Below are 102,726 nucleotides of genomic sequence, written 5' to 3'. Positions count from 1 at the left end.
CGGGTGCCGCGCCCCTTGTCCTGGTAGTTGCGCACCGCGTGCGCCATCTCCTTGCCGGAGAACTCGGCGTTGTACGTGTCGACCGGCGGGAAGTGGGTGAAGATGCGGGTGCCGTCGATGCCCTCCCACCAGAAGGTGTGGTGGGGCAGCTTGTTGGTCTGGTTCCAGGACAGCTTCTGGGTGAGAAACCATTCGTTGCCCGCGAGCTTGGCCAGCTGCGGGTAGCAGGCGTTGTAGCCGAAGGAGTCCGGCAGCCACACCCCCTTGGTCTCGATGCCGAACTCGTCCAGGAAGAACCGCTTGCCGTGGACCAGCTGGCGCGCGAGCGCCTCCCCGCCCGGCAGGTTGCCGTCCGCCTCCACCCACATGCCACCGACAGGCGCCCACTGACCGTTCCTGACGGCCTCCTGGATACGGGTCCAGACGCGCGGATAGTTGTCGCGGACCCACGCGTACTGCTGCGCCTGCGAGCACGCGAAGATGAACTCCGGGTACTCCGCCGCCAGTGCCGTCACATTCGAGAAGGTGCGGGCCGTCTTCCGCTTTGTCTCGCGGATCGGCCACAGCCACGCGCTGTCGATGTGAGCGTGTCCCACGGCGGACAGGGTGTGGGCGCTGTCGTGCGCCCGCCGCTGAAGGACCCCCTTCAGCGAATCCCGTACGTCCGCGGCTGTCCCCGGGATGTCGTCCAGGTCCAGCGTGTCCATGGCGCGGTCCAGAGCGTGCGTGATCTCGTGGCGCCGCGGGTCGTGTCCGTCGAGTTCCAGCATCAGCTCGCGCAGCACTTGCAGATCGAGGGAGAGGTGCCACACCTCCTCGTCCAGTACGGCGAGATCGGCGCGGGCGAAGGTGTAGAGGGGCGCCTTGCCCGCCGTCGTCCTGTCGCCGAGCGGGGTCGGGCGGAAGCCGTGGGCCAGGATGTCCGGATTGGAGGCAGCCTCGACGAAGAAGTCGACGCGCTCGCCGCCGGTTGCGGGGTTGGCGACGGGAACGTACTGGTTCTGCGGGTTCACCGCCTTGAGCGGGCTGCCGTCCGGGGTGTGGACCAGCGCCTCGGCCTGATTGCCCGGCCAGTCGCCCACGAATCCGAGGTCGAAGACGGCCTCGACGCGCGCCCCCGCCCACTCGGCCGGGACTTCGCCCCGGACCCTGAACCAGGTGGTGCCCCACGGTGGGCCCCACGGGGTGCCCATCGCGAAAGGCTCGTACGCGGCGGACCGCGCCTCGGCGAACGGCACCGGCTCGTCCGGCACCTCCCACGCCTCGACCTGGAAGGGCACGGAAGTGGAGTGGACGGCGGGCTGAATGCGCTGTTCGAGGACGCGCTCGACGCGTTCCTCGATGCGACGGCGTTCGTCGTGCATGACGGGGCTCCTACTTCCGGTTCAGGTAGGCGAGGCCGGGGTGCTCGTTCAGATAGCCGTCCAGCAGACGGCGGGCGACGGACACGGAGTCGACGAGGGGGTGCAGGGCGAAGGCCTTGACCGCGGTGGCCCGCGACCCGCTCTCGGCCGCCGCCATGACCTCGCGCTCGACGGCCTTCACGCCGCACACGAGGCCGGTGGCATGGTCCGGCAGCGGTGCCACGGAGAAGGGGTGGGCGCCGTTGGCGTCGACAAAGCAGGGCACCTCGATGACGGCGTCCTCGTCCAGGGCGGACAGGGTGGTGCGGTTGCGGACGTTGAGGATGAGCGTGGTGCGTTCGTTCCGGGCGATGGCCCGCATCAGGGCGAGGGCGACCTTCTCGTAGCCGCCGGACTCCAGGTCGCAGGCGTCGCGCCCGCCGACGCCCGCCGCCTCCCGGTTGTGTGCCATGTAGGTGGCCTCGCGCTCGGCGAGGGTGCGGTTCCAGGTCTCCAGGGGAGGGGCGTCGGCCCGCTCCATCTCCTCGTAGAAACGCGCCTGCTGGTCGCGGAGGAAGGCGCCGCGGGTCTTCCGGGCGTGCTGATAGGCGCTGACGGCTTCCCGGTTGAAGTAGTAGTAGTGCAGATACTCGTTGGGGATCATGCCAAGCGAGCGCAGCCAGTCGGCGCCGAAGAGCTTGCCCTCCTCGAAGGAACCGAGCAGGTCGGGCTCGGCCAGCAGGCGGGGCAGCTCGTCGCGGCCGGCGATGTGCAGGCCGCGCACCCAGCCGAGATGGTTGAGGCCTACGTAGTCGATCCACGCCTTGTCCGGGTCGGCGCCCAGCGTGCGCGCGATACGGCGGCCGAGGCCCACCGGCGAGTCGCAGATGCCGATGGCGCGGTCGCCGAGGTGGCGGGACATGGCCTCGGTGACCAGGCCGGCCGGGTTGGTGAAGTTGATGACCCAGGCGTCCGGCGCGAGCCGGGCGACGCGCCGCGCGATGTCGACGGCGACGGGGACCGTGCGCAGTCCGTACGCGATGCCGCCCGCGCCGACCGTCTCCTGGCCCAGCACGCCCTGGGCCAGGGCCACGCGCTCATCGGCCGCGCGGCCTTCGAGGCCGCCGACGCGGATCGCCGAGAAGACGAAGTCGGCGCCGCGCAGTGCCTCGTCGAGGTCGGTGGTGGCAGTGACCTCCGGGGCGTCCGGCACCCCCGCGGCCTGCTCGGCCAGCACCCGGGCGACGGCCGTGAGGCGTCGGGCGTCCACATCGTGGAGGGTGACATGGGTGACGCGGCCCTCGGCGTGGTCGCCGAGCAGGGCCCCGTACACCAGCGGCACCCTAAAGCCCCCGCCGCCGAGAATCGTCAGCCGCATACCTGAACCGCCTTCGCCCGAACTGCCTGAATCAGCTTCATGCCTGAACCACCTTGACACCGGCCTCCTCGAACGTGGCGCAGGTGGCCGGGTCCGAGGAGGCGTTGGTCACGACCGCGTCGAGTTCCTCGGGCCCGCAGACCCTGGCCATGCCGGTGCCGGGAAACTTTCCGGAGTCGGCGAGGAGCACCACCTTCTCGGCGGCGGCGATCATTGCCCGCTTGACCGGCACCTCGACCACCGTGGTGTCCATGACCTGGCCGCCGGGGCGTACCCCGCTGGTGCCCATGAAGAGCCAGTCGGCGTGCAGCTGACGGAGGTTGTCCTCGGTGAGAAAGCCCACCAGGGAGCGGTATTCGCGGCGGACCATACCGCCGAGCAGGATCAGCTCGATGCCGGTGTCGTCAGCCAGTTCCTCGTACACCACGAGGTTGCTGGTGATCACGGTGAGTCTGCGGCCGTGCAGTCGGCGGGCGAGGCGGTACGCGGTGGTGCCGATGTCCAGCAGCACCGACGAGCCGTCCTCGACCATGTCCGCCGCGCATGCGGCTATGGCGTCCTTCTCCGATACGCGCATCTCGGCGACCTCGGCGAAGGGCTGGTCGCCCTCCTCCACCACCGCGCCCCCGTGGACCCGGGAGAGAAGCCCCATCTCCTCCAGCTTCACCAGGTCGCGCCGCACGGTGGCGCCGCTGACGCCCAAGTGCTCGGAGAGGTCCGCGACGGTCGCGGGGCCGCCGGATCGCAGGGCCCGCAGGATCATCTGATGTCGCCGTTCAGCCAGCATGCGCTGAACACTACTCGTCAATTTCAATCATTTCCATGAGCATCACTGCTCAACTATTGCCAAATGTGGCACGTGCGGTCACGATCCTGTGCACGCCCTTGCACACAGTTGACGAGTAGTTGACGAGAGGATGCGCTCGTGACCGAGCCACCCGCGCTTTCGGACCGGGCCCCCGGTGCCCGGCCGGACGTCCTGCTGACCGGGCTGCTCTTCTACGACCTCGTCCTCACCGGGCTCGGCAAACCGCCCGCCCCCGGCGAGGAGATCTGGACCAGGGGCATGGGCTGCGGCCCCGGCGGCATCGCCAACCTCGCGGTGGCCGCCGCCCGCTTCGGCCTGCGCACCTCGCTGGCCACGGTGTTCGGTGACGACTTCTACGGCACGTACTGCCGCGGCATCCTCGCCGGTCAGGAGGGTGTGGATCTGTCGCTGTCCCGTACGGCACCGGGCTGGAACACACCCGTCACCGTCTCCCTGGCGCAGGGCCACGACCGTTCCCTGGTCACCCACGGCCAGGAACCCCCATACGCCCAGGACGACTTGATGCACAGCGCGCCGGCCGCCCGGTCCGCGATCGTGCACATCGGCGCCGCGCCGCAGGAGTGGATCACGAAAGCCGCGGCGGCCGGGACCCGGATCTTCGCCGATGTCGGCTGGGACCCCACCCAGCAGTGGTCCACCGACATCCTGGACCAGCTCTCCCTCTGCCACGCCTTCATGCCCAACGACGGCGAGGCCATGGCCTACACGCGTACGGACACCCCGGCCGCCGCGCTCCTCCGGCTCGCCGAGCTCGTACCGGTCGCCGTCGTCACCTGCGGCCGTGACGGCGCCCTCGCCACGGACCAGACGACTGGCGAATACGCCAAGGTCCCGGCCCTCGACACCGACGTCCTGGACGCCACCGGCGCCGGCGACGTCTTCGGCGCGAGCTTCGTCGCCGCCACCCTCGGCGGCTGGCCGCTCGCCGACCGGCTGCGCTTCGCCGGACTCGCGGCGGGCCTGTCCGTGCGCCACCACGGCGGGGCGCTCGCCGCGCCCGGCTGGTACGGCGTCACCGGGGGCTCGGCACCGCCTCCTGCGGCCCCGACACTCTGCCTGCGTATCTGGTCGCGCCCGGCACCCATCGCTGGTCGTGGATCCTCGCCCCTCACTGACGAACCATCAGACTTCTTTGATTTTGATCCGGTCGCCGCACAGTCGTGACCAGTCGTCACGGTCGGAGGTCAGGACGAGCACGGGGGCGGGCGAGCGGAGTGCCATCGCGGCGACCAACGCGTCGATGGCGTACTTGTGGCCGTGGAGGCCGCCGGCGTCCTCCAGCAGTCGCACTGCTTTCATGCTGTCGGCTTGAGTGACGTCCTCGACCTGCAGCCGCGAGAGCGCCCAATGCAGGCGCGCGGTGCTGGTCTTGCCATGGACGGCTTCCACGATGGTGAGGACGGAGACCTTGGCGAGGACACGTTCGCGCCGTGCTGCTTCAATCCGGGCGATCATCCGCCGGTCGTCATGCGACAGGAGCGACAGCGCTTGTGCGTCCAGGATCATGGATCGAGCCAGCGGGTCCTTCACGCGGTGTTCTGCCCAGCCGCACTCGTATCCGGTTCACCGAACAGCTCGCGATGAGCGGTCTGGATCTCTTCCTCTGTCAGAGGCCCGTGTTCGGCCTCGTGTGCCGTGACGATCTCAGCAAGTCCGTCCATGGCCATCTGATGGCGGACCGCGTCGGTCACGTAGGCGGATACGCCGCGTTTTCCGGTGCGGGAGCGCAGTGCGTCGACGAGCTCTGATGGCATGGATACGGAGATGTTCTCCGTACCGCCGGCGCGGGAACTCTTCATGCCATCAATGTACTACAAAGTTTATTACAACTCCTTGAGGAGTGTGAATCCGGCCGTTGAGGCCACCCGTGTGACATGCGTCGCACCCTCCTGAGTGGCTGGTTCAGCTTTCGCGACGGCGAGGTGACGGCCGGGGACGAGCTGGCGCTGCGCCGCGTACAGCACGCCCTCGACGCGGCCGGACTGCCGTACGACACCGCCTGGAGCCCGGGCTTCCGGCCGGACGCCCTCCACCTGGAGGAGGTCGACCCGCGCTGGTACGAGCAGCTGGTATTCGTCTGTGGCCCCCTGCACGGCCCGCAGATCGAGGCCCTGCACCGGTGCTTCGCCCACTGCCTGCGGATCGCCGTCGGCACCAGCGTCATCGACCCCGCCGCCTCCGCCGTCACCGGCTTCCACCACGTCCTCGCCCGCGACGGAGCCGGCCACCGTGTCGCACAGGACCTGGCCGCCGCCGGGCACGCCGCCCTCCGCGGCGGACGGCGGCCACCCGTCGTCGGCGTCGTCCTGACCCACGGGCAGCGCGAGTACGGCGAACGGCGCAGGCATGACGAGGCCGCAGGCGCCGTCACCCGGTGGCTGGGCACCAAGGACTGTGCGTGCCTGCCCCTCGACACCCGCCTGGCTCCTGATGACTGGCGGCTGTGCGCCACCCCCGAACAGCTCGACGCCGCCCTGGCCCGCCTCGACCTCGTCGTCACCGACCGGCTTCATGGCATGGTGCTGGCCCTGTGCGCGGGCGTCCCGGCACTCGCCGTCGACCCGGTGGAGGGCGGTGCGAAGGTGACGGCCCAGGCGCGGGCGTGCCGGTGGCCCGCCGTCGTACCTGCCGGTGCCCTCGGCCCCGCCGAGTTCGACCGCTGGTGGGGCTGGTGCCTGGGGGAGGGGCGCGAGCGGGCCGAGGAGTGCCGCCGCCGGTTCCGGGAGGAGCCGGACGAGACCCTGACCGCGCGTCTCACGGCGCTGCTCGCGGACGCTGCGGGGGCCGCTCAGTGCGCCTCGACGATGACGATGCCTCGGCCGACGATAGGGTCCCGCCATGACGAGATGGACCCCTGAGCTGACCGGCACATCGGAGGGCACCGGCTCGGAGATTACGCGCACCGAATGCCAGCAGTGCGGTACCGAGGTGCACGGCATCGACGGCCGGTACGCCTGCTCACTGTGTGGGTGGGTCAACCACTGGAGCGAGGGGCACCGGGCCCTCCCCGAAGCGCACGAGGACCCGGACTACCCCGGCCGGGAGTAGCCGCAGGCCACCGCATACCGCCGCGACCTAGTCAGCGAGTCCGCATGTGCCAGGGGTTTTCGGCAGTCGGCTTGTAAATGCTGGTTAATAGCGCCTAACGTGTCGCATATGCAGTCCTATACGATCGGTCAGGCGGCGCGTCTGCTGGGCGTCAGCTCCGACACGGCACGGCGCTGGGCGGACGCCGGACGGGTCGCGACCCACCGTGACGAAAGCGGCCGACGCCTCATCGACGGCAGGGATCTGGCTGCCTTCTCCGTCGAGGTCGCCGCCCAGAGCGACAGCGGCGAGCAGGAGGTCCCGTACACCTCCGCCCGTAACGCCTTTCCCGGCATCGTCACCGCGGTCAAGCTCGGCGACGTCGCCGCGCAGGTCGAGATCCAGGCGGGGCCGCACCGGCTGGTCTCTCTGCTGACCCGGGAAGCCGTCGAGGAACTGGGGCTGGAGGTCGGCATGCGGGCCACCGCCCGGGTGAAGTCCACCAGCGTGCACATCGACCGCGCCTGACACCGCTCTAGGAGCTCGCTCATGCCGTACGCCTTTCATGGGCGTCGTACCGCCGTCGCCACACTGAGCGCGGCTCTCACCGTCGCGCTGGCCGGGTGCGGTTCCGGTACTGGTTCCGGGGAAGCAGGGCGCGCTGAGCTGACCGTGCTCGCCGCCTCCTCGCTCACCGATGTCTTCGGGACGGCGGGCGCCGCGTACGAGAAGTCCCACCCGGGCACCGACGTGACCTTCTCCTTCGCAGGCTCCCAGGAGCTCGCCGCGCAAGTCAGGCAGGGCGCCCCCGCCGACGCCCTGGTCACCGCCGACACAAAAACCATGGCTGGACTGAAGTCCGACACCGGCACCCCGACCGTCATCGCCAAGAACCGTCTGGTCATCGCCGCCGAGCGGGGCAACCCGGAGAAGATCGCCTCCCTTGGCCATCTCGCCGACAGCAGGCTCAAGGTCGTGCTCGCCGCGCCCGAGGTCCCGGTCGGGCGCTACAGCCGGCAGATCCTCGATGCCCAGGGCGTCGAGGTGAAGCCGGTTTCCCAGGAGCCCAACGTCCGCGCCGTCCTCAGCAAGGTCGAACTCGGTGAGGCCGACGCCGGGCTGGTCTACGCCACCGATGCCGCCGGCGCGGCCGGCAAGGTCGACGCCGTGGCGATCCCCGACGACCAGAACGCCGTCGCCTCCTACCCCGCCGCGACCCTGAAGACATCCCGGCACGCCGATGCCGCAGCCGCGTTCGTGAAGTGGCTCTCCACCCCGGAGGCGCAGAAGATCCTCCGGGACGCGGGCTTCCAGCAGCCGTAGAGGACCCCCGCCCATGAGACGCCTCCGTACCCCTCGTACCCCTCATACCGCCCGTACCGCCCGTACGCCCGTAGTGCTCGCCGTGCCCGCGCTGCTCGCCATCGCGTTCCTGCTGCTGCCCCTGATCGGCATCCTCGCCCGTACGTCCTGGAGCGAGCTGGCCACGCATCTGACCACCCCCGGCGTGACCGAAGCGCTGAAGCTGTCGCTGCTCGTCTCCTTCTGGGCGCTCGGACTCTCCCTGCTGCTCGGGGTGCCGCTGGCCTGGCTGCTGGCCCGCGTCGACTTCCCCGGCAAGGCGCTCGTGCGCTCCCTCGTACTGCTGCCGATGGTGCTGCCGCCCACCGTCGGAGGCGTGGCCCTGCTCCTCGCCTTCGGCCGCCGGGGGGTTCTCGGGCCCTGGCTGGAGAGCACCTTCGGCATCACGCTGCCCTTCCACACCTCCGGTGCCGTCGTCGCCGCCACCTTTGTCGCGATGCCGTTCCTCGTCATCAGCCTCGAAGGCGCGCTGGGCGGGCTCCGGCCGAGTTACGAGGAGACCGCGGCGTCCCTGGGAGCCTCGCCGGTACGGGTGTTCCGCACCGTCACCCTGCCCATGGTGGCTCCCGGGCTCATCGCCGGAGCCGCCCTCACCTGGGCGCGGGCCCTCGGTGAGTTCGGCGCGACGATCACCTTCGCGGGGAACCTGCCCGGTACGACGCAGACGCTGCCCCTTCAGGTGTACCTGCTCCTCCAGGATCAGCCGGAGGCCGCGACGTCCGTCTCGCTGTTGTTGCTGGCCATCGCCATGGTGGTGCTCATCGCGCTGCGGGGCCGCTGGAGCGTAGGGGCGTCCGTACGTCCGGTGGGCCGCCGGCGCCCCGAGTACGGCTCGGAGGATCGTACGGAGGATGAGGACCGCCGTACGGAGCCGCCTGAGACCGGCACCGACACCGACACTGACACCGCGATCTCCGAAGTCCCGGCCGCGCAGGCCACTTGGTCCCTCCACGCCGACGTCACCGGCTTCAACCACCTCACCCTCGACGCCGAACCCGGCACCACCATCGCCGTCGTCGGCCCCAACGGCGCGGGCAAGACCACCCTCCTGCGCGCCCTCCTCGGCCTGACCCCGCGCTCCCGTGCCGCCCTCCGCCTCGGCGACACCGACGTGACCGACCTCCCCCCGCACCGCCGCCACGTCGCCTGGGTCCCCCAGGACGGCGCCCTCTTCCCGCATCTGACGGCCCTCGCCAACACCGCGTACGGCCTGCGCGCCCACGGCGTGCCGCGCGCCGAGGCGCGCCGTGCCGCGCTCCAGTGGCTCGACCGGCTCGGCGTCGGCCACCTGGCGCACCGCAAGCCCGCCCAGGTCTCCGGCGGCCAGGCCCAGCGCGTGGCCCTCGCCCGCGCGCTCGCCGCCCGCCCCCGGCTGCTGCTCCTGGACGAGCCGCTCGCCGCTCTCGACCAGACCACGCGTGCGCAGGTACGCCACACCCTGCGCACCCACCTGGAAAGCTTCGGCGGCGTCTGCCTGATCGTCACCCACGACCCGGTCGAAGCCGTGTCGCTGGCCGACCGGGTCCTTGTACTGGACGAGGGCCGCGCCCTTCAGGACGCCCCGCCCGCCGAGGTCACCCGCCACCCCCGCTCTCCGTGGGTGGCCCGGATGCTCGGCCGCAACGCCTGGCCCGGCATCGCGACGGCCGGCGGTCTGGCGCTGCACGGCGGCGGGCGGCTCGTCGTCGCCGAGCCGCTGCCCGCGGGTACCGAGGCGCTCGCGATCATCGCCCCGGAGGCCGTCTCCGTACACCGCGAGAGGCCGGGCGGCAGCCCGCGCAACATTTGGCCCGGTACCATTCGGGAACTCACGGCCACCGGCAGCCGACTACGTGTTCTGGTCACTTCGCGACAGGCACCGGATCTGGTCGCCGAGATCACCCCGCAGGCCGCTGCCGAACTGGGGCTTGCCGAAGGGACTTCCGTATGGACCAGCGTCAAGGCGACCGAGGCAGTTGTCGTGGCACTGTGAGTCCGCGCTCCTCTCACCCACCGCGCGGTCAGAATCACTCAATTTTGAGCAAGGTTGAGCGGCAAGGGTGAGTGGTACAGGAGTGCGGGCCTTTCCTGTTATCGACCGTCGTGGACGGTCGCGTTCCGTAACTCTTGTTCCATGTAGGGGGGTTGTGTAAGGGTGAGCTTCCCCAGCCACACCATGGCGCTTTGCTCAACCGTTCGAATTGCCTGGCGCCCCACGTCACTCCGAAAACATCGAGCGTGACTGAACCAGGTATAGACCAATCTGCTGCGTCAATGTCAATGCCCGAATCAGTCGTGTCCCTTCAACCGGTGGGAGAAGTACGGCCGGTTGACCGGGATTGAGAGGCCTGCAACCCCCCACTGCAATGCCCTGGATGGAAAGACGTCTATGCAGAATCCCCATACCATGCCTCCCGTCCCGTCCTTCCCGCCCGCTCGGACGGCCTTCGGCTCCTCCGGCTCCGACGAAGGTCTCGCGACCACGCTGCGGACCAGCGGGGGGACGGACGAGGCGCACCCCGTAGCGGTGCTGCTGGCGCGGCACTGGCAGCCGGTGTTCGATTACGCTGCGATCTGCACGCCTACCACAAAGGCCGCGGCGATGCTCTCGACGGCGGCCTTCGGCAAGGTGCTGGAAAACCTCAAGAAGGTCGGGACGGCCGAGGCCATCCGTCCGCTCCTATTGCTGACCTGCCGTCAAATTGCCAAGGGCTGGGCTGCCGACCAGCGCATCACCGCGCTGCCCGAACTCCAGTACCCGGACGGCGGGCGGACCGTGCGGCCCGACATGTTCTCACTCCCGGAGAATCGGCAGTTGGTCTTCCGCGCTTTCCAGGCATTGCCGGGAGCCGCCCAATGCCTGCTGTGGCATGTGGAGGTCGAGGCGGAGGGAATATCCATACCAGCCAGTCTGTTGGCCATTGATCCGCGCCTCGCGTCGGCCCAACTTCAACAGGCACGTGAACTTCTCCGTACGGGCTGCCTGCGGGCGCATGTCGAACTCGCGCCGGACGAGGACTGCCGCCACTACAGCCGCCTGCTGGATGTGTCCCTGCGCCGCGGCGGCACCCTGATACCCGATATCCAGCGCCATCTGGCCGAGTGCCAGCACTGCCGCCACGCCGCGGAACAGCTCAACCATCTCGACGGCCGACTGCCTGTCCTGCTGGCCGAAGGGGTGCTCGGCCAGGCCGCCCGCGCGTACATCGAATCGCGGCCCGCCCGCAACCGCGCCCGAACACAGACCGGCGCCGGGCAGGGGGGCACCGGGCACGGGGGCACCGGACACGGGGGCGGCGGAGAGCCCGGGGGCGGGGGCCACGAAGGTGGTACGCGCGCTACCGGCCGCCACTCCAAGGGCGGACGCGCCCGAGCCCTGCCCCGCATGAACCTCCCGGCCCGGATGACGAACATCCAGGGCCGCCGGGTGGCGCTGGCCCGCCCCGGAGTCGTACTCACCGGGCTCGGCGTGCTGGTGACCGGCGCGCTCGTGGTGACCGCCGTCTCGGAGCTCTGGTCGGACGACGCCGACTACGCCGGACCGCCGGTCCCGAGCGGCGCCGTCACCGCGACCACCGCGCCTCCCGCGCCCGGTTCCCTTGCGCCGTCCGAAGCCTCGCCGGAGCCGTCGGCCACATCCGCCGCCCTCCCCACGGGCCCGCTGGACGCGCGAATGCGCAACGCCGACTCCGGGCTCTGCCTCGACATCCGCGACGGCAGGGCGGTGCTGGGCGCCGAGGTGATGATGGACTCCTGCGACACGTCGGTGACCCAGCAGTGGTCGTACGAGGACGACGGGCTGCTGCGCAGCTCCGCCGCCGCGGATCTGTGCCTCAACTCCCATGACCTCGACGGTATGGCCGAGCTGAACGAATGCACGCCGTCGTCGGCGGCGGACGGCGCGGACGTGCGGTACGACATGACCATCCAGGGCAATGTGATCCCGCGGTGGAACGACAAGCTGGCTCTCGTGCCCACGTCGTCGGACGTGGGGTCGGCGGTGGTGGTCAAGGTGCGCGACGGATCCGAGGCGCAGCGGTGGGCGATGGACAACGTTGCCGCTGTGAGCTCCGGGGACCGGCCGCCTGCGGCCGAGGGGACCGCCCCGAACACCAAGGAAGTCAACGCGTCGCCGCAGGCCGGCCGGGACTCGGACCCGTCGACCGGGAAGCCGGTGGGGATCGGGAACGGAGCCGGGAACGGAGCCGGGAACGGCATCGGGAACGGAGTCGGGAACGGCATCGGGCAAGGAGTCGGGAACGAGGGCACGAGCGATGTGCCGCGTCCGGCGCCGACGGTCGGGAACGGCGCGCAGGCCGTGGCCGAGGCGGAGACGGAGGCGGAGGCCGTGGCCGTGCCCGTGCCCGTGGAAGCAGAAGCGGAAGCAGGGCCGAGCGGAGAGGCCGCTGCGAGTTGGGGGCATTGGCGCGAGGAGCGCGTCATGACGAATCTCAGGTTGCGCCCGGCCTCCATGGTGACGGCGGCATTCCCGCGTGCGGAGGAGGCCCGTCCCGCTGCCCTATGACGTATGCGTGAGGTGAGGCGCGCCTCACCTCACGACTCCCATTCGGGCATCTCGCCCTTTGTCGTCTGCAGATCGATCACGGAGAAGGCCGCGCCCTGCTGGTCCATTACCGACGCGAACCTGCCGAAGGGACTGTCCATCGCGGCGGAGGTGACCTGCCCGCCCAGCTTGGTGACCGTGGCGACGGCGTCGTCGCAGTTGTCCACGGCGAAGTGCACATTGATGTACGGGGGCGTGTCGGGCGGGAAGTCGTCGGTCATCTTCATCCGGCCGGCCACTGGCTTGCCGCCGACGCTCCAGAGGTGGAAGTCGACGGCTTCGTGCTTCATCCGCTGGACCTCGAAGGGGAAGACCGTGGGGAAGAAGCGGTCCGCCTTCTCGACGTCCCGCGTGATGAGATCGGCCCACGCGTACGACCCGGGCTCGCCGATCTTCTCGAAGCCCTCGTGGCTTGCCGCCTGCCAGACGCTGAAGTGCACGCCGCTGGGGTCCTGCGCCGTGACCATGGTGCCGAACTCGCCCACGGTCATCGGATCCATGGTGAGCGCGCCGCCGTTGTCACGGATCTTCGTGGCTGTCGCGGTGGCGTCCGGCGTGGCGAAGTAGAGGTTCCAGGCGGCGGGCCCCTCGACGCCCGGCATCTGCGGGGTGAGGGCGGCCACGATCTTGCCGCCCGAGCGGGCCTGGGTGTAGTAGCCGTATTCCTCGGAGGCCTCGTCGAAGGTCCAGCCCAGCAGCTCGCCGTAGAAACTCTTGGCGGCTTCCAGGTCGGGGAACATCGCGTCGGCCCAGCAAGGGGTGCCTTCGGGTTGCGCGGCCATGGTTGCGAGCCTCCTGCCCGGGGTCAGGTGTCTGTCTCTTCACGCTATTCGCGGGTGGGCCCTGGCGCGCGTCGAGTCATGGTCGCGGTTCACGCGGTTCAGTCGGTTCAGTCGGCGTCTTCGGCGAGCGGGTCGAGGACCATCGGCTGGATCCGGCCCTCCAGCATCGCGCCGAGCCCGAGTACGGCGCAGATGTCCGGCCGTTCGGCGATGTGCACCGGCATCCCGGTGGCGTCGCGCAGCATCTGGTCCAGGCCCGGGAGCAGCGCGCTGCCGCCGACCATCATGATCCCGCGGTCGGCGAGATCGGCGACCAGATCCGGCGGGCAGTCCCGCAGCACCTTGCCGATGCCGTCGAGCACGGAGGTGAGCGGGGTGTGGATCGCGTCCCGTACGGCGGCGGTGTCCACGAACACCGAACGGGCGAGCCCGGTGGCCACGTCCCGGCCGTGGATCTCCGTCGAGGCGGGCCCCTGCGGGGTGAGTCCGTTGCCGTGCAGGGCCAGCTGCAAGGGGCGTACGGACTGGCTGGGCAGCATCAGCTCGTGCTGGTGGCGCAGATGCTGGATGACCGCGTAGTCGATGGCGTTGCCGCCGACGGGGATCCGCTCGGCGGTGACGATGGCGCCGAGCGAGAGCACGGCGACCTGGGTGGTCGCCGCGCCGCACACCATGATCATGGTCGCGGTGGGCTGCTCGACAGGCAGCCCGCAGCCGACGGCCGCGGCGATGAGGGTGTCGACCAGCTCGACCCGCCGGGCGCCGAGCCCGACGAGCGTCTCGACGGTAGCGCGCTGGGCGAGCGGATCGGCTTCGTGCGGGGTACTGGCGGCGGCGCGCAGCCGGGGCTTGCGGCGGAGCTGACGGCGGAGCTTCTCGCCGAGGAGGTGACGGAGCATCCGCTGGGCCATCTCGATGTCCACGACGGTGCCGCCGGAGACGGGGCGGGCGACGCGGATGTAGTCGGGCGTACGGCCCGTCATCCTCTCGGCGAGCGAGCCGACGGCGATGAGTGCGCCGGTACGGGTGTTCACGGCGGCGACGCTGGGCTCGTCGACGACGAGCCCAGCGCCTTTGACGAACACGCGGGTCCTGGCGGCGCCCAGGTCGACGGCGACATGGCAACGGCGCAACTGCTCAAGGCTGACGGTCACAGCGGATCCTCCCGAGTGCGGTATGTATTTCGCATAATCTGATCGGAGCGGGCGCGGCGCGCGCTGGGTGAGCCGGTCGGGGGTACGGAACCCCACCGCGTCGGCCCGAGTGCCCCGGAGGCGGTACGCCTACCCTGCGGGTCGCGGACTGCGGGCCTCTGGGTGCGGGCCCTCGGGGTGCGGGTCTCCGGTGTGGGGGCCCGCGCCCGGCGTACGGGTTGCCCGCAATGCGGGCCGGCGGCTCTGGCGGTTCACCGGGGAAACCCACCACCGGGAGCAACCACCAACGCCCCCGGCCCACGTCCACCCGATGCCGCTCACTTCCGCGTCGGGGCTCGTGTCCTGGACTGCCCCACCGCGCTTCGCGCGAGCTGCGCCGCTTTACGTCCAGATCACGACGTCTGCGGGTCCCCCGCGCACCTGCGGCCCCGGCCCTCCGGGGCCTGGCGCGCACGGCAAGCGAGGCGCAGGCCGCACGCGTACCAGCTCCGCGGCGAAGCCGCTGGGGCGTCAGTCCTCAGCGGCCGCCTTCCCGGGCGTGAAGCTGCCCGGCAGGTGCGGGGCCTCGCCCGGGTTCTGGGCGGCGCGAGGCTGCCGCGCAGGGCGGGGCCCGGCGCTGTGGCGGGGGCAGTCGGCTCGGGGCGGCGCCGCCCGGAACCCGCGGTGCCGGAGCGCGGGGGTGTGGGGGCGGCAGCCCCCACCAAACCTCCCCCGTCAGGGGGTCCGGGGGCGCAGCTCCCGGTTACGGGAAGGGGCGGGGTGGGGGAAGCACCCCCGCATCAACCCACCGTCACCCGCTGGAGCAGGCCCCACGTGAACTCCCCCACGCACCCCACCCCTCCCCCCACCACAAACCCCAGCCGCCATCTCGTCGGTGCCGACCCCTCCATCGGTCGCGCCGGAGCGAACGCCCTCGCCACCTCGTCCACCGTGCACGACCACGGCCTCAGGTCCTCCACCGTGCGCAGCTCCGGCCCCGCCACCCCCGGGGCGCGGACCAGCCATTCGTTCCAGACCGCCCCGCCCCCCGCCGCGGCCAGCACCTCGAACCGCAGGTCCGGCCAGAGCGGCACGCGCCACAGCAGCGCCTCGCACTCCAGGTCGCCGATCCGGCGGCGTACGGACTGTTCCGGCGGGCCCAGCACCGAGAGGTAGCGGGCGAGCGTGCCGCGCGTGCTCCGGGAGCGGGTCATCGCCTGCCAGCGGCGGTTCGCCTCCCGCATCCGGGCCGTCGACGCGCCCAGTTCGTTGCGGGCGTCCTCGACCAGCTCCGGCTGGTGGTCGGCCATCCGGCGCAGCAGGACGAGTTGGAAGTCGAGCGGCCCGAATGGCTCGGCAGCGGTCATGTCCGACATCCTGCCCGACAGCCGCGGCACGCGGCACCGTCAACCCCGGCGAGCCGACCCACCGCGAAGGTGAAGGTTCCACACAAGATCCTCACAGGCTCACCAACTGCTCGTTCACCTCGCCGAATAGCCTGCGGCGAAATGGATTACTGCCAGCCATGTCGGCGGCATCTCAACGGAGCCCTGGCCTGCGCCGGGTGCGGCACGCCCGTCGAGGAACTCCGGCATCACACCCCCCACGCACCCGCGGCGGAGCCCCTCCTCCCTCAGGACGAGGTGCCCGATCCCTCGGGTCATCGCCGTACGCACAGACAGAGCGCTCCGCGCCCCAAGCCATCGGGCTCACGCCGGGCGCACAAGCGGCGCGGCCGCAAGGTGGTGCTCGGCGTGCTCGGCGGCCTGGTGATCGCGGCCGGGGCGCTGAGCCTGGCCGAGCTGGCCATCGAGGATCCGGGCGACGACGGCGCCGCCACCTCCGTGAAGGAGCAGTCGGGCACCGAGACCGAGCCCGCCCCGGAGCCCACGGACGACGATGAGAAGCCCGACGGCCCCGCCCCGGTGACGGAGTCTGCCGTCCCGGCGCCCGTTTCCGTACGCCCCACCGGTACGGCGTCCGGTACCGGCACCGCCGGCACGAGTCCCAGCGCGACCGAGCCCGCCGACAGGCCGTCCTCCTTGCCGTCCTCCTCGGACCGGCCCTCCGGCAGCGCGAAGCCGTCGTTGTCGCCCGGGGGGCCGACCCCCGCCGGTCCCAGCGAGTCGGCGCCTCCCGCGGAGCCGGCGCCGAGCGAGACCTGCGACCGCTTCCTCTGGTTCTGCGTCTAGCGGGGTGTTGGCTCAGCGGGGTGTCGGCTCAACGCCCAGCATCCGCTTGAGCAGGTCCCGCAGCACCGCCCGCTCCTCCGCCGGAAGCTGCGCCAGCGGCTCCCGTGCGAAGTCCAGTGACTCCCGCAAGCGCGATACCGTGCTCCGGCCCTCCTCCGTGGTGGCGGCGAGTTTGACCCGGCGGTCGTTCGGATCGGGGCGCCGTTCCACCAGCCCCCGGGCCTCAAGACGGTCGATGATGCCGGTCACATTCGACGGCTCGCACTTCAGGCTCCGCGCGATACGGCGCATGGGCAGCGGCTCCAGGGACAGCAGACTCAGGACCCGCGCCTGCGCCCCGGTGAGCGCGTGCTTCGCCGCCGCCTCCTCGTACTCCGCGTAGTAGCGGGCCACGACAGCGCCAATGAGCTCGACGACTTCGAGGGTCAGCGGGTCTGGGCGCGTAGAGCGCGTGGTGGCCATGAACACCAGGATACCGACTTACTTGACAACATGAAATATCCAGAGGCATGGTTGTTTCAGGTAGTGAAGCTTTTCCTAGGAGGAACGCAGAATGTCCACACTCCCCACATCCAGCCGTGAATGGCACCTCGTCGCCCGCCCGCACGGCTGGCCCAAGGCGGAGGACTTCGCTCTGCGTGAGGTGCCCGTGGCCGAACCGGGCGAGGGACACGTCCTCGTGCGCAATCTGCACTTCTCCGTGGACCCCTATATGCGCGGCCGGATGAACGACGTGAAGTCCTACGTCGCGCCCTACCAGCTCGACCGTCCCATGGACGGCGGCGCGGTCGGCGAGGTCATCGCCTCCAACGCCGAGGGCTTCGCGGTCGGCGACCACGTCCTGCACGGCCTCGGCTGGCGCGAGTACGCCCAGGTGCCGGCCCGGCACGCCACCAAGGTCGACTCCTCGCTCGCCCCGCTCTCCGCCTACCTCGGCGTCCTCGGCATGACCGGCCTCACCGCCTACGCCGGGCTCTTCGAGGTCGCCTCCTTCAAGGAGGGCGACACCGTCTTCGTCTCCGGCGCGGCAGGCGCCGTCGGCAGCCAGGTCGGCCAGCTGGCCAGGCTCAAGGGCGCCTCGCGCGTCATCGGCTCGGCGGGCTCGGACGACAAGGTCAAGCTCCTGGTCGAGAAGTACGGCTTCGACGCGGCCTTCAACTACAAGGAGCCCCGCCCCGTCGCGGAGCAGCTGAAGGAGGCCGCCCCCGACGGCATCGACGTCTACTTCGACAACGTCGGCGGCGAACACCTGGAGGCCGCGATCTCCTCGCTCAAGCTGCACGGCCGGGTAACCGTCTGCGGCATGATCGCCCAGTACAACAACACCGAGCCGGCCCCGGGACCGCGCAACCTCGCGCTCTTCATCGGCAAGCGGCTGCGTATGCAGGGCATGCTCGTGAACGACCACGTCGCGCTCCAGCCGCAGTTCGTCCAGGAGGTCTCCGCCTGGATCCGCTCCGGCGAGCTCAAGTACGACGAGACCGTCGTCGAGGGCATCGAGAACGGCTACGACGCCTTCGTCGGCCTCCTCCGCGGTGAGAACACCGGCAAGATGATCGTTTCGCTGACTCGTTAGACGAACAGCGAACAGCCAACAGCCAACAGCGAGCAGCGAGCAGCGAGCAGCGAGCAAGACCGAGGGCCGCATCCCCACCCGGGACGCGGCCCTCGCCCCGTCACGGCCTCACAGCAGCAGTGCCCGCCCGACCTGCGCGAAGACCCCCTTCGGGTGGTCCCGGAACAGCGGCTCCGTGCCGAACAGCACCACCGTCGCGCCGCTCGCCGCCGTACCGCTGACGACAGCCGCCTTGCCCGCGGCGTCCGCCGGGCCGCCCGTGCCGTCCTCCGACGCCCGCCAGTGCCCCGCGACAAGCGGGTTCCCGGAGCCGTACGACTGGTCGGCGCGCACCCCCGGGCCGAGGTCGGTGAACCACATCGGCGAGTACACGAAGGTGTGCGCCGGAGCGCCGCCGGTGACCGGGCCGGCAGGGGCGTTGTCCACCCGGACCACGCCGTTCGCGTCCCCGTTGCCCTCCACCGGCTTCACCGCGAGCAGCCCCGCCTCCGCGTTGAAGGCCGCGCCCCGCGAGCCGAGGCCGATGACCGTGCCTTGGGTGAGGAAGGTGTCCAGCGCGCCGCGTGCGGCCGGGTTCAGCGTCCCGTACGTCAGGCCGCCCGACACATACAGCACATCCGCCGTCGACCAGTCGTAGCCCGCGTTGAGTACGGCGTTGGAGACCGGCTGGACCTCGAAGCCCATCTCGCGCAGCGCGAACAGCTCACCGGCGGTCACGGCCGCGGCGACCCGGACGCGGGACAGCGTGGCCGTGCCCTTCTCCTTCGTGGCGGAGAAAGCGACCCCGAAGCGGTCGGCCAGTACGGACGCCGCGCGGCGCGCCGAACCCGGCACGATCGCCGAGCCGTCCGCCGCGCGCCGCGCCTGCACGCCCTGCGCAAGCAGGGAGTTCAGAGCGGCGAGCTCCTTCGGGTCGTCCAGCCGCAGCCGCAGGTCCCCGAACGGGGCGACGTACCCGGTCGGCGAGGCGGCGTGGACCGGGCGCCCCACCACACGCAGGTCACCGCTCGTGACCCTGTCCACGTTCGCGCCCCACAGCAGCCCCAGGCTCCAGCCCGAGATGTCATACATCGTGGAGACGTCCGCGCTGATGTCCCGGCCCGCGTCCAGCATCACATTGGCCATCCCGCGCTTGGGCTGGCGCATGTCCACGACATACGACCCCGCCGGGTAGCGGCGCCCCGCCAGCGTGAAGGGCAGAACCGCCCGCTCCACCCGGACATCGCCGGCGACCAGTTGGTCCACCAGGCGGGCAGCCGCGGTCGCCGAACGCTGACCGGCGCCCGCAGGGATGACGTACGCGCGGGGGAAGGTCGTCGTGTACACGTCCTCCGGCCCGATGCCGGGCACGCCCGGCACGGTCTCCTCCGAAACCGGCCGCTGCGCCTCACCCGCCGCGCCCCGCCGGAACGTCTCGATCTGGTCGGCGATCACCGAGCCGCGGTGCGTGTGCGTGTAGTCGAGCGTCGCGCGCATCGCCGCGCCCGCGATGTCCGTGTTGATGGCGGCCCTGCGGCGCAGCTCCGTGACCGGGAGGCTGTCGTACTCCTCGTTGTTGACCGTCATCGGGAACTCGATGGTGTGCGCGGCGACAGCGCCCTGGAAGGGCATGTACTGCGGGGTGAAGATCGGCGGCCAGTCGTCCCAGCCCTCCGCCTCGTCCCTGAAGGGGATGATGGCGGGCTGCACGCCGTCCTTCTCCGGGGTGTAACCGAGGCCGTTCACCGCCTTCTCCATGCCGAGCGCGTTGGCGTACGCGTTCTTGAGGAACAGGTCGTACTCGTAGTTCTCGCCGTGCGGCGGTGTCGTCGGCTCGATGAGCGTGCCGTTGACGTACCCGTGCAGATCCAGCATGACGGCGGGCTGCTTGTCGATGGCGATCCGCTGCATGACGCGGACCTCCGGCTGGGAGCCGGTGATGAAGTCCCGGTTGAGGTCGAAGCCGTTGGCATTGGCGCGGGTCCCGGCGATCCGGCCGTCGGGGTTGGCGGTCACATTGAGATAGACGCGGTTCTGGGCGAGGAGCTTGCCGGTCGAGGCGTCCTTGGCCTTCGCCAGCTCCTCGATGAGCTTGAGGGCGGCGTCCGTGCCCTCCCACTCATTGCCGTGGATGTTGTTGTTGATGAAGACGGGCGTCTTGTACGAGGACTTGATGCGCTTGTCCTTGGCGGCGGCGGAGGGGGAGTTCTCGATCAGCTCCCGCATCCGCTCCTGGTCGCGTGCCTGCTGCGAGCTCTCGGGCGCGGTGACGGTGACGAGATACAGCTCGTGCCCGCCGGCGGACCGCCCGGCGACCTCGACGCTGACCCGGTCGCCGAGCTGCTGCAGGGCGTTGAGCCGCGGGGCGAGGGAGTGGTACGGCGCGAGGCCCAGCTTGATCGACTTGTCGGCCGGGTTCTCGGGCGGCGCGTCGAGGACGGTACGGCGCGGATAGCCGTTGCCCTTGTCCAGTTGGAGGGCGGGGGCGGCGGTGCGCAGCGCGTTGGTCGCGACGGCGGTGTCGCGTCCGCCTCCTTCGCGTACGGGGTGGGGCTGGGGCCTGTCGCGACCAGGAGCGGCGGTCGCGGTGACGGGCGCGAGCAGCGCCGTGGCGGCGAGGACCACGGTGGCGATCAGGACGGGTTTGGGAGGTATGCCCATGCGTACGTGACTCCGTAGGGATCGGCGTAACGATCAATACGCAGGGTCTACCGGTTCAATTGCCGAACGACAAGGGGCACTTGACCACGCGACCGGGTACCGCTTCCCGGAAAGATAAGGTATGCGTATGCATGATCTTGGTGTGGGCTTCGGTTATTTGATGAAGGGCCAGCGCTGGGTCGGCAGGCACGGCCGGTGGTTCGGCTTCGGACTGCTGCCCGGCCTGGTGACCCTCGTGCTGTACGCGGCGGCCTTCGTCGGCCTCTTCTACGGCGCCGATGACCTGACCGCCTGGGCGACACCGTTCGCCGACGACTGGTCCTCGCCCTGGCAGGGCGTGTTCCGCGGCTTCCTCACCGCGCTCGTCTTCGCCTTCGGACTGTTCCTCGCGGTAATCACCTTCACTGCGGTGACGCTGCTGGTCGGCCAGCCCTTCTACGAGTCGCTCTCCGAGCACGTCGACCGCAGCGAGGGCGGCGACGTCCCCGAGTCCGGGCTGCCGCTCTGGCGGGAACTGTGGATCTCCGCGCGTGACTCCCTGCGGGTTCTGGCGCGCGTGGTGCTCTACGGCGTACTGCTCTTCGCCCTCGGCTTCATCCCGGTCATCGGCCAGACCGTCGTCCCCGTGATCGGCTTCTGCGTCTCGGGCTTCTTCCTCACGGAGGAGCTCACCGCGGTGGCGCTCCAGCGGCGCGGCGTCGAGCTGAAGGAGCGCCTCCGGCTGCTGCGGGGCCGCAGACGGCTCGTCCTCGGCTTCGGTGTGCCGCTGACGCTCGCCTTCATCGTGCCGTTCGTCGCGGTGTTCCTGATGCCGGGGGCGGTGGCGGGCGCGACGCTGTTGGCCCGGGACCTGGTCGCGCCGCCGGAGCCGCCGGAGCCGCAGGCCGACCCGTCGGCGGCCCCGTCTCCGTACAACCTCAACAAGGACTGACCGTTGCGCCCATCAACTCATGTGGAGCGCCGTGTCATCGATGACGAACGAGGTCTGGAGCCGTGAGCCTTCCGTACCGGTGAACTTGACGGTGACACTCTGCCCGGCGTATGCGCCGAGGTTGAAGCTTCGCAGGGTGGTCCGCCGGGCGGGCGGCTCAGCCAGAAACCTCCGCGGCCACCCGGATGATGGCCCGCACCTGGCCGATGATGTCCAGCCTGTTCCGTACGAACTCCGGGTCCGTGATCTCCGTGGTGTTCCCCGCCCCGAACTGCAGCACCGGCGTGTGCACATGGCCGCCCGGGACGTCGAGCCCGAGCCGGTCCCGCAGCAGCGTCGCGCGGTACGCGATCTCGTTGGAGAGGTAGTTGCCACCGCCCCCGACACGCGCCGCCGAGCCGGGCGTCGGCCCCTCCGGCCGTACCACCGGCACGGTCCCGCCGGCCGGGATCTCGGTGACCGAGGTGTTGTCGTACACCGGGAAGGGCCCGGTCGGCGCGGCCACGATCGCCCGGTACGGGAGGGTGGTCGCCGTCCACTGCGGCTGCGAGGCGGGGTCGGCGACCGGCACGATCCCGGTGCTGGAGATGTTCTCGTTGTCGCCGGTACCGCCGCGCCAGGCGGCGTTGAAGCGCTCGATGTCGATACGGCCGACCCGGCCCTGGCTCACGGTGGTGAACAGATCCGCCTTCGGCAGCTGCGGGCGCAGCGTCCGCTCTACCGTGCCGTCCGCGAAGTCCTGCCAGCGGACCGGGAAGACGGCCGCCTCGATCCGGGCGGGCCCGTCGGCGGTACGGACGACGGTGCCGTCCAGCGCCAGCGCCGTAGCGCCCGAGGGGTTGCTGATCCGGATGTCGCGGTCCAGCGTGAACGGGTCGAACCCCGTCATCACGATCCGCTTGATCCCTGGGGGGAAGGCCATCGAGTCCTGGCCGCGGGACGACTGCTCCAGACGGTCGAGCAGCCGCGCCCGAGCGGGGTCCGTCAGGCCGAACCGCGGCTGCCACTGGCGTAATTCGCGGGTTATGGAGAGCCGCGCCCAGTACAGCGGCCGGTCGTCGTCCCGGCTCAGATCGCCGAGCGCGGGGCCGCGCCCCTGGGCCCGGTCCACGGCCCGTTCCCACAGCCGGGCGCCGTGTCGTACGACGGCCCGCTCGGCCTGCTCGTACGACCGGGTCCCGGCGAGCGCCCGCGTGAACTCCGGCGCTACGGAGTCGAATCCGCCGCGCCGCAGGATCTCCTGCGGAACGGCCCGGTCGAGCCGCGCCTCTTCGACGGTGACCGGTTGCGGGGCCGCGGTGGCCGGCTCGGCGAAGGTGAGGGCGGAAGCCGCGAGAAGGGCGGCGACGCCAAGTACGTCCAGGCGGGCGCGTATTCGGGACAAGGGAATCCTTCCGTCGGGTCAGCTACTTGGGTGGCTGGGCGGCGGTGACATTGCGGTACGCGATCTCCGCGAGCCGTCCCTGCCCGTCCTTGCTGGGGTGGAACCAGTCCCAGCGGCTCAACTGGTCACCGCCGAAGCGGTAGGCGAAGACCGCCCCGCCGTCGTAGCGGCAGCGCTGATCCTTCGCGCAGACGCTCTTCAGCACATCGTTGTACGCGATGACACGCGCGTGCACCGTGGCCCGCCGCTGCTCCGCCTCGGCGGATTCGTCCTCCGCGTCGCCCAGCATCGAGGCGCAGAGCCCCAGCTTCCAGACCTGCCGGCCCAGCGGATTGCCGCGCCCGGTGGACCACAGGCGCTTGAGATCCGGCACGCTCGACACGTACACCTGCGCCTTGGGCGCGGTACGCCGCAGCCGCGCCATCGACGCGACGACGGAAGCCCGGAACTCCTCGACGGGCGTCATCAGCTCGGCGGTCTCCGCGCAGGCGTCATTGGCGCCGACCATCACGGCCACCAGCTCGGGCTTCCTGGCCGCCGCCTGCGCCATCTGCGCGGGCAGATCGGCGACCACGGCCCCGGTACGGGCGAGGTTCCAGCTGCGCTGGGCCACGGCGGGCGCGCCGATCAGCCGCAGGGCCAGGCTCCGCACCTCGGTGTCCGTACCGGTGGCCCAGGAGGCCTCCGGGCAGTCGGACAGCACGTCGCAGGCGTCGAAGCCGCGGGTGATGGAGTCACCGACGGCGGCGATCGAACCGGGGCTGCGGTCCCAGGCGGGGGTGGGGGTGGGGGAGGGGCGGCGGGTGGCGGGCGCGCCGTTTCCGCCGGAATCCGACGAGGAGTCACATCCGGCTACGCCACCGGTGGCGAGAAGCACGACTGCCGCCAAGGTGGCGGTGGCGCGGCGCGTGTGGCGCGTCCGGGTGGTCTGCCGCATCCTCAGTTCCCCTTCGTGTCACCCGGCGCTGACGTCCTGCCGAGTGAAAGCTTGGTGCGTACGGACCCCTGGACCGACATTACGTCACCCCTTGGCAACCTATGCACGGTAGCTTTTTCCCGTCGACCCAGAGGCGTCGAGCCCATCAGCTCCGGTAAATTACATCACGTCACATGTTGTCCCTTTTGTGGAGATTAGCTCCCGATGCTGTTTACTGAGGCCCCTGGGAAAGGCGATCCTCGTCCCACACTGGAGGTCCCGGTGACGACACGTGGCGTTTTGTACGTTCACTCCGCACCGCGCGCGCTGTGCCCGCACGTCGAATGGGCGGTGGCGGGGGTGCTGGGTGCGCGGGTCCAGCTCGACTGGATCCGGCAGCCGGCATCGCCCGGTACCTGGAGAGCGGAATTTTCCTGGCAGGGCGAGGGGGGCACGGCGGCGAAGCTGGCGTCGGCGCTGCGCGGCTGGCAACTGCTGCGCTTCGAGGTGACGGCGGAGCCGTCACCCGCGGCGGAGGGCGAGCGCTACAGCGCCACGCCCGAACTGGGCATCTTCCACGCGGTGACCGGTATCCACGGCGACATCCTGATCCCGGAGGACCGCCTGCGGGCGGCACTGGCGCGCTCGGCGCGGGGGGAGACGGCTCTGGAGGCGGAAGTCGCGAAGCTGCTGGGCAAGCAGTGGGACGACGAACTGGAGCCCTTCAGATACGCGGGCGAGGGCGCGCCGGTCCGCTGGCTCCACCAGGTGGTCTGACCCGCGCGCCTGGGGTCTTCGGGGGTGGGTGCCGCCGCCTGCCGCCTGCCGCCTGTGCCGTGCCCGTGCCTGAGCCCTTGCGCCCGGCGCGATGCCGCCGCCCGGGAAACGGGCGGCCGCTTCATGCCCGTTGCCCCTGCGCCCGCCGCGCGGTGCGATGCGTCCGCTCCGGAGGCTGCGGGACGCCGGGCCTCTGACGGTGCCCTGTCGCGGGCGTCCTGTACCCCTCCGTAAGGCCGGAGCTTCTGGCCAGGCTCCTGTCCGCCTGTCGAGGGGCGACGTGCCCGTCAGCCCGGTGAACGGGGACGCCCGCGGCACCCGCGCCCGCCGAGCGGGGGCAGGGAGGCCCCCGCCGGCCCGAGTGGGCGGCCGGGACCCCGCCCCGACACGACCGAGGCCCGCCCCCCCCGGTAACCCGGGGAAGGGCGGGCCTCACAGCTGCCCGGGTGACCGGGCCACCGGTCAGACCGTGCGGAACGCCAGTACCACGTTGTGGCCGCCGAACCCGAACGAGTTGTTGATCGCCGCGATCGTGCCCTGCGTCAGCTGCCGCGGCTCCCCGCGCACGATGTCCGCGTCCACCGCCTCGTCCAGCTCGTCGATGTTGATCGTCGGCGGAGCCGTACGGTGGTACAGCGCCAGCACCGTCGCGACCGTCTCGATGCCGCCCGCGCCACCCAGCAGGTGACCCGTCATCGACTTCGTGGCCGAGACCGCGACATGGTCGAGGTCGTCCCCCAGCACCTTGCGCAGGGCCTTGATCTCCGCGAGGTCACCCTGCGGCGTCGACGTGGCGTGCGCGTTCAGGTGCACGACCTCCGAGGCCTTGAGGTCCGTCGAGTCCAGCAGGTTCTGCATCGCCGTGGCGATGCCGCGACCCGTCGGCTCCGGCTGCGCGATGTGGTGGCTGTCCGCGGACAGGCCCTGGCCCAGCACCTCGCAGTACACCCGCGCGCCACGCTTCGCCGCGTGCGCCGCCGACTCCAGGATGACGACACCCGCGCCCTCGCCGAGCACAAAGCCGTCCCGGCCCTTGTCGTACGGGCGCGAAGCCTTCTCCGGAGCGTCGTTGCTCTTCGACATCGCCATCATGTTGGCGAACGCCGCGATCGGCAGCGGGTGGATCGCCGCCTCCGTGCCACCGGCCACGACCACATCGGCCCGGCCCGTACGGATCATCTCCACCGCGTAGCCGATCGCCTCCGCGCCGGACGCGCACGCGGACACCGGAGTGTGCACGCCCGCCTGGGCGTTCACCTCAAGCCCGACATTCGCGGACGGGCTGTTCGGCATGAGCATCGGAACGGTGTGCGGGGAGACGCGGCGTACGCCCTTCTCCTTGAGCACGTCGTACTGATCGAGCAGAGTCGTTACGCCACCGATGCCGGAGGCGATGACCGTGCCCAGACGCTCCGGAGCGACGCTGCTGCCCGGCGCGTCAGCGCCTGATGTCACGGTACCCGCCGGAGCGGTGTAGCCGGCATCCGCCCACGCCTCACGGGCCGCGATCACCGCGAACTGGGCCGAGCGGTCCAGTTTGCGGGCCAGCGGGCGCGGCAGGATCTCGCTCGGCTCGACCGCGATGGTCGCGGCGATGCGGACCGGGAGGTCGGCGAAGCGCTCGTCCGTCAGGGCCTTGGCTCCGGAACGGCCCGCCAACAGCCCTTCCCAGGTCGATGCGCTGTCGCCACCCAACGGTGTGGTTGCGCCGATACCGGTGACGACCACGGTGCGATTGGTCGAGTTCACAGGAATTCATTCTCCACGTGTAGGGGGTGCTGAACTTTTACGGCGCCACCGCCGGGTGGCGACAAACGCGTTTCAGGCTCAGGCCTGGTGCTTGGCGATGTAGTCCACCGCGTCGCCGACAGTCTTGAGGTTCTTCACGTCGTCGTCCGGGATCTTGACGTCGAAGCGCTCTTCGGCGGCGACGACGACCTCGACCATGGACAGCGAGTCGACGTCCAGGTCGTCGGTGAAGGACTTGTCACTCTTGACGTCCTCGACCGGGATACCAGCGATCTCGTTCACGATGTCGGCGAGACCGATGAGGATCTCTTCCTGGGTGGCGGCCATGTGGCGCTCCTTCGATGATGTGTGGCAGTGAGTGCGGTTGATGCGGTGATGCGGTTGATGCTGTGGAAACAGCAGTGGGGCGTCCGGTTGATCCGGTGTGCCTAGGGGAGGGTAACGACCGTCGCGGCGTAGACGAGACCCGCCCCGAAGCCGATGACGAGTGCGGTGTCACCGCTCTTCGCCGCCCCGGTCGCCAGAAGCCGCTCCATCGCGAGCGGGATCGAGGCGGCCGAGGTATTACCGGTTGTTTCCACGTCACGGGCGACCGTGACATGGCCCGGCAGCTTCAGAGTCTTCACCATCGAGTCGATGATCCGCATATTGGCCTGGTGCGGAATGAAGACGTCCAGGTCTTCGGTGGCGATCCCGGCCGCGTCGAGCGCCTGCTGGGCGACCTTCGCCATCTCGAAGACCGCCCAGCGGAAGACCGCCTGGCCCTCCTGCGTGATGGCGGGGAACTTCTCAGGCCTGCCGTCGCGGTAGTCGTCCCACGGCACGGTCTGCTTGATGGTGTCGGACTTGTCACCCTCGGAACCCCAGACGGTGGGGCCGATCATCGGCTCCTTCGACGGGCCGACGACAACCGCGCCCGCGCCGTCGCCGAACAGGAACGCCGTCGCGCGGTCCGTCAGGTCGGTGAGGTCGCTCAGCCGCTCGACGCCGATGACAAGGACGTACTCCGCGGAGCCCTCGACGACCATGCCCTTGGCGAGGGTGAGGCCGTAGCCGAAGCCCGCGCACCCCGCCGAGATGTCGAACGCCGCCGGCTTGATCGCGCCGATCCTGTCCGCGATCTCCGTGGCGATCGCCGGGGTCTGCTTGAAGTGCGAGACGGTGGAGACGATCACGCCGCCGATCTGCTGCGGGGTCAGCCCCGCGTCGGCGATCGCCTTGCCGGCCGCCTCCACGGACATCGCGGCCACCGTCTCGTCGGGAGAGGCCCAATGGCGGGTCGCGATGCCGGAGCGCGAGCGGATCCACTCGTCGGAAGAGTCGATCGTTTCGAGGATCACCTCGTTCGGCACCACCCGGACCGGACGGTAGCCGCCCACGCCCATGATGCGCGCGTACGGGGCGCCCTGGCTGGGCTTGATCTTCGACATGCTCTACGGCTCCTTCTCGGGCTGCGTCGGTCGCGTCGGGCGGCGGTCGGGTGGTGTCCGGGGTCTCGCCTCGGCGTCAGACCGGTCAGCCCGACGCCGGCGTCAGGGCCGACGTCAGGCTGCCGACTCCGCGTGCTCGGCGATGAGCGCGCGGGCCGCCTCCAGGTTGTCGGGCGTCTTCAGCGCGACCGTCCGGACCCCCGGCAGAGCGCGCTTGGCGATTCCCGTGAGCGTGCCGCCCGGGCAGACCTCGATCAGCGCGGTGACACCCTGCTCCTTGAAGGTCTCCATGCACAGGTCCCAGCGGACCGGGTTGGCGATCTGGCCCACCAGCCGCGAGATGACCTCCGCGCCGCTGGTGACCATCTGTCCGTCCTTGTTCGAGACGTACGGAAGGGTGGGATCGGCGACCGTCAGGTGCGCCGCGGCCTCCCGTAGCGTCGCGACTGCGGGAGCCATATGGGTCGTGTGGAACGCGCCGGCCACCTTCAGGGCGATGACGCGGGCCTTCTCCGGCCTGTCCTCGGCCAGCGCGGCGAGCTGCTCCGCGGTGCCCGCGGCGACGATCTGGCCGGCGCCGTTCACATTCGCCGCGGTCAGACCGAGCCTGTCGAGATGCGCGAGGACCTGCTCGGGGTCGCCGCCGAGGACCGCGGACATGCCGGTCTCGGAGACGTCGGCGGCATCGGCCATCGCCAGGCCCCGTGTACGTACGAAACCGAGCGCGGCGGTGTCGTCGAGGACGCCCGCGAACACGGCCGCGGTGATCTCGCCGACGCTGTGGCCCGCGACGGCTCCGGGCGTGACATCACCCAGCGCGGCGACCGACAGCAGACCGGCGGCGACGAGCAGCGGCTGCGCCACGGAGGTGTCGCGGATCTCGTCCGCGTCCGCTTTCGTTCCGTAGTGGGCGAGGTCAAGACCGATGGCCCCGGACCACGCCGCGATGCGGTCGGCGGCGCCGGGGAGTTCGAGCCAGGGAGACAGAAAGCCGGGCGTCTGGGCGCCTTGGCCGGGAGCGACGAGTACGAGCACTCTCACACTCTCTCTCGATTACCGCCCTGACCGCCCGTGGGGACAGGGACGAAGAACTGTCAGGGGAATTGTTGGTGTTCGACAAAAGTCTAGGACTGGGCATCTCCAGCGGCGAGGCGCCCCAGGATGAGCGCGATCCGCAGTGTGAACGCGGAGCGTACATCGGAGGGTGACCATCCGGTGACATCTGTCACACGTCGCAGCCGGTAGCGCACGGTATTGGGGTGAACGAAGAGCATCCTGGCCGCGCCTTCGAGACTGCTCGCCTGCTCGAGATAGACACTCAGAGTTTCCAGCAGCGCCGAGCCCGCCTCTTCCAGCGGTCTGTAGATCTCCTCCACCAGCTGCTCGCGCGCGGCGGGGTCGGAGGCGATCGCGCGCTCGGGGAGCAGATCGTCGGCGAGCACCGGGCGCGGCGCGTCCTGCCAGGCGGAACACGACTTGACGCCGGCGGCGGCGGCCTGCGCGGACCTGGTGGCGGCGAGGAGGTCGGGGACGACGGGTCCCGCGACGACGGGGCCTGCCGCGTACGGGCCGATCAGCGACTTCGCGACCTGGAGCGGGTTGTCGCTGCCGCCCGCGATGACGACGAGCCGGTCGCCGAGCACTCCGGTGAGGACCTGGAGCTTGGCGTGCCGGGCGGCGCGGCGGATGGCCTCGACGGTGAGTTCGCTGTCGCCCTCGGGGGCGGTGCCGAGGATGACGCAGACGTGCTCGGGGGAGTTCCAGCCGAGCGCGGAGGCGCGGGAGACGGCGCCCTCGTCGGCCTCGCCGGAGAGGACGGCGTTGACGACGAGGGACTCCAGACGGGCGTCCCACGCGCCGCGGGCCTCGGCGGCCTGCGCGTACACCTGGGCGGTCGCGAAGGCGATCTCCCGGGCGTAGACGAGCAGCGCCTCGCGCAGGACCGATTCGTCGCCGGGGGCGGCGACCTCTTCGATCGCGGTCTCCATGACCTCGATGGTGGTACGGACCATCTCGACGGTCTGGCGCAGGGTGATGGCCCGGGTCAGCTCGCGCGGAGCGGTCCCGAAGACGTCGGTGGAGATGGCCTGCGGGGTCTCGGGGTGCCGGAACCACTCGGTGAACGCGGCGATGCCCGCTTGGGCGACCAGGCCGATCCAGGAACGGTTCTCCGGGGGCATGGCCCGGTACCAGGGCAGCGTCTCGTCCATGCGTGCGATGGCGTTCGCGGCGAGGCGGCCGGAGGACTTCTCCAGGCGGCGCAGGGTCGCGGTATGCGGGTGGGCGGGATTCGCTGGTTCGGGCACGGGACAAGACTGCCTTATCGGGACGGGTGACCGGAGTGGCGGGTCCCGGGTCCCGTACCTGGGGGCTCCTGTGGAGCCCGTCCGGCGATTGAGGACACCGCCCGAAGGGCGGTACGGGGGTCCAGGGGGGGGCGAAGCCCCTTGGTTACGGGATGGGGCGGGGTCGGGAACAGGCCGGCAGGCGAACCCCGCACCGCACGGACTCAGGCCACCGCCACAGGGCTACCGTGGGGCCCGTGACTGACGTACGGCGCTCCGCCGACCGCTACCGCGGCGGGGACCCCGCCTCCGGTATCGAGTCCCTGCACGCCTTCTCCTTCGGGCGCTTCTACGACCCGGACAACCTCCGCTTCGGCCCGCTGCTCGCCTGCAACGAGGAGCGTCTCCAACCCGGCGCGGGTTTCGAAGAGCACCCGCACAGCCACACCGAGATCGTCACCTGGGTCATCGAGGGCGAGCTCACCCACCGCGACTCCGCGGGTCACGCCACAGTGGTGCGGCCCGGTGACGTCCAGCGGCTCAGCTCGGGCGGCGGCGTACGGCATGTGGAGCGCAACGACGCGGACGTGCCGCTCGCCTTCGTCCAGATGTGGCTCGCGCCCCTGGCGCCGGGCGGCTCACCCTCGTACGAGATCGTGCGCGGCATCGCGGACTCGACGCCGTACGCCCTCCCGCAGGCGGGCGCGCTGCTCCACGTCCGCCGCCTCGCCCCCGGCGAGCGCACCGCCGTGCCCGACGCGCCCCGGGTGTACGTCCACGTGGTGCGCGGCGAAGTGCGATGCGGCGACGCGGAGTTGGGGCCGGGCGACTCGGCGCGCCTCGCGGATGCCAAGGACGCGGAGCTCGTTGCCGGGACCGCCGCGGAAGTGCTGATCTGGGAGCTGTGAGGAGGAGCGGAGGAGCGGAGGAGCGGAGGAGCGGAGGAGCGCTACCTCGCTGAGCCGGCGAGCTCCGCCAGCACCGCGTCCGTGAACACCGGCCACGCCTCCACCGCCCACGGCCCGAACGCCCGGTCCGTCAGCGCCACGCACGCCGCCCCCGCCTCCGGGTCGATCCACAGGAACGTGCCCGCCTGCCCGAAGTGACCGAACGTACGCGCAGAGGAAGAAACGCCCGTCCAGTGCGGGGACTTGCCGTCCCGGATCTCGAAGCCCAGACCCCAGTCGTTCGGCTTCTGGTGGCCGTAGCCGGGGAGGATGCCCGAAAGACCGGGGTGGACGACCGTCATCGCCTCGCTCACCGTCCGCGCGTCCAGCAGCCGCGGGGACTGCACCTCCGCGGCGAAGCGGATCAGGTCCTCGACCGTCGAGACGCCGTCCTTCGCCGGGGAGCCGTCCACGGTCGTCGCCGTCATCCCCAGCGGCTCCAGCACCGCCTGGCTCACATAGTCCGCGAACGGGATCTCCGTCGCCTTGGCGATGTGGTCGCCGAGCACCTCGAAGCCCGCGTTGGAGTACAGCCGGCGCGTGCCCGGCGCGGCCGTCACGCGGTGCTCGTCGAAGGCCAGGCCCGAGGTGTGGGCGAGCAGATGACGGACGGTGGAGCCGTCGGGGCCGGCCGGCTCGTCCAGTTCGATCGCCCCCTCCTCGTACGCCACGAGCACCGCGTACGCCGCGAGCGGCTTGGTGATCGACGCCAGCGGGAAACGCCGCGAGACCGGGCCGTACGAACCGGCGACCGTGCCGTCCGCTCGTACGACGGCGGCCGCCGCGTTCGGTACCGGCCAGTTCTCGGTCATCGCCAGGCTGCGCATGGGTTGCATGCGCACGAGCCTAAAGGGCCTCCAGTGTGAGCCGCATCGCCGGGTCGGGGCTGCGGGCGAAGCCGAGTGAGGCGTACAGCTGCTCGGCGTCGGCGGACGCGCTCAGGTCGATCCGGACGACGCCGCGCTCGCGGAACCAGTCGAGCAGCGCCTCCATGCAGGCGCGGGAGTGGCCGAGGCGGCGCTGGTCCGGGTGGGTCGCGACGCTGAAGACATAGCCGCTCGTGCCCGTGGGATTGCCGGGGGAGCCGAGCCGGTGTTCGATCGTGCCCACCGCGCATGCTCCCGGACCCCCACCGCCGGGCCGGTCCACGACAAAGGCGGCCAGGTCGCCGTCCGGGTCGGCGAGCCGCTTGCGGAGGATCTCGACGGTGGTCGGCTGCCAGCTGACATCGGGATCCGGGCCCTTGCACGCGTCGAGCATCACCTTGCGGAGGCGGACCAGTTCTTCGGCGTCGGCGGGGGTCGCGCGACGGGCGAGGCTCATGCGGCCGAGGCTAACCAGGGGCGTGTGGAAAATGCCACCAGGTATCGCTTGCTTGGAGTGCACTCCAAGGTTCTAGCGTGGAGGTCATGGCGCTGATCGAGAGCGGAAGCAAGAACGGAAGCAAGAACGGAAACAGGATCGGAAGCCGGAGCAGGAGCAGGTCCGAGCCCGCACGGACGGAAAGCTGCACGGCTCCGCCGGCGTATCCACGCCCCGATGGCCAGGACCGCTACACGATCAGCGAGGTCGCCGCCCTCACCGGGCTCACCGCGCACACCCTTCGCTGGTACGAGCGGATCGGCCTGATGCCGCATGTCGACCGTTCCCACACCGGCCAGCGGCGCTTCACCAACCGCGACCTGAGCTGGCTGCGCTTCGTCGGCAAGCTGCGCCTCACGGGGATGCCGGTCGCGGACATGGTCCGCTACGCCGAAATGGTGCGGGCGGGCGAGCACACCTTCGAGGCACGCCAGGAGCTGCTGAAGCAGACGCGGCGCGATGTGCGATCGCGTATCGCGGAGCTCCAGGACACGCTCGCGGTGCTGGACCACAAGATCGAGTACTACGCAACCAGCACAGACGCCCGGCGGGCGTCAGAGAGGGTCTGAACCCTGATGAGCAACAGCAAGATCGCACAGGTGCGGCTCGGGACCGGCGGACCGCTGGTCAGCGTCCAGGGACTGGGCTGCATGGGCATGAGCGAGTTCTACGGAGAGACAGACCTGGCCGCCGCCCGGGACACCCTGGAGGCCGCGCTGGAGGCGGGCGTCACACTCTTCGACACCGCCGATATGTACGGGCGGGGGGCCAACGAGGAGTTCCTCGCGCCCTTCGTCGGCGCGCACCGCGACGAGATCACGCTCGCCACGAAGTTCGCCATGGAGCGGACCGACGACCCGCACCACCGGGGCATCCGCAACGATCCCGCGTATATCCGCCAGGCCATCGAGGCGAGCCTGCGGCGGCTGAAGACCGACGTCATCGACCTGTACTACATGCACCGCCGCGACCCGCTCGTACCGCTCGCCGAGTCCGTCGGCGCGATGGCCGAACTGGTGGAGCGGGGCCTCGTCAAGCACCTGGGGCTCAGCGAGATGACGGGCGCCGAGCTGCGCGAGGCGCACGCCGTGCACCCGATCGCGGCGCTCCAGTCGGAGTGGTCGCTGTTCAGCAGGGACGTGGAGCACAGCGCGGTGGGCGCGGCGGCGGAGCTCGGGGTGGCTTTCGTGCCGTACTCGCCGCTCGGGCGCGGCTTTCTGACCGGGGCGTTCGCGGACGCGGGCAAGGACCTGCCGGCGGGCGACTTCCGGAAGTACCAGCCGAGGTTCACCGGCGACAACGCCAAGACCAATGCGGCGCTGCTGGAGCCGGTCCGCGAGATCGCGGCGGCGCACGGCGCGACGGCGGCGCAGGTCGCGCTGGCGTGGGTGCAGCAGCGGGCGCAGGTGCACGGGCTCGCGGTGGTCCCGATCCCGGGGACGCGCAAGACCAGCAGGCTGCTGGAGAACGTCGGGGCGACGCGGCTGACGCTGAGCGGCGAGGAACTGGAGCTGCTGGAGCCGATCGCGGGGCTGGTGGCGGGGGACAGGTATCCGGACATGTCGACGACGTCGGCGGCGCGGGAGTAGCCGGGGGCGGCAGGCGGTCCGTACGCCAGGTAGGCGCCGTGACGGCCCGTGCCTGGCGTACGCCCGTACGTCTCGCCCGTACGTCTCGCCCGTACGCGGACCGCGCCCGGTGCGATATGCCCGGGACGCCGTACGCCGGGTACCAGTTCATCAGGTCCAGCAGCCGGGCACGTCCCCGTGGACCGCTCCGTGGTGTGCGGGGTCGCCGCCCCGCCTCGCCCCCGCTACAGCTCCGCCAGCAACTCCGCCTTCTTCGCCCGGTACTCGTCGTCCGTCACAAGCCCCGACGCGTGCAGCTCCCCCAGGTGCCGAATCCGCTCCGCGATGTCCGCCGGATCCCGGCGCCCCGCGACCACCCGGACCGCGTTGGCCCCCCGCTCCCGTACCGCCGCAAGCACCGCCGCCGCGAACGGCAGCGACTCGTGTACCGGCCCGTAACCGAGCCCGAAGGCCACCGTCGCCGGGTCCTTGTCCGCCTGGGCGGGCCGGTCCGTGCCGTCGCCGTCCCGTTCCAGCAGACGCAGATAGCCGTCGAGCGCCTCGGGGGACCGCCATTCGACGCCGCACAGCGAACCCACCGGGAAGGTCTGGTCGCCCGCCTTCCACTTCGCGGAGGACGCCCCCGTCCACGACCAGCGGAAGGCGACCCGCTCCCCGTCGAAGGACGCCTTCGCGTCGTACGCCTTGAAGTGCAGCGGCCCTTCCGGCGCCGCGACCAGGAAGCGTTCGGCGGGCTCCTTCGCCGCGTGCGGCGGTGGCAGCCGCTCGCGCAGCTCGTCGGCGTAGTACTCGGCGAGCGTCTCGCGCTCCGCGGGCAGCACCAGCCGGTACGGATCGCAGCTTTCCTTCAGCTGCCCTGCCGCCGCTTCCATCAGCGGATCCGCGCCAGATCTCGGCACGGCATGCAGTACCACCGTGCCGCGCCTGCCCTCGGAGAGCGTCACCGACGTCAACGCCTCGTGCGGGATACGGCGCTCCCGCAGCGCCTGGAAGAGCTTCGGCGTGCGTATCCCCCGTGCGAAGCGGATGAGCACGGAGTCGGACTCGAACTCCCAGGTGGCTTGAATCCCAGCCAGCACATCACCCATACGCCACATCGTATGTGGCGTACGTCCGCGCGTCGCCCCTTTCGCGCCCCTTGCCGCCCGCCTCGGCGCACCGCCCTCTACGCGCGTCCGTGCGTGGAGTTACGCGTCCTCGCCGTAAATGCCGCTACGGCAGGTGTCGTCGTCGCCCGCGCATGTCACGCCGCTGTACGAGCCGACGCCTATCTCGGCGAAGTTCGAGACGCTCTCCGTGCCCGGCTCGAAATAACCGGCGTGTCCGACCGCCCCGGCCGCCGACATCACCCGCGCCCCGAACTCCGGCGTCACCGGGTCCTCGCCGTGCCCGAGCCCGCCGACCTTGAGGTGCGGCACGCCCTGGATCCAGTCGTCGCTGTCCCGCATGGCCCACACGCGGGCCTGCGAGCGCAGCCCGGCGACGTTCTCGGCGCGCATCCCGGGGGAGCCCGCCACCGCTATGTCGCCCACCCGCTCGGGCAGGTGCCGGGCGGCGACCCCGCACACCACGGAGCCGTAGCTGTGGCAGAACAGCGCCACGCGCGAGTCGCCCGGCAGCGCGCCGGTGAGCGCGGTCAGCCGTACCGCGCCGCTCTCGGCGAGCCGGCCGATGGCCGAGTCGATGCCGACGCCGACGGGCGCGGTGTAGTCGGCCCAGGCGATGACGGCGGTACGGACACGGGGCGAGGCGGCCCGCTCGGCGGCGTACAGGGACTCGGCCATGCCGACCGGCGCGGAGTACTTGCGGGCGGTGCGCTGGAACGTGAGCAGATTGGTGTCGACGCCGGGGACGATCACCGAGACCCGCTGGGCGCGTTCGAGGTCGCCGAGGACCTCGGCGATCTTGCCGGGGCCGGACGGATCGAAGGCGAGGATCTGCCGTTCGGCGCTCATGAGCGCCTCAAAGCGGTTCATACGGCGGACGGCCTCGCGGTGGCCGTCCGCGTTGAGGTTGGGATTGCCCACCCGATCGCGCTCCAACTGGAGCGATTTCGCGAGGGATTGGCGGTTGGCGCGGTAGCGGAGGGTGACTGGCGCGCCGTTGAGATTGCCGACGACGAGCGGGTATCGGTCGGCGAGACGGGTCCGCTGGGTGGCGGTGAGGGAGCCGAAGAACGCGGTGAGCCGCTGCGGCGGGGAGTCCGCGCGGGGCAGCTCGCGCGCGCCGATGCGGGTTTTCTTCCAGGCGGCGAGCTCGATGGCGAGCGCGTCGCGCGGGCCGCCCTGATTCCGTACGGCGGTCCAGCCGCTGGTCGCGAGCATCACGAACACGACCGCGAGGGCGAGCAGGGCACGCCAGACGGTGAGGGTGGGGGAGGAGTCGAAGGAAGTCACTGCGGGCCACCCTAGGAGACGGGCGAGCGGCCCAGCGAAGACCGTGAGGGAGATCACGCGTCGGGGGTGATTTCGAGCCGGAACTTGGGGGAACCGGTCACCTTCCGTGAGCGTTGGCCGTACGCTCCGCCCTGTGGCGGCCACTTACGCGTCCCCTATCCGGGTGACATGCCCCGGAGCCCCTTCCATGATCGTGCGGCAGCGGTTCAGGGTGCGGTCAAGTGATCAGTACGACACGGGGGATTGACCGATATGCGTAAAATCGTCACGGCCGCGACCACGGCCACAGTCCTGGTCGCGGCAGTACTCCTGCCCCAGACCGCCACGGCCGCGCCCGCCGACTCCCTTGGGGAATGCGCCGTGGGAGAGCTCTGCCTCTGGGAGAAGGGCGACTTCCAGGGCGCCCGCCAGACCCATGAGCTCTCCGGCACCGGCACGGAGATCGACATCGACAGCTGCGTGCCGCTGCCGCCCGGCACCTCGGCACAGGCGCTCGCCAACAGGACCGGACGACCCGTCACCACGTATCAGTCCAACGAGTGTGCGGAGACAGGCGAGTTCGAGACCTATCCGGGCAGCGGCACCTGGGTTCCTCAATCTCCGTACCGAATCAGGGCCTTCAAGGTCTGGGAGAGCTGAAGCGGGGTACCCGGTGCCGAGTCCCGCGTACGCGCGGGCACCCCCGCTCACGTGGCCGGATGGGGTCTCGGAGCGGGCCGGACCGCGCGACGCCCGGCATCATCGGCCTGGTCTGCGCGATCGCCGGATTCTTTGTGCTGGGGATCGTGCTCGGGCCGGTGGCGATCGTCACCGGCTGGCTGGGCATGGGCCGCCGCTGGACCAGCGCGCACGTTCCCGCGCGCTGCGGGGAACGGTCTCTTCTGAGCCCAGTACGGCTTCGGCCGTGTCCTCAAACGCCGGACGGGCTGGGAAACCAGCCCCGCCGGCGATTGAGGCGCTGGGGGCACGCCCCCTCGGCCCAAAGGGCCTGGGGGGACCCCCACCCACGCCGCTAGGCGTAGGGGGAGGGTCTGGGGGCGGAGCCCCCAGTTCGGGAAAGGGCGGGGTGGGGAAAGCCGGCCGCAGGCGCACCCCGCACAGCCCTGGCCCGCCCGCTCGCCGGGCGTGAGCTCTAAACAGGCTGTTCAGGAGCGGGAGCCGCCCTCGTACCCGGCACACCCATACCCGGCACGCCCGAGTCCAGCACGCCCTCACCCGGCACGCGCCCGCCCGACAGGCTCGCCACCTCCGCACGCAGTGACCGGACCTCCGCCGTCAGCGTTTCCAGGAGTGCCGTCTGGTGCTTCTCCTCCGCGTCGTCGCGTTCGAAGCGGGAGATGAACCAGGCCGCGATATTCGCCGTGACCACACCCAGCAGCGCGATCCCCGACAGCATCAGCCCCACCGCGAGCACCCGCCCGAGCCCCGTCTTCGGGGCGTGATCGCCGTATCCGACCGTCGTCATCGTCGTGAACGACCACCACACCGCGTCGCCCAGCGTCTTGATGTTGCCGCCGGGCGCGTCCCGCTCCACCGAGAGCACCGCCAGCGAGCCGAACATCAGCAGGCCCACCACCGCGCCGCCGACATACGTCGTCAGCGTGATCTGCGACGCCATCCTGGCCCGCCGGCCCACCAGCAGCAGTGTCGAGACGAGCCGCAGCAGCCGCAGCGGCTGCACCAGTGGCAGCAGGACCGCCACCAGATCCAGGGGATGGCTGCGGATGAAGAGGCGCTTGCCCGGTGCCAGCGCCAGGCGTACGAGGTAGTCGAGGGCGAACGCGCCCCACACCACCCACTCGGTGACCTTGCAGAGCTCATTCACCCAGGGCTGCGCGTCCGGTGCCACGATCGGCACCCCGTACGCGACCGCGAACGCCAGGGCGAGCACCAGCAGGGGTATCTGCGCGCACTGTTCCCACCGGACCTGCGCCGTTCGCTGTTTCATGGACCGCATCGTGCCAGGCGGCGCGGAGAACACGAAGGCGGTGGGCCTCCGGGAGGCCCACCGCCCTTCACGTCAGCCGTCGAGCCTCAGGCGTCGCCGCCCGCCGGCCCCGGGTCCGCCGCCGCCACGTCCAGCAGCCGGTACCGGTCCACCGCCTGCTTCAGCACCGAGCGGTCCACCTTGCCGTCCCGCGCCAGCTCCGTCAGCACCGCCAGCACGATCGACTGCGCGTCGATGTGGAAGAAGCGCCGCGCCGCGCCCCGCGTATCCGCGAAGCCGAAGCCGTCCGCGCCCAGCGACTGGTACGTCCCCGGCACCCAGCGCGCGATCTGGTCCGGCACCGAGCGCATCCAGTCCGAGACCGCGACGAACGGCCCCTCGCAGCTCGACAGCTTCCGCGTCACCCACGGGACGCGCTGCTCCTCCTCCGGGTGCAGCAGATTGTGCAGCTCCACGTCGACCGCCTCGCGGCGCAGCTCGTTCCAGGAGGTCGCCGACCAGACATCGGCCTTGACGTTCCACTCCGCCGCGAGGATCTTCTGCGCCTCGACCGCCCACGGCACGGCCACACCGGACGCCATGATCTGCGCGGGGATCGCCCCCGCCTCGCCCGCCTTGAAGCGGTGGATGCCCTTGAGGATGCCCTCGACGTCGACATCCGCGGGCTCCGCCGGATGCTGGATCGGCTCGTTGTAGACGGTGAGGTAGTAGAAAACGTCCTCGCCGTGCGGGTGCTCCTCGTCGGAGCCGTACATCCGGCGCAGACCGTCCCGCACGATGTGCGCGATCTCGAAACCGAAGGCCGGGTCGTACGCGACACAGCCCGGGTTCGTCGAGGCGAGCAGCTGCGAGTGGCCGTCCGCGTGCTGGAGGCCCTCACCCGTCAGGGTCGTACGGCCGGCGGTCGCGCCCAGCACGAAGCCGCGCGCCAGCTGGTCGGCCATCTGCCAGAACTGGTCGCCGGTCCGCTGGAAACCGAACATCGAGTAGAAGACGTACACCGGGATCAGCGGCTCGCCGTGCGTCGCGTACGCGGAGCCCGCGGCGATCAGCGACGCCGTGCAGCCCGCCTCCGAGATGCCGTCGTGCAGCATCTGGCCGGTCGGCGACTCCTTGTACGCCAGCAGCAGATCGCGGTCCACCGCCTCGTACTGCTGGCCCAGCGGGTTGTAGATCTTCGCGCTCGGGAAGAACGAGTCCATTCCGAAGGTGCGGTACTCGTCCGGCGCGATCAGCACGAACCGCTTGCCGATCTCCTTGTCCCGCATCAGGTCCTTGAGCAGCCGTACGAACGCCATGGTCGTGGCGATCGACTGCTGCCCGGAGCCCTTCTTGACCGCCGCGTACGTCTTGTCCTCCGGCAGGAGGAGCGGCCTGGAGCGCACGACCCGGGTGGGCACATATCCGCCCAGCGCGTTGCGCCGGTCGTGCATGTACTGGATCTCCTCCGACTCGCGGCCCGGGTGGTAGTACGGCGGCGGGCCCTCCTCCAGCTGCTTGTCGCTGATCGGGATGTGCAGCCGGTCGCGGAAGCGCTTGAGGTCGTCGACCGTCAGCTTCTTCATCTGGTGGGTGGCGTTGCGGCCCTCGAAGTTCGGGCCGAGCGTCCAGCCCTTGACCGTCTGGGCGAGGATCACCGTCGGCTGGCCCTTGTGGGCCTTGGCCGCCGCGTACGCCGCGTAGACCTTCTTGTGGTCGTGGCCGCCGCGGCCCAGGTGCAGGATCTGGTCGTCGGTCATGTGCTCGACCATGGCGCGCAGCCGCTGGTCGTCGCCGAAGAAGTGCTTGCGGATGTACGCGCCGGTCTCGGTGGCGTACGTCTGGAACTGGCCGTCCGGCGTGGTGTTCAGCTTGTTGACCAGGACGCCGTCCCGGTCCTGCGCGAGCAGCGGGTCCCAGGAGCGGTCCCAGACCAGCTTGATGACGTTCCAGCCGGCGCCGCGGAACTGCGACTCCAGCTCCTGGATGATCTTGCCGTTGCCGCGGACCGGGCCGTCGAGGCGCTGGAGGTTGCAGTTGACGACGAAGGTGAGGTTGTCCAGGCCCTCGCGCGCGGCGATGGAGAGCTGGCCGAGCGACTCGGGCTCGTCCATCTCACCGTCGCCGAGGTAGGCCCAGACATGCGACCTGGAGGTGTCGGCGATACCGCGCGCCTCCATATAGCGGTTCATCCGCGCCTGGTAGATCGCGCTGATCGGGCCCAGGCCCATGGAGACGGTCGGGAACTCCCAGAAGCCCGGCATCAGCCGCGGGTGCGGGTAGCTGGACAGGCCGTTGGGGGCCTTCGACTTCTCCTGGCGGAAGGCGTCGAGCTGCGCCTCGCTGAGGCGGTCGAGCATAAAGGCGCGGGCATAGATGCCGGGGGACGCGTGCCCCTGGAAGAAGATCTGGTCGCCGCCGTCGCCCTGGTCCTTGCCGCGGAAGAAGTGGTTGAAGCCCACGTCGTAGAGGGAGGCGGAGGACGCGAAGGTGGCGATGTGGCCGCCGACGCCGATACCCGGGCGCTGCGCACGGGAGACCATCACCGCGGCGTTCCAGCGGGTGGCGTTGAGGACCTTGCGCTCGATCTCCTCGTTGCCGGGGAAGAACGGCTCGTCCTTGGTGGCGATGGTGTTGATGTAGTCGGTGGACCGCATCTCGGGCACGGCCACGCGCTTCTCGCGGGCGCGCTCGATGAGGCGGAGCATGAGGTAGCGGGCGCGCTCCCGGCCCCGTTCGTCGACCGCGGCGTCGAGAGAGTCCAGCCACTCCTGGGTCTCTTCGGGATCGAAGTCCGGGACCTGGCTGGGAAGGCCGCCAATGATGATCGGGTTGCGATCGGATCCGGAAGCCACGCTATTCCTTCGCTGCTCGGGGGGTGCTGCCGCCTATGGGGCGCTGCCGCGCCGCCTCCATCGTGTACCGCGGGGAAGCAAACGTCATCTTTACCGGGGGGTAACCCGCGGTTCCCGGAGACTTCCGGTAAAACAATCGGGTACCCGGACCGGTCAAATCGCAACCTTACGCCCAAACCATCCATGAGTTTCGTTTGGCCGTTCGGCCGCCTTCGGTGGGCGGACTGGACGGAAAGCCGCAAGGATGCGCAAGGATGACTGAATCGTGCAGTGTCTGTCACGAGCGGTGCTCGGTTGTGCCTGGAGTTGCGTCGAGACGGCCCCAAACGTCACCGTTTCGGCGGTCTGGACCGTCGGGTACTTGCGCGATCCGCCCCGCCCGTGTGGACTACGGCCAACGCCACGCGTACGCGCGCGGCTGCAGCATTTTCCGAAAACGATCAGGAGGCAAGCCGTGAGCGCGACCGCGGACCACGCGGAGGAGCGGACCAACCCAGCCGCAAGGCTGGGGTTCGAGCCCGGACAGGTGGTCCAGGAGATCGGCTACGACGATGACGTCGAGCAGGAGCTCCGTAAGGGCATCGAGGCCGCAACAGGCCAAGAAATCGTCGACGAGGACTACGACGACGTCGCTGACGTCGTACTGCTGTGGTTCCGGGACGAGGACGGCGACCTTACGGACGCACTGGTGGACTCCATCGGTCTGATCGATGAAGGCGGAGTGGTCTGGCTGCTGACGCCCAAGACCGGCCGTGACGGTTACGTCGAGCCCAGTGACATCAATGAGGCCGCCCAGACCGCCGGTCTTTCCCAGACCAGGAGCATCAACGCCGGCAAGGACTGGACCGGCAGCAGGCTGGTGACTCCCAAGGCGGCGAAGTCGAAGCGCTGAGCCGCTCCACCCAGGCACCATGGGCCCCCTTCCGGCGTGAGTCGGGCGGGGGCCCTTCTGCGTAGGCTGAACACCCATCGAGACACCCATCGAGACACCCATCGGGACACCGATCGGGCGAAGGGAATACTTTTATGGCGATCGAGTCGATCCAGGCGATCGAGGCCGGCACCAAGGCCCCGGACTTCGAGCTGAAGGACAACCACGGCCGCACCGTGCGGCTCTCCGACTTCCAGCGCCCGGGCGACCACCCGAATGACGCCAGGAATGTGGTGCTCGTCTTCTATCCCTTCGCCTTCACCGGGGTCTGTACGGGCGAGCTCCAGGCGCTCCGTGACGAGCTGCCGAAGTTCGTCAACGACGACACACAGCTGCTCGCCGTCTCCAACGACTCCATGCACACGCTGCGCGTCTTCGCTGATCAGGAGGGTCTGGAGTACCCGCTGCTGTCGGACTTCTGGCCGCACGGCGAGGTCTCGCGCGCCTACGGGGTCTTCGACGAGGAGAAGGGGTGCGCCGTGCGCGGGACCTTCGTCATCGACAAGGAGGGCGTGGTCCGGTGGACCGTCGTCAACGGCCTGCCGGACGCCCGCGATCTCAATGACTACGTCGAGGTTCTGGCCGGCCTCTGATTTCAGGGGGTATACCCCTGAAATAGCACTGTGAGCGGGAACCGGTCACTAGGATCCAGTCGTTGATCCGATACCAACGCAGTAACGGGGGCGCTGCCCCTGTCATCACATGGAGGGACTCGTGGGAGTCAGCCTCAGCAAGGGCGGCAATGTCTCGCTGTCCAAGGCCGCGCCCAACCTGACCGCAGTCATCGTCGGTCTGGGCTGGGACGCTCGTACCACCACCGGTGGTGACTTCGACCTGGACGCCAGCGCGCTGCTGACGAACGACCAGGGCAAGGTCACCAACGACTCGAACTTCGTCTTCTTCAACAACCTCAAGAGCCCGGACGGCTCGGTGGAGCACACCGGCGACAACATCACGGGTGAGGGCGAGGGCGACGACGAGCAGATCAAGGTCAACCTGGCCGGCGTCCCGGCAGACGTCGACAAGATCGTCTTCCCGGTCTCCATCTACGAGGCCGAGAGCCGCCAGCAGTCCTTCGGCCAGGTGCGCAACGCCTTCATCCGCGTCATCAACCAGGCGGACAACAAAGAGCTCGCCCGGTACGACCTGAGCGAGGACGCCTCGACCGAGACCGCGATGGTCTTCGGCGAGCTGTACCGCAGTGGCCCGGAGTGGAAGTTCCGTGCCATTGGGCAGGGTTACGCCTCGGGGCTGCGCGGCATCGCGCAGGACTTCGGCGTGAACGTCTGAGCCAGCAGCAGCACCACCGCTACCGGCGCCGCACACCTTCGTGCGGCGCCGGTCGTGGATCAACACCTGCGGGAGCTCCATCTCCGCAGCCGCCCACCTCGCACCACGTCACCCGGGGAGGATCACGATCATGGGCGTCACGCTCGCCAAGGGAGGCAATGTCTCCCTCTCCAAGGCCGCACCCAACCTCACGCAGGTACTGGTAGGGCTCGGCTGGGACGCGCGCTCCACCACCGGAGCGCCCTTCGACCTCGATGCCAGCGCGCTGCTCTGCCAGTCAGGGCGAGTGCTCGGCGACGAGTGGTTCATTTTCTACAACAACCTCAAGAGTCCCGACGGCTGTGTGGAGCACACAGGCGACAACCTCACGGGTGAGGGCGAGGGCGACGACGAGTCCCTGCTCGTGGACCTCTCCACGGTCCCGGCCCATGTCGACAAGATCGTATTCCCGGTCTCCATCCATGAGGCCGACAATCGCGGCCAGACCTTTGGCCAGGTCAGCAATGCCTTTATCCGCGTCGTCAACCAGGCGGACGGCCAGGAACTGGCCCGTTACGACCTGAGCGAGGACGCCTCGACCGAGACCGCGATGATCTTCGGGGAGCTCTACCGCTATGGCGGCGAGTGGAAGTTCCGTGCCGTGGGGCAGGGGTACGCGTCGGGGCTGAGGGGCATCGCTCTAGACTTCGGGGTCAACGTTTCGTAAAGCCGTGCACGGAGTGGGGGAAACCCGTACTCGGTGCGCGGGTGACCCTCCCCCCGGGCTTCGCCCGGGCGGACCCCATTACACGATTGGGTACCAGTGGTTCTGAAAACCTTCGGCTGGTCGTTCGCCATCACGGCGCTCGGGCTGGTTGCGGCGGTGCTCTACGGCGGGTGGACCGGGTTCGGGGTCGTTGCGATCCTGTCCATCCTCGAGATCTCGCTGTCCTTCGACAATGCGGTGGTCAACGCCGGAATCCTGAAGAAGATGAGCGCCTTCTGGCAGAAGATCTTCCTCACCATCGGCGTGCTCATCGCCGTATTCGGCATGCGACTGGTCTTCCCCGTCGTGATCGTCGCCATCAGTGCCAAGATGGGCCCCATTGAGGCGGTCGATCTGGCGTTCAACGACGCGGAACGCTATGAGCAACTGGTTACGGACGCTCACCCCTCCATCGCCTCGTTCGGTGGCATGTTCCTGTTGATGATCTTCCTCGACTTTATTTTCGAGGACCGTGACATCAAGTGGCTCGGCTGGCTGGAGCGCCCGCTCGCCAAGCTCGGCAAGATCGACATGCTCTCGGTCTGCATTGCCCTGATCGTGCTGCTCATCACCGCCATGACCTTCGCGACCCAGGCCCACCAGCACGCGGGGCACGCCGACAAGGCGGCGACCGTGCTGCTCTCCGGCGTCATGGGGCTCGTCACGTATCTGATCGTCGGCGGTCTGTCCGGCTTCTTCGAGAACCGGCTGGAGGAAGAGGAGGAGCACGAGCACGAGCTGGAGGAAGAGGCCAAGAAGTCCGGCAAGCCGGTTTCCGCGATGGCGGTGGCCGGCAAGGCCGCGTTCTTCATGTTCCTCTACCTGGAGGTCCTGGACGCGTCCTTCTCCTTCGACGGTGTGATCGGCGCCTTCGCCATCACCAACGACATCGTGCTGATGGCGCTCGGCCTGGGCATCGGCGCCATGTACGTCCGGTCGCTCACGGTCTATCTGGTCCGCCAGGGCACCCTGGACGACTACGTCTACCTGGAGCACGGCGCGCACTACGCGATCGGCGCGCTCGCGGTGATCCTGCTCATCACCATCCAGTACCAGATCAGCGAGTTCATCACTGGTCTGGTCGGCGTGGTGCTGATCGCCTGGTCGTTCTGGTCGTCGCTGCGCCGGAACAAGGCGCTGGCCCAAGAGGGAACAGAACCGGGGGAGGTCTCCGCCAAGGTGTGACACGGCGGAGATTGAGGAACGCTCTGAGCGGGGCGGCTCCGAGGCGGCAGCGCCTCAGGAGCCGCCCCGCCGTTGTCAACGCGCGGTTTCATCGACGCATGTGGGGGTGGGGGGCATGGTCTCTTGGGACAATCTGTGGCGGGGGAGGACCTCGCAGTTCGACTCGGGCAACGCCGCGACCAATTCCATCTCGCTGACCAGGCGGCGTCCATCGGTCTCGCTCACCAAGCAGGGCGCGGCCACCGGCAATCTGCGCGTCAATCTGTCCTGGCGGATGCGTACGTCCGACATCGAGGGCCGGTCCAGGCAGAGCGGCAGACTGCTGCGCCACCCTCTCAAGCTCTTCCAGCCCGAGGTGGTCCAGGCGCACACCCAGGGCGTGGTCAATGTGGACCTCGACCTCGGCTGTCTGTACGAGCTGGAGGACGGCAGCAAGGGCGTGGTGCAGCCGCTGGGCAGCTTCTTCGGCGCCATCAACGAGCCGCCCTTTGTGAAGCTCAGCGGCGACGACCGGTTCGGCTCCCCCTCCGGCGAGACGATCTACGTCAATCTCGACCACCGGGAGTCGATCAAGCGGCTGCTGTTCTTCGCGTACATCTACGACCAGACACCGGCCTTCGACCGTACGCACGCGCATGTGACGCTCTACCCCAGCAACGGACCGCGGGTCGAGATAGAGCTCGACGAACGGGCGCCGCAGGCGCGGTCCTGCGCGATCTTCTCCATGGAGAATGTGAAGGGTGAGCTGATTGTGCGGCGTGAGGTGAAGTTCGTATACGGCTTCCAGGCGGAGCTGGACCGGTTGTACGGGTGGGGCCTGCAGTGGGGCCGCGGTTACAAGAACCGGGTCTGAGGCCCTGCCGGCGCCCTACGGCCGTACGAACTGGGGACCCATCGGGGGCAGCCGGAAGTTCGGATCGGGAGCGTAGGCGGCAGCGGCGGCGGGCTGCGGGTAGCCGTAGGCGGGCGGCGGGACCGAAGCGGGCTGGGTCGACTGCGGATAGCCGTACGCGGGCGGCTGGGCCGGAGGCTGCGGCGGCGGGTAGCCGTAGGTCGGCTGCGGGGACTGCGGGGCGTGCGGCAGCTCCGTGGACGGCTCGGTCGCCGCCGCCGCGGCTGGCGCCGCCCCCGCCCCTCCGGCCTCCGACTCGTCCACCGAGATGCCGAACGCCGTGGCCAGCCCGATCAGGCCGGTCGGGTAGCCCTGCCCCACCGCGCGGAACTTCCACCCGTCCCCGCGCCGGTAGAGCTCACCGCAGATGATCGCCGTCTCCTCGCCGGTCTCCGGCTTCACATCGAAGACGGCCAGCGGCTCACTGTCGGCCAGGGCGGCGTCGTAGAGCAGTATCCGCAGGTCATGCACATACTGGAACGTGTCGCCGTCCGAGGAGGCCGCGAGCACCACCTGGTCGACCGACGGCTCCAGCGCCGCGAGATCAGCCTCGACGGTGTCGGTCAGCCGCTCGCCGATCCGCTTCTTGGGCAGCCGCCGCACCAGCCCCGAGGGGTGGCGCGGCTGGTTGTAGAAGACAAAGTCCTCGTCGGAGCGCACACGGCCGTCGGACCCGAGCAGCAGGGCCGAGGCGTCCACGTCGGGGACTCCGGCGCCGGGGGTCCAGCGCAGCACGGCCCGTACGGCCATGGCATCGAGAGGGACGTTGGAGCCCTTCAGCATCGCGTGCGTCATTCCGTCATCCTGCCTCCCCGGGGGCGGTGCGGACAACGCGGGTCCCGGTTCGGCAGGGGCTATAAGCAGACGAGTTACCTGGCGTTCATGCACTTGGGGAACTGTTGACACCTGTGCTTACGTACTATTACCGGCCACTACCAGCCACAAATTGTCGGGTTGTCCGGGCCGCAACGGCAGTACGGGGGATATGGAATATGCGTCATTTCGGGCACATCGCGCCTGCGGCCCAGAAGGGGCTGTTCCACCAGGAGCCGGGCGAGTTCGGCGCGGATTCGTCGAGCCGGACCCTCGCGGCGGCTCTGGGCGCGACCCTCTACTCCCCGGCCACCCGGCCGCAGCTCGCCGCTGACGTGGTGAAGCAGGCGGGGCGCGGAGTCGTCTCGATGGTGCTGTGCCTGGAGGATTCCATCGACGACCGCGAGGTCGAGGGCGCGGAAGCCAATCTGGTCGCACAGTTCACCGAGCTCGACGCGTGGGGCGGTGAGCCGCCGCTGCTGTTCATCCGGGTCCGTGAGCCCGCCCAGATTCCCGACCTGGTGAGGCGGCTGGGCCCGGCGGGGCGGCTGCTGTCCGGATTCGTACTCCCGAAGTTCACCGAGGAGCGCGGCGTCCCCTTCCTGGAGGCCCTCGCGGCGGCGGAGGCCGATTGCGGACGGCGGCTCTTCGCGATGCCCGTCCTGGAATCGCCGGAGCTGCTGCACCTGGAGACCCGGACGGAGACGCTGACCGGGGTCGCCCGGACCGTCGACAAATACCGGGAGCGGGTGCTCGCGGTGCGGCTCGGCGTCACCGACTTCTGCTCGGCGTACGGACTGCGCAGGTCACCGGACATGACGGCGTACGACGTACGGATCGTCGCGGCGGTCATCGCGGACGTGGTGAACGTACTGGGGCGCTCCGACGGCACGGGGTTCACGATCACCGGCCCGGTGTGGGAGTACTTCCGGCTTCAGGAGCGCATGTTCAAGCCACAACTGCGCCGGAGCCCGTTCCTCGAAGGGCGGGCAGAGGAACTGCGTACGACGCTCATCGAACACGACCTGGACGGTCTGCTGCGCGAGATTGAGCTCGACCGGGCCAATGGGCTGCTCGGCAAGACCTGCATCCACCCCTCGCATGTGCTGCCCGTACACGCGCTGTCCGTGGTCAGCCACGAGGAGTTCAGCGACGCGCAGGACATCCTGCGGCCGGAGCGGGGCGGCGGGGGAGTGCTGCGCTCGGCGTACACGAACAAGATGAACGAGGTGAAGCCGCACCGCGCGTGGGCGGAGCGGACGCTGCTGCGGGCCGAGGTCTTCGGCGTCGCGAACGAGGATGTGGGCTTTGTGGACCTGCTGGCGGCGGGGCTTGCCCGCTGATGACGAAAAGGGAGCACGCGAACGTGGTGTGGTCGGGCAGTTGGGTGGCCGACCGGCTCGGAGTCGGCCTGACAGGCGACGACCGGCTGCCGGACCTGCTGGGCCTCGCGCTGCGCCGCAACCCGAAGCGGGCGCACCTGCTGGTGTCGAACGTGCTCGGCAAGCATGTGCCGCAGAGCCCGGCGGTCGTCTACGGAGCGGGCTTCGCGCTGGGCGAACGGGTGCGGAAGCTGCTGGGTGACGAGGCTGCGGCGCGCTCGGTGGTGCTGGGTTACGCGGAGACGGCGACGGGCCTGGGCCACTCGGTGGCGGACGGGGTGGCGCTTGCGCCGTATCTGCACTCGACGCGCCGCCCGGTCGAGGGCGTACGGACGGCGGGCGGCTTCGAGGAGTCCCACTCGCACGCGACGTCGCATCTGCTGCTGCCGGAGGACGCCGGGCTGCTGTCGGGCCGGGGTCCCCTGGTGCTGGTGGACGACGAGTTCTCCACGGGCAACACGGTGCTGAACACGATTCGCGACCTGCACGGGCGGTACCCGCGCGAGCGGTACGTGATCGTGGCCCTGGTGGACATGCGGGCACCGGCTGACCGGACGCGGCTGGAGACGTTCGCGCGGGAGATCGACGCGCGGGTGGACCTGGTGGCGCTGGCATCGGGGACGGTACGGCTACCGGAAGGGGTACTGGCGAAGGGCCAGGCACTGGTGGCGGAACACGAGCCGCCGGCGGGCGCGATGCCGGATGCGCCTCTGGTTGAGGCGGCCGGGCGGGCGTCGGCGGTGCGGGGTGCGGCGGTCGCGGCCGGGCGGGCGTCGGCGGTGCGGGTCGAACTGGCCTGGCCGACGGGCGTACCGGACGGCGGGCGGCACGGCTTCCTGCCGGGCCATCGCGAGCGTCTGGAGGCGGCGCTGCCGGGTATGGCGGCGCGTATAGCGGGGGCGCTGGGGAGCCCTCCGGTCAGTACGGGGCTCGGGGGGAGCCCCGTCGGCGTGCCGGCCGAGGGCACGACCGAGGTGGCGGCCTCTGCGGCTCCCGGGGCCGCCCCCGCAGGTGCGGCAGACGCCGCCGACGCGGCGGTTGCCGTGGACGCGCCGAGCGAGGGCGCGGCTCACGGCGCTGCGCGCGTCGGCCCTGCAGGTGTGGCAGAAGCCGCCGACGCGCGGGGCGGAGGCCCGGCAGAGGCGGCGGTTGTTACCGCTTCGGGTGTCGGCCCCGCTGCCGCGGCGGCTCCTGCCGAGGGCGCGGCCGACGGGCCAGCCCGTACAGCTCCGGGGGCGAGGCCCATCGGCTCTGCCGAGGCGGCAATCCGCTCCGCGTCCGGTGTCGGCCTTGCCAGTACGGCGGCCCATGCCATGGGCGCGACCGAGGCGGCTGTTGGTACGGCTTCGGGCGCGGGTTCTGCCAGTGCGGCGGCCCCTGCGGGGCCCGGTGGGCGCCCTGTGGGTGCGGCAGGTGCCCCCGGCGCGGCGGGCGGCAGCCCGGCCGAGGCGGCAATCCGTACCGCTTCGAATGCCGTCCCCGCCGGTACGGCGGCTCCTGACAAGGACGCGGCCGAGGCCACAGCCCGTACCGCCCCCAGGGCGAGCCGACGCCCCCGCATACTCATCCTCGGGTTCGAGGAGCTGATGTACGCGCCCCTCCGGCTCGGGACCGCCCTGGAGCAGGTTCTCGACGCCGACGTGCGGTACTCCACCACCACCCGTTCGCCCGTCCTCGCCGTCGACCACCCCGGCTACGCCATACGCAGCCGCCTCCTCTTCCCCGCCCACGACCACCCCGCCGACGGCCCCGGCGAGCGCTACGCCTACAACGTCGCGGGCGCCGACTTCGACGCCGTCGTCGCCGTCGTGGACTCCGCCGCCGACACCCCCCAGCTCCACGCCCCCGACGGACTGCTGGCCCAGCTCGCCGCGCACACCCCGCACGTCGTCCTCGCCGTCGTTCCCTCGTACGTCCCCGGTTCGTACGTCCCCGGTCCCCCCGAAAGGGCCTCCATGCTGCCCGACCCCCTCCGCGGCCCCGCCTTCTCCTCCTACTCGCCCGACGACGTCGGCTGGCTGCTCCAGGACCTCTCCGAGGCCGAGCTGGAGGCCCCCACCGAGGAGCGCGAAGAGGCCATACAGAGCGGTGGCGCGCACTACGCCGAGTCGTTGCCCGTCGAGTACCAGCCGAGCGCCCAGTACCAGGAGCTGTTCAAGGCCGCCCTCGACGTCTCCGCCACCCGCATCGCCCGCGCCGTCGGTACCGTCACCGAGACCGTTCTCGCCGAGCGGTCCCCGCGCCCCGTACTCGTCTCGCTGGCCCGCGCGGGCACTCCCGTCGGCGTGCTGATGCGGCGCTGGGCCCAGTACCGGCACGGTCTTGACCTGCCGCACTACGCCGTGTCCATCGTGCGCGGCCGGGGCATCGACGCCAACGCCCTGCGCTGGCTCCAGCAGCACCACGACCCCGCCGACGTCGTCTTCGTGGACGGCTGGACCGGCAAGGGCGCCATCACCCGCGAACTCGCCGCCGCGCTCGCCGAGTTCGACAGCTTCAACCGCTCCAACAACTCCAACCGCTTCAACCCGGAGATCGCCGTCCTCGCCGACCCCGGTGGCTGCGTCTCCACCTACGGCACCCGCGAGGACTTCCTCATCCCCTCCGCCTGCCTCAACTCCACCGTCTCCGGCCTCATCTCACGTACGGTCCTGCGCGCCGACCTCGTCGGCCCCCACGACTTCCACGGCGCGAAGTTCTACCGCGAACTCGCCGACGGCGATGTCTCCCAGCACTTCCTGGACACCGTCGCCGCCCGCTTCGCCGACGTCGTGGACGACGTCGGCGCCGACGTCAAGGAGCTGCTCGCCGCGGACCGCGCGCCCACCTGGGAGGGCTGGGCGGCCGTCGAGCGGATCAGTGAGGAGTACGGCATCCACGATGTGAACCTGGTCAAGCCGGGCGTCGGCGAGGCGACGCGCGTACTGCTGCGCCGCGTCCCCTGGAAGATCCTCGCCAAGCGCGGCGCGGGCGCCGACCTCGACCACGTACGGCTGCTGGCCGAGCAGCGCGGCGTACCGGTCGAGGAGGTCGATCAACTGCCGTACAGCTGCGTCGGGCTGATCCACCCCCAGTACACACGCGGCGCGACCGGCGCGGACGGCAAGGCGGTGTCGTCCCTGTGAGCACCGCCGCCAGTACTCTCGTCGCCAGCGATCTCGACCGCACCCTCATCTACTCCGCCGCCGCCCTCCAGCTCCCCATGCCCGACGCGGACGCCCCCCGCCTCCTCTGCGTCGAGGTGTACGGATCCAAGCCGTTGTCGTACATGACGGAGACGGCCGCCGGGCTGCTCGTACGACTGGCCGCCGAGGCCGTCTTCGTACCGTCCACCACCCGCACCCGCGAGCAGTACCACCGCATCCACCTCCCCGGCCCCGCCGCGCCCTTCGCGATCTGCGCCAACGGCGGGCACATCCTGGTCGACGGCGTCTCCGACCCCGCCTGGCAGCGGCAGGTCGCCGCCCGCCTCGCCGACGAGTGCGCCTCGCTGGACGAGGTCCGCGCCCATCTCCTTGGCGCCGCCGACCCCGCCTGGCTCCTCAAGGAGCGGGTCGCGGAGGACCTCTTCGCCTACCTCGTGGTCGACCGTGCGCTGCTGCCCGAGGGCTGGGTCAAGGAGCTCGCCGACTGGGCCGAGGGCCGCGGCTGGACCGTGTCCCTCCAGGGGCGCAAGATCTACGCGGTGCCGCAACCGCTCACGAAGAGCGCGGCAATGCGCGAAGTGGCCCGCCGGACCGGCGCGGAGCGGACTCTCGCGGCCGGGGACTCCCTCCTCGACGCCGATCTGCTGCTCGCGGCGGACCACGGCTGGCGGCCGGGCCACGGCGAACTCGCCGAAAGCGGCTGGATGGGCGCGAACGTCGACGTACTTCCGGAGACCGGCGTCGCGGCGGGCGAGGAGATCCTGCGCCGCTTCAGGGCTTCGCTGAGTTCCGGCGCGCACCTGCCCGCGGCCTGAACAGCCGTACGCCCGCGAAGAGCAGCACTCCGTACTGCGCGAGCCCCGATGTCGTACGCCGGCTTCCCGCCCGCTCCACGCGCGGGAGCGGGACGTACTGGGGGAGATGGCGCAGGGGCACACGAACGCGGCCATCGCCGCCCGGCTGCATGCGTCACAGAGCGCGGTCGAGAAGCACATCGACGCGATCTTCGAGAAGCTCGAACTGACCGGGACGACGGGCTACTCGCGGCGGGTGCTCGCGGTGCTGCGGTACCTCGGCAGCTGAGGGCGTCGCTGTGGGTGGCTCAGCCGCAGCAGCCGCCTCCGCAGCAGCCACCGCCACCGCCACCGCCGGCAGCGGGTGCGGGTCCCGCCCCGGACTTCGTACCGCCGACGGCGACCGCCGAGAGCAGCTTGACCGTGTCCTCATGACCGGCCGGGCAGCTCGCCGGGTCGGAGGACTGGGCCATCGGGCGGTTCACTTCGAACGTGTCGCCGCAGCTGCGGCAGCGGTATTCATAACGAGGCATGACGCCAGCCTACGGGTGATGGCGCATCGCCACGTCCAGCAGTTCCAGCGTGGCCATGTACGCGCCGTCGAGGTCCTCTTCCCGTATGCGATCGACGACCGCGGCGTGCACGGCTACCGGATTCTCGATCCTGCCCGCGAGGTGGACCCGGCGGTCACGCTCGACCAGCACCGGAATGATCACCCGGCGCAGCTGCGCGAAGAACCGGTTGTGCGAGGCGGCGAGCAGCGCCGTGTGGAAGGAGGCGTCGGCGCGCACGGCGAGCACCGGGTCGTCCTCGCTCGCCCGCATCGCGTCCAGCGCCGCGTCGAGCGCGGCGAGGTCCTCGTCGGTACGTTGCGCGGCGGCGAGCGAGGCCGCGGCGGGCTCGATGGAGCGGCGCAGCTCCAGCATGTCGGCGAAGAAGTCGTTGGACACGCCGCCGACGAGCTGCCAGCGCAGTACGTCGGAGTCCAGGAGGTTCCAGTTGTCCCGGGTACGCACGAACGTGCCGCGCCTGTGCCGGTGGCCGAGCAGGCCCTTGGTGGTCAGCACCTTGAACGCCTCATGGATGGCGCTCTGGCTGACCCGCAGCTGGTCCGCGAGCTCGCGCGGATGGAGGATGTCGCCCTCGCCGTGCGTCCCGTCGAAGATTCGGCGGGCGAGTTTCTCCGCGACGTCCACGTCATTGCTCCCCGTCAGCGCTGCTTCGGCCGGTTGAGCGGTGCGGGCTGCTGTGCTGCCCGCTTGCGGCGGCGCTGCTCCTCGGCGGCACGCTGGGGGTGGCGGGCCTTCCAGTACGGGTTGTCGTGCGGCAGGGCCGAGCCGACCCGCCCGTACATCCCGAAGAACATCAGCGCCACGCCCACCACAAAGCTGAACAGCACGTTCTGGATGCGGAAGGCGAGGGGGTTGAAGCTGCGGTCCAGCAGCGCGAGATTGACGAAGCCGCTGAGGATGAAGGCGACGCCGAGGACCATATTCAGGGTGGAGGCGAAGTTGCCGCCGATGACCATCCCGGCGAAGAGCAGCAGCCCCACGCAGATCGAGAGCACACTCAGCGCGCCGTTGGTATTCAGGCCCGCGACCCGGTCGCCGCCGGTGTCGAAGAAGCCGATCCGGTCGATCAGCCCGAGGATTCCGAAGGCGACCAGGACCAGACCGATGAGGCCCGCGCCGACGCGGTAGACCTGGCTGAGCCGGTGGTCGACAGGCAGATGTTCGTCGAGTCTGATGCGACGGGTTCGGGCTCCGGCTACGGGATGCGGGACGCGTGTGCCCATGTCCGCCTCCTTTGGACGTCCTCGTCTGGACGTACTCGTCCTTCCAAGGATCCGTCCGCTTACGGGACCGGACAACCCCGTACATACCTGCCTCAGGGCCTGCCTCAGGCCGCGCCCGTGCCCCGCTCCTCGCGGATCTGCTCAACCACGCGCGCGACAGTGCGCCGTACGGCCTCGGTCTCGGTCAGGAAGTGCCAGTAATCGGGGTGGCGCTCCTCCAGCCCGGTGACGGCCCGGTCCAGCCGGCCCACCGAGTCGTCCAGGGGCCGGGCGTGGCGGGGGTCCGGGGTGTTACGCCCGGCCATGGCGAGGCGCTGCGCGTCCCGGATGGCGAACCGGGTCCGGTCGATCTCCTGCTGCGGGTCCTTCGCCACGGCGTTGAGCCTCCGCAGCCGGTCACCGGCCGCCGAGACGGCCTCGTCCGTGGTGTTCAGCAGCGCTCGCACTGTGGAGAGCAGGGCCGTCGCGTCCGCCCACCGCTGGTCCTCGCGCGCCTTCGCCGCCTCCTTGAGCCTCTCCTCGGCCTGGCGGACGCTGACGGCCGCCTGCTCGGGGACGGGCTGGAGATCCTGCCAGCAGGCGGCGGAGAAGCGGCGCCGCAGCTCGCTCAGGACCGGCTCGACGGAACCGGCGCGGGTGGTGAGGGCCTGCGCGCGCGTACGGAGCGAGACCAGGCGCTTGTCGATCTCGGCGGCGCGCTCGGGCAGCCGCTCGGCCTCGGCTCGTACGGCTTCGGCGTCGCGTACGACCCGGTCGGCGCGCTGGAGGGTCTCGGCGACGCCGTGGCGGCCCGCGCCCTGGTTGAGCATGGTCAGCTCGGGGCCGAGGGCGGCGAGGCGGGCGGCGAGATCGTCCGCCCGCAGACCGGAGCCCCGCGCCGCATCGAGAGCGTTGCTCGCGGAAAGGAGCCCTTGCCGTGCCCGCTCCACGGCGGGCGCCAGCCGGGCGAGCTGCGTCTCCGCCTTGTCGAGCAGCGGCCCGAGCCCTTGCGCGAACCGGTCGAGCTCGCCCTTGACGCGTACGAGCTCGTCCTTGGCGCGGTTCAGCTCACCGCGCGCCTGGGCGGCGACGGAGGCCTCCAGATCGTCACGGTCGAGATCATGCGCGTCGACGGCGGTGATGTAGGCGAGGCTCACCTCGTCTATCCGCCGCCCCAGCGCGGCGAAGTCATCCACGACGCGGCGGCCCCCCGGAGAGCTGTCCACCGCCGTGATCGTCTCGATCGAGATCCGCAGGTCGCGCTGGGCGGTGTCCAGCTCGACGAAGGCGGCGGCAGCACCGTCCTTCGCGGCCTGGGCGTCGGCCCGCTGACTCTCACCGCGCCCGCCGAACCACCGCCGCGTACCCCCGCCGGCGAACGCGCCCGGCAGCGCGGCGACGACCAAAGGCACAGGCAGCAGCATCAGGGCGAGGACATCGCGGACGGCACTCGCTTTCGCTCTTGCGTGCGGCTGCGCGTGTGTGGCCGTCACATGCCTCTCCCGTGCCGATTCGCCCTGCCGGGTTTATTCTCCCACCTGGTAGGGACGAACACACGGGCCGATTAGTTCGCGCTTCGCACAGTGACTTCGCCGTTGTCGCTGCGGGCCCTCACCACGTGCGTGCTGCTCTTGTCGGTCGGCACATCGAGATCCACGTCGCCGTTGTCGCTGGTGGCGGTGACGGCGTACGGGCCGCCGGCGCGCGGCAGCTCGATGACGACGTCGCCGTTGTCACTGACCGTATCGACCAGGTGGGGCGCGGCGGCGAGCAGGAGGCGCACCGACCCGTTGTCGGCGCGGGCGGTCACGGTCTTGGCGGTGACGCGCTCGGTGAGGATCTCTCCGTTCTCACTGTTCAGGTCAAGGGGCCCGCTGGAGTCCCGGACGGTCACATCGCCGTTGTCGGAACGGATCTTCAAAGCGGCGTCGAATCCGGAGGCGGTCACGCTGCCGTTGTCGTCATCGACGGTGACGGCGACGCCGCGCGGGACCTTCACGGTGTGCCGCGACTGGCAGTCACTGACGAGGGCGTCGCACTTGACGCGGACGGTGAGCTTCCCGTCCTCCAGCTTCCATACGGCGTCGGGCCCCTTCCCGACGAACACCCAGCCGTCGACCTGCCGGGTGACCTGCACGTCTTTCACATCGGCCGACTCGACTACGAGGTCGGAGTTGTCGGAGTCAATGGTCAGCGTCTTGGCGCTGAACGGAAACGACCGGTTCTCGACGGGCGCGCCCCCGGCATCAGCGCCCCCGCACCCACTGAGGGCGAGGGCGGCGACGGCAACCCCGGCCCCGACGAGGGCCACGCGGACGCGTCGGGTGCTGGTGGTGTGGGTGCGGATTGCGGCCACGGTGATCGTTTCCCCCAGGTTGCTCTGCCGATGTCCCTTCACCGTATGAGCCCGGCGGCGGGGGGACGATCCGGGCGACCACCGTGTCGGGGTGGGGATATCCCCCGGGTTTGCGGGCCGACCCCCCGGGCCATGTACGCTGTTCCTTCATCCACGGGTGCGTAGCTCAGTGGTAGAGCGCTGCTCTTACAAAGCAGATGTCGGCGGTTCGAAACCGTCCGCGCCCACCAATGTCAAAGACCCCCAGCCGATCATGGCTGGGGGTCTTTGACATTGAGAGCTGACATCAACCGCTGGCCCGCACCACAGGATGCGGGCCACCACCGTTTCAGCACGGCCTACGCGGCGTTGGCGGCTTCGCGTGTTTCCCGAAGGTGAGCAGCCCATTCTCGGGCATGCACGAGGTGGTCTGCTTGGAGGCCGGTGTGTGGGTCTGGCTGGATGAGGAGGGTGGGGTGACCGTGGGCGGTGCGTTCGGCGGCCCAGGTGTGGTCGAGGGAAGAGAAGTCGTCGTCGATCCAGGCGACGGGGGCTCTGCCGAGCCAGGGGTCGACGTGGTCGCGTTTCCAGAGGTAGCCGTTGGGGTGGCTGGTGGTGATCCGGGGGCGGGGGAGGTCGAGGTAGGGGAAGTCTGGTAGCCCCAGGAGCGGTCCGATGATGGTGGTGGCGTCCTTGCGCCAGCTGGTGCACCACACGGGGGTGAGGAGGCTGCTGGTCAGGAGGGTGGTGAGGAGAGGGCCGTGGGTGGGGTCGAGCCAGACGGGGACGGGATTGTCGGGGTGCCGGCCCGTGGGGAGGACGTTGTGGCGGACGTGGGTGGGCGGGGTACTGCCGTCCGGGGCCGGAAACGGTACGAGAACACCATCGATGTCCAGGAGTAGGTAGGGAAGGGGCATCGGTGCTCCTCTGCGGTCAGCGTTTGCGGGCGGTGATCAGGAGGGTGGTGGGCCAGGGGTCGCGGCGCGGATGGCGCAGTTCCAGCGCAGAGGTAATGCTCAGGCCGGTCCGGGCGAGGTGGGCGGCCCAGCGTCGGGCGTCGAACTCCCAGCGGGCGATGGGCAGTCGGGTGTGATTGGGCATGGTGACGTAGTCCTCGCGCGGACGGTCGTCCACGGTTGGATGTCTTCCGGCGCGGGCAGGGTGGGGGACGGCGAAGGCCAGGACGCCGCCGGGCTTGAGGCGGCGGGAGGTCGCGGGGAGCAGGAGTTCTGGGGCGACGAGGCCGACGGCGCCGAATACGGAGTAGATCGCGTCGAAGGTCTGGCTGGTCGCTTGGAGGTGGTGCAGGGCGTGGCCTGCGGCGAAGGTGGCGCCGTCGATGTGGCCGTAGTGGGAGCGAGCGCGGCGCATCTGGAGGCCGACCAGGTCCACTCCGGTGACGCGGGCCTGGTGGTGTTTGGCGAGGTGGGCGACGTTGTGGCCGGGGCCGCAGCCCAGTTCCAGGATGCGTTTGCGGCGCAGATGCGGGCCGAGGATCTCCGCTCCTGGGCCGAGGCCCGGGTGGGTGCTCCATTCCATCCGGGTCGGCGGTGTGAGGGCGTGGGCGGGGGCGGCGGCCATGCGCTGGGCGGCGTGGACGTGCCAGGGGGAGACCTGGGCAAGCACCTAGACTTCCAGGAGTCGCACCACGTCGTTGAGGTGGCGGCGGACGACGGGGATGTACGCGGGGTCCTTGGCCGGGTCGTTGATCCAGCGGATGGCCTGCTCCATGAACCACTCCACGGCCCACATGCGGTGCCAGCCCAAGGCCCATGCCTCGGTTGCGAGGCCACCGCGCCGGGCGAGGGTGTCGGGGCTGCCGCCGGCGGTGACGTACTGCTCCAGGAAGACGCGCAGTCGCACGGGACTCGGCGCGTCGGTGGTGCCGTGGTACGAGGCGAGGTCGATCAGGCCGGGACCGGTGAAGGCGCGGGCGAAGTCGAGGAGGTGCCAGCCGTTCTCCCCGATGTGGACGCTCGTGGGGTGGAACTCGGAGTGCACCCAGCCGAACGGGTTGAGCGTCGCCCCCTGGACGCGGGCTTCGGCTGCTGCGGAGATCCTTCCCAGAGCGGTCTCGATGTCGTCGCAGTCCGTCCACCGGTCGGCCTTCCGCAGCCGCTGGAGGTGATCGAGCGCTCGGCCGGGCAGGGCCCCAAGGCCCGCGCCGTCGAGGAGGGGCAGGCCTCCCGCCGGGCGGGCGGCGTGGAGCATTACGGCGGCGGCGATGCCGTTGAGGTCGTCGGCATCCCGTACGGGGGTGCCGAGGTCTTCCATGAACATCCCGAGCGATCCGTCGCGTACGGCGGTGGCTTCGAGCTCGGGGACGGGCAGTCCTCGCCGGGCGGCGAGCCGCAGCGCCTGGGCCTCGCGATCGAAGGGCTGTTGGGCGTACTTGAAGACGGACGTGCTGCCGTCGGGGAAGGTGACGCGTTCGACGCCGGACATGCCCCAGACGCGGATCTCCGTGCGTTCGGGTGTGGGCTTGCCGACAAGAGTGCACAGGTCGTCCAGCAGGGCGGCGGTCAGGTTCTGGTCCATGAGGTTTCTCCAGGGAGCTGGTGAGCCCCGGGGCGGGCGAGCGGGAGAGCCCGCCCCAGAGCCGTACAGAGGGTGGGGCTACTCGGCCACGGTCACGCGGTGGGCGTAGACCTGCTCAATCCAGCCCGCCTTGAACTCGGCGAGGTCGTCACGAAAGTTGGCCATCGAGGCACCGTAGGGCGCGACGACCCCGCCGGACTGGTCCGGCACGGACTGGCAGCCGTGCACGAGCCGCCCGCCGAGTGCGGCGTGGGCCTTGATGGATTCGATCCGGCGGTGCTCGTTGAACCAGCCGCCGTGGTAGACCTCGTCGAGCATCCCGCCCGTCTCGTCGTCCAGGTCGAAGACGACGGACGTGGCGGCGGGGAAGAACCAGCACGGGCCGACGTTGGAGATGTGCCCGTCCAGCTCCACCTTGTTGAGCGCCATCAGCGTGGCCGCCTCGCGCAGCATGCGCAGGTGGTCGGCGGTGATCTGCGGCAGCCCGAGCGATTCGAGGTGCTCCTCGCGGAAGAGATACGAGTAGACCCCGTACGCGGTCACCAGCACGCGGGTGGCGTCGGAGGTGGACTCGCCGTGGTTCTTGATGAAGTCGAGCGCGAGCTGTTCGACCGCGCTCTCGGTCGTCTCATTGGCGTCCAGGAGCTGTTCCTTGACCAGTTCCCAGTCGGCGACGAGCCAGGTGTTGGACTCGAAGCGGAAGAAGTACTCGGCCGGGTCGATCGTGATGCGACGGCCGTCCACCTGGATGCCGGGCAGGCGGCTCCAGCGCGGGTCGAAGGCGTTGGGCAGCTCAACTGTGATGGTCGCGGTGTCGATGGTGGTCACCGTTTCTCCGTCTCTGATCGTCCGGGTTCGGGCATAGGAACGCCCGAGCCCGGGTGGGGCGTACGGAACTTGGGAGCCGCCCAGCCCGTGAGCAGCGCGGCTATCGATAAGTGAACCGTCCGTTACGCAGAGTGGGTACGGTGTGACCGAGGTCAAGCGGTATACGCGGTTTACAGCCACGGAGCGGAGGAGATCGTGCCAGCGCCGACCCAACCCAATTCCCGCCTGCGCGACACGATTGACGCCGCCGGGTGCACGTACGAGGCACTCGCCAAGGACGTACGACGCATCGCCGCCGAGAACGGCGAGCTGCTCCAGACCAACAAGTCGGCCATCTCCCACTGGGCGAACGGCACCCGGGTGCCCTCGGGCCAGGCAGGCCAGTACCTCGCCGAAGCCCTCTCCCGCCGACTGGGCCGCGTTATCACCCAGACCGATGTCGGCCTCCAATCACCAGACACCGAACCCCCAACCGACGGAGACCCGGTCACCACGGTCACCGACCTCGGCCGCGCGGATGTCGAGGGCCGGCGCTTTCTTGCCATCGCCGCCTTCACCACAGCAGGCGTCGCCATGCCACTCCTGCACGACCACGAAGCCACCTCCCGGATGCTCCGTGCCCGTACCGGCCGCTCCTTCGTCGGCGGCGAGGACATCGACGTCGTACGGCAGATCACCGCAGCCTTCAGCGCCGCTGACGAACGCCTCGGTGGTGGCCACGGCTTGACCACTGTCACGGCCTACCTCGCCGACACGGCGGCCCCCATGCTCCGCGCACGTTTCCCTTCTGAAGCCTTACGCCAAGCTGCCTTCGGCGCCGTCGCCGAACTCGCCTACCTCGCCGGATGGAAGCACCACGACCTCGGCCACGAGGGGGCCGCCCAGCGGTACTACCTCGTCGGCTACCAGCTCGCCTGCGAAGCGGACCCCCATGGCCACGCCGCCTGGATGATGCGTGCCCTCGCCCACCAAGCCCTCAGCCTCAAACAGCCCCACTACTGCCTCGATCTCGTTGAAGGCGCCCTTACCTGCGGACTTGGCCACGTCGACGGCCAGACGGAAGCGCTCCTGCACATCACCCACGCCCGTGCTTACGCGGCCGTCGGTGAGAACCCCTCGGCCGCACGTGCGCTCCTTGCCGCCGAAGAGTCACTCCTTCGCGAGGATGGCCCTCAGCCCAGCTTCTCCCGCGTCAGCGGCCCTGCCGCCGGAACTGTGGCCAGCCACACCGCCCGCACCCTGACCGACCTCGCCGACCACATCGGCACCGAACAGCAGCACCGCGACGCCCTCACCCGCTGGGACTCGGCCAAATACAAGCGCGTCCACGCCCTCACCCACGCCGACCTCGGCGACAGCCTCGCCGCCCAAGCCCGCGCAGACGAAGCCGTCGCCGCGTGGACCCAGGCCCTGGTCCTCATGGAAGGCATGACCTCAGACCGCACCCGCAAGGCCATCACCTCCATCCGCTCCACCCTCGCGGTCTACCAGCGCCGCCGCGTCCCCGGCGCCGCCGATCTCGCCCGCCGCGCCCGCGAGGCCCTCGCCTAACATGCCCAACAACCCGCCCGACGAAGGGAACCCCGTGGCCCAGCAGACCGACGACCGCTCCCCAGCCCTCAAGCCGGCGCTCGAATCGATGACCCTTCTGGTCGCGGCCGTCATCGTCCACGACAAGGCCACCAACCGCGTCGTCCTGCTCCAGCGCAGCGAGAACGCCAAGTTCGCCCAGGGCATGTGGGACCTCCCCGTCGGCAAGAGCGAACCGGGCGAGCCGATCACCGAGACCGCCGTCCGCGAACTCAACGAGGAAACGGGCCTCACCGTGTTGCCCGAGACCCTCAAAGTCGCCCACATCATCCACGGAGCCTGGGGCGTAGAAGCTCCCAACGGCTTCCTCACCGTTGTCTTCGCCACCCACGAATGGACCGGCGAACCCGAAAACCGAGAACCCCGCAAGCACTCCCAAGTCCGCTGGATCGACGCCACCGCCATCCCCGAAGCCTTCGTGGACACCACCGCCAACGCCCTCCGGAGGTACCTCGGCAAGGGGCCGCAGGTCTCCCTCGACGGCTGGCGCTAAACCTCGATCCACCGGCCAACAGCTGCTCCAGGGCTTGGACATAAAAGTGCAGATGCACTCTGGGACCCTGTCTGCCATGGCCGTGACCACCATCAATTTCGACGACCTGCCCGCCCCAGTCCGCACCGCCATCGAGGCAGAGACAGGACGGCAATCGCATCGCGCCGATCGGCGAACCGATCCGATGAGGGGTGAACAACAGTCGCATTTTTTATCAGTAGTCATCTGTCTTTATCAGTCCTTATCTTGATTGTGTGAAGCTTTCCGAGTGGGCGGCGCGCAACGGCGTGCATTACCAGACCGCGTGGGCCTGGGCGAAAGAGGGCCGTATGCCGGTCCCTGTCGTGCAGACGCCGTCCGGTATGTGGCTGGTCAAAGAGTCCCCTGCCGAGGTCGTTGGACGGACGGTGGCGTACTGCCGTGTCTCATCCGGCGATCAGAGGGCGGATCTCGACCGACAGGTCTGCCGTGTCGTTCAAGGAGCAGGCGGGCTGGGGCTTGCGGTTGCCGAGGTGGTGACCGAGGTCGGGTCGGGACTGAACGGGAAGCGGCGCAAGCTGCACCGTGTCCTGTCGGACCCGGCCGTTGCCGTCATCGTCGTGGAGCATCGCGACCGGCTGGCCCGGTTCGGTGTCGAGCATCTGGAATCGGCACTGTCGGCTTGTGGCCGGCGTCTGGTGGTGCTCGATCTGCAGGAGAGGACCAGCGACCTGGTCCGGGACATGACCGAAGTCCTCACCTCGATGTGTGCCCGCCTGTATGGGCAGCGTGCGGCGAAGAACCGGGCCGCACGCGCTGTCGCCGAGGCCACTGCCCCGGCGGCGGAGACGGCCGGGTGAGCGGGGTGGAGCCTGCCGGGAGTGGGAAGCGCCGGGGGTTCCAGACGCGGCCCGGCTTCCACGTCGTGGGCCACAGGCTCGCCCTGGACCCCAACGCGTCTGCCCTGCGGGCTCTGGCCTCGCATTGCGGGGCGGCGCGGGTCGCCTACAACTGGGCGGTGCGGCATGTGCTGGCGAGTTGGTCGCAGCGCGCGGCGGAGGAGACCTACGGCGTGCCCGAGGCAGAGCGCGTTGCGTGGCGGTCGTGGTCGCTGCCGTCCTCGCGGAAGGCGTTCAACGAGGCCAAACAGACCGACCCGTTCCTGCGGGAGTGGTGGGCACAGAACTCGAAGGAGGCCTACAACACCGGCCTTGCGAACGCTGCCGCCGCGTTCGACAACTACGCCAAGTCCCGGCGCGGGCAGCGCAAGGGCGCCCGGATGGGCAGGCCCCGTCTCAAGTCGAAGCGGAAGGCTCGTCCGGCGTGCAAGTTCACCACCGGCACTATCCGCCTCGATGACCGGCGGCATATCGTCCTGCCCCGCCTGGGCCGGATCCGCCTCCACGAGGACGTCCAGCCCCTCGTGGACGCGATCGCCGAAGGCGGGATGCGGATTCTGTCTGTGACGGTGCGGTTCGAGCGGGGCCGCTGGTTCGCGGTCCTGCAGACCGAGGAACGCCGCATCATCGCCCCTGCCACCCGGCCCGGCACGGCGGTCGGGATCGACCTCGGTGTGAAGACTCTTCTGGTCATGGCGGACTCGGCCGGCGAGGTCCGCGAGGTCGCGAACCCCAGGCACTACGACCAGGCACTCACACAGCTGCGGAAGGCCTCCCGGACCGTCTCCCGCCGACGCGGCCCTGACCGGCGCACCGGACAGGCCCCGTCCCACCGCTGGGAGAAAGCCAACGCGGTCCGCAACCGGGTGCACCACCGGGTGGCGAACCTGCGGGAGAACCATCTCCACCAGACCACCGCGCGGATCCCCGCCGAGTACGGCACCGTCGTGGTCGAGGACCTCAACGTGAAAGGCATGGTCCGCAACCGGCGTCTGTCCCGCCGTATCTCCGACGCGGCGTTCGGGGAACTGCGGCGCCAGCTCACCTACAAGACCCAGCGCCACGGTGGACGTCTGATCGTCGCCGACCGCTGGATGCCCTCCTCGAAGACCTGCTCGCGCTGCGGTGTGGTGAAAGCCAAGCTGCCCCTCGGCGTGCGTGTCTTCGAGTGCGACGCCTGCGGACTCGCCCTGGACCGGGACGCGAACTCAGGCCACAACCTGGCCGCCCTCGCGGCGGCCAACCGTGAAACGGGTAGCGGAGTGGCCGCAGACCCGGGCCCCACCCTGGTGGTGGTGCCGAAGCCTCGTGGAGCCAAGCACAAGACCCGCACCGCCCGAACCCGCAAGGGGACGGGCACGCGGGCGGCTGGCGCAACACCCCGACAGGGGACAGAAACGAGAGATCGTCAACAGGACACCAGGCGCGAACAACTCGCGCTCTGGTGACACCGTCACGAACCTTCCGGGCGGAAACGCCCGGAACGCTGAGAGTCGCTGAGACTCGAAGTAACGGCCGGTGCAGTTTCGCTCGGCGGCGGCGGGCGGTGCGGCTCACGCGGCCTCGTCCGAACGCGATCGTTGCTCGTCATGCCAGCCGTCAATGGCGGCGATGCGGTCCAGCGCTGCTTGCTGCTCGTCGTCCGTCACGGCGCCGTGCTCTTCTTCGAGGCGTTCGGCCAACTCGCGCAGTCGGTCCATGGCGTCCTGATGAGCGGCGGCGGCCGCGATGTAGGCGGACACCCCGCGTGCGTCGACGCGCTCTTTGATCGATTCCACCAGCTCTTCCGGCACAGTGATGGTGATCTTCCGGATTGCCATACTTTAAGTATGCCAAGTTCTATGTCTCGCGGCCTGCTCTTCTCGGAGAAGCCGCCTCCACAGCGTGGGAGTGCGAGATGCCGTCGTTCGTAGCCGATGGTGTCTCTCTCCCCTTCGTCCACCACGTGGGCGAGGTCCACCTGCGCCAGCGGGGCGACGCGCACGCCGGTCACCTCGATGACCGCGACGGGACGGTCATCCGAGTCGATGACCACCGAACGACTCCCGACTTCCGGCAGGGACTCCCCCCTCATACTCATAGTCGACGACGAGCCCTGTCGTGGAGGTCTTGGAACCGTTGAGGATCGCTGCGACGAGCTGGTCGTGCAGTGGGCCAGGGAAGGCGAACTCGGCCCTGGGCATCGAGGCGAGGTTTGTGGGTGGTGAGGCGGAGTCAGACGTCATGCGATCACAGTTGTAAGAGCAGCGCTCTACCTCAGAGCTACCCACCCGGAGAAGGAACGTGGTCAGCCCCCGCGCCAAGGCGAGGGCCGACGACCGCTACGGCTCAAGCCCGCTGGCCCTCGCGATCGCCTCCACGTCGAGCATGTCCTGCTGCTGCCTGGCGAGATGGGCAAACCCAGCCGGTGGCAGGCCCTCGCCGGTGGAGCCGTCCCCGACCGGCTTCCCGCTCGTCAGGGTGTCGATCCCGACCACCGTGCGCATGCCGAGAGGGCCGAGCTTTTCCAGCAAGCGGCTCAAGGACTCGCCGAACGCCGGGGTGAACAGCTCTCTGTCCTTCTTGGAGAAAGGGATGTCGATGTACGCCTCGCGGTTCACGAGTGCTTCGTTCGTGCCCTTGAGGATGCGCAGCAGCAGGTCGTACGACTCAGGGTCGAGGTTTCCTTGGAGCTCGGACAGGCAGAGCGCGAACTCCTTCGCGCTCTCCAGGAGACGGCGTTCGTTCATTCCGTCATCGTGACGGGCCTCCGGCCATCCGTATGGGCTGTTCCCGGAGGGTCACTCGTACGTGGTCTTGCCTCGGTCACCCCGCGTAGACCCGCGCCGCGGCGATCGGGCAGTCGGCCACCTTGTTGGCCTTGGAGGAGTTGACGCTCCAGCGGTAGCCCGCGAAGAGCTTCGTCGTCGCGTCCGCGTAGAACACGATGTGGCCGTAGCCGACGCCGTTGTGCTCGGTCCACTCCGGTGTCGCGCCGACGTGTTCCTCGATACGGGTGTCCGGGAAGGCCCGGTAGATCGCCTCGGCGGTATCGGAAGCGGCGGGGCTGCCGTGGGGATCGCTCGTGCAGTCGACTATTTCGAAGACGTACGGGATCACATCCGGGCCCACCTGGCTGTCCACCGAGGACGACGCCCAGGTTCCCTTGCGCTCCTTCACCATCACGATGTGGCCGGTGTACGGCTCCGTGGTGTTCACGGGGTCGTAGTCGAACGCCACCAGATCCCCCGGGCGCAGATTCACCGGCTTGGTGACCGCGTCGAAGTGCGGGATGTCCGCCGCGGCCGCGAAGCCCGTGCGGAACTTCTCCGCCGTGGGGTACAGCTTGCCGGGCTCGGTGCCGAAGTACTGGCTGAAGTACTCCCTTGTCGCCCAGCCGTACGCCGAGTTCGCGCCGTACGTGCGCTCCAGGACCATCGTCAGGAACGACGAGCACTGCGCGAGTACGGAGAACTGCTCAGGGTGTCCGGCCGTGCCCCAGTTGGCGAAGGAGCTCTCGGGGACCCCTGCCGCCTTGTAGCGGTTCACCTTCGCCTGCTCGCTCCACGGGAGCGTACGCAGGTAGTCCACCAGCGCTTCCGCCTCCACCTGGTGCGGCGGCCTGGCCCACTGCGGGTCCGGCGGCGGGATCTCCGCCGCGGACGCCTGGCCCGTGGCCACCGTGGCGGCGAGGAGTCCTCGGCGGCTGAGACGGTGGTGGTGTGGCATGACTGATTCCCTCAGTGCTATCGAATGATCGAATGCCCTGAGAACGATCTCAGATGGGGGCAAGGTTCCACGGTCGGCGTACGGACTCCGTGCGGCGGGCAGCGGCCGATGCGATCGCGCACCGTACCGCGCATGGCGCGGCCGGGCTGCCCGCCGCTACGGAGTACGTCAGGGCTTCGGCGGCGCCGAGGGCTGCCCCAGCGTCAGCGTGACCGCGTTGCCCTCTCCCGGGATCACCAGATTGATGATCGGCGTGGCCAGCAGGCAGTTCTCGAACTTGGGGATCGTGTACGTGCCCGAGAGGGTGCCGCCCTTCAGTGCGTTGAAGCCCGGCTCGGACGCGAGCACCAGCTCGGCAGGCACCTCCGTCTGGCACGACCTGCCCACGAGCGTGGGTATGCCCGCGATCTTCAGGTCCTTGAGCCGCAGCGTCAGCTTCGTGGTGCTGTTGATGGCTCCGGTCTTGAGGTCGATCGTCCCGACCGTCGGCTCCGTCTCGATGAACTCGGTCGTCACGGTGACCGGGATCAGACCCAGCATCGTGAACGCCCCGGGCGCCGCCGGCAGCTTCGTGTTCGCGGTCAGCGTCCCCGCCCTGAGGTCGGCACTCGCCTCCAGGACCCCGGGCCCCAGCGCCAGGCTCGACGCCGTCCCCTCGATGAAGGTGGAGCCGCTCAGCGGATAGTCGAGCCGAACGGGCGCGGCATGCGCGGATCCGGCGGTGCCCGCGACCAGACCCAGCCCCGCGGCGGCTGCAATACCCGCGCGGATTGCTGCTTTTCGGCGGCCGGACACTCTTCGGTTTTTGGGCAGGGCGGACTTCAGACGCTTCATCTCGGCTCCAAGAATGAAAGGCGACGGGCGAACGCAGGAATGGTGCGGATGAATTGCTTTCCGGCAGGTCGCAGCCGGCTGGGCCGCGACGGGACTCCGTGGGCAGGGGGCAGGCCCCACGGAGATACCCGTGCGGGAGCCTTGACCGGGAGGGAGGTACCCGGGCCGAAAGCTCCAGGAGCGTGGATCCCGCGCCAGAGGGCCTGGCAGCGGGTCAATTGGCCGATGAATTGTCCCAACTCGCCGACCTGTGGTGCGGTGCAGAGATTACGGACGAGTAACCCCGCAGGCAATAGCGCTATCCGAAATTCTCCCGGACGGCTACCGGCGCGTATTTTCTTGTCGGGGAGGCAGCAGATCGCCCTGTTTTCTTGTGCCTGAGTGAGCATTTTGGGCCGGCGTTGTCAGACCCGCGTTGTCAGACCCGCGAGGCAGACTGGAAGCATGTGCCGATCCATCAAGACCCTCCGCCCGCCCGTCCTTCCCGAAGAAGCCACCGAGGAGGACATCCGCGCCGCCGCCCTGCAGTACGTACGCAAGGTGTCCGGCTTCCGCGCCCCCGCCGCGCACAACCGGGAGATCTTCGAGCAGGCCGTCGACGAGATCGCCGACGCGACCCGCAGACTGCTCGACGGGCTTGAGATACGGGGGGCAGGTGGGGCGGGTAAGCCGGGCGGGACCGCTAAGCGGCCGGCTCCGGAACAGGCACCGCAGCCACAGCCGGAGCCGCAGCCGGACGCCGCATGACGTACGCGGCCAGTGCCCCCGTCGCGAAGAGCGCCAGCACCGAGACGGCCGCGCCGATCCAGCTCGCGCCGAGCCAGTGGCCGCCGAAGTAGCCGACGCCCGCGCTGTAGCCCGCCCAGGCCACGCCCGCCAGGGCCGACCAGGGCAGGAAGTCCTTTACCTTGCGGTGCGCCGCGCCCGCGCCCAGGGAGACGATCGAGCGGCCCGCCGGGGCGAAGCGCGCGATCACGACGAGGCCGCCGCCACCGCGGCTGAGCGCCGAGCCGAGACGTTCCTGCGCGGTCGTCAGGCGGCGTGACCGGGCGATCGCCCGGTCCAGGCGGGCGCCGCCCCGCCAGGCCAGCCGGTACGCCACGAGGTCGCCCAGTACGGAAGCGGTGGCCGCGCACAGGATCAGCACCAGCAGCGAGGGCACCTCCTGCGGCACCTGGCCGGCCGCGCCCGCGACGGAGGCGGTGGTGGCCGTGGCGCCGACGGTGGTCGTGCCCGCGGCTGCCGCGGTGGCCGTCGTGATCACCAGGACTCCGCTGGGCAGCACGGGCACGAAGACGTCGAGAAGCACGGACAGCGCCACCACGGCGTAGATCCATGGGCTGCCGGTCAGCGACCCCAGACTCTCGAGCACCCGTAACTCCCCGGTTCGCGGCCAACGCCGCGACGTCGCAGGGGAGCGGCATGGGCGGCTGTACAGCTGTACAGCGTACGCCTGGGCCTTGGCTGGAGATCGTCCGGGGTCGCCCGGTAGGAGCGCGGCAGGAAGGGCTCAGACCGAGGCCCTGGTCCTGTCGTTGTGGTCCTGCCCCGCCGTCCGGCTCTCGCCGCGCGCGACGAACAGCCGGTCCAGCGCCAACGCGCCCGGGCCGGTGAAGACCAGCAGCAGGAACGCCCAGCAGAACATCGCGGACATCTCGCCGCCGTTCTGTATCGGGAACAGGCCCTCGGGCTGGTGGACCTTGAAGTACGCGTACGCCATCGCGCCGGAGGCCAGGAACGCGGCGGCGCGGGTGCCGAGGCCGAGCACGATCAGGGTGCCGCAGACCAGCTCGATCACCGCCGAGTGCCAGTTGGGCCAGGTGCCCGACGGGACGCTGGTGCGGTCGAGGGCGCCGAACAGCGAGCCCGCGCCGTGGCAGGCGAAGAGCAGGCCGAAGACGACGCGGAACAGGGCGAGTGCGTAGGGCTGGCCCTGATTCAGAACGCTGGTAAGGGGACGGTTCGCCATGGGGGGATCCTTCGGTCTGGGGACGTGAACCGATGAGAAGGGCCTAGGTTAGGCAGAGCCCATAGATGCTTGCAAGTTCAACTTTATTGCCGTGGCTGTTCTGCCCCGGTATTCGCTTCAGTGCCTGTCGGTCGTCAGCTGCCGCTCCTCCACCGTGACCAGCCGGTCACCCGCGCCCGCCGCCCCCGCCCGTGCCTGGTCCAGTTTGAGAGTGGCCGAACGCCCGCTCAGCGTCAGCGTCATCAGCTGGTTCCCGAACCACGGACCGCCCGTACGCCGCCAGTTGACGAGCGGCCTGCCCGCCCGGCCGTGGCGCGCCAGAGCGTGCCCGAGCCACCGCCCCGCCCCGCTCCAGCCGAAGCGGAAGCCGAGCTGTACCGAGCGGGGGATGGAGTTGTGCACGGGCGAGCAGGTCAGTTGCAGCACTCGCGCGTCCGGTGGCGCCACGCCGTCCGGCCAGCCGGGCTCCGCGACGTACGCGTGGTGCACATCGCCCGAGAGCACGCACACCGTCGCCGGCGCGCGCTCCCCGCTGCCCGCCTCCGCTATCAGCCGCGTCAGCTGCTCGAACGAGGCGGGGAAGGCCGCCCAGTGCTCCAGGTCGGCGCGTCTTCGCAGGTTCTCGCCGAAGCGTGCCCACCGCGCGCCGCGCTCGCCCCGGCACAGCGCGGCGTTCCAGCTCTCCGCGTCATGGATCAGCGGCGGCAGCAGCCAGGGCAGCGATGTGCCGATCAGGAGATGGTCGTACGAGCCTGGCCCCTCCAGCGCCGCGTCGCGCAGCCACCGCGCCTCGTCCGCGTCGAGCATCGCCCGCTGCTGCTCGTCCAGGACGCGGGCGGCCCGGGTGTCCACCATCAGCAGCCGGGTGCGGCCGAAGTCGCGGCGGTAGCTCCAGCGCACACAGGCCGGATCGGCGTCGGCCTCGGCGGCGAACCGCCGCAGCCGTACGGTCCCGTCCGGGGTGGCCCGGACGGCCGCATACAACTCGTCCGCCTCCAGCGCCGCCGGGGAGAGATTGCCGAGGTGCTGGTAGACCCAGTACGACATCAGGCCGCTGAGCACCCGCTCCTGCCACCACGGGGTCGCGCGCATTTCGGCCAGCCAGGACGCGCTGGTGTTCCAGTCGTCGATCAGGTCGTGGTCGTCGAAGATCATGCAGTTGGGGACGGTGGAGAGCAGCCAGCGCACCTCGGGGTCGAGCCAGGACTCGTCGTAGAGGCGGGTGTACTCCTCGTAGTCCGCGACTTCCGCGCCGGGCGGCTCGCTCAGATCGCGGCGGGCGGCGAGCCAGCGCCTGGTCGCCTTGGACGTCTCGTCCGCGTACACCTGATCGCCCAGCAGAAGCAGTACGTCGGGGCGTACGGCGGTGGGGTCGGCGGCGAGCTTGGCGGCGAGGGTGTCGAGGGCGTCAGGCCCGACCGGGTCGTGCTCGTCGGCGGGCGCTGCCGACCAGCGGCAGGAGCCGAAGGAGACGGTGACCGCGGGGGAGGGGGCTTCGGGGGAGCCCGCGTGGGGCGTGCTGATGGTGCTCGCCGGGAAGCGGGAGCCTTCCGGGCCGTCGAGCGGCCAGACGCGCCGGCCGTCGAGGAACACCTCGTACGCGGTGGTCGCGCCCGGCGTCAGGCCGGTCACCGGCACCAGCGCGTAGTGGTGGCCCGCGATCTGGAATGTGGGGGATGTCCCTTTCGCCCCGTCCTCGCACCGGACCTCGGCCGTGCAGGGGCGGTCGGACTCGACCCAGATGGTCGCGTTCTCGCCGGTCTCCCAGTCGACGTACCGCAGCAGTGGTCCCAGTCGCAGCGCAGTCATACGTGCCCTCCTCCGTCGCCCCGTAGGGTACGGAACGACGGAGGAGGGCGGACAGGTTCCGGTCCGCGGCAGCCGTTCAGGACGGTCAGCAGCTGTTCAGGACGGTCAGCAGTCGTTGAGGACGGGTCAGCAGGCGTTCAGGACCGACTGGAGCTTGCTCTTCTCGGCGGAGTCGATGGACATGCCCCAGTAGTACTTCACGTGCACCCACATGCGGGCGTACGTGCAGTGGTAGGCGGAGCGCGGCGGCATCCATTCGGCCGGGTCGAGGTCGCCCTTCGACTGGTTGACGTTGTCGGTGACGGCGATGAGCTGCGGGCGCGTCAGGTCATTGGCGAACTGCTGGCGCTTGGCCGTGGTCCAGCTGCTGGCGCCCGAGCGCCAGGCCTCGGAGAGCGCGACCACATGGTCGATGTCCACGTCGGACGCGGCGGTCCAGGTGGCGCCGTCGTACTCGGAGTACCAACGGCCGCTGACCGCCGCGCAGGCGGAGTCCTGTACGACGCTGGTGCCGTCGCGCTTGAGGACGACCTCGCGGGTGTTGCAGGCGCCCGACTGGGTGATCCAGTGCGGGAAGAGGTCGCGGCTGTAGCCGGTGGAGGAACCTTCCGTCCGGACCGTCAGCTGGCTGAGGTAGGTACGGGCGGTGGCGGCGCTGACCGGGGTGGGCGGGGCGGCCTGCGCGGTGGGGGCGGTGACCAGCATGCCGGTCCCGGCGAGGGCGGAGGTGGCGACGAGTACAGCTGCACGGCGGATTCGACGCGCGTAGACACCTGACATGCGAACTCCTTTTTTGTGGGGGGAGCTTGGCCGTTCGGGCGTGGCCATGCTTGCGGCGCCAGGTTTCCTGGGGGTGGGCGCCAGGTAACAGAGTGGCGACATGTTCACGTCAGATCAAGGGTCGTGCGTGTGTGTCTGTGGTTCTTCTGACGGTTCTTCTGGCGGTTCTTCTGACCTGGCGTCCGCTGTTCGTGTGACCCGGCGGCACTTGCGGTTCCGCGACGTAGGGTTGCCGGGTGCTGCTGCCGGTCAACATCACTTTTGGCGCCGTGCTGGCCGTCCTGCTGGCCGTCGCGGCGACGGTGGCCGCCCTCGCCCATCTGGGGCGCGCCCGCGAGATCGCCGTCGCCGGAGTGCGCGCGGCGGTTCAACTCGGCGCGGTCTCCCTGGCGATCGGGTGGGTCGTACGGTCCGTACCGCCGCTGCTCGCGTTTCTGCTGCTGATGTACGCCGTCGCCGTACGGACCGCGGGCAGGCGCATCACCGGCAACGGGACCTGGTGGTGGGCGGGGCTCCCGATCGCCGCGGGCGTCGTGCCCGTCGTCGCCGCCCTCCTCCTCACGGGTCTGGTGCCGCTGAAGGGCATCGCCCTGATCCCGGTGACCGGCATCCTCATCGGCGGCGCGCTCACCGTGACCGTGCTCGGCGGGCGCCGGGCGCTGGACGAGCTGGAGCAGCGGCGGGGCGAGGTGGAGGCGGGGATGGCGCTCGGGCTGCTCGACCGCGACGCCCGGCTCGAAGTGGCGCGCCGCCCTGCCTCGGACGCGCTGCTGCCGGGGCTCGATCAGACCAGGACCGTGGGTCTGGTCACACTGCCGGGCGCGTTCGTCGGGATGCTGCTGGGCGGGGCCTCACCGTTGCTGGCGGGCGCGGTGCAGCTGTTTGTGCTGGTCGCCCTGATGGCGGTGCAGGCGATGGCGGTGGCGGTGGTGCTGGAGCTGGTGGCGCGGGGGCGGCTGCACCGGGAGTGAGTACGAAGGCGTGTCGCGTACCCTGGGTGGCGCAGAAGGGGAGTAGCTCTTCGCCGGAACGTCGACATACTGCTGGGCCTCGTGCCCGGCCGGCGCCCGGAGGCGGTTGCGACAGTGACCGCCAGCGAGACCTTCGGCCGCAGTGTCCTGTTGACGCTGCCGTGCCGAAGCGTCCCCTGATCTCCTGATTCAGGCCTCTCGGTACGGACAGCACCCGACCGATTGAGGAAAATCCGCTCGTGCTCAGCTTCACCGTCATGGCGCTCACCTTCGGCGTCGTCTTCCTCGCCGAACTCCCCGACAAAACCGCGCTCGCGGGGCTGATGCTCGGTACCCGCTACCGTGCCTCGTACGTCTTCGTGGGCGTCGCGACCGCCTTCGCTCTCCATGTCGTGCTCGCCGTCGCGGCAGGCAGCGTACTGACCCTGCTGCCGCACCGGCTCGTACAGGCGGTGGTGGGCCTGCTCTTCCTCGCGGGCGCGCTCGTCCTGCTCCTGAAGAAGGACGACGGCGACGAGGAGAACATCAAGGCCCCCGCGGACCAGTCGTTCTGGAAGGTCTCGGGGGCGGGCTTCATGCTCATCCTGGTCGCGGAGTTCGGCGACCTGACGCAGATCATGACCGCCAACCTCGCGGCCCGTTACGACGACCCGCTGTCGGTGGGCCTCGGTGCGGTGCTGGCGCTGTGGGTGGTCGCGGGCATCGGGATCCTGGGCGGCCGGACGCTGATGAAGTACGTACCGCTGCGGCTCATCACGAAGGTGGCCGCTTGCCTGATGCTGGCGCTGGCGGGGTTCAGCCTCTACGAGGCGATCTCCGGCTGACGCTGTAGTTCGATCGTGCCGTCCGGGCGCGCGGTCACCCTCAGGTGGCTGAGGTCGGGCACATGGATGTCCGGGGCGAGGGCCGCCGCCCGCGGGCCCACGCCCACCACGCGCATCCCGGCCCCGCGCGCGGCGGCGATGCCCGCCTCGGAGTCCTCGAAGGCCACGCAGTCCGCCGGGTCGAAGCCCAGCTCGGCGGCGCCCTTGAGGAACCCTTCCGGGTCGGGCTTGCTCGCGCCGACGCACTCGGCGGTGACGCGGATGTCCGGCATCCGCAGACCGGCCGCGGTCATCCTGGCCTGCGCGAGGGGACCGTCCGCCGAGGTCACCAGGGCGTGCGGGAGCCCGCTGATGGCGGCCATGAACGCGGGCGCGCCCGCGATGGGCACGACGCCGTCGAGGTCCGCGGTCTCCTGGGCGAGCATCGCGCGGTTGTCGGCGAGGTTCAGCTCCATGGGGCGGTCGGGGAGGAGCGCCGCCATGGTGGCGTAGCCCTGGCGGCCGTGGACGACCTTGAGCGCCTCGTCCGGGTCGAGGCCGTGCTCGGTCGCCCAGCCGCGCCAGCAGCGTTCCACCACGGCGTCCGAGTTGACGAGGGTGCCGTCCATGTCCAACAGGAGGGCGCGGGTGGTCAGTACGGGCGGGGTGGCTGCCGTCATCGGCGTACTCCAGAGGGGAAGAGAAGAGAACAAGGTGGCCCCGCCCGCCGGTCAGGGAGTGCGGGCGGAACCACTTTGTTCCCCTACGATACAAAAACCGGGCTCCCCGCGCCACCCCGTCTCGTTGCGCGGTCGTCAGGAGCCGCCGGTCTCCGCTTCCAGCTGGCGGCGGGTCTGCGGGCCGTACACGCCTTCGGGGTCGCCCTTGACGTTCCGCCCCCGCTGGAATGCGCGCACCGCGTCCTCGACGTCCTCGTCGTATTTGCCGTCCATGCCGTCGTCTGCGTCGTACGCGAACGCCTTGACCAGCCGCTCCTGGAGATCCAGGACCTCGGAGCCGCTGTCGCCGCGCCGCAGCGTGCCTCCCGGCTCGGGTGACGCGGACGGCGTTTTGACCTGGCCTGAGGCCGTCGCCGTCGTGGGCGGCGGTGCTGCCGGGCCGGCGGGCTTGGAGGTGCTGGGGGCCGCGCCCGGCGACGTCTGCTCCGCCGTGGCCGTACGGGATGCCGAGGCCGACGCCGATGCCGAGGACGACGCGGAGGGAGACGCGGACGCGGTCGGGCTCCGCGACGGCGAGGGCGCGTCCGGCGCGGCGCTCACGCTCACCGCGCTGCTCTCCGTGTCCGGCACCAGGGCCTTGTCGCGCTCGTCGTCCCCGGAGAACAGCCCTCCGGCGTACGCGGCGGTCCCGACGACCGCCAGCGCCGCAGCGGCTGCCAGGAGTGCGGGGAAGCGCCGCCGCCGGCCACCGCGGTGGCCCGCCGGGGTGACGTTCACGGGTTCGAGTTCGTCATCCTGATCCCGGTCGGGGTTCAGAGCGGACGGCTCGCCGTGCGCCGCCGGACCGACCCCGCCAGGCGGCACCAGCAGCGGCAGCGGCATCGTTCCCACGTCGCCGGGCGGTCCTTCGCCGAAGCCCCCGCCCGCGCTCCCGCCCGCGCTCCCGCCCGCGCTCCCGCCCGCGCTCCCGCCCGCGCTCCCGCCCGCGCTCCCGCTCCCGCGCCCGCCCCCGCCTTCGTACTCGTCGTCGTCCCCGTCCGCGGACGGCAACGTCACATACGGCCGCACCCGCAGCGGATTGAATTCCGCCTCGGCGGCCTCCGCGCAGCCGCAGCCCGGCACAGGTCTGCCGTCGGCGCCGAGTGGGCCGAGCGGCGTACCGCAGTCAGGACACAAGTGTCCAGTCATCGAAGGTTCCCTCCCCTAACAGTGCCAGCGATTATGCAGCCGCCCATTGCCGCGCCCCAAAGAGCTCAACGGCCCCGCCGCCCCCAGAGTGCCCTTGGGGGGCCATAACGGGACAGAACCAGCAGGATGAAGATTGGCCGAGCAGGGAACCCGGGAGTGGGCGTGCGTCCCGGAACCGAGGAGATCTCCATGGCTCAGGAAGTGAGCACCCCGGCGGTGAGTCCGGCCCCCGGCGAGGGGCAGCGCCGATCGACCGTCATGGTCGCCATCGCCGCACTGCTGCTGGGCATGCTCCTCGCCGCCCTCGACCAGACCATCGTCTCCACCGCCCTGCCGACCATCGTCAGCGAACTCGGCGGCATGGAACATCTGTCGTGGGTGGTCACCGCCTACTTGCTGGCCGCGACCGCCGCCACGCCCCTGTGGGGCAAACTCGGCGACCAGTACGGACGCAAGCGGCTCTTCCAGACCGCCATCGTCATCTTCCTCGCCGGCTCCGCGCTCTGCGGCCTCGCCCAGGACATGCCCCAGCTCATCGGCTTCCGCGCGCTCCAGGGCCTCGGCGGCGGCGGGCTGATCGTGCTGTCGATGGCGATCGTCGGCGATATCGTCCCGCCGCGCGAACGCGGTAAATACCAGGGCCTGTTCGGCGCGGTCTTCGGCGCCACCAGCGTGCTCGGCCCGCTGCTCGGCGGCTTCTTCACCGAGCATCTCAGCTGGCGCTGGGTCTTCTACATCAACCTGCCCATCGGCGTCGTCGCGCTGCTCGTCATCGCCGCCGTACTGCACATCCCCGTACGGAAAACCCCGCACGTCATCGACTACCTCGGCACCCTCCTCATCGCCTCCGTCGCCACCTGCCTGGTCCTTGTCGCCTCGCTCGGCGGCACCACCTGGGCCTGGGACTCGGCGCAGATCATCGGGCTCGCCGTCCTCGGAGCCGTGCTCCTCGTGGCCTTTGTGCACGTCGAGCGGCGGGCCGCCGAACCCGTACTGCCGCTCAAGCTCTTCCGTATCCGCACCTTCAGCCTCGTCGCCATCATCAGCTTTATCGTCGGCTTCGCGATGTTCGGGGCGATGACGTATCTGCCGACGTTCCTCCAGGTCGTGCAGGGGGTGACGCCGACCCTGTCCGGCGTGCACATGCTGCCGATGGTGGTCGGCATGCTGCTGGCCTCCACCGGCTCCGGCCAGATCGTCAGCCGCACCGGCCGCTGGAAGGTTTTTCCCGTCGCGGGCACCGCCGTCACCGCCGTCGGCCTGGTCCTGCTACACCAGCTTGAGCAGACCAGCTCTGCCGTGGAGATGAGCGCGTACTTCTTCGTCTTCGGCGCGGGTCTTGGCCTGGTCATGCAGGTGCTCGTCCTGGTCGCGCAGAACTCCGTCAGCTACGAGGACCTGGGCGTCGCCACCTCCGGCGCGACGTTCTTCCGCTCCATCGGAGCGTCGTTCGGCGTCGCGCTCTTCGGCATGATCTTCACCAACCAGCTCGTGGACAAACTGACCGACGCGTTCGCCGGACAGGCGGTGCCGCCCGGCACAGGGCCCGCGGAGCTGTCCGCGGACCCGCGCGCCATCGCCGAGCTGCCACCCGCGCTGCGCTTGTCGGCGCTGGACGCGTACTCCTCGGCCATCACCGACGTCTTCCTGTACGCCGTGCCGGTGGTGGTGGTCGCTTTCGTCGTCGCGTGGTTCCTCAAGGAGGACAAGCTGCGCGGCTCGGTCACCGCGCCGGACACCAGTGAGACCTTCGCGTCCAACCCGGTCGAGCGCTCCTCGCGCGACGAGGTGGCGCGGGCGCTGTCGGTGCTCGGCTCACGCGAAGGCCGCCGCGAGATCTATGTGAAGATCATCGCGAAGGCGGGGTACGACCTGCTGCCCGCCGCCGGCTGGCTGCTCCTGCGCATCCGCCGCCACGGCGCGGTGGAGCCCGCGCTGCTCGCCGACACCACTCCCGTACCGCTGCGCGCCATCACCGATGCCTCCCGCCAGGTGGAGGAGCGGCGCCTCGCCCGGCGCGAGGGCCTGCAGCTGGTGCTCACCGAAGAGGGCCTGGAAGTCGCCATGAAACTGGCGCAGGCCCGCGAGGAGTCGCTCGCGGAGCTGCTCGGCGACTGGTGGAGCCCGGAGCGTACGACGGACCTCGTGCAGCTGGTCAAGGAGCTGAACGCCGAACTGTGCGGCTCGGACGAGGAGCGCCCGCACAGCCCGCCGCCGAAGCGGAACCACGCGCGGTGAGGCCCTCTAGGGCGTCGCCCTAGCCGTGCGGCTCCAGGTCCTTGCCGTACCAGATGTCCATGTACGGACCGGTGCAGTACGCGGGGATCTCGGCGTAACCGTGCCGTGCGTACAGCCGCCGCGCCTCGATCAGATCAAGCCGTGTGTTGAGCACCATCCGCCGCGCGCCGAGCTCGCGCGCCGCGTCCTCCAGGGCGGCCAGCAGGATCCCGGCGCCCCGCTTGCCGCGGAAGGCGGGCCGCAGGAATACGCGCGTGAGCTCGGCGCGGTCGGCATCCAGCAGCAGTACGCCGCCGCAGGCCGCTGCCTGGTCGCCGTACCGGCCGACGAGGAACTGGCCGGTGGGCGGGGCGAGCAGCTCGACGCCGTCCCCGGCAAGGCCCTCGTCCATCTCCTCGTCCGTCGCGGGCCGCTGCCAGTAGCGGCTCGCGACGTCGTAGTAGTAGTCCCGGCACAGGGCGCTCGCGTCGGGAGAGTCGAAGGCCTCGGGGGTCACGGCCCAGTTCGTCATGGTGCGCGCGGCGCGCTTCAGGCCTTCGGGGCGGCCTGCTGGACCACCTCGAACGACCAGACGGTGGACCCGGACGCGGCGGGCTTGGGACGCTCGCCGGCAGCGCCGGCCTCGCCTGCGTTGCCGCCACCGCCGGCGCCCTGGTGTGCCGCCTTCATGGGGCCCTCCATCCACGCCTTGAACGACTCCTCGTCGCGCCAGCGCGTGTAGACGAGGTACTGGTCGGTCCCCTCGACGGGGCGGAGCAGCTCGAACCACTCGAACCCGTCGGAGTTCTCCACCGTGCCCGCGCGGGACGCGAAGCGCTTCTCCAGCACCTCGCGCTGTTCCTCCGGGACGGTCAGCGCATTGATCTTGACGATACTCATGTTCATATCCTGCACTACGGCCTACGCCCCGCGAGGTCAGGCCACCACGCGTGCCAGCAGCAACCCGTCGTACCCCTTCGTGCCCACCGTCTGTACCGCCGTCGCGCTCAGCCGCGGCTCCCGCGCCACCAGGTCGTACATCTGCCGCGTCCCCACGATCGCCGGATCCTGGTTGTCCGCGTCGACCAGCGCCCCGCCCCGTACGGCGTTGTCGACAATGATCAAGCTGCCCGGCCGGGACAGCTTCAGCGCCCACTCCACATACCGCGGGTTGTTCTGCTTGTCCGCGTCGATGAAGATCAGGTCGAACGGGCCCGCCCCCGGCTCCGCCGCCACTCTCGGGAGCGTGTCCAGCGCCGCTCCCGTCCTGACCTCCGCGATCTTGTCGAGACCGGCGCGGGCCAGATTCACCCGGGCCACCTCCGCATGCGCCCTGTCGTACTCCAGCGAGATCAGTCTGCCGCCCTCGGGCAACGCCCTGGCCAGCCAGATCGTGCTGTAGCCGCCCAGCGTGCCGATCTCCAGGACCGTACGCGCGCCCTGGAGCAGGGCCAGCAGATGCAGCAGCTTGCCCTGGTTCGGAGCGACATTGATGGCGGGCAGGCCCGCCGCCTCGCTCGCCTCCAGGGCGGCTGTCAGGGCCTCGTCGGCCGGGGCGAGGCGCTCGGTGATGTAGCCGTCTACGGCGTTCCACAGCTCCTGGTGCGTGTCCTTGTTCATATGGTCCAACCTATTTCAGGAGACCCCCAGCGGCGCGCGCATCCGGGTGAGGTCTTGTATGTTCGCCCGAGGTGCCGCCCGGTATGCCTGACCCTGAGATCAACCGAGATATTCGGTCAAAAGAAGATGACAGTCAGGCGAAGAGGGGGTTGCCTGGGTCTCCTTCAAGGGGCAGTGCGAGGCTCTACGAACAGGAACGAACACGGAACGTGGGGAGGCGCGGCGCGACGTGGCGAACGCGGAGCACAGCGTGCACGGCAGTTCGACGGCGGACACGAGAATGGGAGCGGCCCGAGCCGCCCTGTGGCTCGTCGCCGCCGTACTCGCGATACGACAGACGGCGGCAGTGCTCCGGCAGCCGCCCGGGGAGCGCCTCACCGACCTGGAGACCTGGATCGGCCCGAACGGCGTACTGCATGTGAAGGGTTCGCTGTACGACGCCGACAGGTTCACGGGCACGCCATTCGCGGGACTGGTGCTCAAGCCGCTCACCCGCGCGGCCGAACAGGCGCTCGGCATCGCCTGGACCTTCGGCACGCTACTGCTCGTCGTCGTCCTCGGCCTGGTCGTCGCCCGCGCGCTGCCCGGCCCTGTGTCGCGCCGCAGCGGCCTGCTGGCCGCACCTGTCGCCATCAGCATGCTGATGCTCTCGCTCCCCGTGCGCAACAGCTTCAGCCTCGGCCAGACCAGCATCATCCCGGTCCTGCTGGTGCTGCTCGGCTGCTTCGCCGTACGCGGAGAGAGATCCTCCGGCGTGCTGATCGGCTTCGGCGCAGCCCTTCAGCCCACCGTGCTGCTGTTCGCCCCGCTGCTCTGGTTCACCGGCCGCAGACGCGCCGCTGTCGCCTCCGTGTCCACCTTCGCCACCTCCTCCGCGCTCGCCTGGGCGCTGCTGCCCAGCGACTCCTGGACGTACTGGGTGCACCATGTCGCGGGCGCCGGGCTCGGTGCCCGCCCCGACAGCCTCGCCAACCAGTCCCTGCACGGCGCGCTTCTGCGCCTCGGCCTTCAGGGCCCGCTGGAGATCGCCCTCTTCCTCGCGCTCGCCGCCGCCGTCACCTTCTTCGGGCTCCGCCGGGCCGTGCGCTACGCCCAGGACGGGCAGCTGCTGCTCGCCGTCGCCCTGACCGGCTGTGTGGCCGTCGCCGTCTCCCCGACCGCCTGGCAGCACCAGCTGCTGTGGGTGCTCCTCGCGATCGTCGGCCGGGTCGGCAAGCGGGCCTCGGACCGGATGCTCTGGCCCGTACTGGTGATCCTGGCGATGACCCTGCCGGGGAAGATGCTGCTGCCGAACATGGCGGCGCTCCATCCGATACGCGAGAACGTGCTGCTGGTGGCGGCGCTGGCCGCGGCCGTCGCGGTGCCGTTCCTGCCGCGCGAGTCGCCGTACTTCCGGCGGCCGGTGCCGACGCAGTACGTCACACCCCTGCCCGCGCGCTGGAGCGCCGTACCGCTGCTGCCGTTCTGGCGGCGCGTGCTCAGCCGCCCGAACCTGCTGCTCGAACTGCTGGTGATACGGGTCGGCTACTCCGTCTACTCGCACATCCGCGCCGCCGCGACCGGCGGCGTGAGCGCGGCCGAGGAGCACGGGCGGCAGATCGTCGCCATGGAGCGGGCGCTCCACATGGACGTCGAGCACTGGATCAACCACGCGGTGGTGAAGACGAAGGGCGCGGAGGCCTTCTTCGACTTCTACTACACGTCCTTCCACTTCGTGGTGCCGCTCGCCATCCTCGCCGTGCTGTACATGCGCCGCCCGGCCGACTACCGCTGGGCGCGCTCCTCGCTCGCCTTCGCCACGGTGCTGGCGCTCCTCGGCTTCTGGCTCTACCCGCTGGCCCCGCCGCGCCTGATGCCCGGTATGGGCTTCATCGACACGGTGCACGGGCCGCAGGACCTGGCGAACCCCGACTACGGGGCGATGACGGCGGTCACCAACCAGTACGCGGCGATGCCGTCGCTGCACTTCGGCTGGTCGCTGTGGTGCGGCCTGGTGGTGCTCGCCCTCGCGCCGAAGCTGTGGATGAAGCTGCTGGGGCTGCTGCACCCGCTCTTCACGGTGTGCGCGATCGTGGCCACGGCCAACCACTGGGTACTGGACGCGGTGGGCGGCGCGGCGGTGGTGGGTGCGGGGTTCGGTCTTACGTACGTGCTGGCCGGGCGGCGGCTGCTGGTGCCGGGGGCGGCGAGGCGGGACGCGACAGTAGATGCGGATGCGGATGCGGATGCGGACGCGGACGCGGCAGTGGTGCTGCCGGCGGCAGCAGCAGCCGCCCCTGCCGCGCCTGCCGCGCCGAAGTAGCGGCTTCAGCGTCCGCTGTGGCTGACCCGGAGTTCCTTGATGCCGTTCAGCCACGCCGAGCGCAGCCGCCGCGGTTCGCCGACCAGGCGCAGCCCTGGCAGTACGTCCGCTATCGCGTTGAAGATCAGGTTGATCTCCATCACGGCGAGGGACTTGCCGAGGCAGAAGTGCGGGCCTCCGCCGCCGAAGCCGAGGTGGGGATTGGGATCGCGGGTGATGTCGAACCGCTCGGGCGCGTCGAAGACCTTGGGGTCGTTGTTGGCGGAGGAGTAGAACAGTCCGACCCTGTCGCCCTTCCTGATGCGCTGCCCGCCCAGTTCCAGGTCCTCGGTGGCGGTGCGCTGGAAGGAGATCACGGGGGTCGCCCAGCGCACGATCTCCTCGGCCGTCGTCTCGGGCCGTAGCCGCTTGTAGAGCTCCCACTGCTCGGGATGCGTGAGAAACGCGTGCATGCCGTGGCTGATCGCGTTACGGGTCGTCTCATTGCCCGCGACGGCGAGGAGGATGACGAAGAACCCGAACTCGTCGTTCGACAGATTGCCCTGGTCCTCCGCCGCGACCAGCTGGGAGACGATGTCCTTGGCCGGGCACTCCTTGCGAGCGGCGGCGAGGTTCATCGCGTACGAGACGAGCTCCATGGCCGACTCGGCGCCGATCTCCTCGGTGATCGCGTACTCAGGGTCGTCGTACGACGCCATCTTGTTGGACCAGTCGAAGATCTTGGTGCGGTCCTGCTGCGGTACGCCGATGAGCTCGGCGATCGCCTGGAGCGGGAGCTCCACCGCGATGTTGGTGACGAAGTCGAAGCTGCCGTCGTCCGCCGCGTCTGCCGACGCGGTCTCAACGATCCTGCGGGCGCGGCTGTGGAGCGCCTGCTCCAGGGAGCGGACCGCGCGCGGTGTGAAGCCGCGCTGGACGATCTGGCGGACGCGGGTGTGCTCGGGCGGGTCCATGTTCAGCATGATCAGCTTCTGGACCTCGATCTGGTCGCGGCTGATCGACTCGTTGAAGCGGATGACCGCGGTGTTGGTGTTCGAGGAGAAGAGCTCGGGGTGTGTGGAGACATGCTTGACGTCGGCGTGCCGGGTGACGGCCCAGTACCCCGCGTCGTCGAAGCCGGCGATACGGCCGGGCTGGGCGCACCACCAGACCGGCGCGGTCTGCCGCATCTGGGCGAACTCGGGGTGGGGGATACGGGCTTGAACCAGGTCGGGATCGGTGAAGTCGAACCCTTGGGGCAGGTGGGGGCAGGACATGGAGAGCCGCTTTCTGACGATCCATCAGAAGTTGGCCGAAATGTAGTAATGAGTTCTGCAAGTGGCAAGGGCCACGGCGGTATTTGTTGCGGCGGTGCGGGCGCGGTGCGGGCGCGGTATGGGCGTGCAAGACCCTTGCGTACCGGGGGTAGCACTCATAAGACTGCTCGGAGAACTAGAACGCGTACTACTTCCGGGCGACCGGTCGCCCTGGAGGGCCACAAGTCGGCCGTGAGGCGCCGGGACGCCCAGCGGCTGTGCGAGGAGAGGACGAGCTCATGGCCGCGGAACCCGTCATCGTCGAAGCCGTACGCACCCCCATCGGCAAGCGCCAGGGCGCGCTCGCCAACCTCCATCCCGCCTACCTGCTGGGCGAGACCTACCGCGAACTCCTCGGCCGCACCGGCATCCACGCCGACTGCGTCGAACAGGTGGTGGGCGGCACGGTCACCCACGCGGGCGAACAGTCCATGAACCCCGCGCGCAACGCCTGGCTGGCGATGGGTCTGCCGTACGAGACCGCGGCGACGACCGTGGACTGCCAGTGTGGGTCCTCGCAGCAGGCCAGCCACATGGTCGCGAACATGATCTCGGCGGGCGTCATCGACATCGGCATCAGCTGCGGGGTCGAGGCGATGTCACGCGTACCGCTGGGCAGCGGGTCCAAGCACGGTCCCGGCAAGCCGTTCCCCGACGAGTGGAATGTGGACCTGCCCAATCAGTTCGAGGCCGCCGAGCGCATCGCGCGCCGCCGCGGTCTGACCCGGGAGCGCGTCGACTCGCTGGGGCTGTTGTCGCAGGAGCGGGCGGCCGTGGCATGGGCGGAGGAGCGCTTCAAGCGCGAGACGTTCGCCGTCCAGGTGCCTACGACGGAGGAGGAGCAGGCAGCCGGGCAGGGCATGTGGCGGCTGGTCGACAAGGACCAGGGTCTACGGGACACGAGCATGGAGGCGCTGGCCAGGCTCAAGCCGGTGATGCCGACCGCCGTGCACACCGCTGGCAACTCCTCGCAGATATCCGACGGCGCGGCAGCGATCATGTGGGCGTCCAAGCGGATGGCGCGCGCCCTCAAGCTCAAGGCGCGTGCCCGTATCGTCGCGCAGGCCCTGGTCGGATCGGACCCGCATTACCACCTCGACGGCCCGGTCGACGCGACGCGGGCGGTGCTCGGCAAGGCGGGGATGTCGCTCAGGGACATCGACCTCGTGGAGGTCAACGAGGCCTTCGCATCAGTGGTGCTGAGCTGGGCTCAGGTCTTCGAGCAGGACCTGGAGAAGGTGAACGTCAACGGCGGCGGGATCGCGCTGGGGCACCCGGTGGGAGCGACGGGTGCCCGGCTGATCACGACGGCCCTGCATGAACTGGAGCGCAGGGACAAGGAGTTCGCGCTGATCACGATGTGCGCGGGCGGGGCGCTGGCGACGGGGACGATCATCCAGCGTCTGTAGCGCCCCTGACCACCGCTACTACCGATGCGGGCTGGGGTGGCTCAGTACCAGCCCTTGTCCTGCCAGGAGGACCAGGCGCCGCACGGGCTGCCGTAACGCTCGTTCATGTAGTCCAGGCCCCACTTGATCTGGGTGGCGGGGTTGGTCTGCCAGTCCGCGCCCGCCGAAGCCATCTTGCCGCCGGGCAGTGCCTGGACCAGGCCGTACGCACCGGAGGACGGGTTCGACGCGGAGATGTTCCAGTCGCTCTCGTGGTCCACGATGTTGCTGAAGCAGGCGAACTCGGTGGCGTCCGGGATCAGCTTCTGCGCGATCGCCTTCGGAGAGGCGGAGGCGGAGGCGGGGGCCGGTGCGGCGGTGGCTGTGGCCGGGTTCAGGCCGATCGCCATGCCCGCGGTGCCCAGGATGAGGGCGGAGCCGACGAGAGCGGACTTCGGGCGGGTGGTGACACGGCTGGTGATACGGCTGACGAGCGAGCGGGAAGAGCGGAACACAGAGCGACCTAACCTCGGGAACAGGGGGCGTCGCGTAGGCAGCCTGGACTCTCGTAGGTACGAGGTGGAGCTGCCTTGCGACGAGCTCCAGTTTTAGCGGCGCGGTGAGCGCGCGGCAATGACGCTGGTTACTAGCGAGCTTCGTACCGAGAGTGAGACGGTTCGCGCACGATCCGCCGATACGCGCTTAATGTCCCCTATTCCGCTTCGTACCCGCCAAAATCCTGTGGGGCGTCTCACCCGCGCGGCGCCCTGTCGGCGGTCTCGAATGTGACCTGCGCCTCGAAAGCGGCCCGCCGCGTGGCACGGCGCAGCGCCTTGAGGACCGTCGAGCCGATGGTCAGCGTCAGTACGACGGTGAGTGCGGCCCGCCCCAGATCCCAGCCGAACGAGGTGGCCGCGCAGTACGCGAGGAAGCGGACCAGATTCTCGTGGACCGGGTCGCCGGGCTGGAAGGAGATGCCGGAGGACAGCCCGCCGATGTACGTCCAGCCCTGGAGGTTCATGACGGTGCCGTACGCGAACGCCGCGACGGCCCCGTACAGGGCGAGCATCGCCAGCTCGGCTCGCCCGCGCAGCCGGTCGGGTCCCGGCAGCAGCCCCGCGCCCATCGCGAACCAGCCCATCGACAGCATCTGGAACGGCATCCACGGCCCGACGCCGCCGGTGAGCAGCGCGGAGGCGAACATCGTGACCGAGCCGAGCACGAAGCCGAAGCCGGGCCCGAGGACCCGCCCGCTCAGCACCATCAGGAAGAACATGGGCTCCAGCCCGGCGGTGCCCGCCCCGAGGGGCCGCAGCGCGGCGCCGACCGCGGCGAGCACCCCGAGCATCGCCACGGCCTTGGCGTCCATCCCGGTGTCGGCGATCGTCGCGACGACGACGGCGACGAGCAGCGGCAGCAGCGCGGCGAAGAGCCAGGGGGCGTCGGCGGAGTGGGCGAGCCCGGAGTCGGAGTCGGCGAGCAGGGGCCAGCCGAAGGCGATGACCCCGATGGCGCTGATGAGGAGGAGGGCGGCGATGGAACGGGGTCCGAGGCGTACGGCACGGGCCTGGCGGGTCATAGTGCGGGTCATAGCGCCTCCCGCACTTGCGCGACGGTGAGCCACGGCTGCGGGGCGAGGATCTTGGCGACCTGGGGCGCGAAGGCGGGCGAGGAGACGACGACCTCGGCGGTCGGACCGTCCGCGACGATCTCGCCGTCGGCGAGGATGACGACCCGGTGCGCGAGATCGGCGGCCAGCTCCACGTCATGGGTGGCCAGGACGATGGTGTGCCCCTCGGCGGCGAGGCCCTTGAGCACGCCGACGAGCCGCGCCTTCGCCGCGTAGTCGAGGCCGCGCGTCGGCTCGTCCAGGAGGAGGAGCGGGGGCCGCCCGGTCAGCACGATGGCCAGGGCGAGGGCGAGGCGCTGCCCCTCGGAGAGGTCGCGTGGGTGGGTCGCGTCCGCCACGCCGGGCAGCAGCTCGCTCACGAGGCTGCGGCACGACCCCGGCGCGGCGCCCGCGTCGGTGTCGGCGGCGGCGCACTCGGCGGCGACGGTGTCCGCGTAGAGCAGATCCCGCGGCTCCTGCGGGACGAGGCCGACGTGGCGGATGAGCTCGCGGGGGTGGGTGCGGTGGGGGGTGTGGCCGCGGACGAGGACGGTGCCGGAGGTGGGGGCGATGAGGCCGACGAGGGCGGAGAGGAGGGTGGATTTTCCGGCGCCGTTGCGGCCCATGAGGGCGAGGGTTTCGCCGGGGGTGAGGGTGAGGGTGACCTCGCGGAGAGCGGTGACGCGGTGGCGTTGGAGGGTGAGGTGGCTGACGGTAGCGGTGTCTTGCCCCACCCCGCCCGTTTCCTCAACCGGGGCTCCGCCCCGGACCCCGCGCCTCAAACGCCGGCGGGGCTGGGAGAGGACACCGCCCGGAGGGCGGTACGGGGTCTGGGGCGGAGCCCCAGTTACGGGAAGGGGCGGGGTGGGGGAACAACCCCCCAACCGCTCGCGCAGCGCCACCACTCCCGCCCCCCGCCTCGCGTCCCGTACCGACAGCGGCAGCGGATCCCACCCCGCCAGCCGCCCCAGCGCCACCACCGGCGGGTGCACCGGCGAGATCGCCATGATGTCCGCCGGGGCTCCCACCAACGGCGCCGCGCCCCGCGCCGGCAGCAGGACGACCTGGTCCGCGTACTGCACCACCCGCTCCAGCCGGTGCTCCGCCATCAGGACCGTCGTCCCGAGGTCGTGGACCAGCCGTTGAAGCACCGCGAGCACCTCCTCCGCCGCGCCGGGGTCCAGCGCGGAGGTCGGCTCGTCCAGCACGAGCACCTTGGGGTGCGGGGTCAGCACCGAGCCGATCGCGACGCGCTGTTGCTGCCCCCCCGACAGCGTAGCGATGGGACGGTCGCGCAGCCCGGCGAGCCCGAGCAGGTCCAGGGTCTCCTCGACGCGGCGGCGCATCACCTCGGGCGCGAGGCCCAGCGACTCCATGCCGTACGCCAGCTCGTCCTCGACGGTGTCCGTGACGAAGTGCGCCAGCGGGTCCTGGCCCACCGTGCCGACAAGGTCGGCGAGTTCGCGGGGCTTGTGGGTACGGGTGTCGCGCCCGTCGACGGTGACCCGCCCCCGCAGCGTGCCCCCGGTGAAGTGCGGCACCAGGCCCGACACCGCGCTCAGCAGTGTCGACTTGCCGACACCGGAAGGGCCGACGAGGAGCATCAACTCGCCCTCCGGTACGGTCAGGTCGACGCCGCTGAGCGTGGGCGCGGCGTCGTCCCCGTACGTCACGGACACGTCTTCGAAGCGGATCACGCGGTCGTCTCCTTCGAGTGCGGGGGAAGCGGGGCCACGAAGGCAGGCAGCAGCCCGATCAGGATGCTCGCGGCGGGCCACAACGGCAGCGTCGGCGCGGTCAGCGGTACGACCCCGGGGTGCAGCGCGCCCGGATCGTACGTACCCGCCCGGATCAGCAGCGCCCCGACCACCGCGCCGGAACCGGCCACCAGCCACGCGCGGACACCCCAGCGGTCGGGCCGGTACCGGGTCCGTACGGAGCGCCGCCCGCCGAGCCGCAGCCCGGCCATGGCCGCGGCGAGCCCGCCGATGAGCAGGGGCAAGCCGTACGAGGCACCGGCCGCGGCCAGCAGTCCGTACGAACCGGCGCAGACGCCGAGGAGCCCGCCGAGCGTGAGCACGGTCGTGGTGCGGCGGACGGCCGGCGGGACGTCGGCGGTACGCCCGTACCCGCGCGCGTCCATCGACGCGGCGACGGCCACCGACCGCTCCAGCGCGCCCTCCAGGACGGGCAGCCCGATCTGCACGATCGCCTTGACGCCGCCCGTGGGGCGGCCACGCAGCCTGCGGGCGGTGCGCAGCCGCACCACGTCCGCGACCATGTTCGGCGCGAAGGTCATGGCGACGACGACGGCGACCCCGGCCTCGTACAGCGCGCCGGGCAGGGACTTGAGCAGCCGGGCGGGGTTGGCGAGGGCGTTGGCGGCGCCGACGCAGATGAGGAGCGCGGCGAGTTTCGCACCGTCGTACACGGCGAAGACGAGCTGCTCGGCGGCGACGCGGCCCCCGATGCGGACACCGCGCGCCCAGTCGGGCAGCGGTACTTCGGGGAGGGTGAAGAGCACATGTGTACCGGGGATGGGCGAGCCGAGGACGGTGGAGAAAAGCACGCGGATGAGGATGACGACGAGCCCGAGTTTGACGAAGGCTCCGTATGACCGGGCCCAGGGCGCGCTGGTGCGCCGGGCGGCGACGACGTAGCCGGCGACGCCGACGAGGAGTCCGAGGAGGAGGGGGTTGGTCGTCCGGGACGCGGCGGCGGCAAGCCCCAGGGCCCAGAGCCACCAGGCTCCGGCGTGCAGGGCGTTGCTACGGGTGGCGAGGGGCGCGCGCAGCCGGAACCCGTTGCCGGTGGGGGGTGGCGGTGTCTGGCCGTCCGGCGACATGCCGTCGGGCGTGCGCCGACGTATCTTGTCGCCCCAGCGGCTGGTCGTGGCGGGTGTCGACGTGCCGTCCGGGGAGTTCGCCGATCGCGGCGATGTCTCGCAGGAGCGGCCGTCGGCCGCCGGGTCGTCGGGCGTGCGCCGACGTGTCTCGCCGCTTTCGCCGCTCTCACTGCCCCAGCGGCCGGTCGCGGTAGGTGGCGACGTGCCGTCGCCCGCGCGGCGGGCTGTTCCGCCGTCCCCGCGTTCGTCGGCGGCGGGCGTCGGCCCGCCGACCCGGGGGTCCGCGCCTCCCCGGCGCGGCGGCTCCATGCCGTCGCCCCGCACCGTTCGCGCGTCGGCCATCACGACCGGCGGCGGCGCGACTGCCAGACCGCCGCGACGCCCAGCGCCAGTACCGCCGCCATGCCCGCGAAGAGGCCCACCGACGGGCCCCCGTCGTCACCGCCCCGGCCCTCGCTCGCGGCAGACGCCGAGGTGGCCCCCGGCTCCGGCTCCACGGTCGGGCGGTCCCCCGACACCTGTTCGCCGCAGCCCGACTCCGGGTAGCCCGCTATCGCGCACAGCAGCGCCTGGCTGTTGTACCGCAGGGGCTTCGCCACCGACGCCAGCGCGTCCGCGCTGGTCGCGTCCTCGGCGACCCGCGCGCACTTCGCCTGCGGGCCCGGCGGTGTCTCGCCGTCCCTGGCGTCCGCCGGCGTACCCGGGTCGATCACGACCGCGATCCGCTTCGTGCCCGACTTCGGCGGCGTTCCGCCGCAGACCGCCTCGAAGTCGGGTGCCGTACGCGGCTGTGCCGCGTCCCCGCTGTCCGCGCTGACCGAGAACCGGAAGCCGTTCACCGAGCCGTCCGCGGGCCGCGCGGTCGCCGGGCCCTCCGTCGCGTACGTCCACTCGTCCCCGCTGCTCTGCCAGAACGACCAGTAGCGGTAACCGGCGGCCTGCGCCTGGCCCGCTCCCGTTCCCAGTACCAGGACGGCGAACGCCAGGAGAGCGAGGGAGAGAAGCCGGGTGCGCGTCACAGCTGCTGGTTCTTCTTGCGTCCGCTGAACAGGAAACCCGCGCCCACGCTGGCGACGAAGAACACGCCGATGATCCACCACACCCCGGCGCCCAGCCCCGAGTCCTTCCCCGAGTCTTTCTCGGAGTCCTTCTTCGCCTCAGACGCCGCCTCAGACGCCGCCTGAGGCGCGGGGCCCGTCCCATTCAGCCCCGCCACCAGATCCGTACCGCCGAAGCTCTTCGGGTCCGCCCCGCTCGCGTGCGCGGCGAAGATCAGCTGGGCGTAGGCGGCCGGGCCGTTCTCCTTCGCCCACGCCGCCGCGTTCTGCTCCAGCCACGTCAGCGGCTTCTTCGCCTGCTCGCCGAGCCCTTGCGAGGCCAGCGCGACCACCGCGTCCGCCGTGTTGCCGAAGTCCGGTTTCTCGGCCGGGTCGGTCGCCCCGGGCATCGGCGGCGTCACGAGGTGGCCGGTCTTCGCCAGCGCCGTCGCCAGATACACCGCGCCGTTGTGCGCCGCGCCTTCCGCTGTCGTCGCGGCCTCGCACACCGTGCCCTTGGCGTCCTTCGCGCCTGCGGTCACCACCAGGCCCTTGCCCTGCGCGCCCAGCACGGCCGCCGCCGTGGAGTCGCCGATGAGGCCGGGCGACTTCTGCTGGTAGACGAACGCCCCGCCGTCCTTCCCGCCGCACGGCTTCGCGAACGTCAGCAGCGCGTCGTACGGCGTCTTCCCGCCCTTCGACTTCACCTCGCCCGGCTTATCGCCCGCTGCCGCGAGCGCGCCGATCACCACCGACGTGGAGTTCGCGTCGCTGGCGCCACCCGGGTTGTAGCCCCAGCCGCCGTCCGCGTTCTGTACGGACTTCAGCCAGCCGACGGACTTGTCCACCGTCTCGCCCAGCGCGGCGAGCGACTGCACCGCCGCGGCCGTGGCGTTCGAGTCCAGCGGCAGCTTCGCGTCGCACGCCTTGGCCGCGTCCGCGCGGTACGAGGGGAAGCCGCCGCTCTCGCACTGCTGCCCCGTCAGCCAGTCGACGGCCTGTACGGCGGGCTTGACCCCCACCGTGTCCTGCGCGAGCAGCGCCAGCGACTGCCGCCAGACACCGTCGTACGTCGGGTCTCCCGTGCCGTACAGACCGGACGGCATCACCGTCGAGGGTGACGGGGACGGGGACGGGGCCGCGGCCACGCAGAGTACGGCGGAGGCGGCGGCCAGCGCTGCGGCGGCGCTGCGGCGAACTGTGGTCATGGCGGGCTGGGCCTCTCCTGGGGAGCCGGGCACAGGCACGCGGAGGCACCAGGGCTCCGGCTCCGTATGCCTCGACGGTGCCGGTCACCGGCGGCTGCCGATGACACGAGCCGGTCACGACCGCCTACGGGGCATTCCGACTGACCGCCCACTGGCGACGGTTCACGGTTGCGGGTCAGTGCCGGATTTGCACCGGCTTCCCCCCGTACGGGCATGATGACGACTCGCCCACTGTACCGGCCTGTACCGGCCTGTCACCGCCCGCCCGTCACCGCCCGCCCGAGGCCGGGTCAACCGCCACGAAGGTTGCCGGCGTGCCTGTCAGCTCCTCCGTGCGCCCCAGCTTCACCAGCCGCCGCAGATGCGCCTCCACCTCCGAGACCGCGATGTTCCGTGATCCGTACGGGATCTGCTCCCAGGGCCGGTTCCACACCATCCGCTCGGCGGCCTGCCAGGGCGTCAGCGCCGCACCGGCCAGCAGCCCGAGCAGGCCGGTGAGCCGCTCCTCGTGGTGCGCGAGCAACTCCCGTACCCGCGAGGCGGCGTCGGGGAAGGCGTACTGGTGCGCCGGGAGGACCTCGGCGGGGGCCAGGCGGCCGATGCGCTCCAGCGAGTCGAGGTAGTCGCCGAGCGGGTCGGTGACCGTGGCGTCGTCCGGGTCCTCGTAGAGGCCGATGTGCGGGGTGATCCCGGGCAGCAGATGGTCACCGGAGAACAGCCGCCCCAGCCGCCCACGGCCCGCGCCGCCCGGCCGCTGCCTGGGGTGGTCCTCCTCCAGGTGGAGACAGACATGGCCAGGGGTGTGCCCCGGAGTCCAGATGGCCCGCAGCCGCCGCCCCGCCAGGCCGAGGAGTTCGCCCGGCACGATCTCCCGGTCGGGCAGAGCGGCGTGCTGCCCCGGCAGCGGACGCGTCCACCCCGAGGCGCGCGCCGCCCGCAGCGGGGCGATGTGCTCCTCGGGCGCGCCCGCCCGGACGAGCTTGTCCGTCAGGTAGTCGAGCCAGCGGTGCGGTTCGGCATCCCGGGTGCGGCGGACGATCGCGCTGTCGGCGGCGTGCATCGCGATCCACGCGCCGGAGGCCTCCCGGACCCGACCGGACAGGCCGTGGTGGTCGGGGTGGTGGTGGGTGATGACCACGCCGTGGATGTCGCTCACCAGGACCCCGAGGGAGTCGAGCCCGGCGACGAGGGTGTCCCAGGAGGCCGGGTCGTCCCAGCCGGTGTCGATGAGGACGGGGCCGCGGTCGGTGTCGAGCAGGTGGACCAGGGTGTGGCCGAGCGGGTTGTCCGGGATGGGCACCTCGATGGACCAGACCCCGCCGCCGTGAACCATCACCTGCGCCTCTGTCATGGAGACCCCATTTCTCACTGGCCAACTGTAACTAGAACTGGTATCAGTTCTGAAACAGTGTCAGAAAGTATCGGGCCGCGGGAGGCAGTAGCCATGACAGCCATGACCGAGTTTGAGGAACACGGAAAGCTGTTCATCGGCGGGGAGCTGACCGACCCCCTCGGCAGCGACACCATCGACGTCGTCTCGCCGCACACCGAGCACGTCATCGGCCGCGTGCCGCACGCCTCGCGCGCCGACGTGGACCGCGCCGTGGCCGCCGCCCGCAAGGCCTTCGACCACGGGCCCTGGCCCCGTATGACGCTCGACGAGCGCATCGAGGTGGTCAGCAGGATCAAAGACGCGGTCGCGGTACGGCATGAGGAGATCGCCCGCTCCATCAGCTCGCAGAACGGCTCCCCGTACTCCTGGAGCGTGCTCGGCCAGGCGCTCGGCGCGATGATGGTGTGGGACGCGGCGATCACGGTCGCGCGCGACTTCCCGTTCGAGGGGCGGCGCTCCGGCGTGCTGGGGCCCATCCTCGTACGCCGCGAACCGGTCGGAGTCGTCGCCGCCGTAGTGCCGTGGAACGTCCCGCAGTTCACGGCGGCGGCCAAGCTCGGACCCGCGCTGCTCGCCGGGTGTACGGCGGTGCTCAAGCCCTCGCCCGAGTCGCCGCTCGACTCGTACATCCTCGCCGAGATCACCCAGGAGGCCGGGCTGCCGGAGGGCGTGCTCTCCATCCTCCCCGCCGACCGGGAGGTCAGCGAGTATCTGGTCGGACACCCCGGCGTCGACAAGGTCTCCTTCACCGGCTCGGTCGCGGCGGGCAAGCGCGTCATGGAGGTCGCCTCGCGCAACCTCACGCGCGTCACGCTGGAGCTCGGCGGCAAGTCGGCGGCGGTCATCCTGCCCGACGCGGATCTGGATGTGGCGGTGGCCGGGATCGTCCCGGCGGCGTGGATGAACAACGGGCAGGCGTGCGTCGCCCAGACCCGTATCCTCGCGCCGCGCAGCCGGTACGACGAGTTCGCGGAGGCGTTGGCCGCCGCGGCGAACGCGCTGGTGGTGGGCGACCCGCTCGACCCGGCGACGCAGGTCGGCCCGCTGGTGGCCAAGCGCCAGCAGCAGCGTTCCCTCGACTACATCCGGATCGGGCAGGAGGAAGGCGCCAAACTCCTCACCGGCGGCGGGCGTCCGGCCGGTCTCGACCAGGGGTGGTACGTCGAACCGACGCTCTTCGGCGGGGTCGACAACTCCATGCGCGTCGCCCGCGAGGAGATCTTCGGGCCGGTGATCTGCCTGCTGCCGTACGGGGACGAGGCCGAGGCGGCGAAGGTGGCGAACGACTCCGACTACGGGCTCAGCGGCAGTGTGTGGACCGCCGACGTGGAGCACGGGATCAGCTTCGCTCGGCGTGTCCGAACCGGGACATACAACGTGAATACGTTCAGTCTGGATATGCTCGGGCCGTTCGGCGGCTACAAGAACTCCGGCGTGGGCCGGGAGTTCGGGCCGGAAGGATTCAGCGCGTTTCTGGAGCACAAGATGATCCACTTGCCCGCAGGCTGGGAGGGGTAATGGGCGACCGCTGGCGCATCGAGGTCGACCGGGGGGTCTGCATCGGCTCCGGCATGTGCGTGGGAGCCGCGCCGGACGGCTTCACGCTGGACTCGGCGCGCCAGTCGCAGCCGTGCGAGCCGGAGACCGACGCCCGTGAGGAGATCCTCGCGGCGGCGGAGAACTGCCCGGTGGAGGCGATCACGATCACGCTGCTGGAGGGCGGGGATCCGGTCTTCCCGCCGGAGGAGTAGTCCGGGCCGGCTTCAGTCCTCGGGTGACGTGAGGTCGATCAATCGGCACACCATCTCGATGTCGATCTTCACCTGTGCGATCGACGCGCGCCCCGAGAGCCATGTGATCAGCGCCGAGTGCCAGGTGTGCTCGATCACCCGCACCGCCGACAGCTGCTCCGGCGTCGGCCTGTCCAGGCCCATCGCGTCCAGGATGATCGCCGTCGTCTGCCGCGAGACCGTGTCCACCTCCGGGCTGACGCTGCGGTCCGCGAACGTCAGCGCCCGCACCATCGCGTCCGCGAGATGCGGCTCGCGCTGGAGCGCGCGGAAGGCCCGCATCAGCGTCTCGGCGACCCGCTCCGCCGCGCTGTCCCCGGCCGGGGGCTTCTTGCGCAGCGTCGTGTGCATGTGCTCAAGCTGGTCCTGCATGGTGGCGACCAGCAGATGGATCTTGGAAGGGAAGTAGCGGTAGAGCGTGCCGAGGGCGACGCTCGACGACTCGGCGACCTCGCGCATCTGCACCGCGTCGAAGCCGCCCCGGCTGGCCAGCTGGGCGCTGGCGTGCAGGATGCGACGGCGGCGGGCCTCCTGGCGCTCCGTCAGGGGCGGCACCGCCTGTCCCGTCGCCCGTCCTGTCGGCATGGCTTCGACTCTCATACCTTCCCGTTCCACTGGTGCTGTCGTGGTGGCGCGAATCACCTGATCCGGCCCTTACCGCGGGCCTACCTGCCGGTAGATTCGATCCTTCATGAGTCATCAGGTTTGAAACTTGTTCTAGATTAGCGCGAGCGGCTACGCTCCGGCGAAAACGCAGTGAGAAGGGGGCCGTGAGTGACCGCTGAGGCCATAGACTCGTCCGGCGGCGGCAACGGCGGTAGTGGCGGCAACGGCGGTGACGAACCGCTGCGTATCGCCCTCCTCACCTACAAGGGCAACCCCTTCTGCGGCGGTCAGGGCGTCTACGTACGCCATCTCTCGCGCGAGCTCGCCCGTCTCGGCCACAGCGTCGAGGTGATAGGCGCGCAGCCCTATCCCGTACTGGACGAAGGCGTTCCGCTCACCGAGCTCGGCAGCCTCGACCTGTACCGGAGCCCGGACCCCTTCCGTACGCCCAGGCCCGGCGAGTACCGCGACTGGATCGACGCCGTCGAGGTCGCCACCATGTGGACCGGCGGCTTTCCGGAACCGCTGACCTTCTCGCTGCGCGCCCGGCGTCATCTGGCCGCGCGCCGCGGCGAGTTCGACGTCGTCCACGACAACCAGACCCTCGGCTACGGTCTGCTCCGCGATCTCGGCGCGCCCCTGGTCACCACCATTCACCACCCGATCACCGTCGACCGGCAGCTGGATCTGGCCGAGGCGGACGGCTGGCGCCGCCGCGCCTCCGTACGCCGCTGGTACGGCTTTACGCGCATGCAGAAGCGGGTCGCGCGGCGGCTGCCGTCCGTGCTCACCGTCTCCGGCTCCTCGCAGCGGGAGATCGTGGACCACCTCGGCGTACGGGAGGACCGCGTCCACGTCGTCTCCATCGGCGCCGACACCGACCTCTTCTCGCCGGACCCGGCCGTCGCCCGGATCCCGGGCCGGATCGTGACCACCTCCAGCGCGGATGTGCCGCTCAAGGGCCTCGTACATCTCGTGGAGGCGCTGGCGAAGATCCGTACGGAGAACCCCGACGCCCATCTTGTCGTCGTCGGCAAGCGCGCGGAGGACGGTCCTGTCGCGCAGATGATCGAGCGGTACGGGCTCGCCGGCGCGGTCGAGTTCGTCAAGGGCATCACGGACGCCGAACTGGTCGACCTGGTGCGCAGCGCGCAGGTGGCGTGCGTGCCATCGCTGTACGAGGGTTTCTCGCTGCCCGCGGCGGAGGCGATGGCGACGGGCACCCCGCTGGTCGCCACGACCGGCGGCGCGATCCCGGAGGTCGCGGGCCCGGACGGCGAGACCTGCCTGGCGGTGGAGCCGGGCGACGCGGGGGCGCTGGCCGTGGCGCTGGGGCGGCTGCTGGGCGACCCCGAACTGCGGGCCAGGCTCGGCGCGGCGGGCCGGGAACGGGTGCTGGCCCGGTTCACCTGGCGGCAGGCGGCGCTGGGCACGGCGGAGCGCTACCGCGAGGCGATCGCGACGCGTGCCGCGACGACCCAGGCCCGTACCGGTACCGGTACCGCAACCCGTGCAGCGACCGCGGCCGGTACCGCGGCCGGTACCCCGACCCGTGCCGCGCCCCAGCCCCGCGGTACCTCGGCCCAGGCCGCCCCTACCGGGATCTCGACCCGTACATCCCCCGACCGCGAAAGCAGGACCGCGTGCTGACCGTCGACTTCTCCCGCTTCCCGCTCGCACCGGGCGACCGCGTGCTCGACCTGGGCTGTGGCGCGGGGCGGCACGCTTTCGAGTGCTACCGGCGCGGCGCGCACGTCGTCGCCCTCGACCAGAACGGCGAGGAGATCCGCGAGGTCGCCCGCTGGTTCGCCGCCATGAAGGAGGCGGGCGAGGCCCCCGAGGGCGCCACCGCCACCGCCATGGAGGGCGACGCGCTCAACCTCCCGTTCCCCGACGAGGCCTTCGACGTCGTCATCATCTCCGAGGTGATGGAGCACATCCCCGACGACAAGGGCGTGCTCGCCGAGATGGTGCGGGTACTGCGCCCCGGCGGCCGGATCGCCGTCACCGTCCCGCGCTACGGCCCCGAGAAGATCTGCTGGGCGCTCAGCGACGCGTACCACGAGGTCGAGGGCGGCCACATCCGCATCTACCGGGCCGACGAACTGCTCGGCAGGATGAAGGAAGCGGGCCTCAAGCCGTACGGCACACACCACGCCCACGCGCTGCACTCGCCGTACTGGTGGCTCAAGTGCGCCTTCGGAGTCGGCAGGGACGGTGAAGACGCAGCGCTGCCGGTCAAGGCGTACCACCAGCTGCTGGTCTGGGACATCATGAAGAAGCCGCTGGCCACACGGATCGCCGAGCAGGCGCTCAACCCGCTGATAGGCAAGAGCTTCGTGGCGTACGCGACCAAGCCGCACCTCCCCGCCGTGGCCGCCAAGTGACCACTCCGGGGCGTACGGAACACCTGATCCTGCCCGGCGTCCTCACCGCCGAGGAAGCCGTCGAGACGGTCGCCGGGATACTCGCCGTGCAGCGTGAGGACGGCGCGATCCCGTGGTTCAGCGGGCACCACCTAGACCCCTGGGACCATATCGAGGCCGCGATGGCGCTGGACGCCGCGGGCGAGCACGAGGCCGCGGCCCGTGCGTACGAGTGGCTGATCAGCCACCAGAACCAGGACGGCTCCTGGTACGCCGGATACCAAGACGGAGGGGCCGGCGGTGCCACCGAACACCCCACCGACCTCGGCTGCGAGACGAACTTCTGCGCGTACATCGCCGTCGGCGTCTGGCACCACTACCAGGCCACCGGCGACGAGCTGTTCCTCGAACGGATGTGGCCGGTGGTCTTCGCCGCGGTCGAGTTCGTGCTCGCGCTCCAGCAGCCCGGCGGCCAGATCGGCTGGAAGCGGGAGGCGGACGGCACCCCCGTCAACGACGCGCTCCTGACCGGCAGCTCCTCGGTGCACCAGGCGCTGCGCTGCGCGCTCGCGCTGGCCGAGGAGCGCGAGGAGCCGCAGCCCGACTGGGAGCTGGCTGCGGGCGCGCTCGCGCACGCGATCGGCCGCCACCCCGAGCGGTTCCTCGACAAGAGCCGCTACTCGATGGACTGGTACTACCCCATCCTCGGCGGCGCGCTGACCGGCGCGGCGGCCAAAACGCGCCTGGAGGACCGCTGGGACGACTTCGTCGTCCCCGGCTTCGGTGTGCGCTGTGTGCTGCCGAACCCCTGGGTGACGGGCGGGGAGAGCTGCGAACTCGCCCTGGCGCTGTGGGTGATGGGCGAGTCCGACCGGGCGCTGGAGGTTCTCCAGTCCATCCAGCATCTGCGGGCCGAGGGCGGCATGTACTGGACGGGGTACGTCTTCGAGGGCAACCGGGCCATATGGCCCGAGGAGCTCACCACCTGGACGGCCGGGTCGCTGCTGCTCGCGGTGGCCGCCCTGGGTGGAGATGAGGCAACCACCGCGGTCTTCGGCGGGGAGCGGCTGCCGCGCGGACTCGACGCCGACTGCGCGGACTGCTGCTAGAAGAGCTTGATTGCTGCAAGCAGCGCGCTCAATTGTTCCGTTGGCCGTTCAGCTCAGCGAGAACGCGCAGGGTGTACGGGTCCGGTGCCGTCACCAGCAGGTCGGTGACTGGTCCCTCGCGCCACAACTCCAGCCGCTCCGCGATCCGTTCTCGCGGCCCGACCAGCGAGATCTCGTCGGCGAAGGCATCGGGCACCGCCAGCACCGCCTCCTCGCGGCGGCCCTGTGCGAATAGCCGCTGAATGTGGCGCGCCTCGCCCTCGAAGCCCATCCGGGCCATCAGATCGGCATGAAAGTTACGGGCGGCGTGGCCCATGCCCCCGATGTAGAAGCCGAGCATCGCCTTCACCGGCAGCAGCCCCTCTGCCACGTCGTCGCAGACCTTGGCGCGGGCCATCGGCGCGATGACGAAGCCGGCGGGGAGGCCGGTGAGCGACGCCTCGTAGACGTTCGTACGCATGGGGGACCAGTACAGGGGCAGCCAGCCGTCCGCGATACGCGTGGTCTGGGCGATGTTCCGGGGGCCCTCCGCGCCGAGCAGCAGCGGCAGCCCGGCGCGCAGCGGATGCGTGATCGACTTGAGCGGCCTGCCCATGCCGGTGGCGTCCTCGCCGTGGTACGGGTGGGGGTGGAAGCGCCCGTCCAGTTCAACGGGGGCCTCGCGCCGGAGGACTTGGCGAATGACGTCGACGTATTCGCGGGTCGCCGTCAGCGGGCTCTTGGGAAACGGGCGGCCGTACCACCCCTCGACCACCTGCGGCCCCGACAGGCCGAGCCCGAGCATCATTCGCCCGCCGGAGAGATGGTCCAGGGTGAGCGCGTGCATGGCGGTGGCGGTGGGGGTGCGGGCGGCCATCTGCGCCACTGCGGTGCCCAGGCGGATACGGGACGTGTGCGCGGCGATCCAGGTGAGGGGGGTGAACGCGTCGGAGCCCCAGGCCTCCGCCGTCCATACGGAGTCGTAGCCGAGGCGTTCGGCCTCGCGGGCGAGGTCGAGGTGGCGGGGGTCGGGCTGGCGGCCCCAGTAGCCGAGAGCGAGTCCGAGTCGCATACCGGGTCCGTCCCCTCGTATCTGACGATACGTCAGACTACCTCAAGCCCCCACATCCAGCCCCGCCGACGGAAAACCAAGCCCCGCCGACGCTTGAGGCGCGGGGTCTGGGGCGGAGCCCCAGTTAAGGGAAGGGGCGGGTAGGGGAACAAGCCCGCCGCAGGCGCAACCAACCCGCACCCACCGCAACCCGCACCACGCAACGACGCGGCCCCCCACCCCGAAGGGCGAGAGGCCGCTGCAAGGAGTCAGAACCTCAGCCGCGCTGGATCCCCGACGTGTCCTGGAGGACGCCACGACGCCCGTCCTGCGTCTGAGCGATCAGCCCAGGCCCCCGCTGCTCCACCGCGAGGTACCACGTGCCGGGCGCGAGCTCGGCGATCGGGGCGGGCGAACCGTCCTCCCCGTACAGCGGACGGGCCACCGGCACCGCGAACCAGAACGGCGTGAAGTCGGCGGGCGCACCGGCCTTCTGCGGCGCGGCCGGAGCCGGTGCCGCCTGCTGCTGACCCGGCTGGGGCATCCCGGGCTGGGGCTGACCGGGCTGCGCGCCGTACGGCTGCCCCTGCCCCTGACTCTGGCCCGGCTGAGGCTGACCCGGCATGCCTTGCTGACCCGGCTGTGCGCCGTAGGGCTGCTGCTGGGCGCCCGGGTAGCCGTAGCCGCCGCTGGGCATGCCGGGCTGCGCGCCGTACGGCGACTGGGGCGCGGCCGGCCTCGGGGCGCCCATGAGCGGGGCCCTGAACGCGGGGACCAGAAGCGAGCAGACCGCACCGGCCGCGAGGGCGAGCGCGGCGACGAAGCCGAGGATGATGCCGAGGCCCGCGTCGAGGGCGTCCACGTCCAGGGAGCCCGCCGGGTCGAAGATCGCGCCGAGCGAGCTCCAGGCCGTGAAGATGGCCAGGGCGATGCCGAGCTGGCCGAGGTCCAACCCGAGGACCTTCGGCGACTGCGGCAGCCCGCGCGCGACGACGATCAGCGCGGCGGCGATGATGCCGGCCAGGTAGACACCCAGGAGCAGGGACCCGTTGTCCCAGGCGCTCGGCACGTCGTCGCAGTTGTTTCCGGAGCAGTCGAACGTGTCGAGGAATGAGGCGATGAACAGCAACACCGCTGCTCCGATCACCACGCCATCGCCTCGAGTGAGGGAGCGGATGTTCACGTAAAAGTCCTTCGTCGGTACGGCGGATTGCACGGCGCGGAGCTCGGGGGTGACTCCTCATCGTAGTAGGTGAACCTATCGTCTGACCGCTCCGGTCGTCTGCTGGGTACAGGCCCTACTGGTTGAGGTAGCTGCTGATGCCGTCCGCCATTCCTTGCGCCGCGCGCTGCCTCCAGTTCGAGCTGGTGAGCAAGGCGGCGTCTTTCGGGTCGCGCATATTGCCGCATTCGATGAATACCTTGGGCACAGTGGACAGGTTGAGGCCGCCGAGATCCTTGCGTTCGTCCAACCCGGTACCGCCGCCGACGTAATTGGAGGGGGCGCTGCCGGTCGCGCGTACGAACTTCCCGGCGATTCGCACGCCGAGGTCGCGGGACGGGCCGACGATGTCCGTTGTGTCCGCCGCACCCGCCTTGACCAGGGCGGGAAGGATCACATGGAAGCCACGGTTGCCGACGGCGGAGCCGTCGGCATGGATGGAGACGACCGCGTCGGCTTTCGCTTTGTTGCCGATTTGGGCACGTTCGTCCACGCAGGGCCCGAACGGGCGCTCATTGCTATGGGTGAATTTTACCGTTGCGCCCTGCTTTACCAGCAGTGTGCGAAGACGTTGTGAAACATCGGAGGTGAATTCGGCTTCGGTGTAACCGGCGTTGGTGGAGGTACCGGTCGTGTCGCATTCCTTGCGATTGGTGCCGATATCCACGAGTTTATTAATTTCGGTGGCATGGCGGAAATTGCCCGGGTTGTGCCCCGGGTCGATGACGACGACCTTGCCGGTGAGCGGCCCGGAGGCATCGGCCGGGGGTGTGGGGCTCGGGCTCGCGGGTGCGGGGCCGGGCTTGCCTTCGGTGGTCGACTGAGTCGGCAGCGTCTGCGTCTGCGTCTGCCGGGGCTCGGTCCGGGTCTCGTCCGAACACCCCGCCAGGAGGGTCGGCACCAGCAGGGCGAGCGTGATGGTGAGCTTGCGGAGGCTGGCGTTCTGGGCGTACGGCACGGTCGCGATGTTAGCCCGGCGAACCGTTAAATCCCGGTTCCGGTGCTGCGGCGCAGGACGCGCAGCGAGCCGCTCTCTGATATTTGCGTGAACTTATTGGAGGCGAGTGCCCTGAGGTAGACCCGGTACGGGGCCTGGCCGCCGTCCGCCGGGTCGGGGAAGACGTCGTGGATTAGCAACATGCCGTGCTCGGCGACATGGGGCGCCCAGCCCTCGTAATCGCCGCCCGCGTGCTCGTCGGTGTGGCCGCCGTCGATGAAGACGAGCCCCAGCGGCGTACCCCAGAGGGCGGCGACTTGCGGGGAGCGGCCGACGACGGCGATGACGTGGTCCTCCAGACCTGCCTTGTAGAGGGTGCGGCGGAAGGTCGGCAGGGTGTCCATCTCGCCGACCTCGGGGTCGACTACGTCCGGGTCGTGGTACTCCCAGCCGGGCTGCTGCTCCTCGCTGCCCCGGTGGTGGTCGACGGTGATCGCCGTCGTCCCCGTCTCGCGGGCGGCGTCGGCGAGCAGGATGGTGGAACGCCCGCAGTACGTACCCACCTCCAGCAACGGCAGCCCGAGCGCGCCCGCCTCGACTGCGGCGGCGTGGAGGGCAAGCCCTTCACCCAGGGGCATGAAGCCCTTGGCGGCCTGGAAGGCGGCGAGGGTCTCCGGCTTGGGGGCGGGCGGCATGGTTCCTCCGACTCGTACGCATGTCTGGGCGGGCGGTCACATGTTAGGCGGCCGGGCTCAGTGCGTCGGGCTCAGTGCTTCGTATCGCACTCGAACCAGACGGTCTTGCCCCCGGGCAGCGGTACCGTGCCCCACCGGTCGGTCACAGCGTCGACCAGCAGCAGGCCTCGCCCGCCCTCGGAGAGCTCTTCGCCTGCTGGGGCAGGAGTCGGAGTGCGGGCCATATGACAGCCAATCCGGACGCGATCCGGGAGGGTTGTGGACTGCTGCCGAAGTAATGAGCGGTGGTGACTTCTGGTGAGCGTGAGTGAGTGCTCGGGTTTGGGTCTGGCCGTTCGAGCCGGTCTT

Annotated in this window: 99 protein-coding genes, 1 tRNA gene, 4 pseudogenes and 1 riboswitch; of the genes and pseudogenes, 43 read left to right on the top strand and 61 right to left on the bottom strand. The window is 70.4% G+C overall.

Annotation, left to right across the window (positions count from 1 at the left end):
- The 3 genes and pseudogenes from ACIHCQ_RS38105 to ACIHCQ_RS38095 form a co-directional block, all read right to left on the bottom strand.
- Window positions 1-1,364, bottom strand: a pseudogene (locus tag ACIHCQ_RS38105) (alpha-mannosidase); the annotation flags it as partial.
- A gap of 10 nt (window positions 1,365-1,374) precedes the next feature.
- A complete protein-coding gene (locus ACIHCQ_RS38100) occupies window positions 1,375-2,721 on the bottom strand; it encodes a 6-phospho-beta-glucosidase (protein ID WP_399673036.1) in 1,347 nt (448 codons plus the stop codon).
- Window positions 2,722-2,758: 37 nt separating this feature from the next.
- The gene (locus ACIHCQ_RS38095; RefSeq protein ID WP_399673034.1) at window positions 2,759-3,508 is read right to left on the bottom strand and encodes a DeoR/GlpR family DNA-binding transcription regulator; all 750 of its coding nucleotides are present in this window, start codon (window positions 3,506-3,508) and stop codon (window positions 2,759-2,761) included.
- Between the two features lie 138 nt (window positions 3,509-3,646).
- Between ACIHCQ_RS38095 and ACIHCQ_RS38090 the strand changes: the two genes are divergently transcribed.
- Complete coding sequence (locus tag ACIHCQ_RS38090) at window positions 3,647-4,714, top strand: PfkB family carbohydrate kinase (RefSeq protein ID WP_399673032.1); 1,068 nt, start codon at window positions 3,647-3,649, stop codon at window positions 4,712-4,714.
- Here the strand turns inward: ACIHCQ_RS38090 and ACIHCQ_RS38085 are convergent.
- On the bottom strand, window positions 4,673-5,080 hold the full coding sequence (locus ACIHCQ_RS38085) for a type II toxin-antitoxin system VapC family toxin (protein WP_399673030.1): 408 nt from the start codon (window positions 5,078-5,080) through the stop codon (window positions 4,673-4,675). The genes ACIHCQ_RS38090 and ACIHCQ_RS38085 overlap by 42 nt on opposite strands.
- Entirely contained in the window at window positions 5,077-5,349 is a 273-nt protein-coding gene (locus tag ACIHCQ_RS38080) for a hypothetical protein (RefSeq protein ID WP_399673028.1), read from the bottom strand. Before ACIHCQ_RS38080 ends, ACIHCQ_RS38085 begins: the two co-directional genes overlap by 4 nt.
- A gap of 75 nt (window positions 5,350-5,424) precedes the next feature.
- Between ACIHCQ_RS38080 and ACIHCQ_RS38075 the strand changes: the two genes are divergently transcribed.
- The 6 genes from ACIHCQ_RS38075 (at window position 5,425) to ACIHCQ_RS38050 (ending at window position 12,443) form a co-directional block, all read left to right on the top strand.
- On the top strand, window positions 5,425-6,408 hold the full coding sequence (locus tag ACIHCQ_RS38075) for a polysaccharide pyruvyl transferase family protein (protein WP_399673026.1): 984 nt from the start codon (window positions 5,425-5,427) through the stop codon (window positions 6,406-6,408).
- Window positions 6,389-6,598: a hypothetical protein gene (locus ACIHCQ_RS38070; protein WP_399673024.1), complete on the top strand. Its 210-nt coding sequence runs from the start codon at window positions 6,389-6,391 to the stop codon at window positions 6,596-6,598. The genes ACIHCQ_RS38075 and ACIHCQ_RS38070 overlap by 20 nt, the downstream gene beginning before the upstream one ends.
- 108 nt (window positions 6,599-6,706) lie before the next feature.
- A complete protein-coding gene (locus ACIHCQ_RS38065) occupies window positions 6,707-7,105 on the top strand; it encodes a molybdopterin-binding protein (protein ID WP_399673022.1) in 399 nt (132 codons plus the stop codon).
- Window positions 7,106-7,126: 21 nt separating this feature from the next.
- Entirely contained in the window at window positions 7,127-7,900 is a 774-nt protein-coding gene (modA, locus tag ACIHCQ_RS38060; RefSeq protein ID WP_399673020.1) for a molybdate ABC transporter substrate-binding protein, read from the top strand.
- A 13-nt stretch (window positions 7,901-7,913) separates the two neighbouring features.
- Window positions 7,914-9,911, top strand: coding sequence for an ABC transporter permease (locus tag ACIHCQ_RS38055; RefSeq protein WP_399673018.1), 1,998 nt, complete (start codon window positions 7,914-7,916; stop codon window positions 9,909-9,911).
- A gap of 396 nt (window positions 9,912-10,307) precedes the next feature.
- Entirely contained in the window at window positions 10,308-12,443 is a 2,136-nt protein-coding gene (locus ACIHCQ_RS38050) for an RICIN domain-containing protein (protein ID WP_399673016.1), read from the top strand.
- A 29-nt stretch (window positions 12,444-12,472) separates the two neighbouring features.
- On the opposite strand, the gene ACIHCQ_RS38045 is transcribed toward ACIHCQ_RS38050, so the two are convergent.
- The 3 genes from ACIHCQ_RS38045 to ACIHCQ_RS38035 all read right to left on the bottom strand — a co-directional run bounded on the left by ACIHCQ_RS38045 (window position 12,473) and on the right by ACIHCQ_RS38035 (window position 15,764).
- On the bottom strand, window positions 12,473-13,264 hold the full coding sequence (locus ACIHCQ_RS38045; protein WP_399673014.1) for a VOC family protein: 792 nt from the start codon (window positions 13,262-13,264) through the stop codon (window positions 12,473-12,475).
- Window positions 13,265-13,371: 107 nt separating this feature from the next.
- Complete coding sequence (locus tag ACIHCQ_RS38040; protein WP_399673012.1) at window positions 13,372-14,418, bottom strand: rod shape-determining protein; 1,047 nt, start codon at window positions 14,416-14,418, stop codon at window positions 13,372-13,374.
- A gap of 779 nt (window positions 14,419-15,197) precedes the next feature.
- Entirely contained in the window at window positions 15,198-15,764 is a 567-nt protein-coding gene (locus tag ACIHCQ_RS38035) for a hypothetical protein (protein ID WP_399673010.1), read from the bottom strand.
- Between the two features lie 141 nt (window positions 15,765-15,905).
- On the opposite strand from ACIHCQ_RS38035, the gene ACIHCQ_RS38030 reads away from it, so the two are divergent.
- The gene (locus ACIHCQ_RS38030; RefSeq protein WP_399673008.1) at window positions 15,906-16,589 is read left to right on the top strand and encodes a hypothetical protein; all 684 of its coding nucleotides are present in this window, start codon (window positions 15,906-15,908) and stop codon (window positions 16,587-16,589) included.
- A 12-nt stretch (window positions 16,590-16,601) separates the two neighbouring features.
- On the opposite strand, the gene ACIHCQ_RS38025 is transcribed toward ACIHCQ_RS38030, so the two are convergent.
- Window positions 16,602-17,051, bottom strand: a complete 450-nt coding sequence (locus ACIHCQ_RS38025; protein WP_399673006.1) for a MarR family winged helix-turn-helix transcriptional regulator — start codon at window positions 17,049-17,051, stop codon at window positions 16,602-16,604.
- 91 nt (window positions 17,052-17,142) lie between these two features.
- Here ACIHCQ_RS38025 and ACIHCQ_RS38020 point away from each other — a divergent pair, with 91 nt between their 5' ends.
- Window positions 17,143-18,165, top strand: coding sequence for an NADP-dependent oxidoreductase (locus ACIHCQ_RS38020; protein WP_399673004.1), 1,023 nt, complete (start codon window positions 17,143-17,145; stop codon window positions 18,163-18,165).
- A gap of 108 nt (window positions 18,166-18,273) precedes the next feature.
- On the opposite strand, the gene ACIHCQ_RS38015 is transcribed toward ACIHCQ_RS38020, so the two are convergent.
- Window positions 18,274-20,805 (bottom strand): M14 family zinc carboxypeptidase, encoded by a 2,532-nt coding sequence (locus ACIHCQ_RS38015; RefSeq protein ID WP_399673002.1) that lies wholly within the window; start codon window positions 20,803-20,805, stop codon window positions 18,274-18,276.
- Between the two features lie 127 nt (window positions 20,806-20,932).
- Here ACIHCQ_RS38015 and ACIHCQ_RS38010 point away from each other — a divergent pair, with 127 nt between their 5' ends.
- Window positions 20,933-21,736: an EI24 domain-containing protein gene (locus ACIHCQ_RS38010; protein WP_399673000.1), complete on the top strand. Its 804-nt coding sequence runs from the start codon at window positions 20,933-20,935 to the stop codon at window positions 21,734-21,736.
- 157 nt (window positions 21,737-21,893) lie between these two features.
- Here the strand turns inward: ACIHCQ_RS38010 and ACIHCQ_RS38005 are convergent, their stop codons facing one another.
- On the bottom strand, window positions 21,894-23,120 hold the full coding sequence (locus ACIHCQ_RS38005) for a pyroglutamyl peptidase (protein WP_399672999.1): 1,227 nt from the start codon (window positions 23,118-23,120) through the stop codon (window positions 21,894-21,896).
- Window positions 23,121-23,142: 22 nt separating this feature from the next.
- Complete coding sequence (locus ACIHCQ_RS38000) at window positions 23,143-24,057, bottom strand: SGNH/GDSL hydrolase family protein (protein ID WP_399672997.1); 915 nt, start codon at window positions 24,055-24,057, stop codon at window positions 23,143-23,145.
- Between the two features lie 261 nt (window positions 24,058-24,318).
- Here ACIHCQ_RS38000 and ACIHCQ_RS37995 point away from each other — a divergent pair, with 261 nt between their 5' ends.
- Complete coding sequence (locus ACIHCQ_RS37995) at window positions 24,319-24,813, top strand: DUF3145 domain-containing protein (protein ID WP_399672995.1); 495 nt, start codon at window positions 24,319-24,321, stop codon at window positions 24,811-24,813.
- Window positions 24,814-25,275: 462 nt separating this feature from the next.
- Here the strand turns inward: ACIHCQ_RS37995 and ACIHCQ_RS37990 are convergent, their stop codons facing one another.
- From ACIHCQ_RS37990 to ACIHCQ_RS37970, 5 genes are all read right to left on the bottom strand, one after another.
- Complete coding sequence (locus tag ACIHCQ_RS37990) at window positions 25,276-26,562, bottom strand: beta-ketoacyl-[acyl-carrier-protein] synthase family protein (protein ID WP_399672993.1); 1,287 nt, start codon at window positions 26,560-26,562, stop codon at window positions 25,276-25,278.
- A 78-nt stretch (window positions 26,563-26,640) separates the two neighbouring features.
- On the bottom strand, window positions 26,641-26,889 hold the full coding sequence (locus ACIHCQ_RS37985; RefSeq protein WP_399672991.1) for an acyl carrier protein: 249 nt from the start codon (window positions 26,887-26,889) through the stop codon (window positions 26,641-26,643).
- Between the two features lie 101 nt (window positions 26,890-26,990).
- Complete coding sequence (locus tag ACIHCQ_RS37980) at window positions 26,991-27,992, bottom strand: ketoacyl-ACP synthase III (RefSeq protein WP_399672989.1); 1,002 nt, start codon at window positions 27,990-27,992, stop codon at window positions 26,991-26,993.
- Between the two features lie 114 nt (window positions 27,993-28,106).
- The gene (locus ACIHCQ_RS37975) at window positions 28,107-29,027 is read right to left on the bottom strand and encodes an ACP S-malonyltransferase (protein WP_399672987.1); all 921 of its coding nucleotides are present in this window, start codon (window positions 29,025-29,027) and stop codon (window positions 28,107-28,109) included.
- A gap of 89 nt (window positions 29,028-29,116) precedes the next feature.
- Window positions 29,117-30,298: a PucR family transcriptional regulator gene (locus ACIHCQ_RS37970; RefSeq protein ID WP_399672985.1), complete on the bottom strand. Its 1,182-nt coding sequence runs from the start codon at window positions 30,296-30,298 to the stop codon at window positions 29,117-29,119.
- Window positions 30,299-30,534: 236 nt separating this feature from the next.
- Here ACIHCQ_RS37970 and ACIHCQ_RS37965 point away from each other — a divergent pair, with 236 nt between their 5' ends.
- Window positions 30,535-31,185 (top strand): pirin family protein, encoded by a 651-nt coding sequence (locus tag ACIHCQ_RS37965; RefSeq protein ID WP_399672983.1) that lies wholly within the window; start codon window positions 30,535-30,537, stop codon window positions 31,183-31,185.
- Window positions 31,186-31,226: 41 nt separating this feature from the next.
- On the opposite strand, the gene ACIHCQ_RS37960 is transcribed toward ACIHCQ_RS37965, so the two are convergent.
- Together ACIHCQ_RS37960 and ACIHCQ_RS37955 are read right to left on the bottom strand one after the other, a co-directional pair.
- A complete protein-coding gene (locus ACIHCQ_RS37960; protein ID WP_399673042.1) occupies window positions 31,227-32,051 on the bottom strand; it encodes a serine hydrolase domain-containing protein in 825 nt (274 codons plus the stop codon).
- A 19-nt stretch (window positions 32,052-32,070) separates the two neighbouring features.
- Complete coding sequence (locus tag ACIHCQ_RS37955) at window positions 32,071-32,547, bottom strand: GNAT family N-acetyltransferase (protein ID WP_399672981.1); 477 nt, start codon at window positions 32,545-32,547, stop codon at window positions 32,071-32,073.
- Between the two features lie 86 nt (window positions 32,548-32,633).
- Here ACIHCQ_RS37955 and ACIHCQ_RS37950 point away from each other — a divergent pair, with 86 nt between their 5' ends.
- Both ACIHCQ_RS37950 and ACIHCQ_RS37945 read left to right on the top strand, forming a co-directional pair.
- Window positions 32,634-33,155: a MerR family transcriptional regulator gene (locus tag ACIHCQ_RS37950; protein WP_399672979.1), complete on the top strand. Its 522-nt coding sequence runs from the start codon at window positions 32,634-32,636 to the stop codon at window positions 33,153-33,155.
- Window positions 33,156-33,161: 6 nt separating this feature from the next.
- A complete protein-coding gene (locus tag ACIHCQ_RS37945) occupies window positions 33,162-34,175 on the top strand; it encodes an aldo/keto reductase (RefSeq protein WP_399672977.1) in 1,014 nt (337 codons plus the stop codon).
- Window positions 34,176-34,399: 224 nt separating this feature from the next.
- Here the strand turns inward: ACIHCQ_RS37945 and ACIHCQ_RS37940 are convergent, their stop codons facing one another.
- The gene (locus ACIHCQ_RS37940; RefSeq protein ID WP_399672975.1) at window positions 34,400-35,263 is read right to left on the bottom strand and encodes a DUF4429 domain-containing protein; all 864 of its coding nucleotides are present in this window, start codon (window positions 35,261-35,263) and stop codon (window positions 34,400-34,402) included.
- Between the two features lie 99 nt (window positions 35,264-35,362).
- Window positions 35,363-36,571: an alpha/beta hydrolase gene (locus tag ACIHCQ_RS37935; protein ID WP_399672973.1), complete on the bottom strand. Its 1,209-nt coding sequence runs from the start codon at window positions 36,569-36,571 to the stop codon at window positions 35,363-35,365.
- A 252-nt stretch (window positions 36,572-36,823) separates the two neighbouring features.
- Between ACIHCQ_RS37935 and ACIHCQ_RS37930 the strand changes: the two genes are divergently transcribed.
- Both ACIHCQ_RS37930 and ACIHCQ_RS37925 read left to right on the top strand, forming a co-directional pair.
- The gene (locus ACIHCQ_RS37930) at window positions 36,824-37,210 is read left to right on the top strand and encodes a peptidase inhibitor family I36 protein (RefSeq protein WP_399672971.1); all 387 of its coding nucleotides are present in this window, start codon (window positions 36,824-36,826) and stop codon (window positions 37,208-37,210) included.
- A gap of 59 nt (window positions 37,211-37,269) precedes the next feature.
- Window positions 37,270-37,419 (top strand): annotated as a pseudogene (locus ACIHCQ_RS37925) (small hydrophobic protein); the annotation flags it as partial.
- Between the two features lie 284 nt (window positions 37,420-37,703).
- On the opposite strand, the gene ACIHCQ_RS37920 reads toward ACIHCQ_RS37925, so the two are convergent.
- Together ACIHCQ_RS37920 and aceE are read right to left on the bottom strand one after the other, a co-directional pair.
- A complete protein-coding gene (locus ACIHCQ_RS37920) occupies window positions 37,704-38,519 on the bottom strand; it encodes a potassium channel family protein (protein ID WP_399672969.1) in 816 nt (271 codons plus the stop codon).
- A gap of 86 nt (window positions 38,520-38,605) precedes the next feature.
- Window positions 38,606-41,353 (bottom strand): pyruvate dehydrogenase (acetyl-transferring), homodimeric type, encoded by a 2,748-nt coding sequence (gene aceE, locus ACIHCQ_RS37915; RefSeq protein ID WP_399672967.1) that lies wholly within the window; start codon window positions 41,351-41,353, stop codon window positions 38,606-38,608.
- Window positions 41,354-41,807: 454 nt separating this feature from the next.
- On the opposite strand from aceE, the gene ACIHCQ_RS37910 reads away from it, so the two are divergent.
- The 6 genes from ACIHCQ_RS37910 (at window position 41,808) to ACIHCQ_RS37885 (ending at window position 46,357) form a co-directional block, all read left to right on the top strand.
- Window positions 41,808-42,245: a DUF3052 domain-containing protein gene (locus ACIHCQ_RS37910; protein ID WP_399672965.1), complete on the top strand. Its 438-nt coding sequence runs from the start codon at window positions 41,808-41,810 to the stop codon at window positions 42,243-42,245.
- A gap of 134 nt (window positions 42,246-42,379) precedes the next feature.
- Window positions 42,380-42,877: a peroxiredoxin gene (locus tag ACIHCQ_RS37905; RefSeq protein ID WP_399672963.1), complete on the top strand. Its 498-nt coding sequence runs from the start codon at window positions 42,380-42,382 to the stop codon at window positions 42,875-42,877.
- A 121-nt stretch (window positions 42,878-42,998) separates the two neighbouring features.
- Window positions 42,999-43,574: a TerD family protein gene (locus tag ACIHCQ_RS37900; RefSeq protein WP_399672961.1), complete on the top strand. Its 576-nt coding sequence runs from the start codon at window positions 42,999-43,001 to the stop codon at window positions 43,572-43,574.
- Between the two features lie 130 nt (window positions 43,575-43,704).
- Window positions 43,705-44,280, top strand: coding sequence for a TerD family protein (locus ACIHCQ_RS37895; protein ID WP_399672959.1), 576 nt, complete (start codon window positions 43,705-43,707; stop codon window positions 44,278-44,280).
- Window positions 44,281-44,376: 96 nt separating this feature from the next.
- The gene (locus tag ACIHCQ_RS37890) at window positions 44,377-45,504 is read left to right on the top strand and encodes a DUF475 domain-containing protein (protein WP_399672957.1); all 1,128 of its coding nucleotides are present in this window, start codon (window positions 44,377-44,379) and stop codon (window positions 45,502-45,504) included.
- A 115-nt stretch (window positions 45,505-45,619) separates the two neighbouring features.
- Window positions 45,620-46,357 (top strand): Tellurium resistance, encoded by a 738-nt coding sequence (locus tag ACIHCQ_RS37885; RefSeq protein WP_399672955.1) that lies wholly within the window; start codon window positions 45,620-45,622, stop codon window positions 46,355-46,357.
- A 15-nt stretch (window positions 46,358-46,372) separates the two neighbouring features.
- On the opposite strand, the gene ACIHCQ_RS37880 is transcribed toward ACIHCQ_RS37885, so the two are convergent.
- A complete protein-coding gene (locus ACIHCQ_RS37880; RefSeq protein WP_399672953.1) occupies window positions 46,373-47,191 on the bottom strand; it encodes a TerD family protein in 819 nt (272 codons plus the stop codon).
- Window positions 47,192-47,388: 197 nt separating this feature from the next.
- Between ACIHCQ_RS37880 and ACIHCQ_RS37875 the strand changes: the two genes are divergently transcribed.
- From ACIHCQ_RS37875 to ACIHCQ_RS37860, 4 genes and pseudogenes are all read left to right on the top strand, one after another.
- The gene (locus ACIHCQ_RS37875) at window positions 47,389-48,552 is read left to right on the top strand and encodes an HpcH/HpaI aldolase/citrate lyase family protein (protein WP_399672951.1); all 1,164 of its coding nucleotides are present in this window, start codon (window positions 47,389-47,391) and stop codon (window positions 48,550-48,552) included.
- Window positions 48,552-51,716: a phosphoribosyltransferase domain-containing protein gene (locus ACIHCQ_RS37870; protein WP_399672949.1), complete on the top strand. Its 3,165-nt coding sequence runs from the start codon at window positions 48,552-48,554 to the stop codon at window positions 51,714-51,716. Before ACIHCQ_RS37875 ends, ACIHCQ_RS37870 begins: the two co-directional genes overlap by 1 nt.
- Complete coding sequence (locus ACIHCQ_RS37865; protein WP_399672947.1) at window positions 51,713-52,552, top strand: HAD family hydrolase; 840 nt, start codon at window positions 51,713-51,715, stop codon at window positions 52,550-52,552. The genes ACIHCQ_RS37870 and ACIHCQ_RS37865 overlap by 4 nt, the downstream gene beginning before the upstream one ends.
- A 73-nt stretch (window positions 52,553-52,625) precedes the next feature.
- Window positions 52,626-52,820: pseudogene (locus ACIHCQ_RS37860) on the top strand (response regulator transcription factor); the annotation flags it as partial.
- 19 nt (window positions 52,821-52,839) lie between these two features.
- On the opposite strand, the gene ACIHCQ_RS37855 reads toward ACIHCQ_RS37860, so the two are convergent.
- From ACIHCQ_RS37855 to ACIHCQ_RS37835, 5 genes are all read right to left on the bottom strand, one after another.
- The gene (locus tag ACIHCQ_RS37855; protein WP_399672945.1) at window positions 52,840-53,064 is read right to left on the bottom strand and encodes a zinc ribbon domain-containing protein; all 225 of its coding nucleotides are present in this window, start codon (window positions 53,062-53,064) and stop codon (window positions 52,840-52,842) included.
- Between the two features lie 9 nt (window positions 53,065-53,073).
- Window positions 53,074-53,727 (bottom strand): FadR/GntR family transcriptional regulator, encoded by a 654-nt coding sequence (locus ACIHCQ_RS37850; protein WP_399672943.1) that lies wholly within the window; start codon window positions 53,725-53,727, stop codon window positions 53,074-53,076.
- Between the two features lie 14 nt (window positions 53,728-53,741).
- Entirely contained in the window at window positions 53,742-54,326 is a 585-nt protein-coding gene (locus ACIHCQ_RS37845) for a DUF4383 domain-containing protein (protein WP_399672941.1), read from the bottom strand.
- Between the two features lie 104 nt (window positions 54,327-54,430).
- Window positions 54,431-55,798 carry a hypothetical protein gene (locus ACIHCQ_RS37840; RefSeq protein WP_399672939.1) on the bottom strand — a complete coding sequence of 456 codons (1,368 nt, stop codon included), beginning with the start codon at window positions 55,796-55,798 and terminating at the stop codon, window positions 54,431-54,433.
- 71 nt (window positions 55,799-55,869) lie between these two features.
- Complete coding sequence (locus tag ACIHCQ_RS37835) at window positions 55,870-56,661, bottom strand: DUF4097 family beta strand repeat-containing protein (RefSeq protein WP_399672937.1); 792 nt, start codon at window positions 56,659-56,661, stop codon at window positions 55,870-55,872.
- A 155-nt stretch (window positions 56,662-56,816) separates the two neighbouring features.
- Between ACIHCQ_RS37835 and ACIHCQ_RS37830 the strand changes: the two genes are divergently transcribed.
- Window positions 56,817-56,891: transfer RNA gene (locus tag ACIHCQ_RS37830), tRNA-Val, on the top strand.
- A 108-nt stretch (window positions 56,892-56,999) separates the two neighbouring features.
- Here the strand turns inward: ACIHCQ_RS37830 and ACIHCQ_RS37825 are convergent.
- The 4 genes from ACIHCQ_RS37825 to ACIHCQ_RS37810 all read right to left on the bottom strand — a co-directional run bounded on the left by ACIHCQ_RS37825 (window position 57,000) and on the right by ACIHCQ_RS37810 (window position 60,006).
- Entirely contained in the window at window positions 57,000-57,557 is a 558-nt protein-coding gene (locus ACIHCQ_RS37825) for an HAD domain-containing protein (RefSeq protein ID WP_399672935.1), read from the bottom strand.
- A 16-nt stretch (window positions 57,558-57,573) separates the two neighbouring features.
- Complete coding sequence (locus tag ACIHCQ_RS37820) at window positions 57,574-58,266, bottom strand: class I SAM-dependent methyltransferase (protein WP_399672933.1); 693 nt, start codon at window positions 58,264-58,266, stop codon at window positions 57,574-57,576.
- Entirely contained in the window at window positions 58,267-59,178 is a 912-nt protein-coding gene (locus ACIHCQ_RS37815) for an aminoglycoside phosphotransferase family protein (RefSeq protein ID WP_399672931.1), read from the bottom strand.
- A 78-nt stretch (window positions 59,179-59,256) separates the two neighbouring features.
- A complete protein-coding gene (locus tag ACIHCQ_RS37810; protein WP_399672929.1) occupies window positions 59,257-60,006 on the bottom strand; it encodes a hypothetical protein in 750 nt (249 codons plus the stop codon).
- A 195-nt stretch (window positions 60,007-60,201) separates the two neighbouring features.
- On the opposite strand from ACIHCQ_RS37810, the gene ACIHCQ_RS37805 reads away from it, so the two are divergent.
- From ACIHCQ_RS37805 to tnpB, 5 genes are all read left to right on the top strand, one after another.
- The gene (locus ACIHCQ_RS37805; protein ID WP_399672927.1) at window positions 60,202-61,557 is read left to right on the top strand and encodes a tetratricopeptide repeat protein; all 1,356 of its coding nucleotides are present in this window, start codon (window positions 60,202-60,204) and stop codon (window positions 61,555-61,557) included.
- Between the two features lies 1 nt (window position 61,558).
- Entirely contained in the window at window positions 61,559-62,089 is a 531-nt protein-coding gene (locus ACIHCQ_RS37800) for an NUDIX domain-containing protein (protein ID WP_399672925.1), read from the top strand.
- A 76-nt stretch (window positions 62,090-62,165) separates the two neighbouring features.
- Window positions 62,166-62,339 (top strand): hypothetical protein, encoded by a 174-nt coding sequence (locus ACIHCQ_RS37795; RefSeq protein ID WP_399672923.1) that lies wholly within the window; start codon window positions 62,166-62,168, stop codon window positions 62,337-62,339.
- 4 nt (window positions 62,340-62,343) lie between these two features.
- Window positions 62,344-62,928: an IS607 family transposase gene (locus tag ACIHCQ_RS37790; RefSeq protein ID WP_399672921.1), complete on the top strand. Its 585-nt coding sequence runs from the start codon at window positions 62,344-62,346 to the stop codon at window positions 62,926-62,928.
- A complete protein-coding gene (gene tnpB / locus ACIHCQ_RS37785) occupies window positions 62,925-64,415 on the top strand; it encodes an IS607 family element RNA-guided endonuclease TnpB (RefSeq protein WP_399672919.1) in 1,491 nt (496 codons plus the stop codon). Before ACIHCQ_RS37790 ends, tnpB begins: the two co-directional genes overlap by 4 nt.
- A 105-nt stretch (window positions 64,416-64,520) precedes the next feature.
- Here tnpB and ACIHCQ_RS37780 read toward each other — a convergent pair whose 3' ends face one another.
- The 5 genes and pseudogenes from ACIHCQ_RS37780 to ACIHCQ_RS37760 all read right to left on the bottom strand — a co-directional run bounded on the left by ACIHCQ_RS37780 (window position 64,521) and on the right by ACIHCQ_RS37760 (window position 67,509).
- Window positions 64,521-64,787, bottom strand: coding sequence for a hypothetical protein (locus tag ACIHCQ_RS37780; RefSeq protein ID WP_399672917.1), 267 nt, complete (start codon window positions 64,785-64,787; stop codon window positions 64,521-64,523).
- A gap of 98 nt (window positions 64,788-64,885) precedes the next feature.
- Window positions 64,886-65,192: pseudogene (locus tag ACIHCQ_RS37775) on the bottom strand (ASCH domain-containing protein); the annotation flags it as partial.
- Between the two features lie 96 nt (window positions 65,193-65,288).
- Window positions 65,289-65,696, bottom strand: a complete 408-nt coding sequence (locus tag ACIHCQ_RS37770) for a hypothetical protein (RefSeq protein ID WP_399672915.1) — start codon at window positions 65,694-65,696, stop codon at window positions 65,289-65,291.
- Between the two features lie 76 nt (window positions 65,697-65,772).
- The gene (locus ACIHCQ_RS37765; RefSeq protein WP_399672913.1) at window positions 65,773-66,675 is read right to left on the bottom strand and encodes a hypothetical protein; all 903 of its coding nucleotides are present in this window, start codon (window positions 66,673-66,675) and stop codon (window positions 65,773-65,775) included.
- A 168-nt stretch (window positions 66,676-66,843) separates the two neighbouring features.
- A complete protein-coding gene (locus tag ACIHCQ_RS37760) occupies window positions 66,844-67,509 on the bottom strand; it encodes a hypothetical protein (RefSeq protein WP_399672911.1) in 666 nt (221 codons plus the stop codon).
- A gap of 444 nt (window positions 67,510-67,953) precedes the next feature.
- Between ACIHCQ_RS37760 and ACIHCQ_RS37755 the strand changes: the two genes are divergently transcribed.
- Complete coding sequence (locus tag ACIHCQ_RS37755; RefSeq protein WP_399672909.1) at window positions 67,954-68,256, top strand: DUF2277 domain-containing protein; 303 nt, start codon at window positions 67,954-67,956, stop codon at window positions 68,254-68,256.
- Here ACIHCQ_RS37755 and ACIHCQ_RS37750 read toward each other — a convergent pair.
- The 4 genes from ACIHCQ_RS37750 to ACIHCQ_RS37735 form a co-directional block, all read right to left on the bottom strand.
- Entirely contained in the window at window positions 68,192-68,881 is a 690-nt protein-coding gene (locus ACIHCQ_RS37750; RefSeq protein ID WP_399672907.1) for a DedA family protein, read from the bottom strand. The two genes, ACIHCQ_RS37755 and ACIHCQ_RS37750, sit on opposite strands and share 65 nt — an antisense overlap.
- Window positions 68,882-69,019: 138 nt before the next feature.
- Window positions 69,020-69,478, bottom strand: a complete 459-nt coding sequence (locus ACIHCQ_RS37745) for a DoxX family protein (protein ID WP_399672905.1) — start codon at window positions 69,476-69,478, stop codon at window positions 69,020-69,022.
- A gap of 117 nt (window positions 69,479-69,595) precedes the next feature.
- Complete coding sequence (locus ACIHCQ_RS37740) at window positions 69,596-71,287, bottom strand: alkaline phosphatase D family protein (RefSeq protein ID WP_399672903.1); 1,692 nt, start codon at window positions 71,285-71,287, stop codon at window positions 69,596-69,598.
- A gap of 126 nt (window positions 71,288-71,413) precedes the next feature.
- The gene (locus tag ACIHCQ_RS37735) at window positions 71,414-72,067 is read right to left on the bottom strand and encodes an HNH endonuclease family protein (protein WP_399672901.1); all 654 of its coding nucleotides are present in this window, start codon (window positions 72,065-72,067) and stop codon (window positions 71,414-71,416) included.
- 236 nt (window positions 72,068-72,303) lie between these two features.
- Here ACIHCQ_RS37735 and ACIHCQ_RS37730 point away from each other — a divergent pair, with 236 nt between their 5' ends.
- Together ACIHCQ_RS37730 and ACIHCQ_RS37725 are read left to right on the top strand one after the other, a co-directional pair.
- Entirely contained in the window at window positions 72,304-73,038 is a 735-nt protein-coding gene (locus ACIHCQ_RS37730) for an ABC transporter permease (protein WP_399672899.1), read from the top strand.
- Between the two features lie 239 nt (window positions 73,039-73,277).
- Window positions 73,278-73,862 (top strand): TMEM165/GDT1 family protein, encoded by a 585-nt coding sequence (locus ACIHCQ_RS37725; RefSeq protein ID WP_399672897.1) that lies wholly within the window; start codon window positions 73,278-73,280, stop codon window positions 73,860-73,862.
- Here the strand turns inward: ACIHCQ_RS37725 and ACIHCQ_RS37720 are convergent.
- Together ACIHCQ_RS37720 and ACIHCQ_RS37715 are read right to left on the bottom strand one after the other, a co-directional pair.
- A complete protein-coding gene (locus ACIHCQ_RS37720) occupies window positions 73,841-74,521 on the bottom strand; it encodes an HAD-IA family hydrolase (RefSeq protein WP_399672895.1) in 681 nt (226 codons plus the stop codon). The genes ACIHCQ_RS37725 and ACIHCQ_RS37720 overlap by 22 nt on opposite strands.
- A gap of 135 nt (window positions 74,522-74,656) precedes the next feature.
- On the bottom strand, window positions 74,657-75,709 hold the full coding sequence (locus ACIHCQ_RS37715) for a peptidoglycan-binding protein (protein WP_399672893.1): 1,053 nt from the start codon (window positions 75,707-75,709) through the stop codon (window positions 74,657-74,659).
- Between the two features lie 189 nt (window positions 75,710-75,898).
- On the opposite strand from ACIHCQ_RS37715, the gene ACIHCQ_RS37710 reads away from it, so the two are divergent.
- Window positions 75,899-77,947: a DHA2 family efflux MFS transporter permease subunit gene (locus ACIHCQ_RS37710; RefSeq protein ID WP_399672891.1), complete on the top strand. Its 2,049-nt coding sequence runs from the start codon at window positions 75,899-75,901 to the stop codon at window positions 77,945-77,947.
- Between the two features lie 19 nt (window positions 77,948-77,966).
- On the opposite strand, the gene ACIHCQ_RS37705 is transcribed toward ACIHCQ_RS37710, so the two are convergent.
- Genes ACIHCQ_RS37705 through ACIHCQ_RS37695 form a run of 3 tightly spaced genes read right to left on the bottom strand, consistent with a single transcriptional unit; the run spans window position 77,967 to window position 79,546 of the window.
- Window positions 77,967-78,458: a GNAT family N-acetyltransferase gene (locus tag ACIHCQ_RS37705; RefSeq protein ID WP_399672888.1), complete on the bottom strand. Its 492-nt coding sequence runs from the start codon at window positions 78,456-78,458 to the stop codon at window positions 77,967-77,969.
- A 17-nt stretch (window positions 78,459-78,475) separates the two neighbouring features.
- Window positions 78,476-78,826: an antibiotic biosynthesis monooxygenase family protein gene (locus ACIHCQ_RS37700; protein ID WP_399672886.1), complete on the bottom strand. Its 351-nt coding sequence runs from the start codon at window positions 78,824-78,826 to the stop codon at window positions 78,476-78,478.
- Window positions 78,827-78,862: 36 nt separating this feature from the next.
- Entirely contained in the window at window positions 78,863-79,546 is a 684-nt protein-coding gene (locus ACIHCQ_RS37695) for an O-methyltransferase (protein WP_399672884.1), read from the bottom strand.
- 229 nt (window positions 79,547-79,775) lie between these two features.
- Here ACIHCQ_RS37695 and ACIHCQ_RS37690 point away from each other — a divergent pair, with 229 nt between their 5' ends.
- Complete coding sequence (locus tag ACIHCQ_RS37690; protein WP_399672882.1) at window positions 79,776-81,848, top strand: bifunctional glycosyltransferase 87/phosphatase PAP2 family protein; 2,073 nt, start codon at window positions 79,776-79,778, stop codon at window positions 81,846-81,848.
- Between the two features lie 5 nt (window positions 81,849-81,853).
- Here the strand turns inward: ACIHCQ_RS37690 and ACIHCQ_RS37685 are convergent, their stop codons facing one another.
- Window positions 81,854-83,104 (bottom strand): cytochrome P450, encoded by a 1,251-nt coding sequence (locus ACIHCQ_RS37685; protein ID WP_399672880.1) that lies wholly within the window; start codon window positions 83,102-83,104, stop codon window positions 81,854-81,856.
- A gap of 278 nt (window positions 83,105-83,382) precedes the next feature.
- Here ACIHCQ_RS37685 and ACIHCQ_RS37680 point away from each other — a divergent pair, with 278 nt between their 5' ends.
- On the top strand, window positions 83,383-84,552 hold the full coding sequence (locus ACIHCQ_RS37680; RefSeq protein WP_399672878.1) for a steroid 3-ketoacyl-CoA thiolase: 1,170 nt from the start codon (window positions 83,383-83,385) through the stop codon (window positions 84,550-84,552).
- Window positions 84,553-84,593: 41 nt separating this feature from the next.
- Here ACIHCQ_RS37680 and ACIHCQ_RS37675 read toward each other — a convergent pair whose 3' ends face one another.
- The 7 genes from ACIHCQ_RS37675 to ACIHCQ_RS37645 form a co-directional block, all read right to left on the bottom strand.
- Window positions 84,594-85,046 carry a transglycosylase SLT domain-containing protein gene (locus ACIHCQ_RS37675; protein ID WP_399672876.1) on the bottom strand — a complete coding sequence of 151 codons (453 nt, stop codon included), beginning with the start codon at window positions 85,044-85,046 and terminating at the stop codon, window positions 84,594-84,596.
- A 236-nt stretch (window positions 85,047-85,282) separates the two neighbouring features.
- Window positions 85,283-86,122, bottom strand: coding sequence for an ECF transporter S component (locus ACIHCQ_RS37670; protein WP_399672874.1), 840 nt, complete (start codon window positions 86,120-86,122; stop codon window positions 85,283-85,285).
- Window positions 86,119-87,837 carry an ABC transporter ATP-binding protein gene (locus tag ACIHCQ_RS37665; protein ID WP_399672872.1) on the bottom strand — a complete coding sequence of 573 codons (1,719 nt, stop codon included), beginning with the start codon at window positions 87,835-87,837 and terminating at the stop codon, window positions 86,119-86,121. Before ACIHCQ_RS37665 ends, ACIHCQ_RS37670 begins: the two co-directional genes overlap by 4 nt.
- Window positions 87,834-88,985 (bottom strand): energy-coupling factor transporter transmembrane component T, encoded by a 1,152-nt coding sequence (locus ACIHCQ_RS37660; protein WP_399673040.1) that lies wholly within the window; start codon window positions 88,983-88,985, stop codon window positions 87,834-87,836. The genes ACIHCQ_RS37665 and ACIHCQ_RS37660 overlap by 4 nt, the downstream gene beginning before the upstream one ends.
- A gap of 341 nt (window positions 88,986-89,326) precedes the next feature.
- Complete coding sequence (locus tag ACIHCQ_RS37655) at window positions 89,327-90,004, bottom strand: SCO2322 family protein (protein WP_399672870.1); 678 nt, start codon at window positions 90,002-90,004, stop codon at window positions 89,327-89,329.
- A complete protein-coding gene (locus ACIHCQ_RS37650) occupies window positions 90,001-91,230 on the bottom strand; it encodes a prenyltransferase/squalene oxidase repeat-containing protein (protein WP_399672868.1) in 1,230 nt (409 codons plus the stop codon). The genes ACIHCQ_RS37655 and ACIHCQ_RS37650 overlap by 4 nt, the downstream gene beginning before the upstream one ends.
- A 129-nt stretch (window positions 91,231-91,359) precedes the next feature.
- A riboswitch (cobalamin riboswitch) is annotated at window positions 91,360-91,433 on the bottom strand.
- Window positions 91,434-91,498: 65 nt separating this feature from the next.
- Window positions 91,499-92,581 (bottom strand): MBL fold metallo-hydrolase, encoded by a 1,083-nt coding sequence (locus tag ACIHCQ_RS37645; protein ID WP_399672866.1) that lies wholly within the window; start codon window positions 92,579-92,581, stop codon window positions 91,499-91,501.
- Between the two features lie 102 nt (window positions 92,582-92,683).
- Between ACIHCQ_RS37645 and ACIHCQ_RS37640 the strand changes: the two genes are divergently transcribed.
- Entirely contained in the window at window positions 92,684-94,141 is a 1,458-nt protein-coding gene (locus ACIHCQ_RS37640; RefSeq protein ID WP_399672864.1) for an aldehyde dehydrogenase, read from the top strand.
- The gene (locus tag ACIHCQ_RS37635) at window positions 94,141-94,374 is read left to right on the top strand and encodes a ferredoxin (protein WP_399672862.1); all 234 of its coding nucleotides are present in this window, start codon (window positions 94,141-94,143) and stop codon (window positions 94,372-94,374) included. The genes ACIHCQ_RS37640 and ACIHCQ_RS37635 overlap by 1 nt, the downstream gene beginning before the upstream one ends.
- 12 nt (window positions 94,375-94,386) lie before the next feature.
- Here ACIHCQ_RS37635 and ACIHCQ_RS37630 read toward each other — a convergent pair whose 3' ends face one another.
- Window positions 94,387-94,998, bottom strand: coding sequence for a TetR family transcriptional regulator (locus ACIHCQ_RS37630; protein WP_399672860.1), 612 nt, complete (start codon window positions 94,996-94,998; stop codon window positions 94,387-94,389).
- A 189-nt stretch (window positions 94,999-95,187) separates the two neighbouring features.
- On the opposite strand from ACIHCQ_RS37630, the gene ACIHCQ_RS37625 reads away from it, so the two are divergent.
- From ACIHCQ_RS37625 to ACIHCQ_RS37615, 3 genes are read left to right on the top strand one after another with little or no spacing between them, the layout of a single operon-like run.
- A complete protein-coding gene (locus ACIHCQ_RS37625) occupies window positions 95,188-96,669 on the top strand; it encodes a glycosyltransferase family 4 protein (RefSeq protein WP_399672858.1) in 1,482 nt (493 codons plus the stop codon).
- Window positions 96,663-97,406, top strand: coding sequence for a methyltransferase domain-containing protein (locus tag ACIHCQ_RS37620; RefSeq protein ID WP_399672856.1), 744 nt, complete (start codon window positions 96,663-96,665; stop codon window positions 97,404-97,406). The genes ACIHCQ_RS37625 and ACIHCQ_RS37620 overlap by 7 nt, the downstream gene beginning before the upstream one ends.
- Window positions 97,403-98,494 (top strand): prenyltransferase/squalene oxidase repeat-containing protein, encoded by a 1,092-nt coding sequence (locus ACIHCQ_RS37615; protein ID WP_399672854.1) that lies wholly within the window; start codon window positions 97,403-97,405, stop codon window positions 98,492-98,494. The genes ACIHCQ_RS37620 and ACIHCQ_RS37615 overlap by 4 nt, the downstream gene beginning before the upstream one ends.
- A 28-nt stretch (window positions 98,495-98,522) precedes the next feature.
- Here ACIHCQ_RS37615 and ACIHCQ_RS37610 read toward each other — a convergent pair whose 3' ends face one another.
- From ACIHCQ_RS37610 to ACIHCQ_RS37590, 5 genes are all read right to left on the bottom strand, one after another.
- Window positions 98,523-99,545 carry an LLM class F420-dependent oxidoreductase gene (locus tag ACIHCQ_RS37610; protein ID WP_399672852.1) on the bottom strand — a complete coding sequence of 341 codons (1,023 nt, stop codon included), beginning with the start codon at window positions 99,543-99,545 and terminating at the stop codon, window positions 98,523-98,525.
- Between the two features lie 256 nt (window positions 99,546-99,801).
- Window positions 99,802-100,707 carry a hypothetical protein gene (locus tag ACIHCQ_RS37605; RefSeq protein WP_399672850.1) on the bottom strand — a complete coding sequence of 302 codons (906 nt, stop codon included), beginning with the start codon at window positions 100,705-100,707 and terminating at the stop codon, window positions 99,802-99,804.
- A 115-nt stretch (window positions 100,708-100,822) separates the two neighbouring features.
- Entirely contained in the window at window positions 100,823-101,713 is an 891-nt protein-coding gene (locus tag ACIHCQ_RS37600) for an N-acetylmuramoyl-L-alanine amidase (protein ID WP_399673038.1), read from the bottom strand.
- Window positions 101,714-101,730: 17 nt separating this feature from the next.
- Window positions 101,731-102,378 carry a class I SAM-dependent methyltransferase gene (locus tag ACIHCQ_RS37595; RefSeq protein ID WP_399672848.1) on the bottom strand — a complete coding sequence of 216 codons (648 nt, stop codon included), beginning with the start codon at window positions 102,376-102,378 and terminating at the stop codon, window positions 101,731-101,733.
- A gap of 71 nt (window positions 102,379-102,449) precedes the next feature.
- The gene (locus tag ACIHCQ_RS37590; protein WP_399672846.1) at window positions 102,450-102,602 is read right to left on the bottom strand and encodes an ATP-binding protein; all 153 of its coding nucleotides are present in this window, start codon (window positions 102,600-102,602) and stop codon (window positions 102,450-102,452) included.
- Window positions 102,603-102,726 lie beyond the last annotated feature (124 nt).

This window comes from Streptomyces sp. NPDC052236 (genome assembly GCF_044548015.1).
Lineage (GTDB): Bacteria > Actinomycetota > Actinomycetes > Streptomycetales > Streptomycetaceae > Streptomyces.
Note: the sequence above shows the minus strand (reverse complement) of the source record. Positions and strands in the feature narration are given on the sequence as shown.

Bases quoted from the DNA above. Each gene is read 5' to 3' on its own strand.
- ACIHCQ_RS38070 (WP_399673024.1), top strand. From the start codon at position 6,389: ATGACGAGATGGACCCCTGAGCTGACCGGCACATCGGAGGGCACCGGC.
- ACIHCQ_RS38050 (WP_399673016.1), top strand. From the start codon at position 10,308: ATGCAGAATCCCCATACCATGCCTCCCGTCCCGTCCTTCCCGCCCGCT.
- ACIHCQ_RS37765 (WP_399672913.1), bottom strand. From the start codon at position 66,675: ATGCCACACCACCACCGTCTCAGCCGCCGAGGACTCCTCGCCGCCACG.
- ACIHCQ_RS38055 (WP_399673018.1), top strand. From the start codon at position 7,914: ATGAGACGCCTCCGTACCCCTCGTACCCCTCATACCGCCCGTACCGCC.
- ACIHCQ_RS37770 (WP_399672915.1), bottom strand. From the start codon at position 65,696: ATGAACGAACGCCGTCTCCTGGAGAGCGCGAAGGAGTTCGCGCTCTGC.
- ACIHCQ_RS37945 (WP_399672977.1), top strand. From the start codon at position 33,162: ATGAGCAACAGCAAGATCGCACAGGTGCGGCTCGGGACCGGCGGACCG.
- ACIHCQ_RS37815 (WP_399672931.1), bottom strand. From the start codon at position 59,178: ATGGACCAGAACCTGACCGCCGCCCTGCTGGACGACCTGTGCACTCTT.
- ACIHCQ_RS37640 (WP_399672864.1), top strand. From the start codon at position 92,684: ATGACCGAGTTTGAGGAACACGGAAAGCTGTTCATCGGCGGGGAGCTG.
- ACIHCQ_RS38015 (WP_399673002.1), bottom strand. From the start codon at position 20,805: ATGGGCATACCTCCCAAACCCGTCCTGATCGCCACCGTGGTCCTCGCC.
- ACIHCQ_RS37755 (WP_399672909.1), top strand. From the start codon at position 67,954: ATGTGCCGATCCATCAAGACCCTCCGCCCGCCCGTCCTTCCCGAAGAA.
- ACIHCQ_RS37985 (WP_399672991.1), bottom strand. From the start codon at position 26,889: ATGGCCGCCACCCAGGAAGAGATCCTCATCGGTCTCGCCGACATCGTG.
- ACIHCQ_RS37930 (WP_399672971.1), top strand. From the start codon at position 36,824: ATGCGTAAAATCGTCACGGCCGCGACCACGGCCACAGTCCTGGTCGCG.
- ACIHCQ_RS38020 (WP_399673004.1), top strand. From the start codon at position 17,143: ATGTCCACACTCCCCACATCCAGCCGTGAATGGCACCTCGTCGCCCGC.
- ACIHCQ_RS37710 (WP_399672891.1), top strand. From the start codon at position 75,899: ATGGCTCAGGAAGTGAGCACCCCGGCGGTGAGTCCGGCCCCCGGCGAG.
- ACIHCQ_RS37680 (WP_399672878.1), top strand. From the start codon at position 83,383: ATGGCCGCGGAACCCGTCATCGTCGAAGCCGTACGCACCCCCATCGGC.
- ACIHCQ_RS37720 (WP_399672895.1), bottom strand. From the start codon at position 74,521: ATGACGGCAGCCACCCCGCCCGTACTGACCACCCGCGCCCTCCTGTTG.
- modA (WP_399673020.1), top strand. From the start codon at position 7,127: ATGCCGTACGCCTTTCATGGGCGTCGTACCGCCGTCGCCACACTGAGC.
- ACIHCQ_RS37980 (WP_399672989.1), bottom strand. From the start codon at position 27,992: ATGTCGAAGATCAAGCCCAGCCAGGGCGCCCCGTACGCGCGCATCATG.
- ACIHCQ_RS37845 (WP_399672941.1), bottom strand. From the start codon at position 54,326: ATGGGCACACGCGTCCCGCATCCCGTAGCCGGAGCCCGAACCCGTCGC.
- ACIHCQ_RS38025 (WP_399673006.1), bottom strand. From the start codon at position 17,051: ATGGCCACCACGCGCTCTACGCGCCCAGACCCGCTGACCCTCGAAGTC.
- ACIHCQ_RS37650 (WP_399672868.1), bottom strand. From the start codon at position 91,230: ATGACCACAGTTCGCCGCAGCGCCGCCGCAGCGCTGGCCGCCGCCTCC.
- ACIHCQ_RS38080 (WP_399673028.1), bottom strand. From the start codon at position 5,349: ATGAAGAGTTCCCGCGCCGGCGGTACGGAGAACATCTCCGTATCCATG.
- ACIHCQ_RS37745 (WP_399672905.1), bottom strand. From the start codon at position 69,478: ATGGCGAACCGTCCCCTTACCAGCGTTCTGAATCAGGGCCAGCCCTAC.
- ACIHCQ_RS37595 (WP_399672848.1), bottom strand. From the start codon at position 102,378: ATGCCGCCCGCCCCCAAGCCGGAGACCCTCGCCGCCTTCCAGGCCGCC.
- ACIHCQ_RS37695 (WP_399672884.1), bottom strand. From the start codon at position 79,546: ATGAACAAGGACACGCACCAGGAGCTGTGGAACGCCGTAGACGGCTAC.
- ACIHCQ_RS37740 (WP_399672903.1), bottom strand. From the start codon at position 71,287: ATGACTGCGCTGCGACTGGGACCACTGCTGCGGTACGTCGACTGGGAG.
- ACIHCQ_RS37685 (WP_399672880.1), bottom strand. From the start codon at position 83,104: ATGTCCTGCCCCCACCTGCCCCAAGGGTTCGACTTCACCGATCCCGAC.
- ACIHCQ_RS37715 (WP_399672893.1), bottom strand. From the start codon at position 75,709: ATGACTGGACACTTGTGTCCTGACTGCGGTACGCCGCTCGGCCCACTC.
- ACIHCQ_RS37800 (WP_399672925.1), top strand. From the start codon at position 61,559: ATGCCCAACAACCCGCCCGACGAAGGGAACCCCGTGGCCCAGCAGACC.
- ACIHCQ_RS37960 (WP_399673042.1), bottom strand. From the start codon at position 32,051: ATGCGCAGCCTGGCGATGACCGAGAACTGGCCGGTACCGAACGCGGCG.
- ACIHCQ_RS38000 (WP_399672997.1), bottom strand. From the start codon at position 24,057: ATGCGGCAGACCACCCGGACGCGCCACACGCGCCGCGCCACCGCCACC.
- ACIHCQ_RS37905 (WP_399672963.1), top strand. From the start codon at position 42,380: ATGGCGATCGAGTCGATCCAGGCGATCGAGGCCGGCACCAAGGCCCCG.
- ACIHCQ_RS37660 (WP_399673040.1), bottom strand. From the start codon at position 88,985: ATGTCGCCGGACGGCCAGACACCGCCACCCCCCACCGGCAACGGGTTC.
- ACIHCQ_RS37880 (WP_399672953.1), bottom strand. From the start codon at position 47,191: ATGACGCACGCGATGCTGAAGGGCTCCAACGTCCCTCTCGATGCCATG.
- ACIHCQ_RS38075 (WP_399673026.1), top strand. From the start codon at position 5,425: ATGCGTCGCACCCTCCTGAGTGGCTGGTTCAGCTTTCGCGACGGCGAG.
- ACIHCQ_RS37670 (WP_399672874.1), bottom strand. From the start codon at position 86,122: ATGACCCGCACTATGACCCGCCAGGCCCGTGCCGTACGCCTCGGACCC.
- ACIHCQ_RS37630 (WP_399672860.1), bottom strand. From the start codon at position 94,998: ATGCCGACAGGACGGGCGACGGGACAGGCGGTGCCGCCCCTGACGGAG.
- ACIHCQ_RS38035 (WP_399673010.1), bottom strand. From the start codon at position 15,764: ATGACCGCTGCCGAGCCATTCGGGCCGCTCGACTTCCAACTCGTCCTG.
- ACIHCQ_RS37955 (WP_399672981.1), bottom strand. From the start codon at position 32,547: ATGAGCCTCGCCCGTCGCGCGACCCCCGCCGACGCCGAAGAACTGGTC.
- ACIHCQ_RS37795 (WP_399672923.1), top strand. From the start codon at position 62,166: ATGGCCGTGACCACCATCAATTTCGACGACCTGCCCGCCCCAGTCCGC.
- ACIHCQ_RS37760 (WP_399672911.1), bottom strand. From the start codon at position 67,509: ATGAAGCGTCTGAAGTCCGCCCTGCCCAAAAACCGAAGAGTGTCCGGC.
- ACIHCQ_RS37940 (WP_399672975.1), bottom strand. From the start codon at position 35,263: ATGGGTGATGTGCTGGCTGGGATTCAAGCCACCTGGGAGTTCGAGTCC.
- ACIHCQ_RS37950 (WP_399672979.1), top strand. From the start codon at position 32,634: ATGGCGCTGATCGAGAGCGGAAGCAAGAACGGAAGCAAGAACGGAAAC.
- ACIHCQ_RS37895 (WP_399672959.1), top strand. From the start codon at position 43,705: ATGGGCGTCACGCTCGCCAAGGGAGGCAATGTCTCCCTCTCCAAGGCC.
- ACIHCQ_RS37825 (WP_399672935.1), bottom strand. From the start codon at position 57,557: ATGCCCCTTCCCTACCTACTCCTGGACATCGATGGTGTTCTCGTACCG.
- ACIHCQ_RS37590 (WP_399672846.1), bottom strand. From the start codon at position 102,602: ATGGCCCGCACTCCGACTCCTGCCCCAGCAGGCGAAGAGCTCTCCGAG.
- ACIHCQ_RS37870 (WP_399672949.1), top strand. From the start codon at position 48,552: ATGACGAAAAGGGAGCACGCGAACGTGGTGTGGTCGGGCAGTTGGGTG.
- ACIHCQ_RS38065 (WP_399673022.1), top strand. From the start codon at position 6,707: ATGCAGTCCTATACGATCGGTCAGGCGGCGCGTCTGCTGGGCGTCAGC.
- ACIHCQ_RS37920 (WP_399672969.1), bottom strand. From the start codon at position 38,519: ATGAAACAGCGAACGGCGCAGGTCCGGTGGGAACAGTGCGCGCAGATA.
- ACIHCQ_RS37610 (WP_399672852.1), bottom strand. From the start codon at position 99,545: ATGCGACTCGGACTCGCTCTCGGCTACTGGGGCCGCCAGCCCGACCCC.
- ACIHCQ_RS38010 (WP_399673000.1), top strand. From the start codon at position 20,933: ATGCATGATCTTGGTGTGGGCTTCGGTTATTTGATGAAGGGCCAGCGC.
- ACIHCQ_RS37885 (WP_399672955.1), top strand. From the start codon at position 45,620: ATGGTCTCTTGGGACAATCTGTGGCGGGGGAGGACCTCGCAGTTCGAC.
- ACIHCQ_RS38100 (WP_399673036.1), bottom strand. From the start codon at position 2,721: ATGCGGCTGACGATTCTCGGCGGCGGGGGCTTTAGGGTGCCGCTGGTG.
- ACIHCQ_RS37705 (WP_399672888.1), bottom strand. From the start codon at position 78,458: ATGACGAACTGGGCCGTGACCCCCGAGGCCTTCGACTCTCCCGACGCG.
- ACIHCQ_RS38045 (WP_399673014.1), bottom strand. From the start codon at position 13,264: ATGGCCGCGCAACCCGAAGGCACCCCTTGCTGGGCCGACGCGATGTTC.
- ACIHCQ_RS38095 (WP_399673034.1), bottom strand. From the start codon at position 3,508: ATGCTGGCTGAACGGCGACATCAGATGATCCTGCGGGCCCTGCGATCC.
- ACIHCQ_RS37635 (WP_399672862.1), top strand. From the start codon at position 94,141: ATGGGCGACCGCTGGCGCATCGAGGTCGACCGGGGGGTCTGCATCGGC.
- ACIHCQ_RS37855 (WP_399672945.1), bottom strand. From the start codon at position 53,064: ATGCCTCGTTATGAATACCGCTGCCGCAGCTGCGGCGACACGTTCGAA.
- ACIHCQ_RS38030 (WP_399673008.1), top strand. From the start codon at position 15,906: ATGGATTACTGCCAGCCATGTCGGCGGCATCTCAACGGAGCCCTGGCC.
- ACIHCQ_RS37700 (WP_399672886.1), bottom strand. From the start codon at position 78,826: ATGAGTATCGTCAAGATCAATGCGCTGACCGTCCCGGAGGAACAGCGC.
- ACIHCQ_RS37875 (WP_399672951.1), top strand. From the start codon at position 47,389: ATGCGTCATTTCGGGCACATCGCGCCTGCGGCCCAGAAGGGGCTGTTC.
- ACIHCQ_RS37780 (WP_399672917.1), bottom strand. From the start codon at position 64,787: ATGGCAATCCGGAAGATCACCATCACTGTGCCGGAAGAGCTGGTGGAA.
- ACIHCQ_RS37735 (WP_399672901.1), bottom strand. From the start codon at position 72,067: ATGTCAGGTGTCTACGCGCGTCGAATCCGCCGTGCAGCTGTACTCGTC.
- ACIHCQ_RS37645 (WP_399672866.1), bottom strand. From the start codon at position 92,581: ATGACAGAGGCGCAGGTGATGGTTCACGGCGGCGGGGTCTGGTCCATC.